The sequence below is a fragment of the Pseudomonas canadensis genome (genome assembly GCF_000503215.1).
GTDB lineage: Bacteria > Pseudomonadota > Gammaproteobacteria > Pseudomonadales > Pseudomonadaceae > Aquipseudomonas > Aquipseudomonas canadensis.
The window spans coordinates 401,810-517,152 of record NZ_AYTD01000001.1; the positions used below are offsets into that span (position 1 = coordinate 401,810).

The 115,343-nt window shown below is 60.5% G+C and carries 95 protein-coding genes, 2 tRNA genes and 1 riboswitch (2 of these 98 running past the window's edge); of the genes, 66 read left to right on the forward strand and 31 right to left on the reverse strand.

Annotation, left to right across the window (positions count from 1 at the left end; translation table 11 throughout):
* Window positions 1-69, forward strand: partial view of a glycosyltransferase gene (locus tag U367_RS0101735; protein WP_028615481.1) — the end only. The gene continues 813 nt to the left of window position 1, outside the view; only the last 69 of its 882 coding nucleotides appear in the window; its start codon lies off the left edge, out of view; the stop codon is at window positions 67-69.
* A gap of 54 nt (window positions 70-123) precedes the next feature.
* Here U367_RS0101735 and U367_RS0101740 read toward each other — a convergent pair whose 3' ends face one another.
* Window positions 124-1,980: an O-antigen ligase family protein gene (locus U367_RS0101740; RefSeq protein ID WP_028615482.1), complete on the reverse strand. Its 1,857-nt coding sequence runs from the start codon at window positions 1,978-1,980 to the stop codon at window positions 124-126.
* 158 nt (window positions 1,981-2,138) lie between these two features.
* Here U367_RS0101740 and msbA point away from each other — a divergent pair, with 158 nt between their 5' ends.
* The 3 genes from msbA to U367_RS0101755 all read left to right on the forward strand — a co-directional run bounded on the left by msbA (window position 2,139) and on the right by U367_RS0101755 (window position 6,466).
* Window positions 2,139-3,944: a lipid A export permease/ATP-binding protein MsbA gene (msbA, locus tag U367_RS0101745; RefSeq protein ID WP_028615483.1), complete on the forward strand. Its 1,806-nt coding sequence runs from the start codon at window positions 2,139-2,141 to the stop codon at window positions 3,942-3,944.
* A 169-nt stretch (window positions 3,945-4,113) separates the two neighbouring features.
* Window positions 4,114-5,538: a bifunctional D-glycero-beta-D-manno-heptose-7-phosphate kinase/D-glycero-beta-D-manno-heptose 1-phosphate adenylyltransferase HldE gene (gene hldE, locus U367_RS0101750; RefSeq protein WP_016975611.1), complete on the forward strand. Its 1,425-nt coding sequence runs from the start codon at window positions 4,114-4,116 to the stop codon at window positions 5,536-5,538.
* Window positions 5,531-6,466 (forward strand): NAD-dependent epimerase/dehydratase family protein, encoded by a 936-nt coding sequence (locus tag U367_RS0101755; protein WP_028615484.1) that lies wholly within the window; start codon window positions 5,531-5,533, stop codon window positions 6,464-6,466. The genes hldE and U367_RS0101755 overlap by 8 nt, the downstream gene beginning before the upstream one ends.
* A 66-nt stretch (window positions 6,467-6,532) precedes the next feature.
* Here U367_RS0101755 and U367_RS0101760 read toward each other — a convergent pair whose 3' ends face one another.
* The 4 genes from U367_RS0101760 to U367_RS0101775 all read right to left on the reverse strand — a co-directional run bounded on the left by U367_RS0101760 (window position 6,533) and on the right by U367_RS0101775 (window position 9,983).
* Window positions 6,533-7,492, reverse strand: coding sequence for a hypothetical protein (locus tag U367_RS0101760; RefSeq protein ID WP_028615485.1), 960 nt, complete (start codon window positions 7,490-7,492; stop codon window positions 6,533-6,535).
* A gap of 41 nt (window positions 7,493-7,533) precedes the next feature.
* On the reverse strand, window positions 7,534-8,346 hold the full coding sequence (locus tag U367_RS0101765; protein ID WP_028615486.1) for an aldo/keto reductase: 813 nt from the start codon (window positions 8,344-8,346) through the stop codon (window positions 7,534-7,536).
* Complete coding sequence (locus U367_RS0101770; protein WP_028615487.1) at window positions 8,343-9,518, reverse strand: NAD(P)/FAD-dependent oxidoreductase; 1,176 nt, start codon at window positions 9,516-9,518, stop codon at window positions 8,343-8,345. Before U367_RS0101770 ends, U367_RS0101765 begins: the two co-directional genes overlap by 4 nt.
* 129 nt (window positions 9,519-9,647) lie before the next feature.
* Window positions 9,648-9,983, reverse strand: a complete 336-nt coding sequence (locus tag U367_RS0101775) for a DMT family transporter (RefSeq protein WP_010213655.1) — start codon at window positions 9,981-9,983, stop codon at window positions 9,648-9,650.
* A gap of 102 nt (window positions 9,984-10,085) precedes the next feature.
* On the opposite strand from U367_RS0101775, the gene U367_RS0101780 reads away from it, so the two are divergent.
* Both U367_RS0101780 and waaA read left to right on the forward strand, forming a co-directional pair.
* The gene (locus U367_RS0101780; protein WP_028615488.1) at window positions 10,086-10,976 is read left to right on the forward strand and encodes a LysR family transcriptional regulator; all 891 of its coding nucleotides are present in this window, start codon (window positions 10,086-10,088) and stop codon (window positions 10,974-10,976) included.
* A 23-nt stretch (window positions 10,977-10,999) separates the two neighbouring features.
* The gene (gene waaA, locus U367_RS0101785) at window positions 11,000-12,277 is read left to right on the forward strand and encodes a lipid IV(A) 3-deoxy-D-manno-octulosonic acid transferase (protein WP_028615489.1); all 1,278 of its coding nucleotides are present in this window, start codon (window positions 11,000-11,002) and stop codon (window positions 12,275-12,277) included.
* Window positions 12,278-12,347: 70 nt separating this feature from the next.
* Here the strand turns inward: waaA and U367_RS0101790 are convergent, their stop codons facing one another.
* Window positions 12,348-13,787 carry a TolC family outer membrane protein gene (locus U367_RS0101790; protein ID WP_028615490.1) on the reverse strand — a complete coding sequence of 480 codons (1,440 nt, stop codon included), beginning with the start codon at window positions 13,785-13,787 and terminating at the stop codon, window positions 12,348-12,350.
* A gap of 196 nt (window positions 13,788-13,983) precedes the next feature.
* A riboswitch (TPP riboswitch) is annotated at window positions 13,984-14,089 on the forward strand.
* 149 nt (window positions 14,090-14,238) lie between these two features.
* Between U367_RS0101790 and thiC the strand changes: the two genes are divergently transcribed.
* Window positions 14,239-16,128, forward strand: coding sequence for a phosphomethylpyrimidine synthase ThiC (gene thiC / locus U367_RS0101795; protein ID WP_028615491.1), 1,890 nt, complete (start codon window positions 14,239-14,241; stop codon window positions 16,126-16,128).
* A 140-nt stretch (window positions 16,129-16,268) separates the two neighbouring features.
* Window positions 16,269-17,558, forward strand: coding sequence for a putative hydroxymethylpyrimidine transporter CytX (cytX, locus tag U367_RS0101800; protein WP_028615492.1), 1,290 nt, complete (start codon window positions 16,269-16,271; stop codon window positions 17,556-17,558).
* On the opposite strand, the gene U367_RS0101805 is transcribed toward cytX, so the two are convergent.
* The gene (locus U367_RS0101805; RefSeq protein WP_028615493.1) at window positions 17,527-18,264 is read right to left on the reverse strand and encodes an RsiV family protein; all 738 of its coding nucleotides are present in this window, start codon (window positions 18,262-18,264) and stop codon (window positions 17,527-17,529) included. The two genes, cytX and U367_RS0101805, sit on opposite strands and share 32 nt — an antisense overlap.
* 192 nt (window positions 18,265-18,456) lie before the next feature.
* Between U367_RS0101805 and U367_RS0101810 the strand changes: the two genes are divergently transcribed.
* From U367_RS0101810 to U367_RS0101845, 8 genes are all read left to right on the forward strand, one after another.
* Complete coding sequence (locus U367_RS0101810; RefSeq protein ID WP_028615494.1) at window positions 18,457-19,074, forward strand: NUDIX domain-containing protein; 618 nt, start codon at window positions 18,457-18,459, stop codon at window positions 19,072-19,074.
* Entirely contained in the window at window positions 19,065-19,514 is a 450-nt protein-coding gene (locus U367_RS0101815; protein WP_003171323.1) for a DUF1249 domain-containing protein, read from the forward strand. The genes U367_RS0101810 and U367_RS0101815 overlap by 10 nt, the downstream gene beginning before the upstream one ends.
* Before the next feature lie 97 nt (window positions 19,515-19,611).
* Window positions 19,612-20,427: a 3',5'-cyclic-AMP phosphodiesterase gene (gene cpdA / locus U367_RS0101820; protein ID WP_028615495.1), complete on the forward strand. Its 816-nt coding sequence runs from the start codon at window positions 19,612-19,614 to the stop codon at window positions 20,425-20,427.
* Between the two features lie 50 nt (window positions 20,428-20,477).
* Entirely contained in the window at window positions 20,478-21,086 is a 609-nt protein-coding gene (locus tag U367_RS0101825) for a YqiA/YcfP family alpha/beta fold hydrolase (RefSeq protein WP_028615496.1), read from the forward strand.
* A gap of 45 nt (window positions 21,087-21,131) precedes the next feature.
* The gene (parE, locus tag U367_RS0101830) at window positions 21,132-23,036 is read left to right on the forward strand and encodes a DNA topoisomerase IV subunit B (RefSeq protein ID WP_028615497.1); all 1,905 of its coding nucleotides are present in this window, start codon (window positions 21,132-21,134) and stop codon (window positions 23,034-23,036) included.
* A complete protein-coding gene (locus U367_RS0101835) occupies window positions 23,036-24,031 on the forward strand; it encodes an esterase-like activity of phytase family protein (protein WP_028615498.1) in 996 nt (331 codons plus the stop codon). The genes parE and U367_RS0101835 overlap by 1 nt, the downstream gene beginning before the upstream one ends.
* Before the next feature lie 73 nt (window positions 24,032-24,104).
* Window positions 24,105-26,369, forward strand: a complete 2,265-nt coding sequence (gene parC / locus U367_RS0101840) for a DNA topoisomerase IV subunit A (protein ID WP_028615499.1) — start codon at window positions 24,105-24,107, stop codon at window positions 26,367-26,369.
* Window positions 26,370-26,545: 176 nt separating this feature from the next.
* Window positions 26,546-27,256, forward strand: coding sequence for a PqiC family protein (locus tag U367_RS0101845; RefSeq protein WP_028615500.1), 711 nt, complete (start codon window positions 26,546-26,548; stop codon window positions 27,254-27,256).
* 158 nt (window positions 27,257-27,414) lie between these two features.
* Here the strand turns inward: U367_RS0101845 and U367_RS0101850 are convergent, their stop codons facing one another.
* Window positions 27,415-28,917, reverse strand: coding sequence for an AhpA/YtjB family protein (locus tag U367_RS0101850; RefSeq protein ID WP_028615501.1), 1,503 nt, complete (start codon window positions 28,915-28,917; stop codon window positions 27,415-27,417).
* Between the two features lie 133 nt (window positions 28,918-29,050).
* Here U367_RS0101850 and serB point away from each other — a divergent pair, with 133 nt between their 5' ends.
* Window positions 29,051-30,265, forward strand: a complete 1,215-nt coding sequence (gene serB / locus U367_RS0101855) for a phosphoserine phosphatase SerB (RefSeq protein ID WP_028615502.1) — start codon at window positions 29,051-29,053, stop codon at window positions 30,263-30,265.
* A 130-nt stretch (window positions 30,266-30,395) separates the two neighbouring features.
* Here the strand turns inward: serB and asd are convergent, their stop codons facing one another.
* From asd to U367_RS0101870, 3 genes are read right to left on the reverse strand one after another with little or no spacing between them, the layout of a single operon-like run.
* On the reverse strand, window positions 30,396-31,256 hold the full coding sequence (gene asd, locus U367_RS0101860; protein WP_028615503.1) for an archaetidylserine decarboxylase: 861 nt from the start codon (window positions 31,254-31,256) through the stop codon (window positions 30,396-30,398).
* A gap of 15 nt (window positions 31,257-31,271) precedes the next feature.
* A complete protein-coding gene (locus tag U367_RS0101865) occupies window positions 31,272-32,087 on the reverse strand; it encodes a rhodanese-like domain-containing protein (RefSeq protein ID WP_028615504.1) in 816 nt (271 codons plus the stop codon).
* A gap of 57 nt (window positions 32,088-32,144) precedes the next feature.
* The gene (locus U367_RS0101870) at window positions 32,145-33,680 is read right to left on the reverse strand and encodes an HDOD domain-containing protein (protein WP_028615505.1); all 1,536 of its coding nucleotides are present in this window, start codon (window positions 33,678-33,680) and stop codon (window positions 32,145-32,147) included.
* A 166-nt stretch (window positions 33,681-33,846) separates the two neighbouring features.
* Between U367_RS0101870 and motA the strand changes: the two genes are divergently transcribed.
* Window positions 33,847-34,698, forward strand: coding sequence for a flagellar motor stator protein MotA (gene motA / locus U367_RS0101875; RefSeq protein WP_016976894.1), 852 nt, complete (start codon window positions 33,847-33,849; stop codon window positions 34,696-34,698).
* 3 nt (window positions 34,699-34,701) lie between these two features.
* The gene (motB, locus tag U367_RS0101880; protein WP_028615506.1) at window positions 34,702-35,721 is read left to right on the forward strand and encodes a flagellar motor protein MotB; all 1,020 of its coding nucleotides are present in this window, start codon (window positions 34,702-34,704) and stop codon (window positions 35,719-35,721) included.
* Window positions 35,722-35,880: 159 nt separating this feature from the next.
* On the opposite strand, the gene rsgA is transcribed toward motB, so the two are convergent.
* Window positions 35,881-36,912 (reverse strand): small ribosomal subunit biogenesis GTPase RsgA, encoded by a 1,032-nt coding sequence (gene rsgA / locus U367_RS0101885; RefSeq protein WP_003171340.1) that lies wholly within the window; start codon window positions 36,910-36,912, stop codon window positions 35,881-35,883.
* A 108-nt stretch (window positions 36,913-37,020) separates the two neighbouring features.
* On the opposite strand from rsgA, the gene orn reads away from it, so the two are divergent.
* Window positions 37,021-37,563: an oligoribonuclease gene (orn, locus tag U367_RS0101890; RefSeq protein WP_010563317.1), complete on the forward strand. Its 543-nt coding sequence runs from the start codon at window positions 37,021-37,023 to the stop codon at window positions 37,561-37,563.
* Between the two features lie 166 nt (window positions 37,564-37,729).
* A complete protein-coding gene (locus tag U367_RS0101895; RefSeq protein ID WP_174890954.1) occupies window positions 37,730-38,347 on the forward strand; it encodes a trimeric intracellular cation channel family protein in 618 nt (205 codons plus the stop codon).
* On the opposite strand, the gene queG is transcribed toward U367_RS0101895, so the two are convergent.
* Window positions 38,344-39,408: a tRNA epoxyqueuosine(34) reductase QueG gene (gene queG / locus U367_RS0101900; protein ID WP_028615508.1), complete on the reverse strand. Its 1,065-nt coding sequence runs from the start codon at window positions 39,406-39,408 to the stop codon at window positions 38,344-38,346. The two genes, U367_RS0101895 and queG, sit on opposite strands and share 4 nt — an antisense overlap.
* A 63-nt stretch (window positions 39,409-39,471) precedes the next feature.
* Between queG and U367_RS0101905 the strand changes: the two genes are divergently transcribed.
* The 12 genes from U367_RS0101905 to U367_RS0101960 all read left to right on the forward strand — a co-directional run bounded on the left by U367_RS0101905 (window position 39,472) and on the right by U367_RS0101960 (window position 53,821).
* Entirely contained in the window at window positions 39,472-40,332 is an 861-nt protein-coding gene (locus tag U367_RS0101905; protein ID WP_028615509.1) for an NAD(P)H-hydrate dehydratase, read from the forward strand.
* Entirely contained in the window at window positions 40,320-40,790 is a 471-nt protein-coding gene (gene tsaE, locus U367_RS0101910; protein WP_028615510.1) for a tRNA (adenosine(37)-N6)-threonylcarbamoyltransferase complex ATPase subunit type 1 TsaE, read from the forward strand. Before U367_RS0101905 ends, tsaE begins: the two co-directional genes overlap by 13 nt.
* A gap of 15 nt (window positions 40,791-40,805) precedes the next feature.
* The gene (locus U367_RS0101915; protein ID WP_028615511.1) at window positions 40,806-42,227 is read left to right on the forward strand and encodes an N-acetylmuramoyl-L-alanine amidase; all 1,422 of its coding nucleotides are present in this window, start codon (window positions 40,806-40,808) and stop codon (window positions 42,225-42,227) included.
* On the forward strand, window positions 42,227-44,143 hold the full coding sequence (mutL, locus tag U367_RS0101920) for a DNA mismatch repair endonuclease MutL (RefSeq protein ID WP_032864089.1): 1,917 nt from the start codon (window positions 42,227-42,229) through the stop codon (window positions 44,141-44,143). The genes U367_RS0101915 and mutL overlap by 1 nt, the downstream gene beginning before the upstream one ends.
* Window positions 44,143-45,114, forward strand: a complete 972-nt coding sequence (gene miaA, locus U367_RS0101925; protein ID WP_028615513.1) for a tRNA (adenosine(37)-N6)-dimethylallyltransferase MiaA — start codon at window positions 44,143-44,145, stop codon at window positions 45,112-45,114. The genes mutL and miaA overlap by 1 nt, the downstream gene beginning before the upstream one ends.
* Before the next feature lie 94 nt (window positions 45,115-45,208).
* The gene (hfq, locus tag U367_RS0101930; protein ID WP_028615514.1) at window positions 45,209-45,469 is read left to right on the forward strand and encodes an RNA chaperone Hfq; all 261 of its coding nucleotides are present in this window, start codon (window positions 45,209-45,211) and stop codon (window positions 45,467-45,469) included.
* A gap of 12 nt (window positions 45,470-45,481) precedes the next feature.
* A complete protein-coding gene (gene hflX, locus U367_RS0101935) occupies window positions 45,482-46,783 on the forward strand; it encodes a ribosome rescue GTPase HflX (protein WP_016976905.1) in 1,302 nt (433 codons plus the stop codon).
* Between the two features lie 96 nt (window positions 46,784-46,879).
* Window positions 46,880-48,055: an FtsH protease activity modulator HflK gene (hflK, locus tag U367_RS0101940; RefSeq protein ID WP_028615515.1), complete on the forward strand. Its 1,176-nt coding sequence runs from the start codon at window positions 46,880-46,882 to the stop codon at window positions 48,053-48,055.
* Window positions 48,055-48,921, forward strand: a complete 867-nt coding sequence (gene hflC / locus U367_RS0101945) for a protease modulator HflC (RefSeq protein ID WP_010213607.1) — start codon at window positions 48,055-48,057, stop codon at window positions 48,919-48,921. Before hflK ends, hflC begins: the two co-directional genes overlap by 1 nt.
* Window positions 48,922-49,215: 294 nt before the next feature.
* On the forward strand, window positions 49,216-50,403 hold the full coding sequence (locus U367_RS0101950) for an ATP phosphoribosyltransferase regulatory subunit (protein ID WP_028615516.1): 1,188 nt from the start codon (window positions 49,216-49,218) through the stop codon (window positions 50,401-50,403).
* 54 nt (window positions 50,404-50,457) lie between these two features.
* Window positions 50,458-51,747 (forward strand): adenylosuccinate synthase, encoded by a 1,290-nt coding sequence (locus U367_RS0101955; protein ID WP_028615517.1) that lies wholly within the window; start codon window positions 50,458-50,460, stop codon window positions 51,745-51,747.
* A 139-nt stretch (window positions 51,748-51,886) separates the two neighbouring features.
* Window positions 51,887-53,821 carry a methyl-accepting chemotaxis protein gene (locus U367_RS0101960; protein ID WP_028615518.1) on the forward strand — a complete coding sequence of 645 codons (1,935 nt, stop codon included), beginning with the start codon at window positions 51,887-51,889 and terminating at the stop codon, window positions 53,819-53,821.
* Window positions 53,822-53,898: 77 nt separating this feature from the next.
* Here the strand turns inward: U367_RS0101960 and U367_RS0101965 are convergent, their stop codons facing one another.
* From U367_RS0101965 to U367_RS0101980, 4 genes are all read right to left on the reverse strand, one after another.
* Window positions 53,899-55,464 carry an ABC transporter permease gene (locus tag U367_RS0101965; RefSeq protein WP_028615519.1) on the reverse strand — a complete coding sequence of 522 codons (1,566 nt, stop codon included), beginning with the start codon at window positions 55,462-55,464 and terminating at the stop codon, window positions 53,899-53,901.
* Window positions 55,464-56,489 carry an extracellular solute-binding protein gene (locus tag U367_RS0101970; protein WP_016976911.1) on the reverse strand — a complete coding sequence of 342 codons (1,026 nt, stop codon included), beginning with the start codon at window positions 56,487-56,489 and terminating at the stop codon, window positions 55,464-55,466. The genes U367_RS0101965 and U367_RS0101970 overlap by 1 nt, the downstream gene beginning before the upstream one ends.
* 157 nt (window positions 56,490-56,646) lie before the next feature.
* Window positions 56,647-56,733 (reverse strand) — tRNA-Leu (locus U367_RS0101975).
* A gap of 152 nt (window positions 56,734-56,885) precedes the next feature.
* A tRNA-Leu gene (locus U367_RS0101980) sits at window positions 56,886-56,972 on the reverse strand.
* Window positions 56,973-57,197: 225 nt separating this feature from the next.
* Between U367_RS0101980 and rnr the strand changes: the two genes are divergently transcribed.
* From rnr to U367_RS0102050, 14 genes are all read left to right on the forward strand, one after another.
* Window positions 57,198-59,825: a ribonuclease R gene (gene rnr / locus U367_RS0101985; RefSeq protein WP_028615520.1), complete on the forward strand. Its 2,628-nt coding sequence runs from the start codon at window positions 57,198-57,200 to the stop codon at window positions 59,823-59,825.
* The gene (rlmB, locus tag U367_RS0101990; protein WP_005784248.1) at window positions 59,822-60,577 is read left to right on the forward strand and encodes a 23S rRNA (guanosine(2251)-2'-O)-methyltransferase RlmB; all 756 of its coding nucleotides are present in this window, start codon (window positions 59,822-59,824) and stop codon (window positions 60,575-60,577) included. The genes rnr and rlmB overlap by 4 nt, the downstream gene beginning before the upstream one ends.
* A gap of 271 nt (window positions 60,578-60,848) precedes the next feature.
* On the forward strand, window positions 60,849-61,271 hold the full coding sequence (gene rpsF / locus U367_RS0101995) for a 30S ribosomal protein S6 (RefSeq protein ID WP_003236224.1): 423 nt from the start codon (window positions 60,849-60,851) through the stop codon (window positions 61,269-61,271).
* Window positions 61,272-61,299: 28 nt separating this feature from the next.
* Window positions 61,300-61,530, forward strand: coding sequence for a 30S ribosomal protein S18 (gene rpsR / locus U367_RS0102000; RefSeq protein ID WP_002551829.1), 231 nt, complete (start codon window positions 61,300-61,302; stop codon window positions 61,528-61,530).
* A gap of 36 nt (window positions 61,531-61,566) precedes the next feature.
* A complete protein-coding gene (locus tag U367_RS0102005) occupies window positions 61,567-62,460 on the forward strand; it encodes a YybS family protein (RefSeq protein ID WP_028615521.1) in 894 nt (297 codons plus the stop codon).
* 18 nt (window positions 62,461-62,478) lie between these two features.
* Entirely contained in the window at window positions 62,479-62,925 is a 447-nt protein-coding gene (rplI, locus tag U367_RS0102010) for a 50S ribosomal protein L9 (RefSeq protein ID WP_016976915.1), read from the forward strand.
* Window positions 62,926-63,035: 110 nt separating this feature from the next.
* Window positions 63,036-64,433 carry a replicative DNA helicase gene (gene dnaB, locus U367_RS0102015; protein WP_016976916.1) on the forward strand — a complete coding sequence of 466 codons (1,398 nt, stop codon included), beginning with the start codon at window positions 63,036-63,038 and terminating at the stop codon, window positions 64,431-64,433.
* A 96-nt stretch (window positions 64,434-64,529) separates the two neighbouring features.
* Window positions 64,530-66,833 (forward strand): YgiQ family radical SAM protein, encoded by a 2,304-nt coding sequence (locus U367_RS0102020; protein WP_028615522.1) that lies wholly within the window; start codon window positions 64,530-64,532, stop codon window positions 66,831-66,833.
* Between the two features lie 211 nt (window positions 66,834-67,044).
* Window positions 67,045-67,965: a hypothetical protein gene (locus tag U367_RS0102025; RefSeq protein WP_028615523.1), complete on the forward strand. Its 921-nt coding sequence runs from the start codon at window positions 67,045-67,047 to the stop codon at window positions 67,963-67,965.
* Entirely contained in the window at window positions 67,962-68,420 is a 459-nt protein-coding gene (locus U367_RS0102030; RefSeq protein ID WP_028615524.1) for a hypothetical protein, read from the forward strand. Before U367_RS0102025 ends, U367_RS0102030 begins: the two co-directional genes overlap by 4 nt.
* A gap of 50 nt (window positions 68,421-68,470) precedes the next feature.
* On the forward strand, window positions 68,471-68,866 hold the full coding sequence (locus tag U367_RS0102035) for a hypothetical protein (protein WP_050587826.1): 396 nt from the start codon (window positions 68,471-68,473) through the stop codon (window positions 68,864-68,866).
* Window positions 68,867-69,053: 187 nt separating this feature from the next.
* Window positions 69,054-72,344, forward strand: coding sequence for a transglutaminase family protein (locus U367_RS0102040; protein WP_028615526.1), 3,291 nt, complete (start codon window positions 69,054-69,056; stop codon window positions 72,342-72,344).
* Window positions 72,345-72,491: 147 nt separating this feature from the next.
* On the forward strand, window positions 72,492-74,978 hold the full coding sequence (locus tag U367_RS0102045; RefSeq protein ID WP_028615527.1) for a circularly permuted type 2 ATP-grasp protein: 2,487 nt from the start codon (window positions 72,492-72,494) through the stop codon (window positions 74,976-74,978).
* Window positions 74,978-75,868, forward strand: a complete 891-nt coding sequence (locus U367_RS0102050; protein WP_028615528.1) for a transglutaminase family protein — start codon at window positions 74,978-74,980, stop codon at window positions 75,866-75,868. The genes U367_RS0102045 and U367_RS0102050 overlap by 1 nt, the downstream gene beginning before the upstream one ends.
* Window positions 75,869-76,054: 186 nt before the next feature.
* On the opposite strand, the gene U367_RS0102055 is transcribed toward U367_RS0102050, so the two are convergent.
* Window positions 76,055-76,237, reverse strand: coding sequence for a hypothetical protein (locus tag U367_RS0102055; RefSeq protein ID WP_016976924.1), 183 nt, complete (start codon window positions 76,235-76,237; stop codon window positions 76,055-76,057).
* Between the two features lie 332 nt (window positions 76,238-76,569).
* On the opposite strand from U367_RS0102055, the gene azu reads away from it, so the two are divergent.
* On the forward strand, window positions 76,570-77,016 hold the full coding sequence (gene azu, locus U367_RS0102060; RefSeq protein ID WP_028615529.1) for an azurin: 447 nt from the start codon (window positions 76,570-76,572) through the stop codon (window positions 77,014-77,016).
* A 92-nt stretch (window positions 77,017-77,108) separates the two neighbouring features.
* On the opposite strand, the gene nadE is transcribed toward azu, so the two are convergent.
* From nadE to U367_RS0102075, 3 genes are all read right to left on the reverse strand, one after another.
* The gene (gene nadE / locus U367_RS0102065) at window positions 77,109-77,936 is read right to left on the reverse strand and encodes an ammonia-dependent NAD(+) synthetase (protein WP_028615530.1); all 828 of its coding nucleotides are present in this window, start codon (window positions 77,934-77,936) and stop codon (window positions 77,109-77,111) included.
* A 3-nt stretch (window positions 77,937-77,939) separates the two neighbouring features.
* Complete coding sequence (pncB, locus tag U367_RS0102070) at window positions 77,940-79,154, reverse strand: nicotinate phosphoribosyltransferase (protein ID WP_012721934.1); 1,215 nt, start codon at window positions 79,152-79,154, stop codon at window positions 77,940-77,942.
* A 207-nt stretch (window positions 79,155-79,361) separates the two neighbouring features.
* On the reverse strand, window positions 79,362-80,252 hold the full coding sequence (locus tag U367_RS0102075; RefSeq protein WP_016976928.1) for a LysR family transcriptional regulator: 891 nt from the start codon (window positions 80,250-80,252) through the stop codon (window positions 79,362-79,364).
* A 153-nt stretch (window positions 80,253-80,405) separates the two neighbouring features.
* Between U367_RS0102075 and amaB the strand changes: the two genes are divergently transcribed.
* The 9 genes from amaB to U367_RS0102120 all read left to right on the forward strand — a co-directional run bounded on the left by amaB (window position 80,406) and on the right by U367_RS0102120 (window position 91,494).
* Window positions 80,406-81,896, forward strand: coding sequence for an L-piperidine-6-carboxylate dehydrogenase (gene amaB, locus U367_RS0102080; RefSeq protein ID WP_016976929.1), 1,491 nt, complete (start codon window positions 80,406-80,408; stop codon window positions 81,894-81,896).
* Between the two features lie 173 nt (window positions 81,897-82,069).
* Window positions 82,070-83,353 (forward strand): L-pipecolate oxidase, encoded by a 1,284-nt coding sequence (gene amaA / locus U367_RS0102085; RefSeq protein ID WP_028615531.1) that lies wholly within the window; start codon window positions 82,070-82,072, stop codon window positions 83,351-83,353.
* 374 nt (window positions 83,354-83,727) lie between these two features.
* The gene (locus U367_RS0102090; protein ID WP_010213577.1) at window positions 83,728-84,864 is read left to right on the forward strand and encodes a branched-chain amino acid ABC transporter substrate-binding protein; all 1,137 of its coding nucleotides are present in this window, start codon (window positions 83,728-83,730) and stop codon (window positions 84,862-84,864) included.
* 204 nt (window positions 84,865-85,068) lie between these two features.
* Complete coding sequence (locus U367_RS0102095; protein WP_003188099.1) at window positions 85,069-85,983, forward strand: ABC transporter permease subunit; 915 nt, start codon at window positions 85,069-85,071, stop codon at window positions 85,981-85,983.
* A 2-nt stretch (window positions 85,984-85,985) separates the two neighbouring features.
* A complete protein-coding gene (gene livM / locus U367_RS0102100; RefSeq protein ID WP_016976932.1) occupies window positions 85,986-87,263 on the forward strand; it encodes a high-affinity branched-chain amino acid ABC transporter permease LivM in 1,278 nt (425 codons plus the stop codon).
* The gene (locus U367_RS0102105; protein ID WP_028615532.1) at window positions 87,260-88,135 is read left to right on the forward strand and encodes an ABC transporter ATP-binding protein; all 876 of its coding nucleotides are present in this window, start codon (window positions 87,260-87,262) and stop codon (window positions 88,133-88,135) included. The genes livM and U367_RS0102105 overlap by 4 nt, the downstream gene beginning before the upstream one ends.
* Window positions 88,132-88,848, forward strand: a complete 717-nt coding sequence (locus tag U367_RS0102110) for an ABC transporter ATP-binding protein (protein WP_010213569.1) — start codon at window positions 88,132-88,134, stop codon at window positions 88,846-88,848. The genes U367_RS0102105 and U367_RS0102110 overlap by 4 nt, the downstream gene beginning before the upstream one ends.
* Before the next feature lie 789 nt (window positions 88,849-89,637).
* The gene (locus U367_RS0102115; RefSeq protein WP_028615533.1) at window positions 89,638-90,405 is read left to right on the forward strand and encodes an SDR family oxidoreductase; all 768 of its coding nucleotides are present in this window, start codon (window positions 89,638-89,640) and stop codon (window positions 90,403-90,405) included.
* A 183-nt stretch (window positions 90,406-90,588) separates the two neighbouring features.
* Window positions 90,589-91,494: a cation diffusion facilitator family transporter gene (locus U367_RS0102120; RefSeq protein ID WP_028615534.1), complete on the forward strand. Its 906-nt coding sequence runs from the start codon at window positions 90,589-90,591 to the stop codon at window positions 91,492-91,494.
* Between the two features lie 45 nt (window positions 91,495-91,539).
* Here U367_RS0102120 and U367_RS0102125 read toward each other — a convergent pair whose 3' ends face one another.
* The 5 genes from U367_RS0102125 to ureE all read right to left on the reverse strand — a co-directional run bounded on the left by U367_RS0102125 (window position 91,540) and on the right by ureE (window position 95,215).
* Complete coding sequence (locus U367_RS0102125; RefSeq protein ID WP_028615535.1) at window positions 91,540-92,649, reverse strand: AGE family epimerase/isomerase; 1,110 nt, start codon at window positions 92,647-92,649, stop codon at window positions 91,540-91,542.
* Window positions 92,650-92,819: 170 nt separating this feature from the next.
* The gene (locus U367_RS0102130) at window positions 92,820-93,392 is read right to left on the reverse strand and encodes a HupE/UreJ family protein (protein WP_028615536.1); all 573 of its coding nucleotides are present in this window, start codon (window positions 93,390-93,392) and stop codon (window positions 92,820-92,822) included.
* 22 nt (window positions 93,393-93,414) lie between these two features.
* Window positions 93,415-94,029 (reverse strand): urease accessory protein UreG, encoded by a 615-nt coding sequence (ureG, locus tag U367_RS0102135; protein WP_028615537.1) that lies wholly within the window; start codon window positions 94,027-94,029, stop codon window positions 93,415-93,417.
* Between the two features lie 14 nt (window positions 94,030-94,043).
* Window positions 94,044-94,718 carry an urease accessory protein UreF gene (locus tag U367_RS0102140; protein ID WP_028615538.1) on the reverse strand — a complete coding sequence of 225 codons (675 nt, stop codon included), beginning with the start codon at window positions 94,716-94,718 and terminating at the stop codon, window positions 94,044-94,046.
* Window positions 94,715-95,215, reverse strand: a complete 501-nt coding sequence (gene ureE / locus U367_RS0102145; RefSeq protein ID WP_016976942.1) for an urease accessory protein UreE — start codon at window positions 95,213-95,215, stop codon at window positions 94,715-94,717. The genes U367_RS0102140 and ureE overlap by 4 nt, the downstream gene beginning before the upstream one ends.
* A gap of 277 nt (window positions 95,216-95,492) precedes the next feature.
* Here ureE and U367_RS0102150 point away from each other — a divergent pair, with 277 nt between their 5' ends.
* Entirely contained in the window at window positions 95,493-95,990 is a 498-nt protein-coding gene (locus U367_RS0102150; protein ID WP_028615539.1) for a C40 family peptidase, read from the forward strand.
* Between the two features lie 5 nt (window positions 95,991-95,995).
* Here the strand turns inward: U367_RS0102150 and U367_RS0102155 are convergent, their stop codons facing one another.
* Together U367_RS0102155 and U367_RS0102160 are read right to left on the reverse strand one after the other, a co-directional pair.
* Window positions 95,996-96,628 (reverse strand): TetR family transcriptional regulator, encoded by a 633-nt coding sequence (locus U367_RS0102155; protein ID WP_025857330.1) that lies wholly within the window; start codon window positions 96,626-96,628, stop codon window positions 95,996-95,998.
* 152 nt (window positions 96,629-96,780) lie between these two features.
* The gene (locus tag U367_RS0102160) at window positions 96,781-97,152 is read right to left on the reverse strand and encodes a hypothetical protein (RefSeq protein WP_028615540.1); all 372 of its coding nucleotides are present in this window, start codon (window positions 97,150-97,152) and stop codon (window positions 96,781-96,783) included.
* A gap of 359 nt (window positions 97,153-97,511) precedes the next feature.
* Between U367_RS0102160 and U367_RS0102165 the strand changes: the two genes are divergently transcribed.
* A complete protein-coding gene (locus U367_RS0102165) occupies window positions 97,512-99,581 on the forward strand; it encodes an AsmA family protein (protein WP_028615541.1) in 2,070 nt (689 codons plus the stop codon).
* Between the two features lie 117 nt (window positions 99,582-99,698).
* Here the strand turns inward: U367_RS0102165 and U367_RS0102170 are convergent, their stop codons facing one another.
* Complete coding sequence (locus U367_RS0102170; RefSeq protein WP_028615542.1) at window positions 99,699-100,229, reverse strand: ferritin-like domain-containing protein; 531 nt, start codon at window positions 100,227-100,229, stop codon at window positions 99,699-99,701.
* A gap of 168 nt (window positions 100,230-100,397) precedes the next feature.
* Here U367_RS0102170 and U367_RS0102175 point away from each other — a divergent pair, with 168 nt between their 5' ends.
* Window positions 100,398-101,288, forward strand: a complete 891-nt coding sequence (locus tag U367_RS0102175) for an esterase/lipase family protein (protein WP_028615543.1) — start codon at window positions 100,398-100,400, stop codon at window positions 101,286-101,288.
* Here the strand turns inward: U367_RS0102175 and U367_RS0102180 are convergent.
* Window positions 101,285-102,154, reverse strand: a complete 870-nt coding sequence (locus U367_RS0102180) for a DMT family transporter (RefSeq protein ID WP_028615544.1) — start codon at window positions 102,152-102,154, stop codon at window positions 101,285-101,287. The genes U367_RS0102175 and U367_RS0102180 overlap by 4 nt on opposite strands.
* A 97-nt stretch (window positions 102,155-102,251) precedes the next feature.
* Here U367_RS0102180 and U367_RS0102185 point away from each other — a divergent pair, with 97 nt between their 5' ends.
* From U367_RS0102185 to U367_RS0102195, 3 genes are all read left to right on the forward strand, one after another.
* Window positions 102,252-103,040: an AraC family transcriptional regulator gene (locus U367_RS0102185; RefSeq protein ID WP_028615545.1), complete on the forward strand. Its 789-nt coding sequence runs from the start codon at window positions 102,252-102,254 to the stop codon at window positions 103,038-103,040.
* Window positions 103,041-103,111: 71 nt separating this feature from the next.
* On the forward strand, window positions 103,112-103,411 hold the full coding sequence (locus tag U367_RS0102190; RefSeq protein ID WP_016976953.1) for a PsiF family protein: 300 nt from the start codon (window positions 103,112-103,114) through the stop codon (window positions 103,409-103,411).
* Window positions 103,412-103,592: 181 nt separating this feature from the next.
* Entirely contained in the window at window positions 103,593-104,606 is a 1,014-nt protein-coding gene (locus U367_RS0102195; protein WP_016976954.1) for an AI-2E family transporter, read from the forward strand.
* A 101-nt stretch (window positions 104,607-104,707) separates the two neighbouring features.
* Here the strand turns inward: U367_RS0102195 and U367_RS0102200 are convergent, their stop codons facing one another.
* Window positions 104,708-105,976 carry an Hsp70 family protein gene (locus U367_RS0102200; RefSeq protein ID WP_028615546.1) on the reverse strand — a complete coding sequence of 423 codons (1,269 nt, stop codon included), beginning with the start codon at window positions 105,974-105,976 and terminating at the stop codon, window positions 104,708-104,710.
* Between the two features lie 238 nt (window positions 105,977-106,214).
* Here U367_RS0102200 and U367_RS0102205 point away from each other — a divergent pair, with 238 nt between their 5' ends.
* From U367_RS0102205 to U367_RS0102215, 3 genes are all read left to right on the forward strand, one after another.
* Window positions 106,215-107,156, forward strand: a complete 942-nt coding sequence (locus U367_RS0102205; RefSeq protein WP_028615547.1) for a DnaJ C-terminal domain-containing protein — start codon at window positions 106,215-106,217, stop codon at window positions 107,154-107,156.
* 482 nt (window positions 107,157-107,638) lie between these two features.
* Entirely contained in the window at window positions 107,639-112,834 is a 5,196-nt protein-coding gene (locus tag U367_RS0102210; RefSeq protein ID WP_028615548.1) for an NEL-type E3 ubiquitin ligase domain-containing protein, read from the forward strand.
* A gap of 297 nt (window positions 112,835-113,131) precedes the next feature.
* A protein-coding gene (locus U367_RS0102215) for an NEL-type E3 ubiquitin ligase domain-containing protein (RefSeq protein ID WP_028615549.1) crosses the window boundary here: on the forward strand, window positions 113,132-115,343 show its 5' end (the start). 3,071 nt of this gene lie beyond the right edge of the window; only the first 2,212 of its 5,283 coding nucleotides appear in the window; the start codon lies at window positions 113,132-113,134; its stop codon lies beyond the right edge, outside the window.

Below are 115,343 nucleotides of genomic sequence, written 5' to 3' on the forward strand. Positions count from 1 at the left end.
CTGAAGTTCTGGGGGCGCAAGACCTTGCGTGGCTTGGTGCGGTTGTATCTGGCGCCTCTGAGGAAGTGAGGCGGTAGGTGAAATGAAAAAGGCGACTATCAGCAGTGATAGTCGCCTTTTTTATCAGGCGGCGGTGCTGGCCAACGCCAGTACGTGCTCGCGGATTTTCGCTGTGGCGCCTGGGCTGGCGACCGACGCATAACCTTTGGCCAACTGTTCGAAGTGAGTTTCGAACAGCCAGGCGCGGTCCTGCGGATAGCGCTGCATATGGCGAAGGTTGCGCTGGCGCAACGCGTTGCGCAGCGGTGACGGGTAGATGCGCAGGTCGGCGATATCGATCAGGCCGAACTCACCGTCTTCCATCAACAGCACGTTGCCCAAGTGCAGCGAGCGGAAGTACACGCCGCGCTCATGCAACTGGGCCATGAACTGGCCAAAGCGTTCGATCAGCGATTCACGCAGGCTGTTGTCCAGGCTTTGCAGGGCCTGGCGCAGGGTCAGGCCGGGCAGTGGCGTGTAGCTGACGGCACTGCTGGCGTCGCGCAGTCGATAGACACCGAGAATCTGCGGCGTGGGGATACCCAGGGAGCGCAATTGCTCGGCGTTGCTGGCAAACCGTTCGGAGTAAGGGTTGAAGCTGCCTGAGGTATACCACCGGCGCGGGCGGAACACTTTGAGGAAACGACCGTCGGCCAGGCGCAGGACCTTCGGGCCCAGGCCGTCGGCTTCGATCACGTGGGCATCGGCGCACAGTCGCTCGAAGTCTTCAGGCTGCAGGTTTTGCACCGGTATGCTCAGCAGGCTGCGGCGGCGCTGGGCGATGCTCAGGCCGGTGATGATGGCCAGTGGGATCCACAGCAGGAACCAGTGCTCCTTGGGCCGTGACAGAATGCCACCGCCTTCGGTCAAGCCGGCGCCGATGCCATAGGCAAGCAGCGACGAGGCCAGGATAAACAGGGGTTGTGCCCGTTCCTTGAGGCCTTTGTACAGGCCCCAGCCGAGCATGAAGATCCATGGGATAAAACCGATGATCCCAACGTAATACAGCACGCCCAGGGCAAAACTGTGCGGCTCGCGCAGCTCGTTGCCGTCGGCCAGGGTCAGGTACAGTTCGGAGTCATAGCTGTGGCCGATCCATGGATGTTCAGCAATGCGCTGCAGTGACATGCCCCACAATTCGAAGCGGAACGAGCTGCCGCGATTGGTGATCACCTCGGGGTAGAGCAGCAGAAGCCCTGCGGCGCCTAGGATCATGCCTGCGATCAGCCAGGCTGAGCGGCGGTTGCGGCTGACGAAGGTCATCCACAGGATGGTCAGTGTCAGGGCTACCAGCGGAGTGCGCGAGCCTGTGGCCAGAACCGCAGCGAGCATGACGGCCAGGGCCGGGGCGCTGAACCACAGGACTTTCAGGCGCTGGGTGGTCATGCAGACATAGAGCCAGTAGACGCTGAAGAAACCGAATAGATGAGAACTCAGCAGCGGGTTGTCGAGGGCGCCACGTCCACCGATCATGCGCATGCCCGGTTCGAAGCCTTTGACGAACGCCACCAGGTTGCACAGGCTCACCACCAGTGCAATTACAGCTGCACTGAAGAAGATCGGCTTGAACAGTTCGTTGCGGTAGTGCAGCAGCAGCCCGCAGCCGCCAAACAGCATGAAGGTATTGAGCGGGCGCTTGAACAGGTCGGTGTCGGCGGTGGGCTCGGGGCTCCACAGCAGGCTGGTCAGGGCCCAGACGGAGAAGACCAGGAATGCGAGCGCCAGGGGCTCGCGCAGTAACGCTTTCAGCTCCCGGGGGCGCATGCACAACATGAACAGGGTCGGTACGCTGAACAGGATGTAGACGATTCGATGCAGCACGTTGCGGTTGGATACGAAGAACAGCGAACTCAGCAATAACAACAAGCCAATGGGCAAAATCCACAGGACCAGGAAGTCGAAAACGCGATTTGAGCCATAGATCAGGCGCTTGGAGTGCATACAGTAAAGCCATTCCATTTTGAGAAAGCCAACCATCTTAAAGTAGTGGCTATGTAATGTCGCTGGTCGGGTCCGACCAGGCTGTGGGTCATGCAGGGTGCAAGTACAACAGAGAAGCTGTGCTAAAGTCAGCCTCCTTTTTCAAAACGCCGCGTGATATGACCGACTCCAGTCCGAGCGCAAGCCCTTCGAGCTTGAAAATATACTTCCGCCTGCTCAGTTACGTTAAGCCCTACGCCGGCTTGTTCGCGCTGAGCATCGTCGGATTTCTGATTTTCGCGTCGACCCAGCCAATGCTGGGGTACATCCTCAAGTACTTCGTCGACGGCCTTTCCAATCCTGAAGCCGTGCTGTTCCCCAGCGTGCCATTCCTGCGGGACCTGCAATTGCTGCAGGCCGTGCCGTTGCTGATCATCCTGATTGCCGCCTGGCAGGGCCTCGGTTCGTTCCTTGGCAACTACCTGCTGGCCAAGGTTTCCCTGGGTCTGGTGCACGACCTGCGGGTGCAGTTGTTCAACAACCTGCTGACACTGCCAAACCGCTACTTCGACAACCACAACTCCGGGCACCTGATTTCCCGTATCACCTTCAACGTGACCATGGTCACGGGCGCGGCCACTGACGCTATTAAAGTGGTGATTCGCGAAGGCATGACGGTGATCTTCCTGTTCGCCTCGCTGCTGTACATGAACTGGCGCCTGACGCTGGTGATGATCGCCATCCTGCCGTTGATTGCAGTGATGGTGAGCACGGCCAGCAAGAAATTTCGCAAGCAGAGCAAGAAGATCCAGGTGGCCATGGGCGACGTGACCCACGTCGCGTCGGAGACCATCCAGGGCTATCGCGTGGTGCGCAGCTTTGGTGGCGAAGTCTACGAGGAAAAACGTTTCCTCAAGGCCAGCCAGAGCAACACCGACAAGCAACTGCGCATGACCCGTACCGGGGCGATCTATACGCCGGCGCTGCAACTGGTGATCTACACCGCGATGGCGGTGCTGATGTTCCTGGTCCTTTATCTTCGCGGTGATGCTTCGGCGGGTGACATGGTGGCCTATATCACCTTGGCCGGCCTGTTGCCCAAGCCGATTCGCCAGCTTTCGGAAGTCAGCTCGACGATTCAGAAGGGCGTGGCAGGCGCCGAAAGCATTTTTGAACAGCTGGACGAAGAGGTCGAAGTTGACCGCGGCACGATCGAGCGTGAAAAAGTCAGCGGTCGTCTTGACGTACGCAACCTCAATTTCACCTACCCAGGCACCGAACGCCATGTGCTCAAGGACATCAGCTTTACCGCCGAGCCTGGGCAGATGATCGCCCTGGTAGGGCGTTCGGGCAGTGGCAAATCGACCCTGGCCAGCCTGATCCCGCGTTTCTATCATCATGAAAGCGGCGAGATCCTGCTGGACGGCGTCGAGATCGAAAATTACAAGCTGCTCAACCTGCGCAAGCACATCGCCCAGGTGACCCAGCACGTGACGCTGTTCAGCGACACCGTGACCAACAACATCGCCTACGGCGACCTGGCGGGTGCACCTCGGGCGGACGTTGAAGCCGCCGCGGCGGATGCCAATGCCAAGGACTTCATCGACCAGTTGCCCAAGGGCTTCGACACCCAGGTCGGCGAAAACGGCGTGTTGCTGTCCGGCGGCCAACGCCAGCGCCTGGCGATTGCCCGTGCCCTGCTCAAGAACGCGCCGTTGCTGATTCTCGACGAGGCCACCTCGGCCCTCGACACCGAGTCCGAGCGCCACATTCAGGCGGCGCTGGACAAGGTCATGCAAGGTCGCACCACGCTGGTGATCGCGCACCGTTTGTCCACCATCGAGAAAGCTGACCTGATCCTAGTGATGGATGACGGTCGGATTGTCGAGCGTGGCACTCACGGCGAACTGTTGGCCCAGAACGGCTACTACGCCCGCCTGCATGCCATGGGGCTGGATGCGCCTGTTTCCGCCGACATCACCTGAGCCTCCCTTGTAGGAGCCGGCTTGCCGGCGATGAGCGCTTAAAGTCCATCGCTGACTTGAGGCCGCCATCGCCGGCAAGCCGGCTCCTACATTGCAAATCCCTCCCGCAATCCTCCTGTAACCCTGTGCTAATATCGCGCCCCTGTTCATTTTGTATGTGGGTTGCTCCATGAAGTTGTCCATGCCGCGATTCGATCAAGCCCCTGTCTTGGTGGTCGGCGATGTCATGCTCGACCGTTACTGGCATGGCGGTACCTCACGGATTTCCCCTGAGGCGCCGGTACCGGTAGTCAAGGTCGAGCAAATCGAAGACCGTCCAGGCGGCGCTGCCAACGTTGCCCTCAATATTGCCGCCCTCGGCGCCCCGGCCTCCCTGGTGGGTGTGACCGGCGACGATGAAGCCGCCGACAGCCTGGCCAATAGCCTGCGCGGTGCTGGCGTGCGCGCGCTGTTCCAGCGCATTGCCCACCAGCCGACCATCGTCAAGCTGCGGGTCATGAGCCGGCACCAGCAATTGCTGCGTATCGATTTCGAAGAACCCTTCAGCACCGACGCCCTCGCCCTCAGTAGCCAGGTCGACCAGTTGCTCGAAGGCATCAAGGTGCTGGTGTTGTCCGACTACGGCAAAGGCGCCTTGAAGAATCACCAGGAACTGATCCAGGCCGCCAAGGCCAAGGGCATTCCGGTATTGGCCGATCCCAAGGGCAAGGACTTCTCGATTTATCGCGGAGCCAGCCTGATCACGCCGAATCTCAGCGAATTTGAAGCCATCGTCGGCGGTTGCACCGATGAGCACGACTTGGTGACCAAGGGCGCGGCGTTGATGGCCGACCTCGACCTGGGCGCCTTGCTGGTGACCCGTGGCGAGCACGGCATGACCTTGCTGCGTCCCGGCCACCCGGCGATGCACCTGCCGGCACGTGCCCGTGAAGTGTTCGACGTTACCGGCGCCGGCGACACCGTGATCTCCACCCTGGCCGCCTCGATTGCGGCGGGCGAAGAACTGCCCCACGCCGTGGCCCTGGCCAACCTGGCGGCGGGCATTGTGGTGGGCAAATTGGGTACTGCTGCCATCAGCGCGCCTGAGTTGCGTCGTGCGATCCAGCGCTCCGAAGGTTCGGAACGCGGTGTGCTGACCATCGAGCAACTGCTGCTGGCGATTGACGATGCCCGCGCCCATGGCGAAAGCATTGTGTTCACCAATGGCTGCTTCGACATCCTGCACGCTGGTCATGTGACTTACCTGGAGCAAGCAAGCGCCCAAGGCGACCGCCTGATCGTGGCGGTCAACGATGACGCTTCGGTGAGTCGCCTGAAAGGCCCTGGCCGTCCGATCAACAGCGTCGACCGTCGCATGGCGGTGCTGGCTGGCCTGGGCGCGGTGGACTGGGTGATCAGCTTCCCTGAAGCGACCCCGGAAAACCTGCTGGCCCAGGTCAAGCCGGACGTTCTGGTCAAGGGTGGCGATTACTCCGTCGACCAGGTCGTAGGGGCGGATATCGTCAGCGCCTACGGCGGCAAGGTCAAAGTGCTGGGCCTGGTCGAGAACAGCTCGACCACCGCCATTGTCGAGAAGATCCGCAACAATGAGTAACGCTGATAAGTGGGTCCTGATCACCGGCGGTGCCGGCTTTATCGGTTCGCACCTGGTCGATGCTCTGCTTGCCAAAGGCTATGGCGTGCGAGTGCTGGATAACCTGTCCACCGGCAAGGGCAGCAATTTGCCGCTGGACAATCCACGCGTCGAACTGCTGGAAGGTGATGTGGCCGATGCCGAGCTGGTGGCCCGTGCCGCTGTCGGCGCAACGGCGGTGGTGCACCTGGCGGCAGTGGCCTCGGTGCAGGCCTCGGTGGATGATCCGGTCAGCACGCACCAGAGCAATTTCGTCGGCACCTTGAATGTCTGCGAAGCCATGCGCAAGGCCGGCGTAAAACGCGTGGTGTATGCCTCCAGCGCGGCGGTCTATGGCAACAATGGCGAAGGCGCTTCGATTGACGAAGACACCACCAAGGCGCCGTTGACGCCCTATGCGTCCGACAAGCTGGCCAGTGAGTTCTACTTCGACTTCTACCGTCGCCAGCATGGCCTGGAACCGGTGATCTTCCGCTTCTTCAATATCTTCGGGCCCCGCCAGGACCCGTCATCGCCGTATTCCGGCGTGATCAGCATCTTCAGCGAACGCGTGCAGCAGGGCGTGCCGATTGCCGTGTTTGGCGATGGCGAGCAAACCCGTGACTTCATGTACGTGGAAGACCTGGTGGACGTGTTGGTGCAGGCCATCGAAGCGCCGGACGCACCGGTGGGAGCGATCAACGTGGGCTGGAACCGCACGACCACCCTCAAGCAGGTGCTGCAGGCGTTGGAAGAAATTGTCGGCAAGTTGCCGACGGTGACTTACGGGCCGGCGCGTTCCGGGGATATTCGCCACTCGCGGGCGAATAACCAGCGCTTGCTGGCGAGCTTCAAGTTGCCCGAGCCCACACCGTTGAAGGTCGGGCTGGAACGCTTGCTCGAAGGCTGAACGCAATCAAATGTGGGAGCTGGCTGGCCAGCTTCCACAATAGCCAGTTCCCATATCGCGTTGGCGTCAGGCCTTGGCTTTTTTCTTGGGCACAATCTTGCGCAGTACCCGCTGTGCCAAGCGCTTCAATTTCGACTCTTTCTCCGGCTCCGCCAAGCCCTGCTGGCGTAGCCAATCCTTCCAGCGAATCCGCTCCTCACGCACCAGCCAGCCTTCCTGCTGGGCGAAGCTTTCCGCCAGGTACAAACCCCGTGTACTCGCCGGGTACAGCTGGTCTTTCTTGACGGTGTACAGCTCGGCCAGAGGCTGGCCGTCTTTCAACGGCATCAGGTACAGGTCAGGACGCTGGCGGTCCAGGCGTGCCACCAGTTGATCGCCTTCCAGGCGCTCGTCCACATGGAACAGGCTCAGGGACTTGGCTTCCTTGGGCACTTCCAGACGCAGGTCATAGATCAGTTGCAGGGAGGCGGTGGGCAGGTGCACATAAGCGCGTGGGCGCTCGATCAATTGGGTGGTGGCGCAACGTACCGGGCGGGCGGCACCGGACAGCGGGCTGAGGCGAAAGGGCAGGGCTTCACGGTAATGCAGCGCTGCGGAATAGGGCGCGGGTAGCCAGGTGTCGTTGAAGCGTCCGCCCAGCCAGCCTTCCGGCGTCTCCAGCAGGCACTCTTCGGCGATTTCCTGGATGGCGGTGTGCAGCGGCAGGTTCAGTTCATGGGCGGGCACGTAGCCGGAGATCAGCTTGAGCACCACATCGCCACGGTCCTGGCGGCGTTGGCGCACCAGCACCCAGTAATCGCGGTTCTGCCAGTGCAAAGTCAGGCGAACCGATACGCCGAGGTTGGCCAGTTCCAGGGCGAAACGTTCTGGGTCGGCCACTTCCACCGGTTTGCGCCGTTGCAGGGTCTGGGCAAAGTTGAGCGGCATTCCGACGCTCTGGTAACTCAGGCCTTCGGGGGTGGCTTCGACGTGCAGCGGCAGTGTCTTGAAGTTGCTGGGGTTTTTTCTTATGAGCGTTCGCGGCATGTCGGCTCCTTCTTGCGACGGGGTCGGCCGCATGGGCGGCATCAGAGTTGACGAATGACCTGGGCAGCGGTCGCCACGTTATGGGCCAGGTGCAGCGGATTAATGGTCCCGACAATAGCACTGGCGACGCCCGTTTGCGCAAACAACAGCATGAAACTCGCACGAATTGGATCCATTCCAGGCTCCAGGCAAACATGGCCACTGGCCAAGGCCTTTTTCACCAGGATGCCTTTGCCGTGGACCGCCGCATAATCAATGACGGCTTTCTCGGCCTGTTCGTTCAAATTGTAGGTGACCATGGCGCAATCGCCCTGTTCCAGAGCCTTCACCCCGCCTTCGACGGTTTTGCCGGAGAAGCCGAAACCACGGATCTTGCCTGCCTTTTTCAGCTCGGCCAGGGTCTGGTAGACCTCACAGTCGTTGAGGATATGCAGGTCGTTACCGTCGGAGTGCACCAGCACCAGGTCGATAAAATCGGTTTCAAGTCGTTTCAAACTGCGCTCGATCGACAGGCGGGTGTGGGCCGCGCTGAAGTCGTGACTGGACAGGCCATTTTCGAACTCTTCACCGACCTTGCTGACAATCACCCAGTCCTGGCGTTGACCGCGCAACAGTGGCCCCAGGCGTTCCTCGCTCATGCCATAGGCCGGCGCGGTGTCGATCAGGTTGATGCCCAGTTCGCGTGCCTGTCGCAATAGCATGCGCGCCTCGTCGTCACCAGGAATCTGGAAGCCGCTGGGGTACTTTACCCCTTGGTCGCGGCCCAGCTTGACGGTACCCAGGCCCAGTGGCGAGACCATCAGGCCGGTGCTGCCCAGGGGGCGATGCAGGTCGTGCAGGGTGGGCAGGCTCATGGCAACAGTTGCTCCCAGGCAGGTACGCCGATGGCGGGTTTTGGCAGGTCGGGCAGGGGCTCGCTGGCGCTTGGGCGGATGCCGTCACGTTCCAGGCTGGTGATCACCCGATCGGCGAAGTCCGGCGCCAGGGCCAGTTTGGTCGGCCAGCCCACCAACAGGCGGCCTTCCTCGGCGATGAAGGCGTTGTCGGGACGGGTCAGGCCCGATTGCAGTGGCTCGGCACGGTCGACCCGCAGGGTAGCCCACTGGGTTTGGCTCATGTCGATCCACGGCAACAGCTGAGCAAGCTCTTTCTGCGCGGTGGCGATCTGCTCTTCCGGCGTGCGCGCTACGCCGTCGGCTTCGGCAATGTCGCCGCCCATGTACCACACCCAGTTGCCATCGGCGGCCGGGTGAGTGGTGACGGTAATGCGCGGCTTGGTGCCGCCGCCCAGGCAGTGGGCGTACAACGGCTTCAGGCCAGGCCCTTTGGCGATGATCATGTGCAGGGGGCGCGTTTGCATCGCCGGCTGGCTCAGGCCCAGCGCGGTCAGCAGATCCGCCGTGCCCGCGCCGGCACTCAACACGATGCGCTGGGCGCGGATCTCGCGGCCGTCTACTTTCAAACCGATGAGTGTGTTGCCTTCCAGCAAGGGTTCGATGTGCTGCCCAGCGAGCAAACCATCACCGGCCAGCTGGGCCAGTCGCTTGATCAGGCTCGGTACGTCGATAACCAGCTCTGCCAGGCGATAGACCTTGCCCTTGAAGCGACGGTCTTGCAGGGCTGGCGGCAGGTCGTCGCCCTTGACCTGATCGACACGGCCGCGCACGGCCTTGCTGGCGAAGAAGCTGGTGAGGTTGCCAGCAATCGTACCGGGCGACCACAGGTAATGGGCTTCGGACAGCAGGCGCACGCCGGTCAGGTCCAGCTCACCGTTGCCTGCCAGCGCTTCACGCCAGCGGCGCGGCATGTCGGCAATGGCTTCGGAGGCGCCAGTGAGGGCGCCGTGCAGAGCGTATTTGGCACCGCCGTGAATGATCCCCTGGGACTTCACGCTTTGCCCGCCACCCAAGGTGGCGCTTTCCACCAACACCGTGGAAAACCCCTGGCGGCGCAGGCGCGCATTCAGCCAGAGGCCGGCAACCCCGGCGCCGACAATCAGAACGTCGGTGGAAATAACGGATGGCATGGGCGACCTCAGTGTTCAAGACAAGAGGCGCAGTATACAGGGATCACTATTTGTAGGAGCCCGGCTTGCCGGCGATGGCGTCTGAGAGACCGCCATCGCCGGCAGGCCGGGCTCCTACAGGTGTGTAGTTCAGTGCCCGGCGGTTTTCGAGAACAACTGGATCACCACCACACCCAGTACAATCAGGCCCATCCCCAGCATCGCCGGGATATCCAACTTCTGCCCGTAGATAAACAGCGCCGCGATGCTCACCATCACGATGCCCATCCCGGCCCACACGGCGTAGGCCACGCCCACCGGCACCGTACGCACCACCAGCGTCAGCATCCAGAACGCCACGCCGTAGCCGACGATTACCAGCAGCAGTGGGATCGGCGTGCTCCAGCCCTTGATGGCTTTCATGGAAACGGTGGCGATCACTTCCGAGCAGATGGCAATGGCCAAGTAGTAGTAAGCGACGTTCATGGGGTAATCCTCGGGGTAAAGCGATCAGATAAGGCTGGCATTCTAGAGTCTAATCAGATGGGGTAAAGTCATTACCTATCCGAATAAGAGATAGGTTGAGCCATGAGCGTGCAGTGGGATCTTGAGCAAATGCGTCTGTTTGTCAGCGTCGCCGAGCAGCGTTCGTTTTCGGCTGTGGCGCGTCAGCAGCGCAAGGCGCAGTCAGCGGTAAGCAATGCGATCGCGATGCTGGAGGCGGACCTCGGCGTCAGCCTGTTCGAGCGCAGTAGCGGGCGCCAACCACGACTGACCGAAGCCGGCAGCGTGTTGCTGGAGGAAGCGCGCGAAGTGCTGCGCCAATGTGAGCGGCTCAACGGCCGGGCGCTTTCACTGACGCGCGGCGAAGAGGCGTGTCTGCGCCTGGCCCAGGATGAGGCCATGTTGTTTCAGCCGGTATTCGACAGCCTGGAGGCGTTGGCGGGCAAATACCCGTTGCTGGAAGTGCAGCTATCCAGCGCCGCCCAGGGCGACGTGGCGCGCAAGTTGGTAGAGCGCAAGGCCGACCTGGGTCTGCTGTTCTACCACGACCAGATTCCCGAAGCCCTGGAGCGGCGTGTGGTCGGCAGTGTGGAGATGGTCACGGTGTGTGGCGTGAATCACCCGCTGGCCAAGGAAAAGTACGTGACGTGCCAGCGCCTGGCGCAGTTCCGCCAGCTACTGATGTCGACCCAGACCAGTGTCTACCCCGGCAGCGAAGCGGCCAGCCCGTTGGTGTGGCGCGCCGACAGTTTCTACGTGTTGGCCGAGTGGCTGATGAGCGGCCTGGGCTGGGCCTGGCTGCCCCGACATATCGTGCAGTACCCGACGTATCAACAACAAATGATCGAGTTGGACAGTGAATGGACGCCGCCGGCCCTGGTGGTGGAGTTGGTCTGGCGCCGCGACGAACACCTGGGACCTGCCGCACGCTTCCTGGCCAAACGATTTGCCGAGTGCTTGCAGGCGATCGACTGAAAAAGCCGATAAACTCCGCCGCCATGAATAGAACTCTCTACAGCTGTCTGTTTTACCTGGCGCTGCCCTTGGTGGCTTTACGTCTGTGGCTGCGTGCGCGCAAGGCGCCGGCCTATGCTGAGCGCGTCGGTGAGCGCTTCTCCTATGGCTTGCCGGTGATGCAGCCCGGCGGGATCTGGGTGCATGCCGTGTCGGTAGGTGAGAGCATTGCCGCCGCACCCATGGTGCGCGGGTTGCTGGCGCGTTATCCGACGCTGCCGATCACGGTTACGTGCATGACGCCCACCGGTTCCGAGCGCATCCAGGCGTTGTTCGCCAACGAGCCGCGCATCCAGCATTGCTATTTGCCGTATGACTTGCCGTGCGCGGCCAAGCGTTTCCTCGACCGTGTGCAGCCGAAACTGGCGGTGATCATGGAAACCGAGCTGTGGCCCAACCATATCCACGCCTGCGCCCAGCGCGGGATCCCGGTGGCATTGGCCAATGCGCGGCTGTCGGCGCGTTCGGCCAAGGGCTACGCGCGCTTTGCCAGGCTGACGGCGCCGATGTTGTCGCAAATGAGCCTGTTTGCCGTACAGACGCACGCCGAAGCTCAGCGCTTCCTGAGCCTCGGTGCTCGCCCGGAAACCGTCGAAGTCACCGGCTCAATCAAGTTCGACCTGACCATCGACCCCGAACTGCCGGTGCGGGCGGCTGCGTTGCGCGAGCAATGGGGCGCCAGCGAACGTCCGGTGTGGATCGCCGCGAGTACCCATGAAGGTGAAGATGAAGTCGTCTTGGCAGCCCATCGCCAATTGCTCGACAGCTATCCCAACGCATTGCTGATTCTGGTGCCGCGCCACCAGGAACGCTTCGGGCCGATGTTCGAGCTGTGCCAGCAACAAGGTTTTGCCACCGTGCGCCGTTCCAGCGGCGAAGCGGTCACCGCGCAAACTTCGGTACTGCTCGGTGACACCATGGGTGAACTGCTGTTTCTCTACGCCTTGGCCGACAGCGCTTTTGTCGGCGGCAGCCTGGTGGCGACCGGCGGGCATAATCCACTGGAGCCGGCGGCATTGGCCAAGCCTGTGATCATGGGCCCGCACGTATTCAACTTCCTCGAAATCACCGCGATGATGCGCGAAGCCGGGGCGCTGCGAGAGGTGGATGACGCCGAAGGCTTGGCCGAAGCCGTGCGGCAATTGTTCGAATTGCCGCAGGATGCGCGCAAGATGGCGCAGGCGGGTCTCAAGGTGATGCAGGCCAACCAGGGCGCGTTGAAGCGCTTGCTGGATGGCCTTGATCGACTCATCACCCTGTAGGAGCCGGTTTGCCGGCGATGGCGATCTTAGGGACGCCATCGCTGGCAAGCCAGCTCCTACAGAAGGTATGTCAGTAGCCGGGGCGGGCCTTGAGCTGCTCGGCCGCAGCCTTGGCCAGATCTGGCGGCAGGAAGTCGCGGTCCGGGTTGTAGTCAGCCTTGAGGTAGCGCGCCAAATCCTGCAAGTCGCCTGGATTCAAAGTGCCCGCCGCCTGCTTCAAGCGCAAGTTGTCGAGGATGTAGTCATAACGGCTGTTGTTGTAGTTGCGCACCGACGCATAGAGCTGGCGTTGTGAATCCAGCACATCGACGATGTTGCGCGTGCCCACCTGGTAACCGATTTCCGTGGCTTCCACCGCACTCTGGTTGGAGATGATCGACTGGCGGCGCGCCTGTACCTGCTCCACATCGGTGTTGACTGCACGGTGCAGGTTGCGGGTGTTTTCCACTACCTGGCGGCGCAGGCCTTCGCGCTGTTGCTCGGTCTGGCCAAGGCGTGAGTAGGACTCGCGCACTTGCGAACTGGTCAGCCCGCCGCTGTAGATCGGGATGCTCAGGCGCAGGCCGATGGTGCGTTGTTCCACATCGCCACGGTACGGCGTGCCGAACGCATTCGGGTTGCTGAAGCCCAGGGCGTCGTTGTCGCCTTTTTCGTATTGCGCCACGGCGTCCAGGGTCGGCGCATGCCCGGCCTTGCGCTGCTTGAGGGTTTCCTCGGCGGCGGTGACGGCGTAGTTGCTGGCGAGCAGATTGAGGTTCTGGCGGCCGGCGGTTTCGACCCAGGCCTTGGCGTCGTTCGGCAGCGGCGGCAACACCGGCAGGGTGTGGACAATGCCCTGTATCGAGTTGTACTGGCGGTTGGTCAAGGTGATCAAGGCTTCGAACGCGTCTTCCACCTGGCGTTGGGCCAGGATGCGGTTGGCGCGGGCGGTGTCGTAGCTGGCCTGGGATTGCAGCACGTCGGTCTTGTCCGACAGGCCGACGTCGAAGCGCTCGTTGGACTGGTCCAGTTGGCGCTTGAATGCGTTCTCTTCGGCCTTGGTCGACGCCAGGTTGTCCTGGGCGCGCAGCACGGCGAAGTAATTTTCGGCACTTTGCAGGATCAGGTTCTGCTCGGTGGCCGACAGTTGCAGCGCGGCCTGCTCGTTGGTGGCCTCGGCCGCCTGCAATTGGAACCAGCGGTCGGCGCGGAACAGCGGCTGGCTCAAGGTGGCCCGCCAGGAATGCGCATCGCGGTTGGCGGTAGCGGCGGGCGTGTCGATCTGTGTGCGTACGTTATTGATATCGGCGCCACCGGTCAGGTTTGGCAGCAGCCCGGCGCGGGCCTGGGGCACCACTTCTTTTTGCGCGCCGTATTGGGCGCGGGCGGCGGCCAGGTCGGCGTTGTTGTCCACCGCTTCCTGGTAGACGCTGACCAAGTCAGTTTTAGCGGACAAGGGCGCTTCTGCTGCCCAGACCATTCCGTTGGTCGCACAAGACACGGCGAGCGCCAGTGAGAGTTTGCGCAGCATGAGGCGATCCCTAGTTTTAATATTACGGTGATAATTTAGCGCCCAAGGCTAAGGCGGCCCATTCCTGGCGTCAAGCACTGTAGCGGCAACCGAGTGTAGTGGTGCTGACTCGGCGCAACAATCCCGCAATCACGCCATTCATCACGCTGAATGCACCGCTATTGGCAATTTGCCCACGCCATGGTCTAGACTGGCCGCGTTCTTGTCGGGGTGCCTTGTTGGAAGGCTGAGATCGGTAAATACCGGATCCCGTTGAACCTGATCAGGTTAGCGCCTGCGTAGGGAACAAGATTTCTCGTCACCCGGCGAGTCCTCTTGTGCTTCGTCCGGGATGCTGTTCATTTATTGAACAGCCCTCGTGCACAGAGCACAGCACTGGTTTCAGTGCGTCCATCCGTCACAGGTTCGCTCCGACAAAAATCCACCGCCTGGATAAGTTGGAGAGCCCGTGATGAGTACAAGACCAAAAAATACCGTGCACCTGAGTGAGTCTGCCAAAGTCGACTCCGGCTCCGTGCAACCCTTTACCCGCTCGCAAAAAATCTACGTACAAGGCACCCGCCCGGACATTCGTGTGCCGATGCGCGAAATCAGCCTGGACGTGACCCCCACCGACTTCGGCGGTGAAATCAACGCGCCGGTCGTGGTTTATGACACCTCCGGCCCGTACACCGACCCTAACGTCATCATCGACGTGCGCAAAGGCCTTGGCGATGTGCGCTCGCCGTGGATCGAAGTGCGTAACGACACCGAGCGCTTGCCAGGCCTCAGCTCCCACTTCGGCCAGCAGCGCTTGAGCGATGCCGAACTCACCGCGCTGCGCTTCGCCCATGTGAAGAACCCGCGCCGTGCCAAGGCCGGCGCCAACGTCACGCAGATGCACTACGCGCGCAAAGGCATCATCACCGCCGAGATGGAATACGTCGCCATCCGTGAAAACATGAAGCTGGAAGAAGCCCGCGCCACTGGCCTGCTCGACCAGCAACACGCCGGCCACAGCTTTGGCGCCAGCGTGCCGAAGATCATCACGCCTGAATTCGTGCGCGAAGAAATCGCCCGTGGCCGCGCGATCATCCCAGCCAACATCAACCATACCGAACTGGAACCGATGATCATCGGCCGTAACTTCCTGGTGAAGATCAACGGCAACATCGGCAACAGCGCACTGGGTTCGTCCATCGAAGAAGAAGTAGCGAAACTGACCTGGGGCATTCGCTGGGGTTCGGACACCGTGATGGACTTGTCCACCGGCAAGCACATCCACGAAACCCGTGAGTGGATCATCCGCAACTCGCCCGTGCCGATCGGCACCGTGCCGATCTACCAGGCCCTGGAAAAAGTCGGCGGCGCCGCCGAGGACCTGACCTGGGAGTTGTTCCGCGACACCCTGATCGAACAGGCCGAGCAGGGCGTGGATTACTTCACCATTCACGCCGGCGTACTGCTGCGCTATGTGCCGCTGACCGCCAAACGCGTGACCGGCATCGTGTCCCGTGGCGGTTCGATCATGGCCAAGTGGTGCCTGGCGCACCACAAAGAGAACTTCACCTACACGCATTTCGACGAAATCTGCGAAATCATGAAGGCTTATGACGTCAGCTTCTCCCTCGGCGACGGCCTGCGCCCTGGCTCGATTGCCGACGCCAACGACGCCGCGCAATTCGGTGAGCTGGAAACCCTTGGCGAGTTGACCAAGACCGCCTGGAAGCACGACGTGCAAACCATGATCGAAGGCCCTGGCCACGTGCCGATGCAGTTGATCAAGGAGAACATGGACAAGCAGCTCGAGTGCTGCGACGAAGCGCCGTTCTACACCCTCGGTCCACTGACCACCGACATTGCGCCTGGCTACGACCACATCACTTCCGGCATCGGCGCGGCGATGATCGGCTGGTTCGGTTGCGCCATGCTCTGCTACGTCACGCCCAAGGAGCACCTGGGCCTGCCGAACAAGGATGACGTGAAGACCGGGATCATCACCTACAAGATCGCCGCCCACGCGGCTGACCTTGCCAAAGGCCATCCGGGCGCGCAGATCCGCGATAACGCCTTGAGCAAGGCGCGCTTCGAGTTCCGCTGGGAGGACCAGTTCAACCTCGGCCTGGACCCGGACACGGCGCGTTCGTACCACGATGAAACCCTGCCGAAGGACTCGGCCAAGGTCGCGCATTTCTGCTCGATGTGCGGGCCGAAGTTCTGCTCGATGAAGATCACCCAGGAAGTGCGTGAGTACGCGGCCAACCAGCGCATTGAAGCGGTGGATGTGGATGTGGCCAAGGGCTTGGCGGAGCAGGCGGAGCGGTTCAAGCAGGAAGGCAGTCAGCTGTACAAAAAGGTCTGATCCAGAGGCGGCGGTGACTGTGCCGCCGCCATCGCGGGCAAGCCCGGCTCCCACATTTGAAATGCATTCCGGTGTGGGAGCCGGGCTTGCCCGCGATAGCGATCTGCCAAACATCAAAGTGTCCCTCAGAGATAACACCCTTGAGCATTCAACCCAGCACCTACTCCCCAGACATCGCGGTTCCCGCTGACAAACGCGTCTTCGGTGCCCGCGACCTGTTCTCCCTCTGGTTCTCCCTCGGCATCGGCCTGATGGTCCTGCAAACCGGCGCATTGCTCGCGCCGGGCCTGGGCTTGTCCGGTTCGTTGCTGGCGATTTTCCTCGGCACCCTGGTGGGCGTCCTGTTACTGGCCGCCGTCGGCGTGATCGGCAGCGACACCGGCCTGTCCGCCATGGCAGCCCTCAAGCTCAGCCTCGGCGCCAAAGGTGCGAGTGTGCCGGCGCTGCTCAACCTGCTGCAGCTGATCGGCTGGGGTTCGTTCGAAATCATCGTGATGCGCGACGCGGCCAGCTTGCTAGGCACGCGGGCCTTCAGTGACGGCAGCCTGTTCGCCAGCCCATTGTTGTGGACCCTGTTCTTCGGTGGTCTGGCGACGCTGTTGGCGGTCAGTGGCCCGCTGACCTTTGTGCGTCAGATCCTGCGCAAATGGGGCATCTGGCTGCTGCTCGCCGCTTGCCTGTGGCTCACCTGGAACCTGTTCGCCAAGGCCGACCTCGCCGCACTTTGGGCCAAGGCGGGTGACGGTTCGATGCCGTTTGCGGTGGGTTTTGATATCGCCATCGCCATGCCGCTGTCGTGGCTGCCGCTGATCGCGGATTACTCACGTTTCGGCAAGCGCGCCAAAAGTGTGTTCGGCGGCACGGCGCTTGGGTTCTTTATCGGAAATTTCTGGCTGATGGGCCTGGGTGTGGCCTACACCCTGGCGTTTGCGCCGAGCGGTGAAGTCAACGCGCTGTTGCTGGCATTGGCCGGGGCTGGCCTGGGGATTCCGCTGCTATTGATCCTGTTGGATGAATCGGAAAACGCCTTCGCCGATATTCACTCGGCGGCGGTTTCCAGCGGAATATTGTTGCGTTTGAAGGTCGAGCACCTGGCACTGGCTATCGGTGTGATCTGCACGCTCATTGCCTGCTTTGCGCCATTGGCCCAGTACCAGAACTTCCTGCTGCTGATCGGCTCGGTATTCGCGCCGCTGTTTGGCGTGGTGCTGGTGGATCACTTCATTCTGCGCCGTCGTAGCGCGGGTGCAGTAGCCAGTCTGCGCTGGCCGGCATTGGTCGCCTGGCTGGGCGGCATTGCGACTTACCACCTGCTGGCCAATCTGTATCCGGACGTCGGCGCGACCCTGCCGGCTTTGGTGCTGGCAGGGCTGTTGCAACTCATCCTGGGCCGGGCCTTCAGCGGCGCGCGGGCACCAGTTCAGGCTTGAGAATGCCGTCCAGGCGCGAGTAGGGAATCTGCAACTCGACGTGGCCCAAGGCATACGGCGCAATGGTGGTGGTGGGGTACTTGAGGATCACGCCACCGTAGGTGAGCGCCACGTTAGGGGTTTTCTGGAAAGGGTACTGTTTCACGTACTCCGGCTCCAGGCTCAGGCGGGTGCTGATCAGCCAGCTGTTATGGGCCACCTGGGCGGCTTTCCAGAACGCGTCTTCCTTGCCGGGCAACAACATGTCGGTGAGGGTCAGGGCTTTCTGCTGCTGGCGCGAATAGTTGATGAACGCACGGCCCGGTTCGCCGTGGGTGGCGCCCTGGTCCAGGTAGCTGGAGAGTTCGATGATCACCAAGCCGTCATGCTGCTCACGTACCTTGGCCTGCAAGTACATGCTGTTGCGTGGGGCGGCGGTGCGCAGGAACTGCTCGCTGTACGTCGCGAGGCTGCTCGGCAGCGGGTCGGTCTGGGTCATTTCCAGCAGGCGCTGTTCGATCAAGGCGTCCAGCTTGGGTTCCTTGGCAAAGTGCACCGTGTCGATGTTCACCAGCGGGCAGTCGGCGCTGGCGCAGCCTGGCTTGCTTTGCTCGGTGGCGTCGCGGGTGGCGTCCAGCGGGGTTTTGTAGCTTGGCTGGAACAGGCTTTGGCAGGCACCGAGGGTCAATGCGATGCAGGCCACGGAGGCGATTTTTAAAAGCGACATGTAGGGTCTTCGTCCGTCGATAAGAGCGAAATTGTGCAGCTTCGACTACCGGCAAGGCAGTCAGTTCGCCACTAAGCTGATTAGAGTGAGTTTGACGCCCGCCGTCTATCCCGGCAACTGGAAAGGGGCTGCATCTGGAGGCATGAGCGCGTTAGGATGGCGCCAAATGCGCAGGCTCAATGAGGAAGGGATATGACGGACATTGCAAAATCGACGCCGAGCACCATCGAGATTGTTCAGCGCGACAATGCGTACCAGGGCTTCTACAAGCTTGATCGCGTGCAACTGCGCCACGAGAAATTCGATGGCGGCATGAGCCGGGTGATCAACCGCGAAGTCTTCGTTCGTCATGATGCCGTGTGCGTATTGCCTTACGACCCGCAGCGCGACGAAGTGGTGCTGATCGAGCAGTTCCGCGTAGGTGCCATGGGCCGAACCGACAACCCGTGGCTGGTGGAGATGGTTGCCGGCCTGATCGACAAGGATGAAGAGCCGGAGGAGGTTGCACACCGCGAAGCCGAGGAGGAAGCTGGGCTGACATTCTCCGCGTTGTGGCCGATCACCAAGTATTTCCCGTCGCCCGGCGGCAGTACCGAATTTGTCCACTTGTACCTGGGCCGTTGCGACAGCTCGGGCGCCGGTGGCGTCCATGGACTGGAAGAGGAAGCTGAAGATATCCGTGTCACCGTCTGGGCTTTCGAAGATGCCCTGCAAGCGGTGCGCGACGGCAAAATTTCCAACGCAGCCAGCATTATCGCCCTGCAATGGCTTGCGCTTAATCGCGCGGAAGTGAGGGGGTTATGGCAGTAAAGGCACGGGAACGTTATCGAGTCGACCTGATCGGGTTGCAAGCGGCCTGCGAGGCCAACTATGCGCGGCTGATGCGCCTGCTCCCCGACATGCGCCATGCTCCCGAGGCGCGGCGTATCGGCGTGACCCACGGCGACCAGATGCTCGGCGTGCTGGCGCTGGAAGTCATCGTCAATTGCCCGTACACCACCACCCTGCGTGTGCGCCAGGAACACAGCCTGCCGTGGCTGCCGGTGCCGCAACTGGAAGTGCAGGTGTACCACGACGCGCGCATGGCCGAAGTGATCAGCGCCGAACATGCACGACGCTTTCGCAGCATCTATCCTTACCCCAACGTGTTCATGCACCAGCCCGATGAGAAAGCACAGCTCAATGTGTTCCTCGGTGAGTGGTTGAGCCATTGCCTGGCCCTAGGCCATGAGTTCGAAGTTGTGCGGTAGATGTGAACTGCATCTGCTTCCTATGGTTTCCTCTTGTGTCCTGCCCCAGCATAATCACGCCAAACGTCCATTCCTGTGATTGCCTTGGGAGAGCGCCTTGCCGAGCGTATCCACTGTGAGTCCCGATGCGCCCGCATTGCTGGTGCAGCTGTCTGATAGCCATTTGTTTGCCGAGGCCGACGGCACGCTGCTGGGCATGAACACCCGTGAAAGCCTGCAAGGCGTCATCGAATTGGTGCGCGCGCAGCAGCCGCACATCGATTTGGTGTTGGCCACGGGGGACCTGTCACAGGACGGCACGCTGGAGTCGTACCAGCAATTTCGTGACATGACCCGGCAGATCGACGCCCCGGCGCGCTGGATTCCCGGTAATCATGACGAACCGCAGATCATGGCCCGCGCCGCGGTGCACAGCGATTTATTGGAGCCGGTGGTCGATATCGGCAACTGGCGCGTCACCCTGCTGGACTCCGCTGTTCCCGGCTCCGTGCCGGGCTACCTGCAGGATCAACAACTGCAACTGCTCGTCCAGGCCTTGAGCGAAGCGCCGAACCGTCATCATCTGGTGTGTTTTCACCATCATCCGGTGTCCATCGGTTGCGCCTGGATGGAGCCCATTGGCTTACGCAATCCTGAGGCGTTGTTTGCCGTGCTCGACCGTTTCCCGCAGGCGCGGGCGGTACTGTGGGGGCATGTGCACCAGGAGATCGACCGCGAACGCAACGGCGTACGCCTGCTGGCATCGCCGTCCACCTGCATCCAGTTCGCACCGGGCAGCGAGGATTTCAAGGTCAGCGAGCAGGCGCCGGGCTACCGCTGGCTGCGGCTGCATGCCGACGGACGGTTGGAAACGGGCGTAGAACGCTTGGCCGGCTTCGTGTTTACAGTGGATTACGGTAGCAACGGCTACTGAGATTTACCTGTAAACTGCGCCTTTTTTGGCGCAAGCATGGAGAGCCCGGCATGTCCGCTTCGATCCTGTATATCCACGGTTTCAACAGTGCGCCGGCGTCCAATAAGGCCAGCCAACTGATCACCGTGATGGACACTCTCGGCCTGGCCGACCAACTGCGCGTACCGGCCCTGCATCACCATCCCCGTCAGGCAATTCCGCAATTGGAAGCAGCGATCGCCGAGCTGGGGCGGCCACTGCTGGTCGGCAGCTCACTCGGCGGCTACTATGCAACCCATCTTGCCGAGCGCCATGGCCTCAAGGCGTTGCTGGTGAACCCGGCGGTCAGCCCTCATCGGATGTTCGACGGTTACCTGGGCACCCAGAAGAACCTCTACACCGATGAAACCTGGGAACTGACCCACGACCACGTTACGGCGCTGGCCGAGCTGGAAGTGCCGGCGCCCCAGGATGCCGCGCGGTATCAGGTGTGGTTGCAGACCGGGGATGAAACCCTGGACTATCGCCTCGCCCAGCAGTACTACCGGGCCTGTGCCTTGCGCATCCAGGCCGGGGGCGACCATGGTTACCAAGGGTTCGCCCAGCAATTGCCGGCTATGTTGAGCTTTGCCGGTATTGGCGCAGATCAGTATCAATCCTTCGATTTTTCTTCATTGTAAGAATCGCAGGTCACTTTTTAATCGAACGACTCACGACGAGACCCCATGGCCACTCCCAGCGCTAGCTCTTATAACGCCGACGCCATCGAAGTCCTCTCGGGCCTCGACCCGGTGCGCAAACGCCCCGGCATGTACACCGACACCAGTCGGCCGAACCACCTTGCCCAGGAAGTCATCGACAACAGCGTCGATGAAGCCCTGGCCGGCCACGCCAAGTCGGTGCATGTCATTCTCCACGCTGACCACTCCCTGGAAGTGTCCGACGATGGTCGCGGCATGCCGGTGGACATCCACCCGGAAGAGGGTGTGTCGGGCGTCGAGCTGATCCTCACCAAGCTCCATGCGGGCGGCAAGTTCTCCAACAAGAACTACCAGTTCTCCGGCGGCCTGCATGGCGTGGGTATTTCGGTGGTCAACGCCTTGTCCACGCTGGTGCGGGTCAAGGTCAAGCGCGACGGCAACGAGTACCAGATGACCTTCGCCGATGGCTACAAAGCCACCGACCTGGAAGTAATCGGCACCGTGGGCAAGCGCAACACCGGCACCAGCGTGTACTTTGCGCCGGATCCGAAATACTTCGATTCGCCAAAATTCTCCATCAGCCGCCTCAAGCACGTGCTCAAGGCCAAGGCTGTACTGTGCCCAGGCCTGCTGGTGACTTTTGAAGACAAAGGCACCGGTGAGAAGGTCGAGTGGCACTATGAAGACGGCCTGCGTTCGTACCTGGAAGACTCCGTCAGCGACTTCGAGCGCCTGCCCAACGAGCCGTTCTGCGGCAGTTTGGCCGGTAATAAAGAAGCTGTGGACTGGGCGCTGCTGTGGTTGCCGGAAGGTGGCGACAGCGTGCAGGAAAGCTACGTCAACCTGATCCCGACGGCCCAGGGCGGCACCCACGTCAACGGTTTGCGCCAGGGCTTACTGGATGCCATGCGCGAATTCTGCGAATACCGCAGCCTGCTGCCGCGCGGTGTGAAGCTGGCGCCGGAAGACGTGTGGGAGCGCATCGCGTTCGTGCTGTCGATGAAAATGCAGGAGCCGCAGTTCTCCGGCCAGACCAAAGAGCGCCTGTCGTCCCGCGAGGCGGCGGCGTTTGTCTCCGGCGTGGTCAAGGATGCCTTCAGCCTGTGGCTCAACGAGCATCCTGAATTGGGCCTGGCCCTGGCGGAGTTGGCGATCAACAACGCCGGTCGTCGTCTGAAGGCCAGCAAGAAGGTCGAGCGCAAGCGCATCACCCAGGGCCCGGCATTGCCCGGCAAGCTGGCCGATTGCGCCGGGCAAGACCCGATGCGCTCCGAGCTGTTCCTGGTGGAAGGTGACTCCGCCGGCGGTTCCGCCAAGCAAGCGCGGGACAAGGAATTCCAGGCGATCCTGCCGTTGCGCGGCAAGATCCTCAACACCTGGGAAGTCGATGGCAGCGAAGTCCTGGCCAGCCAGGAGGTGCACAACATCGCCGTGGCCATTGGCGTTGATCCCGGCGCAGCGGACATGAGCCAACTGCGCTACGGCAAGATCTGCATCCTCGCCGACGCCGACTCCGACGGCCTGCACATCGCCACGCTGCTGTGCGCGTTGTTCGTTCAGCACTTCCGCCCGTTGGTGGATGCCGGTCACGTCTACGTTGCCATGCCGCCGTTATATCGGATCGACCTGGGCAAGGAGATTTACTACGCCCTGGACGAAGCCGAGCGCGATGGCATCCTCGATCGCCTGGTCGCCGAGAAGAAACGCGGCAAGCCACAGGTCACGCGATTCAAGGGCCTGGGTGAAATGAACCCGCCGCAGCTGCGCGAAACCACCATGGACCCGAATACCCGGCGCCTGGTGCAGTTGACCTTGGAAGACTACGCCGCCACGTCGGAAATGATGGACATGCTGCTGGCGAAGAAACGCGCGCCTGACCGTAAGTCCTGGCTGGAGTCCAAAGGCAACCTGGCCGAGGTTCTGGGCTGATGCGCACAGGTTTCGCCCTGGCGATCCTGATGTTGAGCGGGTTGGTGGCTACCACGGTAGTTGCCGCGCCCGTGGCTGAGCTAAAGCTGATGTCCGAACACCCGGTGGACGGCATGCGCGGCGGCAACCTGTCGGGCCTGGCCTTGTGTGGCAAGGAGTTGTGGACGGTTTCCGACCGCGATGACGACCAGATTTACCGCCTGGATGTCAGTGCGCCAACCTGGCAGGCCGAGGCGGTAAAGATCGACGTGCCACCGGTGCCGGAATCCGGACTGCCGTGGGGTTTGCGCTCGCGCACCAAGGCTGCATCGTTCATTCGCGGTGGCGATTTGGACTTTGAAGGCATCACCTGCGATGCCGCCGGCAACCGCTACGTAGTCAGCGAAGCCCATGCGGCGGTGCTGCAAGTGCCGGTGACGGGTTCGCCTGAGTGGTTGAAGATCGCGCCGGGCATGGTGCGTGAAGCGCGGGCCAGCGGCATGTTGCTGCACTTCAACGCCTTGTTTGAAGGCCTCGCGATCAATCCCGAAGGCAATCAGATTTGGCTGGCAGCCGAGCGCGAACGACGGGGGCTAATTTCGATCAAGCGTCCGCAAAGCCTGTGGGATTGTGACGGCCCCTGCGTATTGTTGAGCGAAGCCGGCCAGGAAGTGCAACCGGCCCAGTTCCCGAACCCCAAGGCGGTGTCCAAGGACTTCGCCGACCTGGCGCTGTTCAACGGCAAGCTGTTTACCCTGGAGCGCAATGCGTTCCAGATTTGCCGGCGTGATGCGGTCACGGCCAAGGTCGAACTGTGCTGGTCGTTTGCCGACGAGACCCTGACGCCCGAGCGGCGTTATCCTCAGCCCTATGGCCTGGCAGAAGCCTTGGTGGTGGACGCCGACGGTGCCTGGCTGGGCATCGACAACAATTTCGGCCCGCGTGCCGATGGTGAAAAGCGCCCCGTGGTCTATCGTTTCGCCGCCCCTGTCGGTGGCTGGAGCGCTCGCCCATGAGCCCCTGTTTTTTTGAATTGACCCGGTGCAGCGGCAGTTCCGCAGCACCTTACCCGACCATGATGAGGCCCGCATGAGTGACATCCTCGCAGACAGCTTAGATGGCGTAGAACGCCGGTCGCTGGCTGACTTCACCGAAAATGCCTACCTCAACTACTCCATGTACGTGATCATGGACCGTGCCTTGCCGCATATCGGCGACGGCCTCAAGCCCGTACAACGGCGCATCATCTACGCCATGAGTGAGTTGGGCCTGGACGCTGATTCCAAGCACAAGAAGTCGGCGCGTACCGTCGGTGACGTGCTCGGTAAGTTCCACCCCCACGGCGATTCAGCCTGCTACGAAGCGATGGTGCTGATGGCGCAGCCGTTCAGCTATCGCTACACACTGGTAGACGGCCAGGGCAACTGGGGTGCGCCGGACGATCCCAAATCGTTCGCTGCGATGCGATACACCGAAGCGCGTCTGTCGCGTTATTCGGAAGTCCTGCTGAGCGAATTGGGCCAGGGCACCGCCGACTGGGGGCCTAATTTCGACGGCACCCTCGACGAGCCGCTGGTGTTGCCGGCACGTTTGCCGAACATCCTGCTCAATGGCACCACCGGTATTGCTGTGGGTATGGCCACTGACGTGCCGCCGCATAACCTGCGTGAAGTCGCCACCGCCTGCGTGCGCTTGCTCGATGAGCCCAAAGCCACGGTAGAACAGCTCTGCGAGCACATCCAGGGGCCGGATTACCCGACCGAAGCGGAAATCATCACGCCGCGCGCCGACCTGCTGAAGATGTACGAAACCGGCAAGGGTTCGGTGCGTATGCGCGCTGTTTACCACATCGAAGATGGCGACATTATCGTCACCGCGTTGCCGCACCAGGTGTCCGGTGCCAAGGTGCTGGAGCAGATCGCCGCGCTGATGCAGGCCAAACCGTCGAAATTGCCGCAGGTTGCCGACCTGCGTGACGAATCCGACCACGAAAACCCTTGCCGCATTGTGATCATCCCGACCAACAGCCGGGTCGACCACGAAGTGCTGATGCAGCATCTGTTTGCCAGCACGGACCTGGAGTCCAGCTACCGGGTCAACGTCAACATCATCGGCCTGGACGGCAAGCCGCAGCTGAAAAACCTGCGCAACCTGCTGGTGGAGTGGCTGGAGTTCCGGGTCAACACCGTGCGTCGCCGCCTCCAATTCCGCCTGGATAAGGTCGAGCGACGCCTGCACCTGTTGGACGGCTTGCTGATTGCCTACCTCAACCTGGATGAAGTGATCCACATCATCCGTACCGCCGAGCACCCGAAAGCCGAGTTGATTGCGCGTTTCGAGTTGAGCGAGATTCAGGCTGACTACATCCTCGACACCCGCTTGCGTCAGTTGGCGCGACTGGAAGAAATGAAGCTGCGCGACGAACAGGACGCGCTGCTCAAGGAGCAAGCCAAGCTGCAAGCGCTGCTGGGCAGCGAAGCCAAGCTGAAGAAGCTGGTGCGCAGCGAGCTGATCAAAGACGCCGAAACCTACGGCGATGACCGTCGTTCGCCGATCGTGCAGCGCGCAGAAGCGAAAGCGCTGACAGAAACCGAGTTGCTGCCAAACGAGAAAATTACCGTCGTTCTGTCGGAAAAGGGTTGGGTTCGCTCCGCCAAAGGGCATGATATTGACGCCACTGGCTTGTCGTACAAGGCGGGTGACGGGTTCAAGACCGCTGCCGCCGGGCGTTCCAACCAGTTTGCGGTGTTTATCGATTCCACCGGGCGCAGTTATTCGGTACCGGCCCACACCTTGCCGTCTGCACGGGGGCAGGGTGAGCCATTGACCGGGCGCCTGACGCCGCCGCCAGGGGCGAATTTCGAGTGCGTGCTGCTGCCGGACGACGATGCGCTGTACGTGATCGCCTCCGACGCGGGCTACGGGTTTGTGGTGAAAGGTGAAGACCTGCAGGCCAAGAACAAGGCGGGCAAGGCTCTGCTGAGCTTGCCTAACAACGCCAAGGTGATCCTGCCGCGGCCGGTGGACGACCGAGAGAGCAACTGGCTGGCGTCGGTGACCACCGAGGGGCGTTTGCTGGTATTCAAGATCAGCGACCTGCCGCAGTTGGGCAAAGGCAAGGGCAACAAGATCATTGGCATTCCCGGCGAGCGAGTGGCCAGTCGCGAAGAGTATGTGACCGACATCGCAGTGATCCCGGAAGGCGCGACGTTGGTGCTTCAGGCCGGTAAACGTACCCTGTCGTTGCGTCCTGACGACCTTGAGCATTACAAGGGTGAGCGCGGTCGGCGTGGTAACAAATTGCCTCGTGGCTTCCAGCGCGTGGATGCTTTGCTGGTGGAAACGCCGGTTTAACGCGTATTAGAGCCCTCGATCTACGATTTAACGCGTAGATCGACGCTTTGGCGCTGGAGTCATGGCGCATATTCACGGATGATATGGCCTTTCCAGCGCCGGCGTGGCCGAGCGTGTTTAGGTTATTTTTAGTATTACATTGTGGTTCGCCTTGTGGCAGCCACCTGGATGGGATGATGACTGCTCCACGCCTTCCTTTATTTTTCGTGCTCGCTGGCCTTTTGGGGCTGGCGGGTTGCAGCACACATCAACCGGTGTCGCTGTACCAGCTGGACAGCGGAAGTCCGGCTCAACCTGCACAGACCGCCGGCATGGCCGTCTTGCTGGGCCCGGTAGTTGTCGCCGACTACCTGCAGCGCGAAACCCTTCTACAACGTCAGAACGACGGCAGCCTGCAAGGTTCCACCGATGGTCGTTGGGCGGGCAGTTTGTCGTCCGACATCAACCAATTGATGTTGCGTCAGGTCGCAGGTCAGCTGGACAGCCAGCGTGTGGTGCTGGCGCCCGCGCCGACCGGGTTTACTCCGGACGTGCAGGTGTTGCTGACGATCACCCGTCTTGACTCCGGTACGTCGCAGCCGGCGATTCTCGATGCGCAATGGCGCTTGATCGATCGTCGTGGCCAGGTACGCGATAACCGCATCGTGCACCTGCAGGAGCAGCACACCGGCACCACCGCGTCCCAGGTCCAGGCCCAGGGCGTGTTGTTGCAACATCTGGCACAGCAGTTGTCGGTGGCCCTCAAGCCATTGGCCAACCAACCGCCGATTGCCGAAGCGCCGCGCAAGCAGAGCGCCCCGGCGCAGGCTAAGCCGGCAGAACCGCAGAAGCCGAAGATGCCAATGGCGACGCCGATTCGCACGGATATGGAAGTGTTCAGGTTCTGATCTGAATCGCAGATACAAAAAAGGCCCGCTGATTCAGCGGGCCTTTTTATTGGCTGTAAACCCGATCCCTGTAGGAGCCGGCTTGCCGGCGATAAGGTCGTCGAGGCCGGTGGTGATGGTGATATGGCCATCGCCGGCAAGCCGGCTCCTACATAAGATCAGGGCTTGCGGGTCTCGTGCATCCGCGCCAACTGCCGCTCCAGCATCGAGGGATACGGCTCCATCAACCGCTCCACACAGCTTGCACCCTCTGGGCTGGCAATCGGGCGGATGCGTGCGCGCTGGCGGATCAGTGTGTCTTCACTGATCTTACGTTCCACCAGCAACAGGTTGCGGCTGTGCTGCGACAGCGCCAGGGCGTCTTGGGCGCTTTCGGTGAGCAGCAGGTCGATCTGGCTCATGCCAAACAGGTCATCGCTCACCGTCAGGCCCAACTGCAGTTGCAGCGTGATGCCACTGTCGGCCACTTCGATCTGCAGGGCATGGCCCAGGGCGCGAAGCAACTCGCCGCAGCAGATGGCGTTGGTCAGGTAGTCTTCGCCGCTGTCTTCACTGTGGAACAGCATCAGCGTGCTGCCGTCGTTCAGGGTGTGCAGCTCGCTCTGGTACAGCGAAGCGGCCTGGTCGAGGCAGTCGCGGTAGCGCTCCAGCAGCTCGGTCAGGCGTGCGCGGGGCAGGCGACGCAGCTGGTCCTGAGCGCCCAGTTGCACAGCCAATACGGCGCTGAACTGGGGTTCGGTGTTCTTCACCGGAACTGGCTTCGGTGCGACGGCCGGTTCGCTGGCCGAGGTGTCGCGCAGGTCGGCGAAGGGGTCTTCGTCGTCCAGCTCGTCTTCTTCGGCTTTGAACGCCTGGCGGGTGGCAGGCTTCAGGCCCGCTACCGGCGCTTCTTGCACTTCAAACGCAGGCTCGTCGTCGTAGTCTGTTTCGTCGAACTCAGGCTCTGGCTCTACTTCGCGCACCACCGGTTCCGGGGCGAAACTGGCGTGCAACTGGCGGGCGAGGTCACCGATCTCATCCTGGCGTTCAGTGGCCGGGGTGTGTTCGTCGATATCGCGCAGCCAGATGCGCAACTGCATCAGTGGCGTGGAGATGTGTCGACCCAGGCGCAGACTCAACGCCAACGCCAGTGCCAGCAGGATCGCGCTCAAGATGCCCATGCTTTGCAGGCTGATGGTCATCGGCTGCTGGAATTGCTGCATGTCCAGGCTGATGCGCAGTTGGCCGGCCTTCACATCCTGAAACGTAATATTGCTCTGGTAGAGACCTTCGGCTTCACCCAGCAGGCCGTTTTTCGGGCGTTGCCCGGCTTCGGCCATGATCCGGTTGTCCACGCTGTAGATGGCGGCGTGGGCCACCAGCGGGTTCTTGGTCAGGTTGTTGAGCAGCACGTTGAGGCTGAGGATGTCATTGGACACCAACAACTCAGTCGCCGAGGTGGCGGTCTGGGTGGTCAAGCTCTCGCCCAGGGCGTCGGCTTGCTCATGCATGGCCTGTTTGAACTGCAAACCCATCACGCAGGCGTAGATCACCAGGGCCAGGGCGACCAGGATCACGTTATGGCTGGCGATGCGTAATGCGATCGGTACACGGCGGTGGCGCAGTGCCCGGAAGATCAGCAGGAAGAAATTATCGGTTTTTACTGGCGTGGGCCGGTTCACTTGCGCTCGGCTCTTGGTCCGTGAAGTTGACGCGCAGTATAGCGACAGCCCTAGAACCGGCAAAGCGCTGGCTGTGCCCGATGGTCACTGAAAGTGGGTAGAATGCGGTTTTTTTCCAGCCTGGGGGTGCGCCTTGCGCGAAATTGTCCTGATAAACATCACGGGGGAAGACCGCCCAGGTCTGACCGCAGCCATTACCGGTGTTCTGGCCCAGGGTGGTGTGAACATTCTCGACATCGGTCAGGCGGTGATCCACGACACCTTGTCCTTCGGCATCCTGGTCGAGATCCCGAGCACTGAACAGGCGTCTTCGGTGCTCAAGGACATCCTGTTTACGGCGTACAAGCTGGATCAACAGGTGCGTTTCACCCCGGTCTCCGAAGAGGACTACCAGCAATGGGTCGCCGGCCAGGGCAAGAAACGCCACATCGTGACGCTGCTGACCCGCAAGGTCACCGCCGAACAGTTGCAGCGCGTCAGCTCCATTACTGCGCAATACGGCCTGAATATCGACCATATTGACCGTCTGTCGGGTCGTATGCCGCTGGACACCCCGGCCGACAAAGGCAAGGGCTGCATCGAGTTCTCCGTGCGCGGTGAACCGGCCGACCCGCAAGCCCTCCGCGCCGAGTTCCTCAGCGTGGCCCAGGAGCTGAATGTCGATATCGCGTTCCAGGAAGACTCGCTGTTCCGCCGCAACCGCCGTCTGGCGGTGTTCGACATGGACTCCACGCTGATCGAGGCTGAAGTCATCGACGAGTTGGCCAAAGCCGCCGGTGTGGGCGAGCAGGTTTCCGAAATCACCGAGCGCGCCATGGCCGGTGAGCTGGATTTCCGCGCCAGCTTCAAGGAGCGCCTCGCGCTGCTCAAAGGTCTGGATGTGAGCGTGCTGGACTCCATCGGCGCCTCCCTGCGCCTGACCGAAGGCGCCGAGACCCTGTTCGCCGAACTCAAGCGCCTGGGTTACAAGACCGCGATCCTGTCGGGTGGCTTCACCTACTTCGCCAAGCAATTGCAGGCCAAGCTGGGCATTGACTACGTGTTCGCCAATGAGCTGGAAGTGGTGGATGGCAAGGTGACCGGCGTGGCCGTGGAGCCGATTGTTGACGCGCAGCGCAAGGCGGACCTGTTGAAGGAGTTGGCCCACAAGGAAGGGTTGCGTCTGGAACAGACCATTGCGGTCGGCGACGGTGCGAATGACCTGCCGATGCTGGCGATCGCCGGGTTGGGTGTGGCGTTCCGTGCCAAGCCGCTGGTGAAACAGTCGGCCAAGCAGGCGATTTCGACGCTGGGGCTCGATGGCGTGCTGTATCTGCTGGGCTTCCGCGACCGCGACGGCCAGCTTTAGGCCGTCACGCCACCCCCTGTAGGAGCGAGCTTGCTCGCGAAAATCGTCAACGATTACACGGGCATTCTGGATGCCCGCGGTGTTCTTGAGTTCTTCGCGAGCAAGCTCGCTCCTACAGGGTCTGTGTCGATCAGGCTTTAGGTGCGGCGATGCCTTGGCCCATCTGTACCGGAGTACCAGCGGCCAGTTCTTCAGCCCACTTCACCTGATCCGGCCCGAACAGTACGATTGCGGTCGAACCCAGCTTGAAGCGACCCAACTCCGCACCTTTTTCCAGATGAATCGGCGCACGTGCAGCCTCGTCGTAGCGGAAGGTTTTCAGCTCGCGCTTCGGCGGTGTCACCAGGCCGGCCCATACGGTTTCAATCGACGCGACGATCATCGCGCCCACCAATACCACGGCCATCGGGCCGCGTTCGGTGTCGAAAATGCAGGCAACGCGCTCGTTGCGCGCGAACAGTTCAGGTACGTTTTCAGCGGTAGTCTGGTTCACCGAGAAGATGCGACCCGGGATGTAGACCATCTCACGCAGCGTGCCGGCCAGCGGCATGTGCACCCGGTGGTAGTCCTTCGGCGACAGATAGATGGTGGCGAAATCACCACCCATGAACGGCGCTGCTACGGCCGAATCACCACCTAGCAACTCCAGCACGCTGAAGCTGTGGCCCTTGGCCTGGAACACCCGGCCATGCTCGATCGGGCCCAGTTGGCTGACCGCACCATCGGCAGGGCTCAACACCGCGCCTGGGGTTTGATCCAGTGGGCGCGCGCCGTCTTTCAGGGCGCGGGTGAAGAAGGCATTGAAGTGCTCGTAAGCGGTCAGGTCCTCAACCAGGGCTTGGGACATGTCCACTTGATAACGCTTGGCGAACCACGTGGTGAACGCATTTTTGAACCAGCGCACGCGGCACTCGGCAACGCAACCGGCCAGGCGCGACAGCAAGTGGTGCGGCAGCAAGTACTGGCTGAGGATAAACAACTGCTTTTTCATAACTGTCCTTAAACCTTAAATCTCGACGGGGGTGTCGGGGTGGTTGCCCCATTCGCCCCAGGAACCGGCATAACCTTTGACTCGCGGATAACCGAGCGCCTTGGCCACCAGGTAGGTGAAGCCAGAGCGGTGGTGAGTCTGGCAGTGGGTGATGATTTCTTTGTCGCGGGTCAGCCCGAGGTCTTCGAGGATCTGCGGCATGTCACGGCGGATACGCAGGTTGCGCGTCTTGTCCATGCCGGCGGTCCATTCGAAGTTCACCGCGCCGGGGATGTGTCCGCCTTTGGCTGCGAGGACCTTCTCGCCGGAGTACTCCAGCGGACCGCGTGCGTCCCAGATGCCCAGGTCGGCAGCGCCCAAGCGGCTTTGCAGGTATTCGCGGGTGGCGGTGGGGCCGTCGTGCAGCGTGAGGCTGACCGGGCCGCCGACGGGGGCGGGCACCTCGGTCGAGACCGGGTGCTTTTCTTCCAGCCAGGCCAGCAGGCCGCCGTCCAGGTAGTGGTACTTCTGGTGGCCGATCACGTCGAGCATCCAGATGAATCGTCCGGCCCAGCCGCCGCCTTCGTCGTCGTAGACCACGTAGGTGGCGTCCGGGGTATGACCCAGTTCGCCGAACAGTTTCTCAAGATCAGCCTTGTTGGGCAGCAGGCCGGGCGCCGGCGGCTGGCCCAGTTGGGTGCGCTTGGGGTCAACGAAATGCGCGCCGGGGATATGCCCTTCGGCGTAGCGGGCGGCACTGGTGAGGTCCACCAGTATCAGGTGTTCGGCATCGAGGCGACCAAGCAGGTCGCTGGATTCGATCACCAGCGGCAAGCCAGAGAAGTCAGGCATGTGAGGTCTCCTGGGCACAAATGTTGGCGATAAAAGACGGCGATTGTAGCGCAAGCATCAGGCGCTGCGGTTGGTAAAGCAGTGCAGGGCTTTCTCGATGCATTGGGCAGTTTTGCCGAAGGCCTGCACGGTGGTTTCCGAGAACGGCCCGCCGCCCTGGTCGGCCACCATCAGCATCACCACCTTGCCATTGCAGCTCAAGGAGCGCAGCAACAGGTGTTCGCCGGTGAACAGGCGGCGCAGGATCGGCGGCAGCAAAGCCGAAAACTGCGCGTGGTTTTCAGGGTTGAGGCGTACTTGGGCGGACTTTTCCAGCAAGCGCTGCAGCAACGTACTGTTGACCACATCCAGGCTCAAATTGGCCGCATCCTTGGGCAGGCCATCGGCCTGGTGCACACGCAAGGTGCTCATGGCGCGGTCAGCCATCAACAACATGACCCGCTGCATACCACTGGCCACCAGGGCCTCCTTGGCGCAGGTGGTCAGGTGCATGGCGTTGGCAAAGCGGCTAGGCTCTACCAGCAGCTCGGTGCAGCGCTTGCGCCACACGGCCAGGGCCTCGGCAGTGGGCGGCGGCGCTGGGAGCAGGCCGCGATGAATCTTCTGTACATGCCACGGCCAGATCAGCGACAGCGCCGGGTGCCAGAGGTCGGGCATCAAGGCGGTGCGGGCGCTGGTGACAGCCTGTTGGTGGACCAGTTGCTGCACCTCGCCCAAAGGCTGTTGCAGGTACAGCGCAGTGAGCAATTGCCAGCGTTCGGTGTGCGGGCAGGTCCAGGACTCCTGGGCCGACATCGCCAGGCCGTTGGCCAGCAGCACGGTGTTGGCCGGCTGGTTCAACCAGCGGCGCAGATTGGGTTCGGCGTCGAGCAATTGCTGGTGGCGCAATGGGTCGTCCTCGCGGGTGATGTGCAGCGCCTTGACCAGCAAGCGTTTCTCGCTCATCAGCAGCTTGTAGCCCTGGGATACCCAGATCGGTAAGTGCCAGGCTTCTGTCAGGGCGACGCACAGGTCCAGCAAGCGCACGCCGAACAACGCTTGCTCGACCTCGCGCGCCGATTGGCCTTTGTGGATCACCCGCAGTTCCCATTCTTCGAGGAGTTTGGGGTAGGCGACCGCCATCGGCCACAGCGGCGACAGAAACAGCAGGCTGCCCCAGTGAATGTCCTGCCACAGTCGCGCCAGGCGGCTGCCGAACAAACCGTTGGCTTGTTGCGACGCGTGCTGGCTCACCAGCAACAATTGGCGCAACGCCACGGGAATCTCGTTGGCCGGCACCGACGGCAGGCGTGCCAGCAGTTCTTCGGCGCGCTTGAGGCCCAGGCGATTGAGCGCGACTTCGAGGTTTTCCGCCGGTTCCGCCAGGCTGCCATGGGTGTGGCTGTTGGCCTCGCGCATCACGCTGAGCACGAGCGCCGGGCTGCTTTGCATCAGCTCGGCAATATCTCGCAATGAACTGCGGCTGTCGCGGATGCCTTTGCACACACGGTCGTGGCTGGCCTGGGGCACAGGCAGCAGCACATCGTCCAGGCGCTTGACCCAAGCGGCGAGAGAGGTCGGTTTTGCAGTTGGCACTGTCGTTTCATTAGCCATGATAGGGGCGCGATCATCACTTGCGGTCTACACGCCCGGAGCGGGCCGAACTGGCTTTTCGCCTTAACGGGCTATAGTCTGGCGCAGTTTTGCCGATAAGTAGAACAAGAGTTTTCTGCTACACCCAATATGTCCATGAACCCGACGGCGCAAGTACTCATCCCCTATGGCTAAAATTATCGGCATCATCGTCGTCATCGCAAGCGTGCTCGGTGGCTACGTCCTGTCCCACGGTAAAATTGCTGCGTTGATCCAGCCCTTCGAAGTGCTGATCATCGGTGGTGCGGCGTTCGGCGCATTCTTGCAGGCCAACCCCGGCTACATGACCATGCACGTGGTCAAGAAGTCCCTGGGCATGTTCGGTTCGCGCTTCACCCACACCTTCTATCTGGAGGTTCTGGGCCTGGTCTACGAGATCCTCAACAAAAGCCGCCGCGAAGGCATGATGGCCATCGAGGCTGACATCGAAGATGCCGCCGCCAGCCCGATTTTCGCCAAGTACCCGGCCGTGCTCAAAGATGAGCGCATGACCGCCTACATCTGTGACTACCTGCGCATCATGTCCTCCGGCAACATGGCCCCCCATGAGCTGGAAGGTCTGTTCGACATGGAATTGTTCAGCCTTAAAGAAGAGCTGGAGCATCCCTCCCACGCCGTGACAGGGATCGCTGACGGTATGCCGGGGTTCGGTATCGTTGCGGCGGTACTCGGTATTGTGGTGACCATGGCGTCCCTGGGTGAGGGCGACCAGGCTGCCATCGGTATGCACGTCGGTGCGGCACTGGTCGGAACCTTCTTCGGTATTCTCGCGGCCTACGGCTTCTTCGGCCCGCTGGCCACCTCCCTGGCCCATGACGCCAAGGAAGAAATCAACCTGTACGAATCGATCAAGGCCAGCTTGGTCGCCTCAGCCTCCGGCATGCCGCCGTCGCTGGCGGTGGAATTCGGCCGCAAGGTGCTGTACCCGAAACATCGCCCAAGCTTCGCCGAGCTGGAACAAGCGGTTCGCGGTCGCTAAGCCATGGAAAACAACCAGCCGATAATCATCAAGCGCGTCAAGCGCTTCGCTGCGGGGCACCATGGCGGCGCCTGGAAAATCGCCTTCGCCGACTTTGCGACGGCGATGATGGCGTTCTTTCTGGTGTTGTGGCTGATGTCCACCGCCACGCCGGAACAGAAGATCGCCATCGCCGGTTACTTCAAAGACCCGATTGGTTTCTCGGAAAGCGGCACGCCCTTCGTTATCGACCTGGGCGGTTCGCCGCAGTTGGCGCCTGAGCGCACCATCAACCCGGAAGTGCAGACCGAATCGCCCCAGGAAAAAATCCCGATCGAGCGCGACACGGTCGAGTCCATGGCCGAACAGGTCGAGCAGGAGCGCCTTGAACTGTTGCTGCAAGAACTGCAGACCAAGGTTGAGGAAAACCCGCAACTGCTGAAATTCAAGGACCAGATTTCCTTCGAGATCACGCCTGAAGGTTTGCGTATCCAGATCACCGACGCGGCCAACCGGCCGATGTTCGACTCCGGCAGTGCACGCTTGAAGCCGTACTTTGAAGACATCCTGCTGGCCATGGCCGACACCATCAAGGCAGTGCCGAACAAGATCAGCATCAGCGGCCACACCGACGCCAAGCCGTACGCAGGCCAGGGTGACTTCGGCAACTGGGAACTCTCGGCCAACCGCGCCAATGCCGCTCGCCGCGCGCTGGTAGCCGGCAGCTATCCGGACCCGCAAGTGGCGCGTGTCGTGGGCTTCGCTTCATCGCAGTTGTTTGATCATCAAGACCCGTTCAACCCGGTCAACCGCCGGATCGACATCGTAGTGCTGACCAAAAAGGCCCAGCGTGCGATTGAGGGTGATCAGCCGCCAGCGCCGCAACCCACCCAAGGTGCAGGCGCACCGGGTGAAGTACCGGTCGACCCGAACGCCATTCCGCCAGGGCAAGAGCCTCTGCCGGCGCATGAGCTGCGCCAGAAGCTGAATTTGTTTGATGATGGTGGGGTGAAGGATCCTACGGTGCCGGGTACGGGTTCGTAAGCTTTACACATAAAAAGGCCGCGATGATCGCGGCCTTTTTATACCTGCCTGTAGGAGTGAGCTTGCTCGCGAAAGCGTCAACGATAACGCGTTCATCCAGGATGCCCACGTCGTCTGTGTGTTCTTCGCGGGCAAGCTCGCTCCTACAGCGGCGGTGGTTTAGTAACTGCTCTCCGGCAAACTCGCAATAATCGACCGATAGCTATTCATCCGTTGCTGCTGCACACGCCCATCCTCCAGCGCCTTGAGCAACGCACAGCCCGGCTCGCGGTCGTGTTTGCAGTCGCGGAAGCGGCAAGTGCCGATCAGGTCGTTGAACTCGATAAAGCCCGCTTCCACATCGCTGCGGCTGACGTGGCCAAGGCCGAATTCGCGGATGCCTGGGGAGTCGATCAACTCACCGCCGCCGGGGAAATGGAACAACCGCGCGGTGGTGGTGGTGTGGGTGCCCTGGCCGGACAGTTCCGACAGCGGGCCCACACGGGTGTCGACTTCCGGCAGCAGGCTGTTGACCAGCGAGGATTTGCCCACGCCCGACTGGCCGACAAACACGCTGATGCGCCCGTCCAACTGCTGTTGCAGCTGTTCCATGCCATTGCCGTGATGCGCCGAAACTTCCAGCACCGGGTAGCCGAGCGTGCGGTATACCGCCAGCAAGGCATTCAGCGCGGGAGCGTTTTGCTCGTCGATCAGGTCGAATTTGTTCAACAGCAACAGTGGGCGAATGCCAGCGTGCTCGGCTGCGACCAGGTAGCGGTCGATCAGGTTGGCATGCGGCTCCGGCAGCGGCGCGAACACGATGACGATCATGTCGACGTTGGCCGCCACCGGCTTGAGTTGGCCGCGGCTGTCCGGGCGACGCAGTTCGGTGGTACGTGGCAACTGGGCAACGATCACGCCGATGCCCTGGTTGCCGGCGCGCCAGACCACTTTGTCGCCGGTGACCAGCGCCGGCAGGTTGGCGCGCAAGTGGCAACGGGAGACCGAGCCTGCGAGTTCGCCTTCCAGCGCCTCGACCTCGACCTGCACACCAAAGTGCGCGATCACCAGGCCCGTTTGCTCGGGGCCCAGGTCGCCGCCTTCAAGCGCTTCTACGGCGGAGGATTCACGTTTGGCGGCGCGAGCGGCGCGTTCACCTTGAATCTTTTCGATGCGCCAGTTTTGGCGACGATTGAGCTGGCGTTTGGCCATTGGTGTTCCGTGTCGATAATGCAAAGGTTGGGTAAAACGGTGGCGAGTCTAGCACGCCCCCGCCTGCTAAACTGCGCAGCTACGCCAAGGTGCCAAGAGAATCAAGCCATGCAAAACCCACAGAACCTGATTTGGATCGATCTGGAAATGACCGGTCTGAACCCCGACACCGATGTCATCATCGAGATGGCGACGATTGTCACCGACAGCAACCTCAACACCTTGGCCGAAGGTCCGGTGATCGCCATCCACCACAGCGACGCCGTGCTCGCCACCATGGACGAGTGGAACACCCGCACCCACGGTAACTCCGGCCTGACCCAGCGCGTGCGCGACAGCCGCGTCAGCATGGCCGAAGCCGAAGCCGAAACCATCGCCTTCCTGGAAAAGTGGGTGCCTAAGGGCAAGTCGCCGATCTGCGGCAACAGCATCTGCCAGGACCGTCGTTTCCTTTATACGCACATGAAGGCGCTGGAAAGCTACTTCCACTACCGCAACCTGGATGTGTCCACGCTTAAAGAGCTGGCCGCGCGTTGGGCGCCGGAAGTCAAAGACAGCTTCCATAAAGGCAGCACTCACCTGGCGTTGGACGATATCCGCGAGTCGATTGCCGAGCTGCAGCATTACCGCAAGCATTTCATCAAGGCTTGATGACCGTCATCCTGTAGGAGCCCGGCTTGCCGGCGATGGCGCCCCAAAGATCGCCATCGCCGGCAAGCCGGACGCCACAGGATCGAGTTTGCGGCAGATAATGGCTTGCCCTCTTTTGGTGCCATCAGCAAATGATTAGACTGCCGGCCTCTTTGCAAGGATCGCCATCATGCTGCTGATGCTCTACCTCATCGCCATCACTGCCGAAGCCATGACCGGCGCGCTGTCGGCCGGGCGGCGCGGCATGGACTGGTTTGGTGTAGTGCTGATCGCCTGCGTCACAGCGTTGGGCGGTGGATCGGTGCGCGACGTGCTGCTCGGGCATTACCCGCTGACCTGGGTCAAACACCCGGAGTACCTGGTGCTGACCTCGATTGCCGCACTGGTGACGATCTTTATCGCACCGCTGATGCGTCGTCTGCGCTCGTTGTTCCTGGCGCTGGACGCCGTGGGCCTGGTGGCGTTCACCCTGATTGGTTGCATGACCGCGTTGGAGATGGGCCACGGCATGCTGGTGGCGTCGGTCAGTGGTGTGATCACTGGAGTTTTCGGTGGCATCCTGCGAGACATCTTCTGCAACGATATCCCGCTGATCTTCCGCCGCGAGCTTTACGCCAGCGTGTCGTTCCTAGCCGCCTGGTTCTACATGCTCTGCCTTTATCTGGAGCTGCCCAGCGAGCAGTCGATCCTGCTGACCCTGTTCAGCGGCTTTCTATTGCGGCTGCTGGCGATCCGTTTTCACTGGGAAATGCCCAAGTTCGTCTACAACGACGACGTGCACTAGCGCGTAGCGTGCTGGTTCAGCGCCCATTCCACATGCTCTCGTACCAATTCCGAGGGGTAATCCCGGCGCGCCTTCAAGGCTTCCAGCACTGGAATGCTCGACGGCGCATTGCCCAGGCCCACCGCAAGATTGCGCAGCCAGCGCTCGTAGCCGGCGCGACGCAGCGGTGAGCCTTCGGTGCTGCTTAGGAATTTATCCTCGTCCCACATAAACAGTTCGGCCAACTCCGCGTTATCCAGATTGTGGCGTGGCTTGAAATCGCTTTCAGCGGTAGGGCGGGCGAAACGATTCCATGGGCACACGATCTGACAGTCATCGCAACCGAACACACGGTTGCCGATCAGGGGGCGCAGCTCCTCGGGGATCGCGTTCTTCAGCTCGATGGTCAGGTAGGAAATGCAGCGTCGGGCGTCCAGTACGTAAGGGCCGACGAAGGCATTGGTGGGGCAGATATCCAGGCAAGCAGTGCAACGGCCGCAATGTTCGGTGCTGTGGGGCGCGTCGATCGGCAGCGGCAAGTCGACAAACAGTTCGCTGAGGAAGAAATAGCTGCCGGCCTTGCGATTGAGGACCAGGGTGTTTTTACCGATCCAGCCCAGCCCGGCTTTTTCGGCGATGGCTTTTTCCAGCACAGGCGCGCTGTCGACAAAGGCGCGGAAGCCGAAAGGGCCGATCTGCGCTTGAATGCGGTCGGCCAGTTGCTGCACGCGCTTGCGGATCAGCTTGTGGTAGTCGCGGCCCAAGGCGTAGCGGGAGATATAGGCTTTTTCCGGCTTGGCCAGCAATTGGGCCATTTGCGTATCGCCCGGCAGGTAGTCCATGCGCAGCGACACCACGCGCAAGGTGCCCGGCACCAGTTCGTCGGGGTGGGAGCGTTTGCTGCCGTGGGCGCCCATGTAGTCCATCTCGCCGTGGTAGCCCGCGTCGAGCCAGCGTTGCAGGTGCTGCTCATGCTCGGCGAGGTCCAGGCCGCTGATGCCGACTTGTTGAAAGCCCAGCTCGCGGCCCCAGTCTTTGATCGATTGGGCGAGGGCGGGAAGATCGGACGTAATAGCAGGCATGAGACACGGGAAACCACAGGTTAGATGCGTATAATTCTGCCAGACATCGGAGCTTGAAGACGCATGCCGCAGACAAAACACGCAATAACCGACGTACAGCCCCTCTTGCACGGCCATCTGCCGCAACTGGCGGCGCGTTCCCCGGACGCCCATAAAGGCCAGTTTGGCCACCTGTTAGTCATTGGCGGCGACCGCGGCTTTGGCGGCGCAGCCTTGCTGAGCGCCGAAAGTGCCTTGCGCAGTGGTGCGGGGATGGTGTCCCTGGCGACGCGCCTGGAACACGTGTCGGCCGCTTTGGCCCGCTTGCCGGAAGTCATGACCGTCGGCGTGAGTTCGGCCAATCAACTGATGGGCCTGTTGGAAAAGATCTCGGTCATTGTGATCGGGCCTGGGCTGGGTGACGCGTCCTGGGGTAAAAGCCTGCTGTCCGTCGCCTCCAACGCGAAGCAGCCACAAGTCTGGGATGCCGACGCCTTGAACCAACTTGCCAGTGGCGGCGTCAGCTTGCCGGCCAACTGCGTGATCACCCCGCATCCAGGGGAAGCCGCGCGGTTGCTGGGTATTTCGACAGCCGAGGTTCAGGCCGATCGTCTTAAGGTGGCGCGCGCGTTGAGTCAGACATTCAATGCAGTGGCTATCCTCAAGGGGGCTGGAACTTTGATTGCCAGTCCGGACGGACGTGTTTCACGGTGTGACCAGGGCCATCCAGCGATGGCAACGGCGGGCCTGGGTGATGTCCTGGCCGGTCTGGTGGGCGCGTTGCTGGCCCAGGGCATGCCGGCTTATGAGGCAAGCTGCCTGGCCGTGTGGTTGCACGCCACGGCGGGAGATCGCCAGGGCACCTTTGGTCGCGGCTTGGCCGCCAGCGACCTGATACCCGCCATTCGTCAATTGCTGGAGGAACAGTCGCCGTGTCTGACCTAATCCTTTTCCTGGCTGATGAAGAAGCCATGGTAGCGTTCGGGCAACGCATTGCGCAGGTGACGGCCGGAGCCGGGCTGATCTTTCTGGAAGGCGATTTGGGGGCGGGCAAGACCACGCTGTCCCGAGGGATTATCCGAGGGTTGGGTCATACGGGAGCAGTAAAAAGCCCTACGTTCACCCTGGTAGAACCCTACGAGATCGGTGCAGTACGCGCCTTTCACTTTGACCTCTATCGTCTGGTGGACCCCGAAGAGCTGGAGTACATGGGGATCCGGGATTACTTCGATGAAGATGCGTTGTGCCTGATCGAGTGGCCAGATAAAGGCACAGGCTTTTTGCCAAAGCCTGACATGACCATTACCATTACGCCGCATGAGCATGGACGTCAGTTGAAGTTGTTGCCCCAGAGCACGCGCGGCCAGTCTTGGTGCGCCGCTTTGGCATTGGAATTCAAATAATTGGTGGGGTTAGGTATGCGCTTTCGCGCGTTGGTTGCTGTCGTGGGGGTGTTGCTTGCGGCAATGACTGTCAATGCTCTGGCTGCTTCACAGGTGAAAAGTGTTCGCCTGTGGCGAGCGCCGGATAACACGCGACTGGTGTTCGACCTGTCTGGCCCGGTCCAGCACAGCGTCTTTACCTTGACGTCGCCTGATCGCCTGGTGATTGACATCAACGGTGCGACCCTGGCCGCGCCGTTGAAAGTGTCCACCGCCAACACCCCGATTACCGCCATGCGCTCGGCGCAACGCACGCCGACCGACCTGCGTGTGGTGATCGACCTGAAAAAGGTCGTGACCCCAAAAAGCTTCTCCCTGGCGCCCAACGCCCAGTACGGCAACCGACTGGTGGTCGACCTGTTCGACAACGCCGCCGATGCCAACCCGCCGCCTGCACCGCCTCCAAGCGTCGCGACGGTGCCGGCGGTGCCGGTCAACCCGTCGCAACCGCAGGTCAAGCTGCCTCCGCCGCCACCGGCTCCGGCCGGCAAGCGTGACATCATCGTAGTGATCGACGCTGGTCACGGCGGTGAAGACCCGGGCGCCTCCGGCTCACGCGGCCAGCATGAAAAAGACGTGGTACTGGCGATCGCCCGTGAACTGCAGCGCCAGATCAGCGCGATGAAAGGTTATCGCGCTGAGCTGACCCGTACCGGCGACTACTTCATTCCGTTGCGTGGCCGTACCGAAATCGCACGTAAGAAGGGCGCCGACCTGTTCGTCTCGATCCATGCCGACGCCGCGCCGTCTACTGCGGCCTTCGGTGCCTCGGTGTTCGCTCTGTCGGATCGCGGCGCGACGTCCGAAACCGCGCGCTGGCTGGCCGACAGTGAAAACCGTTCTGACTTGATCGGCGGGGCCGGCAACGTCTCCCTCGATGACAAGGACAAAATGCTCGCCGGCGTGCTGCTCGACTTGTCGATGACCGCTTCGCTGACGTCCAGCTTGAACGTCGGTCAGAAAGTCCTCAGCAATATCGGCCGTGTTACCTCGCTGCACAAACAGCGCGTGGAACAAGCAGGATTCATGGTGTTGAAGTCGCCGGATATTCCGTCGATCCTGGTAGAGACCGGGTTTATCTCCAACTCCAATGAAGCCTCGAAGCTGGCCAGTGCCAGCCACCAGCAAGCGCTGGCGCGTTCCATCAGTGCCGGTGTGCGCCAGTTCTTCCAGCAGAATCCGCCACCGGGCACCTACATCGCCTGGCTGCGCGACTCCGGGAAAATCGCCCAGGGCCCGCGCGACCATCGCGTACAGCCCGGCGACACCCTGGCCATGCTGGCTGTGCGTTTCCAGGTGTCGGCCGCTACCTTGCGCAGCGCCAACAACCTGAAGACCGATGAATTGAAAGTCGGCCAGGTGTTGACCATCCCTGGCACCGAATTGGCGGCGCAGTAATGAGCGACTCGATCCTGGATAACGGCTCACGCATCGAACTGCTCAGCCCGCGCCTTGCCAACCAGATTGCGGCGGGCGAGGTTGTGGAGCGTCCGGCATCGGTGATCAAGGAACTGCTGGAAAACAGCATCGACTCCGGCGCCAAGCGCATTGATGTCGACGTGGAGCAGGGTGGCGTCAAGCTGCTGCGCGTGCGTGACGATGGCAGCGGTATCTCGTCCGACGATCTGCCGCTGGCCCTGGCCCGTCACGCCACCAGCAAGATTCGCGACCTGGAAGACCTTGAGCGGGTGATGAGCCTGGGCTTTCGTGGTGAGGCCCTGGCGTCCATCAGTTCTGTGGCGCGCTTGACCCTGACGTCCCGTACCCGCAGCGCCGAGCAGGCCTGGCAAGTTGAAACCGAAGGTCGCGACATGGCGCCTCGGGTCCAGCCGGCAGCCCATCCCGTCGGTACGTCGGTGGAAGTGCGCGACCTGTTCTTCAACACCCCGGCGCGGCGTAAATTCCTCAAGGCTGAGAAAACCGAATTCGATCACCTGCAGGAAGTCATCAAGCGCTTGGCTTTGGCTCGCTTCGATGTGGCGTTCCACCTGCGGCATAACGGCAAGACCATCCTCAGCCTGCACGAAGCCCACGATGACGCCGCGCGCGCTCGCCGTGTGTCGGCGATTTGCGGGCCGGGTTTCCTTGAGCAGGCGCTGCCGATTGAAATCGAGCGCAATGGATTGCGCCTGTGGGGGTGGGTCGGTTTGCCGACCTTCTCCCGCAGCCAGGCGGACTTGCAGTATTTCTTTGTGAATGGCCGTGCGGTGCGCGACAAGCTGGTGGCCCACGCGGTGCGCCAGGCCTATCGCGACGTGCTGTTCAACGGGCGTCATCCGACGTTTGTGCTGTTCTTCGAGGTCGACCCGTCGGTGGTAGACGTCAACGTGCACCCGACCAAGCACGAAGTACGCTTCCGTGATGGGCGCATGGTGCATGACTTCCTCTATGGCACCTTGCACCGCACGCTGGGTGATGTACGTCCGGATGATCAGCTGTCCGCGCCGATTGTGACGGCCGTGGTCCGCCCGAGTGGCCCGCAAGCCGGTGAGTTCGGCCCTCAGGGCGAAATGAGCCTGGCGGCCAACCTGCTGCAATCGCCGCAGTCGCAACCTGCCTATACCGCGCCGAATGCTGGCGCCGGCTCGGGTTATCAATACCAATATACGCCGCGCCCTCAATCGGCGGTGCCGGTGGCTGAAGCCCAGGCGGCTTACCGCGAGTTTTTCGCGCCGCTGCCAGGTGCCGAACCGGGCACGCCTGTGGCCTTGCCGGAAGGCGGTGGAGATATCCCGCCGCTGGGCTATGCGTTGGCGCAGCTGAAGGGCATCTACATTCTGGCGGAAAACGCCCATGGCCTGGTGCTGGTGGACATGCACGCCGCCCACGAGCGGATCATGTACGAACGCCTCAAGATCGCCATGGCCAGCGAAGGTCTCAGCGGCCAGCCGCTGCTGGTGCCGGAATCCCTGGCCGTCAGTCAGCGTGAGGCCGATTGTGCCGAAGAACACCACGGCGTGTTCCAGAAGCTGGGCTTTGAATTGCAGCGCCTGGGCCCGGAAACCTTGGCCATCCGCCAGATTCCTGCGTTGCTCAAACAGGCCGAGGCCAACCGCCTGGTCGCTGACGTGCTGGCGGACCTGATGGAATACGGCACCAGTGACCGCATTCAGGCGCACATCAACGAATTGCTCGGCACCATGGCCTGCCACGGCGCCATCCGCGCCAATCGTCGCCTAGCCCTGCCGGAAATGAACGGCCTGCTGCGCGACATGGAAAACACCGAACGCAGCGGGCAATGCAACCATGGCCGACCGACCTGGACCCAAATGGGCCTGGACGATCTGGACAAACTGTTCTTGCGCGGCCGTTGATGAGTGCCTTGCCCCCCGCGATCTTTCTGATGGGCCCCACGGCCGCCGGCAAGACCGACCTGGCCATCGAGCTGACCAAAGTGCTGCCGTGCGAGCTGATCAGTGTCGACTCTGCCCTGGTTTACCGGGACATGGACATCGGCACCGCCAAGCCTTCCAAAGAGCTGTTGGCCCAATACCCGCATAAGCTGATCGACATCATCGATCCGTCGCAGAGCTATTCGGCCGCGGATTTTCGCAGCGACGCCCTGGCGGCCATGGCCGACATCACCGCACGGGGCAATATTCCGCTGCTGGTGGGCGGTACGATGCTCTATTACAAGGCTTTGCAGGAAGGACTGGCGGATATGCCGCCGGCCGACGCCCAAGTGCGCGCCGAGCTGGAAGAAGAGGCTGCACGCCTTGGCTGGCAAGCCTTGCACGACCAGTTGGCCGCCGTGGACCCGGTGTCCGCTGCGCGCATTCACCCCAATGACCCCCAGCGCCTCACTCGCGCTCTGGAAGTCTGGCGTGTCAGCGGGCAGACCATGACTGAACACCGGCTGAAACAAAGTGCGCAAAGTGCTGACGCAGGCGCATCTGGCGCGTCACAATTGCCCTATACTGTGGCGAATCTGGCCATCGCTCCGGCAAATCGCCAGGTGCTGCATGATCGAATTGCACAAAGATTCACAATTATGTTGGAACAGGGGTTTGTGGACGAGGTCGTAGCTCTGCGTTCCAGAGGTGACCTGCATCCAGGGTTACCTTCGATACGTGCCGTAGGCTACCGCCAAGTCTGGGATCATCTGGATGGCAAGCTGACGTCAGCCGAAATGCAGGAGCGCGGCATCATTGCCACGCGCCAATTGGCGAAACGCCAGTTCACCTGGTTGCGCAGCTGGAGCGATTTGCACTGGCTGGACAGCCTGGACAGCGACAATCTGTCACGCGCCTTGAAATACTTGGGAACGGTCTCCATATTGAGCTGAGTCCTTGCAATTGCCGTCTATCCTTGGGGGTGTGACGGCCATAAGCTATCTATTTTCCGATTTTTTATTATTGATCCTTAAAGGAGTGCGGCACATGTCAAAAGGGCATTCGCTACAAGACCCTTACTTGAATACTTTACGTAAAGAGAAAGTGGGGGTTTCCATCTATCTGGTCAACGGTATCAAGCTGCAAGGCACGATCGAGTCGTTCGACCAGTTCGTGATCCTGCTGAAAAACACCGTCAGCCAGATGGTCTACAAGCACGCTATCTCGACAGTCGTCCCTGTTCGTCCAATCCGTCTGCCTAGCGCAGCAGGTGATGATGCAGTTGACGCTGAGCCAGGTAACGCCTGATAGGAGTCTCCTTTGTTCTTTGAGCGCCACGGTGGTGGTGAGCGAGTAATCCTCGTTCACTTGGATGGACAGGACCCTGAGGCGCGCGAAGATCCGCAGGAGTTTCAGGAGTTGGCAAATTCGGCCGGCGCCGAGACCGTTGCGTTTTTTAACGTACCGCGTCATCGGCCAACCGCCAAATTCCTGATTGGCAGCGGCAAGGTCGAGGAACTGCGCGACCTGGTGCACGCCGAAGAAGCCGATCTGGTGATCTTCAATCACGTCCTCACGCCCAGTCAGGAACGTAACCTCGAACGTGTCTTCGAGTGTCGCGTGATCGACCGTACCGGTCTGATTCTCGATATCTTCGCCCAACGCGCCCGTACCCATGAGGGCAAGCTCCAGGTTGAACTGGCCCAGCTTGACCACATGAGCACCCGCTTGGTCCGCGGCTGGACTCACCTTGAGCGTCAAGGTGGCGGCATCGGCATGCGCGGTCCGGGTGAAACCCAGCTCGAAACCGACCGACGTCTGTTGCGGGTTCGTCTGCGCCAGATCAAGGGTCGCCTCGAGAAGGTACGCAGCCAGCGTGAGCAATCGCGCCGTGGGCGTACCCGCGCGGATATCCCGACCGTGTCCCTGGTGGGCTATACCAACGCCGGCAAATCCACACTCTTCAATAACGTGACGAAATCGGACGTGTACGCGGCCGACCAACTGTTCGCCACCCTCGACCCGACTTTGCGTCGTCTGGATCTGGACGACCTGGGGCCGATTGTCCTGGCCGACACCGTGGGTTTCATTCGTCATTTGCCGCACAAGCTGGTCGAGGCATTTCGGTCTACGCTCGAAGAGTCGAGCAATTCCGACCTGCTGCTGCACGTGATCGATGCGGCCGAACCGGATCGCATGTTGCAGATTGAACAGGTGATGCTGGTGCTGGGCGAGATTGGTGCCCAGGACTTGCCGATCCTCGAGGTCTATAACAAACTCGATTTGCTTGAAGGCGTTGAGCCACAAATCCAGCGCGATGAGAACGGCAAGCCCCAGCGGGTCTGGCTGTCGGCACGTGATGGCAGTGGCCTTGAGTTGCTTGAACAGGCCATTGCCGAGTTGCTCGGCGGCGATTTGTTCGTTGGTACCTTGCGCTTGCCTCAGCGTTTTGCTCGACTGCGTGCACAGTTTTTCGAGTTGGGCGCGGTACAGAAAGAAGAACACGACGAAGAAGGTGTCAGCTTGCTGGCCGTTCGATTGCCGCGCTCGGAGCTGAATCGGCTGGTCAGCCGTGAGGGCGTTGTACCGACAGAGTTCATCGAACAACACACTTTGCAATAAAAGCCTCCTAAAGCGGTTGTGCCGCAGTGGCAGGCATTCTGTAGCATTGGTCGGCGCGCCGTGGGTGCGTCTTTGCTTTATCAGATGGAGAGCGCTATGGCTTGGAATGAGCCGGGTGGCAACTCGAATAATCAGGATCCTTGGGGTGGTAAACGCCGCAATAATGGCGACCGCAAGGGGCCACCAGATCTCGACGAGGCCTTCCGAAAGCTGCAGGAAAGCCTGAATGGGTTGTTCGGTGGTGGAAAAAAACGGGGTGGTGACGACGGCGGTCGCACAAGCAAGGGCGGCGGCTATGGCCTGCTGGGCCTGGGTCTTGTCGTGCTGGCGGCCGTATGGCTGTACAGCGCCGTGTACGTGGTGGACGAGCAGGAGCAGGCCGTGGTGCTGCGCTTCGGCAAGTACTACGAGACTGTCGGCCCTGGGCTGAACATCTATTTCCCGCCGATCGACAAGAAGTACATGGAAAATGTCACGCGTGAGCGTGCCTACACCAAGCAGGGCCAGATGCTGACCGAAGACGAGAACATCGTCGAAGTGCCGCTGACCGTGCAGTACAAGATCAGCAACCTGCAGGACTTCGTGCTGAACGTTGATCAGCCGGAAATCAGCCTGCAACACGCTACCGAAAGTGCCCTGCGCCATGTCGTCGGTTCGACCGCGATGGACCAGGTGCTGACCGAAGGTCGTGAATTGATGGCCAGCGAGATCAAGGAGCGCCTGCAACGGTTCCTCGATACCTATCGCACCGGTATTACCGTCACCCAGGTCAACGTACAGAGCGCAGCTGCACCGCGCGAAGTGCAGGAAGCCTTCGATGACGTGATCCGTGCCCGTGAAGACGAGCAGCGTTCGCGCAACCAGGCTGAAACCTACGCCAACGGTGTCGTACCGGAAGCCCGTGGTCAGGCCCAGCGTATCCTCGAGGATGCCAACGGTTACCGCGACGAAGTGGTCTCTCGCGCCAAGGGTGAGGCGGATCGCTTTACCAAGCTGGTCGCCGAGTACCGCAAGGCGCCGGAAGTCACGCGTGAGCGTCTGTACCTGGACACCATGCAGGAAGTCTTCAGCAACACCAGCAAGGTTCTCGTGACCGGCAGCAAAGGTGGGCAGAACAACCTGCTGTACCTGCCGCTGGACAAGATGATCGAAGGTGGTCGTAGCAGCACCAGCGCACCGTCCACCGGTTCCAATGCCGCTGCCAACGAAGCGAGCGCCCGTGCGGCCGCTGACTTGCTGCAACAGCAAACACGTACCAGGGAGAGTCGTTGATGAGCAATAAATCGCTGACCGCCCTGATTGTGGGCGTCGTCGTGGTCATCGCTGCCTGGAACTGCTTCTACATCGTGGCTCAGACCGAGCGTGCGGTGCTGCTGCAATTCGGTCGCGTGGTCCAGGCAGATGTCCAGCCGGGCTTGCATGTGAAAGTCCCCTACGTCAACCAGGTGCGCAAGTTCGACGCCCGCCTGATGACCCTGGATGCACCGACACAGCGCTTCCTGACCCTGGAAAAGAAAGCCGTGATGGTTGACGCCTACGCCAAGTGGCGCGTCAAGGATGCCGAGCGCTTCTACACCGCGACCTCCGGCCTCAAGCAGATTGCCGACGAGCGCTTGTCGCGCCGTCTGGAGTCGGGTCTGCGTGACCAGTTTGGTAAGCGCACCCTGCATGAGGTGGTATCCGGTGAGCGCGACGCGCTGATGGCTGACATCACGCGTTCGTTGAATACGATGGCGGAAAAAGAGCTGGGCATCGAAGTGGTTGATGTCCGGGTCAAGGCGATCGACCTGCCGAAGGAAGTGAACCGCAGCGTGTTCGAGCGTATGAGCACCGAGCGTGAGCGTGAAGCCCGTGAGCACCGCGCCAAGGGTAACGAGCTGGCAGAAGGTATCCGTGCGGATGCCGACCGTCAGCGCCGTGTACTGTTGGCCGAAGCTTATCGCGAGTCTGAAGAGGCCCGTGGTGATGGCGATGCTCAAGCTGCGGCGATCTACGCCAAGGCCTACGGCCAGGACCAGGAGTTCTACGCGTTCTACCGTAGCCTGCGCGCCTACCGTGAAAGCTTCGCGAACAAAACCGACGTCATGGTGTTGGACCCAAGCAGCGACTTCTTCCGCTACCTGGAAAAGTCCAAGTAACCGGCCTGTGATTCTGTAGGTTTCACTCCCGTCGGGCGGCTAAAACGCCTGGCGGGGTGATCCTTTCAGAAAACGGGTGTATGATGCGGCAGCCGGGAAATTCCCGGCTTTTTTGCGTCTGCATGTTTGATTCGGCAGGCGTGACAGGTTTTTCGAGGAAAGTGCCCGACGAGGCCGATTACAGGCCGTTCGTCACGTCGCTCTTGCGCGTGGTTTATGCAGGGGGCGGGTGTTTTCTGCTTCACTCAAGGCTCGGCCGAGGGCTGGCCGCCCGGATCAAAGGGGAATGGCGTAATGGCAACGGTAGACCGCTGGCTGCTGCCAGATGGTATCGAAGAAGTACTGCCACCAGAAGCTGCGCGCATTGAAGTAGCGCGCCGCCAGGTGTTGGATCTGTTCCAGAGCTGGGGTTACGAGTTTGTCGTGACCCCCCATATCGAGTACCTGGAATCGCTGCTGACCGGCGCGGGCCAGGACCTGGATCTGCGCACCTTCAAGGTCATCGACCCGCAATCGGGCCGGCAAATGGGTTTCCGTGCCGACATCACGCCGCAAGTGGCGCGCATCGATGCGCACACCCTGCGCCGAGAAGGTCCGAGCCGCCTGTGCTACGCCGGCAGTGTGCTGCATGCACAGCCGCGTGCCTTGTCGTCGTCCCGTAGCCCGATTCAACTGGGCGCTGAGTTGTACGGCGATGCCAGCCCGAGCAGCGACGTTGAAGTGATCAGCTTGATGCTGGCCATGCTGCAACTGGCCGACGTGCCGGATGTCCACATGGACCTGGGTCACGTCGGTATCTACCGTGGCCTGGCCCGTGCGGCCGGTTTGTCCGGTGAAGTGGAACAACAGCTGTTCGATGCCCTGCAACGCAAGGCCATCGATGAAGTGATTGCCCTGACGGCGGGTGTGCCTGCCGATCTGGCTGACATGCTGCGTGCACTGGTCGACCTGTGCGGCGGCCGTGAAGTGCTGGTGGCTGCCCGTGAGCGCCTGGCCAAGGCGCCGGCGCCGGTGCTGGCTGCGCTGGACGACGTGCTGGCGATTGCCGAGCAGTTGTCGGCGCGCTTCCCGGAGCTGCCGCTGTACTTTGACCTGGGTGAGTTGCGCGGCTACCACTACCACACCGGTGTGGTGTTCGCTGTATTTGTACCGGGTGTTGGCCAAGCCATCGCCCAGGGTGGTCGTTATGACGATATCGGCGCCGACTTTGGTCGTGCGCGTCCGGCCACTGGTTTCTCCACCGATTTGAAAACCCTGGTGACCCTGGGGCGTGCTGAGGTCGAGCTACCGTCTGGTGGCATTTGGATGCCCGACAGTACGGACGCAGCACTCTGGCAGCAGGTTTGCCAGTTGCGCAGTGAGGGTCAGCGTGTCGTCCAGGCTTTGCCTGGGCAGCCATTGGCCGCCGCCCGTGATGCGGACTGCGACCGGCAATTGATTCTGCAGAACGGGCTTTGGCAAGTATCGCCACTGGCTTCTTGAGTTTTCCTGCCGGCCATCGCCGGCACCAAGTTTGCGCGAATGAGGACAAGTGTTATGGGTAAGAATGTCGTAGTCCTGGGCACCCAATGGGGTGATGAGGGCAAAGGCAAGATCGTTGATCTGCTGACCGAACATGCTGCCGCCGTAGTGCGCTACCAAGGTGGCCACAACGCTGGCCACACCCTGGTCATCGATGGCGAAAAAACCGTCTTGCACCTGATCCCATCGGGCGTGCTGCGCGAAGGCGTGCAGTGCCTGATCGGCAACGGCGTGGTGGTTGCACCTGACGCTTTGCTGCGTGAGATCACCAAGCTGGAAGAGAAAGGCGTACCGGTGCGCGAGCGCCTGCGTATCAGCCCGTCCTGCCCGCTGATCCTGTCGTTCCACGTTGCGCTGGACCAGGCCCGTGAAAAGGCCCGTGGCGAGCTGAAGATCGGCACCACCGGTCGTGGCATCGGCCCAGCCTACGAAGACAAGGTTGCACGTCGTGGCCTGCGTGTGGGCGACCTGCTCAACATGCCGCGCTTTGAAGACAAACTGCGTGAATTGGTGGATTACCACAACTTCATGCTGGTCGGTTACTACAAAGAGCCAGCCATCGAGTTCGAAAAGACCCTGGCCGAGTGCAAGGAATACGCTGAGCTGCTCAAGCCACTCATGCTGGACGTGACTGCCGAGCTGCACGACCTGCGTCGTGCCGGCAAAGACATCATGTTCGAAGGCGCCCAAGGCTCCCTGCTGGACATCGATCACGGCACCTATCCGTACGTGACCAGCTCCAACACCACCGCTGGCGGCGTTGCGACCGGTTCGGGCGTTGGCCCGATGTTCCTGGACTACATTCTGGGCATCACCAAGGCTTACACCACTCGCGTAGGTTCGGGTCCGTTTCCGACTGAACTGTTCGACGACGTCGGCGCTCACCTGGCCAAGCAAGGTCACGAATTCGGCGCGACCACCGGCCGTGCTCGTCGTTGCGGCTGGTTCGACGCCGTCATCCTGCGTCGCGCTATCGATGTGAACAGCATCTCGGGCATCTGCCTGACCAAGCTGGACGTACTCGACGGCTTGGAAACCATCAATATCTGCATCGGCTACAAAGATGCCGAAGGCAAGGACGTTGCTCCGACCGACGCCGACAGCTACGTAGGTCTGCAGCCAGTGTACGAAGAAGTGTCGGGCTGGACCGAATCGACCGTGGGCGCCAAGACCCTGGAAGAGCTGCCAGCTAACGCCCGTGCCTACATCAAGCGAGTTGAAGAGCTGATCGGTGCGCCGATCGACATTATTTCGACAGGTCCGGACCGCAACGAAACCATCGTTCTGCGTCACCCGTTCGCTTAATAAGCTGTTGATGTGAAAAGCAAAGGGCTCCTTCGGGAGCCCTTTGTCGTTTCTGTCGCCTGGGCGGCACGACCCTTGCTTTGGTTCTTTCTTTCGCGGTGCTATCAAATTAATGGCACCCGTGGTGGAGGGATTCCCGATGTCTGCCGTTCTCTCATTGTTACAAAGCCGTCTGTTGCGGCCGGTGTTCGTTACCCTAGGTATCGCCCTTTTGGTGCAAGTGCTGGTTGCCGTCGCCCTGACGCGAAGCACCGTCACAGCGTTGGAAGCTGATTTGGGTAATCGCCTGGGTATCGACAGCCAGAAACTGTCGGGTGAATTGGCCCAGGCCGGTAAAGAAGTCACGTCCAGCCTGGACAGCTTGTCGACGAGTACCCGTCAGCGTCTGACCGCGGGGCTTTCAACCCGCCTGCAGGAAGAGCAGAAGCAACTGCGTGCGACCCTGGAAAAAGACCTGAAAGACTCCGCCAATGACATGGCGCAACTGCTGGCCTCGGTGGCGCCCCGCGCTATGTGGGACAGCGACGTGCCGACGCTGTCGGAGTTCGCCCGGCGTGCCCAGCGCAACCCCAACGTGCTGTTCGTGGTCTACGACGACGCGGCGGGTGAGCATCTGACCCGCTACCTCAACCGTGAAAACCCGATTAACCAGGCGCTGTTGGAAAAAGGCAAGGGTGACCGCGCCCTGGATAAAGTGTTGGATGCGGCGAAAGATGACCCTTCGGTGTTTTATGTTGAAGCGTCCATCAGCCCCAACGGCGTGGAGATCGGTAAGGTGCGCATGGGGGTTTCCACGACCGCAGTGGAGGCTGATCTGGCCGCGCTGGATAAGCGCTTCGCCGCACTGATCGCCAGCGGTGACCAGTTGGTGGGCGACAGCCTCAAGGGCGCAGCGGCCGATAGCGCTGCCGCCATGGGCGCGCGCCTGCAATCCGCGCAAGCCACCGCTACACAGATGACCGCCAACACCACCAGCGCCGTCCAGGACGCTGCCGGCACCTTGCGCTGGCGCATCGGCATGGGCCTGGCGCTGGTCGGTCTGGGCGTGTTGCTGTTGATCGCCATCGTGCTCGGGCGCCGCGTGGTCAATCGCCTGAAGTTGCTGATCGCGGCCATGGACGACTTGGCGGCGGGTGAGGGTGATCTCACCAAGCGTGTGCAAATCAGCAGCAAGGATGAAATCGGCGACATGGCTTCGGCGGTCAATCGCTTTGTGGATAAGTTGCAGCCCATCGTGCGCGAGGCGGGGGATGTAGCCCAGCGTACTGGCGTGGAAATCGGCGCCATGACCTTGCGCAATGCCGGTGCTGACGCTGCGGCCGGTTTACAGCGCGATGAAGTGGCCGAGAGCTTGCGCGCACTGTCGCAGATGGCCGACGAAGCGCAGGCCGAGAGCCATGCGATGCAGGCGGCGTTGCAGCAGGTGGTGGATATTCGCCAGGCCACGGATGAGAACTCGCGGACCTCGGCTGAGGTCGGCAGTTTGATCGAGGCGCTGGCGGGCCAAGTACAAGCGGGCTCCACGGTCATCGAGCGCCTGGCCCAGCAAAGCCAGCAGATCGAGGTGGTGCTGACCGTGATTCACGGCATCGCCGAGCAGACCAATCTGTTGGCGCTCAACGCGGCCATCGAGGCGGCGCGTGCTGGTGAGACCGGTCGCGGCTTTGCGGTGGTGGCGGATGAAGTGCGTGCGCTGGCCAGCAAGACGCAAAGCTCCACGGGCGATATTCAGGCGCATATCGTGGCGCTGCAGCAAGGCGCGCGGGAGGCGGTGGAAACCATCGGCAAGGCCGGGCGCCAGGCCAGTGAAGGTTTGCTGGTGTTGCGCGACAGCGTGCGCCTGCAACAGACGGTGCAGGCCTCGGTGGAGCAAGTGCATGCGGCGATTGGCTTGGCGACGCGCGCGGCTGAGCATCAGGCCCAGGGTGCCCATGCGGTGCGAGGGCGGGTCGAGGTAATCCATGCTCAGGCCGAACGTGCCGCCCAGGCGGTGGTTGAGACCACCGCCAGTGGCAAGGTGCTGGATGGGTTGGCGGCGCAGTTGAAGGCGAGCCTGGGGCAGTTCAGGGCTTAGTGGCCTCATCGCTGGCAAGCCAGCTCCTGCAGGTTATGCGCAACCCTTGTAGGAGCCGGCTTGCTGGCGATGATGTCCTAGCGACTCAGATACATCCGAGTCGTGAGCAAATACACCGGCAACCCCGACACTAGAATCAACAGCGCCGCATAAGGCGCCGCCGCCGCAAACTCTACATTCGAGGTATGCGCCCACACCGCCGTCGCCAATGTATTCAACCCTGTCGGGCTAAGCAGCAACGTCGCGGTCAATTCCTTCATCGCATCCAGGAATACCAATGCAAATGCAGCGCCGAGCGCCGGGAAAATAATCGGTAAGGTGACCCGACAAAACGCACTGAACGACGAAGCCCCCAGCGTGCGCGCAGCTTCTTCAAGCTGCGGCGCTGCCTTGTTCAGCGCGGTGCGAATCGGCGCCTGAGCCAGCGGCAGAAACAACAGCGCGTAAGCAATCAACAACAACGCTGACGTCTGGTACAGCGCCGGCACGTAGTGCAGGGCGAAATACACCAAGGTCAGCGCAATCACCAAGCCGGGCAGGGCGTGCAGCAGGTACGGCAGGCGTTCGGCCCAGATTGCCAGTTGGCCTTTGTAGCGCACCACCAGCAGACCGACCGGCACCGCCAACACCAGGCAAAGCGCGGCGCCTCCGAGGGACAGCGCCAGCGAGGACAGCAACGCTTCACCGATCTCTGCTACTGGGAAGGCAGCAGAAGATCCCACTGCCAACCAATAACCGAGCATTCCCAGCGGAATCCCGCTGCCGATGATCGCAAGCGCCAGGCAATAAACCTGACCCAATGGCGTCCACTTCCCCAGTCGAACCTGCTCCGCATGCCGCGCCGCGCCCTGGCCGATACGCACATGCCGGCCCTTGCCGCGCACGCGCAACTCCAGCCACAGCAATGTCAGGCACATCACCAGTAGCACAGCCGAGAGCATTGCGGCATTCGCGTTACTGAATTCCAGCTCGAACTGTTGGTAGATCGCGGTGGTAAAGGTCTGCAAACCGATGATCGACAGCGCGCCAAACTCCACCAGCATATGCAGCGCAATCAACAATGCTCCGGCCAGCAGTGAAGGCCACAGCAGCGGCAAGGTGATGCGAAAGAACACGCCCCAGCGATTCAGTCCGAGGGTGCGGGCCGACTCTTCCAGGGACGGGTCAAGATTGCGCAGGGTCGCTGCCACCGGCAGAAACACCAGCGGGTATTTCGACAGGCTCATCACCAGGATGGCCCCGCCAAGCCCTTCGAAACTGGCGCTCAGCGATACCCAGGTAAAGCTGCTGACAAACGCCGGCACCGCAAACGGCAGGCACAGGATCACGCCCCAGATACGTCGTCCCGGCAGATTGCTGCGCTCCAGCAGCCAGGCCAGGGACAGGCCGATCACGCCACACGTCACCGTCACCCCGATCATCAGCGCCAAGGTATTGCGCAGCAACCCGAACACATATGGCCGCCACAGCAGGTGCACCGCCTCCGCCCAACCGGCTTGCCACGCCTTGAGCCCGACATAGGCCAGCGGCAGCAAGCTCAAGCCGACCAGCAACAGTACGGGCAGCAACAGCCAGATCGACGGGCGCTTGCGCCTTGGGCTGAAACCCCCGCGCAGGGCGGGGGCGGGTAGCGATGGGTTCATCAGTTCAAGCCAACATCGCGTTCCAGGTCCAGGGCTTCTTCGGCGTTGCCAAGGTCCGCAGGGGTGACTTTCGGCGGTTGCAGCTCGCTGAACGGCTTGAGACCACGGCTGGATTCCATGCCTTTACGCAGCGGGTATTCAGCCGAGGTGTTGGTGATGACGCGCTGGCCCTCTTCACTGGCCATGAACGCCAGCAGTTGCTGGGCTTCTTTCGGATGCTTGCTGGATTTCAGCGCCGCCGCCGAAGATACGGTGATCAAGCCACCGGCATCGCCATCGGTGAAGTAATGCAGTTGGGAGTCCAGGTTGGTTTTTTCTTTCTTCAGGGCGAACCAGTAGTAGTTGTTTACCAGCACGGTAGCCACTTCGCCATTTTCAACGGCTTTGAGGGCGACCATGTTGTTGCTGTAGACCTTGCCGAAGGCACGCAGGCCGGTCAGCCATTCTTCGGCGGCTTCACGCCCGTGCAGCTTGATGATCGCCACGGCCTGCTCCTGGAAGGCGCCGCTGGTAGGTACGAAGCCGACCTTGCCTTGCCATTCGGGGCCGGCAAAATCCAGCACCGATTTCGGCAGGTCTTTTTCCGCGATCAATTTCGGATTGAACGCCACGACGCGGGTGCGCGCAGTCACGCCCATCCAGTCGCCATTGGCGCCGACATAATCCTTGGGCAATACGTCGAGGGTGCTGGCGTCGATCTTGGCCAGCAGGCCTTGTTCGCCGAGTTTGTTCAATGGTGGCGATTCTTCGGTGTAGATCACGTCGGCAGGCGAGCGGTCGCCTTCTTCCACGACTTGGCTTGCGAGCTGGTTGCTGCTGCCTTTGCGCACGTTGACGTGAATACCGGTCTTGGCTTCGAAGGCCTTGGCCAGTTCATCGCCGACTTCTTTATGCTGGCCGTTGTACAGGGTCAGGGAAACCTTGTCGGCGGAGTAGGCGGTGGGCGAGAGCAGGGTCAGGCCGAGCAGAGTGATGGTCAGGCCGCGCAGAAGGGATGTCTTGAGATGGGTATCGCGGATCATCATCCGGGTTGTTCCTCACTTGTATGCAACAAATACTTACAAGGATAAACGATAAAGTTTCTCAGGTGCGGGCGAGGGGCAAATCGCTGGGAAAGATTCAGGTCAGGTTTTTCAAACCCTGGAAACGAAAAAACCCGCTTTCGCGGGTTTGATCTGAATTTGGTGCCCAGGAGAAGACTCGAACTTCCACGACCTTGCGATCACCAGCACCTGAAGCTGGCGTGTCTACCAATTTCACCACCTGGGCATTATCAGCAGCGCTTGCGCTGTTGATGGGACGAACTATACGGAGGGCTTTTTGATCTGTAAACCCCTGATTCGAAAAAATAAATCAAGTTTTCCGTTAAAAATCAAAGGCCTGAAACGAAAAAACCCGCTTTCGCGGGTTTGATCTGAATTTGGTGCCCAGGAGAAGACTCGAACTTCCACGACCTTGCGATCACCAGCACCTGAAGCTGGCGTGTCTACCAATTTCACCACCTGGGCATTATCAGACAACGTTGCCGTCGTCGATGGCGCGCACTATACGGAGGGGATTTTAAGCTGTAAAGCCCTGCCATGAAAAAAGCCTGGAAAATTTCGCCAATGGTCGTGCAAGGTGTCCGCCGGGGGCTGCAAAGGGCTTTAAAAGGCTTGTTGGCGTCTGAAATTTCCCGTTTCAATACGCGTATGCCAAACTAACCCGCATATAGACAAGGTGAAAACTCTCTAATGGCCGATTGGCAGTCCCTCGATCCCGAGGCCGCTCGTGAAGCGGAAAAATATGAAAACCCTATTCCTAGCCGCGAACTGATCCTGGCGCACCTCGCTGATCGGGGTTCGCCTGCTAGCCGCGAGCAGTTGGTTGAAGAGTTCGGTCTGACCACCGAAGACCAACTCGAAGCCCTGCGCCGCCGTTTGCGTGCCATGGAGCGTGATGCTCAACTGATCTACACCCGCCGTGGCACTTACGCGCCTGTGGATAAGCTCGACCTGATCCTGGGCCGCATTGCCGGCCATCGTGACGGTTTCGGCTTCCTGATCCCGGACGACGGCAGCGATGACCTGTTCATGAGCCCGGCGCAAATGCGCCTGGTGTTCGATGGCGATCGTGCCCTGGCGCGCGTTTCCGGCCTGGACCGTCGCGGTCGCCGTGAAGGCGTGATCGTCGAAGTGGTGTCCCGTGCCCATGAGTCCATCGTCGGCCGTTACTTCGAGGAAGGCGGCATTGGCTTTGTCGTGCCGGATAACCCGAAGGTCCAGCAGGAAGTGCTGATCACCCCGGGCCGCAATGGCGCCGCCAAGGTCGGCCAGTTCGTCGAGGTGAAGATCACTCACTGGCCAACGGCGCGCTTCCAGCCCCAGGGCGATATCGTTGAAGTGGTCGGCAACTACATGGCGCCGGGCATGGAAATCGACGTTGCGTTGCGCACCTACGATATTCCTCACGTCTGGCCTGAAGCTGTGCTCAAAGAAGCCGGCAAGCTCAAGCCTGAAGTGGAAGAGAAAGACAAAGAAAAACGCATCGACCTGCGCCATCTGCCGTTCGTCACCATCGACGGCGAAGATGCCCGCGACTTCGACGATGCGGTCTACTGCGAAGCCAAGCCGGGCAAGCTGCGCCTGTTCTCCGGTGGCTGGAAGTTGTTCGTCGCGATTGCCGACGTATCCAGCTACGTGAAGATCGGTTCGGCCCTGGATAACGAGGCCCAAGTGCGCGGCAACTCCGTGTACTTCCCGGAGCGCGTGATCCCGATGCTGCCTGAGCAGCTGTCCAACGGCCTGTGCTCCCTGAACCCGAAAGTCGACCGTTTGGCCATGGTGTGCGAGATGACCATCTCGAAAACCGGCGAAATGACCGACTACCAGTTCTACGAAGCGGTGATCCACTCCCAGGCGCGCCTGACCTACAACAAGGTCAGCACTATCCTGGAAGCGCCGAAGACTAGCGAAGCCAAGGCCCTGCGTACTGAGTACGCTGGCGTGGTGCCGCACCTCAAGCAGCTTTATGCGCTATACAAGGTGTTGCTGGGCGCTCGTCACGTGCGTGGCGCTATCGATTTTGAAACCCAGGAAACCCGGATTGTCTTTGGTTCCGAGCGCAAGATCGCTGCGATCACCCCGACCACGCGTAACGATGCGCACAAACTGATCGAGGAATGCATGCTGGCGGCCAACGTGGCCACCGCGGAATTCCTGAAGAAGCATGAGATTCCTGCGCTTTATCGCGTGCACGATGGCCCACCGCCGGAGCGTCTGGAAAAACTGCGCGCCTTCCTCGGCGAGCTCGGCCTGTCCCTGCACAAAGGCAAGGACGGCCCGACGCCGAAGGACTATCAGGCGCTGCTCGCTAGCATCAAGGACCGTCCGGATTACCACGTGATCCAGACCGTCATGCTGCGCTCACTGAGCCAGGCGGTGTACAGCGCCGACAATCAGGGCCACTTCGGTCTTAATTACGAGGCTTACACCCACTTCACCTCGCCGATCCGTCGTTACCCGGACCTGCTCACGCACCGCGCAATCCGCAGCGTGATCCACTCCAAGCAGAACACCCCGCACGTCAAGCGCGCCGGTGCCATGACCATTCCGAAAGCACGGATCTATCCGTACGACGAAGCGGCCTTGGAACAGCTGGGCGAGCAGTGCTCCATGAGCGAGCGCCGTGCCGACGAAGCCACGCGTGACGTGGTGAACTGGCTCAAGTGCGAGTTCATGAAGGATCGCGTAGGCGAGACTTTCCCTGGCGTGATCACTGCCGTGACCGGTTTTGGCCTGTTTGTCGAATTGACCGACATCTACGTCGAAGGCCTGGTGCACGTCACCGCCTTGCCGGGTGACTACTACCACTTCGACCCTGTGCACCACCGCCTGGCGGGCGAGCGCACCGGTCGCAGCTTCCGTTTGGGCGATACCGTGGAAGTGCAGGTCATGCGCGTCGATCTCGACGAGCGCAAGATCGACTTCGGCATGTCCGACAAGCCAGCCGAATCGCCGGGCAGCCGTAAAAAACGTGGCAGCGAACCGACCAGCAAAGGCAAGGCCGCGCCTGCGAAAGCAGCGACCGCCGAGCCTGCGCCAGCCAAAACTGGCCGTCGCTCGACAACCAAGGAAAAGGCCCCTGAAGCCTACCGCCCAAGCGACGCTGCGGCGAAAAACGCCGAGCTGCGCAAGAGCCGCGAGTTGAAGCAGCAGTTGCTCAACGAAGCCAAAAGCGGTGGTAAAGCGGCGTCTGGGGGAAAGTCCCACGGGGCGGAAAAGCCGTCGAGCAAACCAAGTAAACACCGTAAAGGCCCGCCAAAAGCGGGTTCGGGCCCTGCCAAGAGCGGCGGGTCGCGCAAACCTAAGGCCAAGTCATGAGTCTGGAAAAAATCTACGGCGTCCACGCCGTAGAAGCACTGCTGCGTCACCACCCGAAACGCGTCAAGCAAGTGTGGCTGGCCGAAGGCCGCAGCGAGCCGCGCGTACAAGCGCTGGTTGAACTGGCGACCCAAAACAAGGTTGCCATCGGCCAGGCCGAGCGTCGCGAAATGGACGTGTGGGTTGAGGGCGTGCACCAAGGCGTGGTCGCGGACGTCAGCCCGAGCCAGGTTTGGGGCGAAGCGATGCTCGACGAGCTGCTCGACCGTACCGAAGGTGCGCCGTTGCTACTGGTGCTGGACGGCGTGACCGATCCGCACAACCTCGGCGCTTGCCTGCGTTCGGCTGACGCTGCCGGCGCGCTGGCGGTGATCGTGCCTAAAGATAAGTCCGCGACCTTGACGCCGGTCGTGCGTAAAGTCGCCTGTGGCGCGGCGGAAGTGATTCCGCTGGTGGCCGTGACCAACTTGGCGCGCACCCTGGAGAAACTCCAGCAGCGTGGTCTGTGGGTGGTGGGTACGGCAGGCGAGGCCGAGGTCAGCATTTATGACCAGGACCTCACCGGCCCGACCATCCTGATCATGGGCGCCGAAGGCAAAGGTATGCGTCGCCTGACCCGCGAACATTGCGATTACCTGGTACATCTGCCGATGGCCGGTAGCGTCAGCAGCCTCAACGTATCGGTTGCCACCGGCGTGTGCCTGTTTGAAGCCCAGCGTCAGCGTGGCGCCAAGGCCAAGACCAAGAAGTAAACCTCTCGACTGTAGGAGCCGGCTTGTCGGCGATAGCGATCTTCCGGACGCCATCGCTGGCAAGCCGGCTCCTACAATTGGTTTGTGGTGTTTGGGAGGTTGTTCAAATAATCACCAATCACCTTGCACGCTTCCTCCCCCTTCTCTACAATTGCGCCCCTTGCCTTCCTGGCAGGCACCGATGTGCCTCCCTGCGGCAAGATCCATAAGTGTCATTCACTCCTTGTCTGACCGTTTTTGAGCGGCAGGCTACAACCCGTAAGGAGCATTCATGCGTCATTACGAAATCATCTTTTTGGTCCACCCGGATCAAAGCGAGCAAGTCGGCGGCATGGTTGAGCGTTACACCAAGCTGATCGAAGAAGACGGCGGCAAAATCCACCGTCTGGAAGATTGGGGCCGTCGTCAACTGGCCTACGCAATCAACAATGTTCACAAGGCTCACTACGTGATGCTGAACGTTGAGTGCACTGGCAAGGCCCTGGCCGAGCTGGAAGACAACTTCCGCTACAACGATGCTGTGATCCGTAACCTGGTCATCCGTCGCGAAGAAGCCGTTACCGGCCAATCCGAGATGCTCAAGGCTGAAGAAAACCGCAGTGAGCGCCGTGAGCGTCGCGACCGTCCTGAGCACGAAGGCGCTGATAGCGCTGATAGTGATGACAGCGACAACAGCGATAACGCTGACGAGTAATCCACGGACCTTTTAAGGAGCCTATCAAATGGCACGTTTCTTCCGTCGTCGTAAATTCTGCCGCTTCACCGCTGAAGACGTGAAAGAGATCGATTACAAAGATCTCAACACTCTGAAAGCCTACGTATCCGAGACCGGCAAAATCGTTCCAAGCCGTATCACCGGTACCAAAGCACGTTATCAGCGTCAGCTGGCCACCGCTATCAAGCGCGCCCGCTTCCTGGCCCTGCTGGCCTACACCGACAGCCACGGCCGCTGAGACCGGGCAGTCGACAAGTAGTAAGGGATTGAATGCATGCGCGCCTTAGCTGAGTTCATCATGCGCGGTCGTGTGCAGGCCACTCTGGTAGTGGCTGGATGTGCAGCATTGCCGTTGTTGTATTGGTTGGCTGCTGCCGCTGGATGCCTTGTGCTCCTGCGGCGCGGTTTGCAGGATGCCGTTGGCATCCTGGCCCTGGGAGTCGTAGCCGCCTTGATCTGGTGGTTGCAACTGGGCGAACCCAAAGTGCTTCTGGTGCTGCTGGGGTCGTCGAGCCTTGCGTTGGTTTTGCGCGCAAGTGAGTCCTGGGTCCGCACGCTGCTGGTCAGCGTGGCGTTGGGGTTGGTGTTTTCGGTGTTGATTGACGCGGCTTTCCGCCCGCAGATCGAGGCGCTGTCGCAAGAGATCGTCAAGATCCTGCCGATGGCCCTCGGGGAACTCTACCAACAGCTGTCGGTAGAAGAGCGAGCGCGACTGGCAACGCTGATTGCACCGGCCCTGATCGGCCTGATGGCGGTAATGATGCAGATCGTCAGTTTGCTGAGCCTGATGCTTGGGCGTTATTGGCAGGCGTTGTTGTACAACCCGGGTGGTTTTGGTCGCGAATTTCGCAGTATCAGAATCCCCGTGGGCCCGGCGATGTTGCTGCTGGCACTCATGGTGGTCGGACCGTACTTCGGTTCACAAGCCACCTTGCTGATGCTGTTTTGCAGCGTACCGCTGGTGTTTTCCGGACTGGCCCTGATTCATGGGCTGGTCGCGCAGAAGCGCCTGGCCAAGTTCTGGCTGGTGGGGATGTACGTAACGATGCTGGTGTTCATGCAACTGATCTATCCGTTACTCGTGGTTTTGGCCATTGTCGACGGCCTGATTGATTTTCGCGGTCGTCTGGCGCCGAAAGACGCCGATAACGCGAACGGTGAAGGTTAAAAGTTAGAGGATTTTCACATGCAACTGATCCTTCTGGAAAAAGTCGCCAACCTGGGCAACCTGGGCGACAAAGTGAACGTTAAGGCCGGTTACGGTCGTAACTACCTGCTGCCATACGGCAAAGCCACCGCTGCAACCGCTGCCAACCTGGCTGCGTTTGAAGAGCGTCGTGCTGAGCTGGAACAAGCAGCAGCAGACAAAAAAGCTTCGGCCGAAACTCGCGCTGCCCAACTGGCTGAGCTGGAAGTGACTATCACTGCCACCGCCGGTGACGAAGGCAAGCTGTTCGGTTCGATCGGCACCCACGACATCGCTGATGCACTGACCGCCTCCGGCGTTGAAGTGCAGAAGAGCGAAGTTCGTCTGCCGAACGGCACCATCCGTAACGTAGGTGAATTCGACGTAGCCGTGCACCTGCACGCCGAAGTTGAAGCCACCGTACGCGTTATCGTGGTAGCAGCTTAAGCAGCACCTAACTGACTGGCACCTCGCGTGTCAGCCAGTTAACATCGGGCACGATCCTGTTTACAGGTCGTGCCTTTTGTTTTTCTACACACCCCAAATTCCAAGTGGCCATGAACGATATTTCAGCTCCTGAGCAATACGATCTGCAAACCGCTGCCCTGAAGGTGCCGCCGCATTCCATCGAGGCCGAACAGGCTGTGCTCGGTGGTTTGATGCTGGACAACAACGCCTGGGAACGCGTGCTGGATCAAGTCTCGGACGGTGACTTCTATCGCCATGACCACCGCCTGATCTTCCGTGCCATCGCCAAGCTGGCCGACCAGAACTCACCGATCGACGTGGTGACCCTGGCCGAGCAGCTAGACAAGGAAGGCCAGACCTCCCAGGTCGGCGGCCTCGGCTACCTCGGTGAACTGGCGAAGAACACGCCGTCCGTCGCCAACATCAAGGCCTATGCCCAGATTGTTCGCCAGCGGGCCACGCTGCGCCAACTGATCGGTATCAGCACCGAGATCGCCGACAGCGCCTTCAACCCGGAAGGGCGTACCGCCGAAGAGATCCTCGACGAAGCCGAACGCCAGATCTTCCAGATCGCCGAGGCCCGCCCGAAAACCGGCGGCCCGGTAGGCGTCAACGAGCTGTTGACCAAGGCCATCGACCGTATCGACACGCTGTTCAACACCGACGCGGCCATCACCGGTATTTCCACCGGCTATGCCGACCTCGACGAGAAGACCAGCGGCCTGCAGCCGTCCGACTTGATCATCGTCGCTGGTCGTCCCTCCATGGGTAAGACCACCTTCGCGATGAACCTGGTCGAAAACGCCGTGTTGCGCAGCGACAAGACCGTCCTGGTGTACTCCCTGGAGATGCCCGGTGAATCGCTGATCATGCGGATGCTCTCGTCCCTGGGCCGTATCGACCAGACCAAGGTGCGTTCCGGCCAGCTGGAAGATGACGACTGGCCGCGGCTGACCTCGGCGGTCAACCTGCTCAATGACCGCAAGCTGTTCATCGACGACACTGCGGGCATCAGCCCCTCGGAGATGCGTGCACGCACCCGCCGCCTGGTGCGTGAACACGGCGATATTGCCTTGATCATGATCGACTACCTGCAGTTGATGCAGATCCCGGGTTCCAGCGGTGACAGCCGGACCAACGAGATTTCCGAGATTTCCCGGTCCTTGAAAGCCCTGGCCAAGGAATTCAACTGCCCGGTGGTGGCGCTGTCCCAGCTCAACCGTTCCCTGGAACAACGTCCCAACAAGCGCCCGGTGAACTCCGACTTGCGGGAATCGGGTGCGATCGAGCAGGACGCCGACGTGATCATGTTCGTGTACCGCGACGAGGTATACCACCCCGAAACCGAACACAAAGGCATCGCCGAGATCATCATCGGCAAGCAGCGGAACGGGCCGATCGGGTTTATCCGCCTGGCGTTCATTGGTAAGTACACCCGCTTCGAGAACCTCGCGCCAGGCAGCTACAACTTCGACGACGATGAATAACTCGTCTGCTCAATTCCGACCATTACCGTCGGAATTGGTCAAAATTTGTGCTATATTCCGCGCCCGCGATTTTCCATCTCAACACCGGTCACCGTCATGCAAACAGCCAAGCCGTTATTTGACTATCCCAAGTACTGGGCCGAATGTTTCGGTCCAGCGCCATTCCTGCCGATGAGCAGGGAGGAGATGGATCAGCTTGGCTGGGATTCCTGCGACATCATCATCGTCACCGGTGATGCGTATGTTGACCATCCGTCGTTCGGCATGGCGATCATCGGCCGGCTGCTGGAGTCCCAGGGCTTCCGCGTCGGGATCATTGCCCAGCCGAACTGGCAGTCCAAAGACGACTTCATGAAGCTCGGCGAGCCGAACCTGTTCTTCGGCGTCGCGGCCGGCAACATGGATTCGATGATCAACCGCTACACCGCCGACAAGAAAATCCGTTCCGACGACGCCTACACCCCCGGCGGCATGGCCGGCAAACGCCCGGACCGCGCGAGCCTGGTGTACAGCCAGCGTTGCAAGGAAGCCTATAAGAACGTGCCGATCGTACTTGGCGGCATCGAAGCCTCCCTGCGCCGCATCGCCCACTACGACTACTGGCAGGACCGCGTGCGTAACTCGATCCTGATCGACGCTACCGCCGATATCCTGCTGTACGGCAACGCCGAGCGTGCGATTGTCGAAGTCGCCCAGCGCCTGTCGTGGGGCCACAAGATCGAAGACATCACTGACGTGCGCGGCACCGCGTTCATTCGCCGTGACACGCCGGTGGGCTGGTACGAAGTGGACTCCACGCGGATCGACCGTCCGGGCAAGATCGACAAGATCATCAACCCGTACGTCAACACTCAAGACACCCAGGCTTGCGCTATCGAGCAAGAGAAGGGGCCGGTAGATGACCCGGAAGAAGCCAAGGTCGTCCAGATCCTGGCCAGCCCGCGCATGACCCGCGACAAGACCGTGATCCGTCTGCCTTCGGTAGAGAAGGTCCGTGGCGACGCCGTGCTCTACGCCCACGCCAACCGCGTGTTGCACCTGGAAACCAACCCAGGCAACGCCCGTGCCCTGGTGCAGAAGCACGGTGAGGTGGACGTGTGGTTCAACCCGCCGCCCATTCCGATGACTACCGAAGAAATGGACTACGTGTTCGGCATGCCTTACGCCCGTGTTCCGCACCCGGCGTATGGCAAGGAAAAAATTCCGGCCTACGACATGATCCGTTTCTCGGTGAACATCATGCGTGGCTGCTTTGGTGGCTGCACCTTCTGCTCGATCACCGAGCACGAAGGGCGCATCATCCAGAACCGTTCCGAAGAGTCGATCATCCGCGAGATCGAAGAGATCCGCGACAAAGTGCCGGGCTTTACCGGCGTGATCTCCGACCTCGGCGGCCCGACCGCGAACATGTACCGCATCGCCTGCAAGAGCCCGGAAATCGAATCTGCGTGCCGCAAGCCATCGTGCGTATTCCCCGGTATCTGCCCGAACCTGAACACTGATCACTCGTCGTTGATCCAGCTGTATCGCAGCGCGCGTGCATTGCCGGGTGTGAAGAAGATCCTGATCGCTTCCGGCCTGCGCTATGACCTGGCCGTCGAATCGCCGGAATACGTCAAGGAACTGGTGACCCACCACGTCGGTGGCTACCTCAAGATCGCCCCGGAACACACCGAGGAAGGTCCGCTCAACCAGATGATGAAACCGGGCATTGGCAGCTATGACAAGTTCAAGCGCATGTTCGAGAAGTACACCAAGGAAGCGGGCAAGGAGCAGTACCTGATTCCTTACTTCATTGCCGCCCACCCGGGCACCACCGATGAAGACATGATGAACCTGGCCCTGTGGCTCAAGGGCAACGGCTTCCGCGCCGACCAGGTGCAGGCGTTCTACCCGTCGCCGATGGCCACCGCCACCGCGATGTACCACTCGGGCAAGAACCCGCTGCGCAAGGTCACCTACAAGAGCGATGCAGTGACCATCGTCAAGAGCGAAGAGCAGCGCCGTCTGCACAAGGCGTTCCTGCGTTACCACGACCCGAAAGGCTGGCCAATGCTGCGTGAAGCACTGACCCGCATGGGCCGTGCCGACTTGATCGGGCCAGGCAAGGACCAACTGATCCCGCTGCACCAGCCGAGCACCGACAGCTACCAGAGCGCGCGTCGAAAGAACTCGACGCCGGCCGGCAGCCATAAGGTCGCGAAGGAAACCACCACGAAGATCCTCACCCAGCACACCGGACTGCCGCCGCGTGGCAGCGACGGCAGCAACCCGTGGGACAAGCGTGAGCAAGCCAAGGCCGCGGCCCAGGCGCGTAACAAGCAGGCCGCCAAGGAGCGCGCCGATGCGGCCAAGGGCAAGGGCGGCAAGCCTGCGCGCAAGCCGGTAGTGCCGCGTTGATCGCAGCCTGAACATGTAAAACGCCAGCCTTGTGCTGGCGTTTTGCTTTCTATTCGGTGGCGAGCCTGTTTGTTAAGGTGGCGATCATTAAATCGCCTTCGCGAGCAAGCCCGCTCCCACACTTGAATGTATTCGCAAATCAAAATGTGGGAGCGGGCTTGCTCGCGAAGGCGTCAGTTCAGTCACCACCCATTTCAAGGAAGAACACCCCATGGGCAACCCCCTGGCCGGCATCGGCATGGACTCCAACCGCTCGCAGTTCATGGCGCGCCAGCGCATTGAAAGCCAGATCAACCTGCCGCGCCTGTTCGCGGCTATCGACGCCGACCCCGGGATTGTCGGCGCAGGCGTGGTGTATATCGACGCTGACTTCAACGTCATTACCCTGCGCGAATTCAAGCCCATCTGCAGCATCAAGCCTAAGCGCATCATTTTGCGTGAAGCGCAGAAGTACATTGCGCCGACGCAGTTTGCTCAACATGTCGTGAGCAATCCTCGAGAGTCCCGACTGATTGGCGAGGCCGTAAATACCGGAATCTCCTGCTTTGGGGCTGTCATCAGTTGGGCTGCGATTGCCAGTGGAACCATTCTGGTGCCTTTCAGCGCTGGCGCCAGTTCCGTCATCGTTGTAGTGGGGTATGCGGCTGCCGGCGCGAGTACGCTTCAGTGCTTTAACGGCATTGCCCGAACAGCGCTGGAAGTCGCCAAACCTGAGGTCAAGGATTCGCTCGACAGTGAAGGCTGGTACCAGAATGCGTCCATCGTGCTGGACGCCGTATCACTGGCAGGTGTGGGCGCTTCGGCCCTGACGACGGTCAAGCTGGTCAGGGCCGCCAAAGCATCGACGGGCAAGAGCCTGCGTGATGTGCTTCGCGGTTTGAATCGCCAGGAAAGAGCCAAGCTGACGAAAGAGCTGCTGAGCATCAACCATCCCAGCTTGACCGCGAAGATGATCAAATTGAGGCAGGCGTCGGGCGAACTCACCAAGCGTTTCACCCCTACGCAGCTCAAGCACAGCACCACTACCCAGATCAAAGACGTCCTCGGCGCAACCATAGGATTTGGCGGGAGTGCGTACTCCGGAAACGTCAATACCATCGCGATTGGACTCTACGAGGAGGTAAGCGAATGAGCGAATTGATGACGCTACGCGACTTTTTCAGGCAATACTTTCTGACGTTTATGGGCGGCGTATTTGCTGCGTGTTTTTCTTTGGCGTTGGCTGTGGCGCTGGCGTTTATCACCTATTTTCGTGATGCGCCCATTGCTCAAGTGGGGCTCAAGATCATGTCTGCCGGGGCGCTGCTCATTCTGTTGACGGTCCATAGCAACTTTATGATTTTGCGGGGCCGCCCCTCCTGGGTGTGGGTGATGGTCGGCATCTACGTCGCCTGTCTACTGTTTGTCGTCCCAATGCTTCAGTACCAGCCTCATAAAGTTCTCTATGGGTTGGCGCTGTTATTCCCGTTCCTTGGATTGTTGATACTTAACAGCAAGGTTCAACGAGAGATGCGTGCAAAACTGGTGGGAATCCGTCGCATTCGGCAATCTGTCAAATCAACCGTTGGGTCGAGTAGCCGCATGTGAAGGAGTCGCCGTCGATACCCGGTTTTCTCGCGCGCTATTTCCCCGTGTTCATGGGCACGATTTTCATGGCGATCTTTTCCGGCTCCGCTGCGGTTTCCACGGCGGGCGTAACCTATTTGCGCGACACTGATCCCGCGCTTAAATCCGGCTGTTCGGGCGCTGCGATCCTGATGCTGGTCGCGGTGCTGGTATTTGGCAACGTCATGATCGCGCGCGGCTATCCGTGGGCGACGAAACTGGTGGCGGGGTATCTCGGCGCTTGCCTGTTGTTCGTACTGCCAATGATTCAATACGACCTGCACACGCTGGTCTATGGCTCGGCTGTGCTCTTCCCGCTGCTTGGATTGTTGCTGCTCAACAGCAAGCGCCATCGCGAAATGCGCCAGAAGCTGCTTGAGATCCGCCACCTGCGCCAAGCCGCGATCGCCAAGCGCAAAACCGGCTGATTGGGTAGATTCCCCACCCACCCTCACATCCGCGCCACAAATATGTGCGTCACTTGCACCATGGCGCCCCCGTTGGCGCCGTTTTGGTGCTGTACTGCACCGGGTCTTACGATAAAGCGCAATGACCGCCGCTCTGGCATAAGTCTTGCGCGCTTTGTGTCCATGCCCTGGCTCGCAGGAGGCCGCCGTGTCGATTCATGTCGCGTTGCACCACGTTACGCATTACCGCTACGACCGCGCTGTCGAACTCGGCCCACAGATCGTGCGGTTGCGCCCGGCAGCCCATAGCCGCACGCGGATTTTGTCCTACGCGCTGAAAGTGCTGCCTGAGCAGCATTTCATCAACTGGCAGCAGGACCCCCAGGGCAATTACCTGGCGCGGTTGGTGTTCCCGGAAAAGACTGACGAGCTGCGCATCGAAGTCGACCTGGTCGCTGAAATGGCGGTGTTCAACCCCTTCGACTTTTTCCTCGAGCCCTATGCCGAGAAAATCCCCTTCAGCTACGCCGCCGACGAGCAGCGTGAGCTGGCGCCGTACCTGGAAACCCTGCCGCTGACGCCGAAGTTCGCCGCGTACCTGGCGGGTATCGACCGCACACCCTTGCCGGCCGTGGACTTTCTGGTGGGCCTCAATCAGCGCTTGGCGGCCGATATCGGCTACCTGATCCGCATGGAGCCAGGCGTGCAAACCCCAGAGTTCACCCTGGAAAACGCCTCTGGCTCATGCCGCGACTCGGCCTGGTTGCTGGTGCAGATTCTGCGCAATCTGGGGCTGGCAGCACGTTTCGTGTCCGGTTACCTGATTCAGCTCACAGCCGACGTCAAAGCCCTCGATGGGCCCTCCGGCACCGAAGTGGACTTCACCGACCTGCACGCCTGGTGCGAAGTGTATTTGCCCGGCGCCGGCTGGATTGGCCTGGATGCCACCTCCGGGCTGTTCGCCGGTGAAGGCCATATTCCGTTGGCGTGTAGTCCCGATCCATCGTCCGCCGCACCGATCAGTGGGCTGGTGGAGCCTTGCGAGTGCGAATTCACCCACGAAATGTCGGTTGAGCGGATTTGGGAAGCCCCACGCGTCACCAAGCCTTACACCGAAGAACAATGGCTGGCGATCCAGGCCTTGGGCCGTCAGATCGATGGCGACCTGCTCAAGGACGATGTGCGCCTGACCATGGGCGGCGAGCCGACCTTCGTTTCCATCGACGATCCCGACGGCGCCGAGTGGAACACCGCCGCCTTAGGTCCGGACAAGCGCCGACTGTCTGCCGAGCTGTTCCAGCGCATGCGCAAGCACTACGCACCCAAGGGGTTGGTGCACTTCGGGCAGGGCAAGTGGTACCCCGGCGAGCAACTGCCGCGTTGGTCGCTCAACTGCTACTGGCGCCGCGACGGTGTGCCGATCTGGCACAACAGCGCGTTGATTGCCGATGAGCAGGCGGACTACGGCGCTGACGGTGCGCTGGCCGGACGTTTCCTGGCCAGCGTCGCAGAGCGCCTCAAATTACCGGCGCGCTTTGTGTTCCCGGCGTTCGAAGACAACTTCTACTACCTGTGGCGCGAGGGTGCGCTGCCGCAGAACGTCACCGCCCAAGATCCGCGGCTGAGCGACGATCTGGAGCGCGAACGCCTGCGCAAAGTGTTCAGCCAGGGCCTGGATAAAGTCATCGGCCAAGTGCTGCCGTTGGCGCGCACGGCAGCCAATGACCGCTGGCAAAGCGGGCGCTGGTATTTGCGCGACAACCACTGCCGCCTGGTGCCGGGGGATTCGCCGCTGGGTTATCGCCTGCCATTGGCCTCGCAGCCATGGGTGACGGCGGCGGAGTATCCGTTTGTGCACCCGACTGACCCGAATCAGGATCAGCCGGAGCTGCCGTCCACTAGGCAACTGCAACACCATGATGAGGCCGCGCCGAGCGAGGAGCGTGTGCCCAAGGTGGACGAGTCCGCCGACTGGCTGACTCGCACCGCTCTGTGCGCTGAGGCGCGTGAAGGGCGCCTCTATCTGTTCATGCCGCCCCTGGAGCGCGTCGAAGACTATCTGGAACTGGTGGCAGCCATTGAAGCCACCGCCGAAGAGCTGCACTGCCCGGTATTGCTGGAAGGCTACGAGCCGCCGGCCGACACGCGGCTGAGTAACTTCCGCGTCACGCCGGACCCGGGTGTGATTGAGGTCAACGTGCAGCCGTCCGCCACTTGGGACGAATTGGTGGAACGCACCGAATTTCTCTACGAAGAGGCGCGGCAAACGCGATTGACCACCGAAAAATTCATGATCGACGGGCGTCACACCGGTACCGGCGGCGGTAATCACTTTGTACTCGGTGGTGCAACGCCCAAGGACTCACCGTTTCTGCGCCGACCCGATCTGCTGCGCAGTCTGATCAGCTACTGGCACAACCATCCGTCATTGTCCTACCTGTTTTCCGGCCTGTTCATCGGCCCGACTTCCCAGGCTCCACGGGTGGACGAGGCGCGTAATGACGCGTTGTACGAACTGGAAATCGCCTTCGCACAAATGCCAGAGCCCGGTGAGGAATGCCCGCCGTGGTTGGTGGACCGCCTGCTGCGCAATCTGCTGATCGACGTGACTGGCAACACTCACCGCGCCGAATTCTGCATCGACAAACTCTACTCGCCGGACGGCGCCACTGGCCGCCTCGGCCTGCTGGAACTGCGCGCGTTTGAAATGCCGCCCCATGCGCGCATGAGCCTGACCCAGCAATTGCTGTTGCGCGCCTTGGTCGCGCGATTCTGGCGCGAACCCTACGCGCCGCCGAAGCTGGCACGTTGGGGCACAGAGCTGCACGACCGTTTCCTGCTGCCGCATTTCATCGAGCAAGACTTTGCCGACGTGATCGTCGAACTCAACAGCGCCGGCTATCCGCTGCGCGCCGAGTGGTTTGCCGCGCACCTGGAATTCCGTTTCCCCAAAGTGGGTGACTACGCCGTCAGCGGGATCGAGCTGGAGCTGCGTCAGGCTCTGGAACCCTGGCACGTCCTGGGCGAGGAGGGCGCGGTCGGCGGCACAGTGCGTTATGTGGATTCATCCCTTGAGCGCCTGCAAGTCAAATTGACCGGGCTGCCCCCGCAGCGCTACCTGCTGACCTGCAATGGCGTCCCGGTGCCGCTGCAACCGACTGGGCGAGTCGGTGAGTTCGTCGCTGGCGTGCGTTATCGCGCCTGGCAACCGGCCAACTGCCTGCAACCGACCATCCCGGTGCATGCGCCGCTGGTGTTCGATCTGCTGGACACTTGGATGCAGCGTTCGCTGGGCGGCTGCCAGTACCATGTCGCCCATCCGGGTGGGCGCAATTACGACAGCCTTCCGGTGAATGCCAATGAGGCAGAGAGCCGGCGCATGGCGCGGTTCTTCCGGTTGGGGCATAGCCCAGGGAAGCAATCAGTGCCGACGGTAGTGGTGAACGATGAATTACCCATGACCCTCGATCTACGGCGTTTCCCCAATAAAAATGACTGAACGCGATCCTCTGTGGACGCTAGCTTTTGTGGTGAGCGAGCTTGCCTCGCGCGGGGCAAGCCCGCTCACCACAAAAGCCCGCGGCTACAGGGGATTTGCAGTGTTTGTTGAGTTAATCTGAGCCCCCTTGCCTCTGCCGAGCGTTCCATGTCCGATTTGCTCGACCGTTACCCGCTGACCGCGGGCACTTATCACGAACTGCTGGATGACAGCGGCGCGGTGCGTGCCCATTGGCGGCGCTTGCTGGATCACCTGCAACGCAGCACGCCCGCGCAACTGGCCCAGCGCCAGGCGCTGTTGACCCGGCAGATCCAGGAAAACGGCGTGACCTACAACGTCTACGCCGACCCCAAGGGCGCCGACCGCCCGTGGGAGCTGGACCTACTGCCCCATGTGTTGGCCGCTGATGAATGGCAGCACCTGTCGGCGGGTATCGCGCAACGTGCACGCCTGCTCAATGCCGTACTGGCCGATCTCTATGGCCCGCAACGCCTGATCAAGGAAGGCTTGCTGCCGGCTGAGCTGGTATTTGGGCATAACAATTTCCTGTGGCCGTGCCAGGGCATCCAGCCGCCGGACGGTGCGTTCCTGCACCTCTATGCCGTGGACCTGGCACGCACGCCGGATGGTCGCTGGTGGGTCACCGCCGACCGTACCCAGGCGCCGTCCGGTGCCGGATATGCGTTGGAAAACCGCACCATCGTGTCCCGCGCCTTCCCGGATCTTTACCGTGACTTGCAGGTGCAGCACCTCACCGGGTTCTTCCGCACCTTGCAGGAAACCCTGGCCCGCCAGGCGCCCGGTGATGACCAGCCGCCGCTGATCGTGCTGCTGACGCCCGGCCGGTTCAACGAAAGTTACTTCGAGCATCTTTACCTCGCCCGCCAGCTCGGCTACCCGCTGGTGGAGGGCGGCGACCTCACCGTGCGCGACAGCACTGTGTTCCTGAAAACCCTCAGCGGCCTACGCCGGGTGCACGCGATCATGCGTCGCCTCGACGATGATTTCTGCGACCCGCTGGAGCTGCGCACTGACTCGGCCCTCGGCGTACCGGGTTTGCTGGATGCCGTGCGCCAAGGCAATGTGCTGGTGGCCAATGCCCTGGGCAGCGGCGTGCTGGAATCCCCCGGTTTGCTGGGGTTTCTGCCGAAGATCAACGAATTCCTGTTTGGTGAAAAACTGATTCTGCCGTCCATCGCCACCTGGTGGTGCGGTGAGGCGCCGGTGCTGGCCGAAGCGCTGGAGAAACTGCCGGAGTTGCTGATCAAACCCGCGTTTCCGTCGCAGAGTTTTGCGCCGGTATTCGGCCGCGACCTCAACGACGAACAACGCCAGGCCCTGGCCGAGCGCATGCGCGCGCGGCCCTACGCCTACGTCGCCCAGGAGTTGGCTCAATTGTCCCAAGCGCCGGTATGGCACACCGTGGATGACCACCTGCAACACCGCGCCATCGGCATGCGCGTATACGCCGTGGCCAGTGACGACGGTTACCGTGTGCTTCCCGGCGGCCTGACGCGCGTAGCGGCCGAAGCCGATGCCGAAGTGGTGTCGATGCAACGCGGCGGTGCCAGCAAGGACACCTGGGTACTCGGCGAGCGCGCCGCCGGTGGCGAACACTGGCGTGCCCAACGCGCGATTGGCGCCCATGACCTGGTGCGCCGCGATCCCTATCTGCCGTCCCGCGTGGTGGAAAATCTGTTCTGGTTCGGCCGTTACTGCGAACGCTGCGACGACAGCGCGCGTTGGCTGCGTATCGTGCTGGCGCGTTATGTGGATGGCGACGACCCGCTGGCCCTGCAGGCGGCTGTCGAGCTGGGCGAAAACCTGCGTCTGCTGCCGGAGGAGGGCGAATTGCCCGAACGCCTGCTGGCGGCGCTGCTCGGAGACGACTGGCCGTCGAGCCTGCGCGCCAACCTGCAACGCTTGCAGTGGGCGGCGTCGCAGGTACGCGGCAAGCTGTCTCGGGAGAACTGGCAGGCCTTGGTGGAGCTGCAGCGCGAAGCCATGGAGCTGGAAAGCGAGTCACCGGATTTTGGCGAGTTGCTGGACTTCCTCAACCGCCTGGTGATGTCCCTGGCGGCGTTGTCCGGGTTTGCCCTGGACGACATGACCCGTGACGAAGGCTGGCGCTTTTTGATGATGGGCCGGCGTATCGAGCGTCTGCAATTCCTGAGCAGCAGCCTGGCGGCGTTCCTGCGCGGCGTGGCGGTGTTCGATCAGGCCGGGTTGGAGTGGTTGCTGGAATTGGGCAACAGCAGCATCACCTACCGTTCGCGTTACCTGGCGGTGCCGCAGTTGATCCCGGTGCTCGACTTGCTGCTGCTGGACGAGCAGAACCCCCACGCGGTGTTGTTCCAGCTCAAGTTGGTGAGCCGCACGCTGCGACGCCTCAACGATGATTTTGGTGTGCCTCGGGAAACCGGCCTTGGCCCATTGGTGGAGCGCCTGGCGCGGTTCGACCTGGGTTGCCTGGAGAACCCGTTGTTCGGCGAATCCAGCGTACGTGCCGCGCTGGACGGCCTGGCCGACCTGCTGCAAGCAGTGGCCGATGAGAGTGGGCTAGTGTCGGACCGCCTGGCCTTGCGTCACTTTGCCCATGTGGATGATGTCAGCCAACAAACGGTGTCGGTGTGATGAGTGCGCGCTACCAGATTTTCCACGATACCCATTACCACTATGACAGCCCGGTGTCCCTGGCCCAGCAGTTGGCGCATTTGTGGCCACGGCCGTGCGCCTGGCAGCGTTGCAGCTTGCAGCAACTGGATATCAGCCCGGAACCGACCTCGCGCCGCGATGAGCTGGACGTGTTTGGCAACCCGATCACGCGCCTGGCATTCGAGCGGCCTCATGATGAATTGCTGGTGAACGCCGGGCTGAGCGTGGAAGTGCTGGCGCGGCCGGCGCTGGATTTCCAGCAGTCGCCCGCCTGGGACCAGACCCGCGACAGCCTGACCTACAGCAGCCAGCCGATGTCCGGTGAATTGATCGAAGCCTGCCGCTACCGCTTCGAATCGCCCTACGTGCACTTGAAGAAAACCTTCGTCGAATTTTCCGAAAGCTGCTTTCCTCCCGGCAAACCGCTGCTGCTGGGCGTGCAGGCGCTGATGGAAAAGATCTTCAGCGAGTTTACCTTCGACGCCGAGGCCACCCAAGTCGCCACGCCGCTGGTGGAAGTGCTGGAGCGCCGTCGCGGCGTGTGCCAGGACTTCGCCCACCTGATGCTCGCCTGCCTACGCTCGCGGGGTCTCGCGGCACGCTATATCAGCGGCTACCTGCTCACCCAGCCACCGCCCGGCCAGCCACGGCTGATCGGCGCCGATGCGTCCCACGCGTGGGTCTCGGTGTATTGCCCGGTTTCGGGCTGGGTGGATTTCGATCCGACAAACAATGTGCAGCCGGCACTGGAGCACATTACCCTGGCCTGGGGCCGGGACTTTTCCGATGTGTCGCCGTTGCGAGGGGTGATCCTGGGGGGAGGGAGCCATGATCCGGAGGTGAGGGTAACGGTGATGCCGCTGGAATAACGAGCTTGTTGTAGTGAGCGGGCTTGCCCCGCGCTGGGGCGCGAAGCGGCCCTCAAGCCTGACACCACGGTCTTTCAGGTGTTCTGGTGGGCGCGTAATGGGGCTGCTTCGCAGCCCAGCGCGGGGCAAGCCCGCTCACCACAGCAAGCCCGCTCACCACAGTGCACCGGCTCAGCACAAAGGAATTTATTCAGCCGGATCTTTTGGTGTTTCGGTCTCGTCGCTCGTTTCTTCACCATCAACATCGGCGTTCAGCCCATTGGCCTCTTCTTCTGCAGCGGCTTTCTTGCGTTGCAGTTTTTCCTCTTTCTTCTGCTCCTTGGCCAAGTCTCTCTGACGTTTGGCGAAGGAGTAATTAGGTTTGGCCATGGGCGATCCTCTAGGGTCGAAGGTGAGGGTGGCGGCGCGCAGCTGCCTTGGGACGACATGGTAGCAGCTTCAGGGTGCGCTTGGCCTTCACTTACCGCAGGCGTAGGCGGCCAGAAGGCCGTTGAACAGTTGGTTGAGGTGCATGGCTCGGACTCCGATGGGTGATGAGTCGATCATAGTCAGGAGGTTGTACTTTGGCTGGTAGATTGTGTTGATAAGTCTGATAGCCTAAAGTTGTATACAATCTGTTGATTCAGATCATAAGAATTCCTGCCTGATTCAGGCACCCTTGTCGCAATACGCGTTTTTTAAACCCTGCCTTGGAGATTCACATGTTTGCCAAACTCGTTGCTGTTTCCCTGCTGACTCTGGCGAGCGGCCAGTTGCTTGCTGCAGAGTGCAAGGTCACTGTCGACTCCACCGACCAAATGTCCTTCAACACCAAAGCCATTGAAATCGACAAGAGCTGCAAGACGTTCACCGTTGAGCTGACTCACTCCGGCAACCTGCCGAAAAACGTCATGGGCCACAACTGGGTGCTGACCAGCGCCGCTGACATGCAGCCGGTTGCCACCGACGGCATGGCTGCCGGTATTGACAAGGACTACCTGAAAGAAGGCGACGCACGCATCATCGCCCACACCAAGATCATCGGTGCTGGCGAGAAAGATTCGGTGACCTTCGATGTGTCGAAGCTGAAGGCGGGCACTGACTACGCATTCTTCTGCTCGTTCCCAGGCCACATCTCGATGATGAAAGGCACTGTGACCCTGAAGTAACACCGCGTTATCGTTCATCGCCGGCAAGCCGGCTCCTACAGGGGAATGCGTTCCAATTGTAGGAGCCGGCTTGCCGGCGATAGCGGTCTACCTCACGGCGCAAACGGCATGACCCGCTTGTGCTCGGTCTTGCGGTAGGTGTCGCAGATAATCTTGAACGCTTCCTCGCGCACCGGCTCGCCGTGCAGGAACGCATCGATCTCCGCGTAGGTCACGCCATGTGACGCTTCGTCCGGCTTGCCCGGCGACAGGTCTTCCAGGTCCGCCGTAGGCACTTTTTCCACCAACGATTCCGGCGCCCCGAAGTGCCGCGCAATCGCACGCACCTGGTTCTTCACCAGGCCGCTCAACGGCGCCAAATCGCACGCGCCATCACCGAACTTGGTGAAAAAGCCCATCACCGCTTCCGCTGCATGGTCGGTGCCGATCACCAGGCCACCGGCTGCGCCGGCGATGGTGTACTGCGCCACCATGCGCATGCGCGCCTTGGTGTTGCCCAGCACGAAATCCCGGGATACCGCAGCCTTGCCCTCAAACGCTGCCACTTCATTGGCCAGCGCCTTGACCGCCGGGCCGATGTTTACGGTGTGGCGCTCGTCCGGCTCGATAAAGTCCACCGAGGCGGTGGCATCGATTTCGTCGAACTGGGTTTCGTAAGGCAGACGCACCGCGATAAAGCGGTAAGCCTGATCACCGCTTTTCTCACGCAGCTCTTTTACTGCACGTTGGGCCAAGAGGCCTGCGGTCAGGGAGTCGACGCCACCGCTGATGCCCAGCACCAGCGTCTTGAGCCCGGAATTGCGCAGGCAGTCCTGGATAAAGGTCACGCGGCGGGCAACCTCGGCCTCAAGGGCGGCTTGGTCGTTGAACGGCGCTTGGACCTTGAGCTGTTCAGCAATCTCACGCTGTACGGCTTGCATGATTCACTCCTTGCTAGAGATGGCAGGTACTTTGAAAACATGACGCAAATAGGCGACGAAATTCGGGTCGGTGCAGTGGGTCTTGCCCGCTTCATCGGAGATCTTCGCGACGGGTTGGCCATTGCAGGCGGTCATTTTAAGCACGATGCTCATTGGCTCAACACCTGGAATGTCGCAGGTCAGGTTGGTGCCGATGCCGAAGCTCACATTAATGCGACCACGCAGGGCGCGGAATATCTCCAGGGCCTTGGGCAACGACAGGCTGTCGGAGAACACCAACGTCTTGCTCATCGGCTCGATGCCGAGCTTGTGGTAGTGGGCGATGGCTTTTTCTGCCCATTGCACGGGATCGCCGGAGTCATGGCGCAGGCCGTCGAACAGCTTGGCGAAGTACAGGTCGAAGTCGCCCAGGAACGCGTCGGTGGTGATGCAGTCGGTCAGGGCGATGCCCAGCAGGCCACGGTATTCGCGGACCCAGCAGTCGAGCGCGGCGATCTGGCTGTCGATCAGGCGCGGTCCGAGTTGCTGGTGGGCCATGATCCATTCGTGGGCCATGGTGCCCAGCGGCTTCATATCGAACTCGCGGGCCAGGTGCACGTTGCTGGTGCCGACGAAACGGCCGGGGAAGTCGTGCTTGAGCACGCTGACCACCTCTTCCTGCACCCGATACGAAAAGCGCCGACGCGTGCCGAAGTCGGCCACCTGCAGCTCCGACAGTTCATCGCTGCTGGCGTTGGCGGTCAGCCAGTCGAACTTGCGGTAGAGCTGCTCCCGCGCCTGTTCGAGGATCACGGTCTGGTACCGGTAGCGGTTACGCACTTCGCTGACGATGGCCAGCATCGGCACTTCAAACAGAATCACATGCAGCCACGGCCCGCGCAGGCGGATGAACAGTTCGCCGTTCTCGATGCCAGTCTGCACGTAGCGCAGGTTGAAGCGGAACAGCCCGAGGAAGCGCAAAAAGTCCGGCTTCATGAAGCTGATGCGTTCCAGGAAACCCAACTGGTCGGGGCTCAGGCTCAGCTCGGCGAGGCGTTCGATCTGGTAGCGGATCTCCGCCAGGTAAGGGCGCAGGTCTTCGCTGTTACGGCAGCGGAACTCCCATTCAACTTCCACGTTGGGGTAGTTGTGCAGCACCGCCTGCATCATGGTCAGCTTGTAGAAGTCGGTGTCGAGCAAGTTCTGCACGATGCGATCGGCAAACACACTCTCGCTCATAACGGGAATCTCCAGACGGGTCGGCGATGGGCGCCGACCTTTACGCACAATTAAGGAAGGGGGCTAGTGGCGCATAGACCTGTAGGGTTTTGCCAGTGATTTTTTGCGCTGGAGCCACCGACGCCTTCGCGAGCAAGCCCGCTCCCACCTTTGGAATGCATTTCAAGTGTGGGAGCGGGCTTGCTCGCGAAGGCGATATTTCAGGCGCTAAATCACCTGCTCCATCATCCACTTCACAAAATCGCGCACCTTGGGTACCTCCGCCGAATGCTCCGGGTACGCCAAGTAATACGCATCCTGACTGGGCATCGCATGCTGCCAGGGGATCACCAGCTTGCCATCGGCCAGTTCCTCTTCCACCAGAAAACGCGGCAGCAGCGCCACGCCACAACCCACCTGCGCGGCACGGATGCACATATAAAAGGTGTCGAACCGCGGCCCGTGATAGCTGTGCTCGGTCTGGTAGCCCTGGCTGGCGAACCAGTCATGCCAGCCCTGGGGGCGCGAGGCGTTTTGCAGCAGCACCAGGTTGCTCAATTGCGTGGGGTCGGAGAATGGCTGCGCCGGCAGGCTCTCCGGCGCGCACACCGGTACAAGCTCTTCGCTGAACAGTTTCAGGCTCTCGGTGCCGGGGCGTGAACCCTGGCCGAAGTAGAACGCCATGTCGGCCTTGCCTTGCAGCAACTCATCCGGCTCCTGTTCATTGCACAGGTCCAAGTGGATCTGCGGGTGACGCAGTCGCCAGCCCTTCAGGCGCGGCACCAGCCAGCGTGCGCCGAAGGTGTAGGGCGTGGAGACCCTCAGTACTTCGGTTTCGCCACCGTAGGAGCGCAGGTAGTGAGTCGACATCTCCACCTGCGTGAGGATCTTGCGCACCTCCACCAGGTACAAGTCACCCGCTGGGGTCATCTGCAAGCGCCGGCGCACGCGGCGAAACAGCAAGTGCTGTAGCAACTCTTCCAACTGCGCCACCTGCTTGCTCACCGCGCTCTGCGTGAGGTTCAGTTCCTCGGCGGCGCGGGTGAAGCTCAGGTGGCGGGTGGCGGCTTCGAAGCACTGCAAGGCGGTGATCGAGGGCAAATGTCTTTTGTTCAGCACGGCACGCCTCTTTTTATTCTTTGCATGAATAAACGGAATGATATCTCGCCTAATCGTCGTTTGTTGGCAAGTCTTGGGCCAGCTACAAATAAGCTCTGGATCGCCGTGTCGCCAGCGGCGCGAATTTTCTGTTTGAGATTGAAGGAGTGACCCATGGTTGCCGCATTGCTTGATCGTCTCGGGGTAAACCCGGCGCTGTACCAGTCGGGCAAGCAGCCCGTGCATTCGCCGATTGATGGCAGCCGCATCGGCAGTGTGCACTGGGAAGGTGCCGCCGAGGTGGAGCAACAGGTCAGTCGCGCCGAGCATGCATTCGAGGCCTGGCGCAAAGTGCCGGCACCGCGCCGTGGCGAACTGGTGCGCCAGTTCGGTGACGTATTGCGCGAATACAAGGCCGATCTGGGCGAGCTGGTGTCCTGGGAAGCCGGCAAGATCACCCAGGAAGGCCTGGGCGAAGTGCAGGAAATGATCGACATCTGCGACTTCGCCGTGGGCCTGTCGCGCCAGTTGTACGGCTTGACCATCGCCTCCGAGCGCCCAGGCCACCATATGCGTGAAACCTGGCATCCGCTGGGCGTGGTTGGCGTGATCAGTGCGTTCAACTTCCCGGTCGCCGTGTGGGCGTGGAACACCACCCTGGCGCTGGTGTGCGGCAATGCCGTGATCTGGAAACCCTCGGAAAAGACCCCGCTCACTGCGCTGGCCTGCCAGGCATTGTTCGAGCGCGTGCTGAAGAAATTCGACGGCGCACCGGAATACCTGAGCCAAGTGATCATCGGCGGCCGCGATGCCGGTGCTGCACTGGTGGACGACCCGCGTGTCGCCCTGATCAGTGCCACCGGCAGCACCCGCATGGGCCGCGAAGTGGCGCCGAAAGTCGCCGCACGTTTTGCCCGCAGCATCCTCGAACTGGGCGGCAACAACGCGATGATCCTCGGCCCGAGCGCCGATCTGGACATGGCCGTGCGCGCCATCCTGTTCAGCGCCGTCGGCACTGCCGGCCAACGGTGCACCACCCTGCGTCGGCTGATCGCCCATGAGTCGGTGAAAGAAGAAATCGTCACCCGCCTCAAGGCCGCCTATTCCAAAGTGCGCATCGGCCACCCGCTGGAAGGCAACCTGATCGGCCCGCTGATCGACAAGCACGGCTTCGACAACATGCAGGACGCCCTGGAGCAAGCCCTGAGCGAAGGCGGCAAGGTGTTCGGCGGCAAACGCCAACTGGAAGACACGTTTCCGAATGCCTACTACGTGTCGCCAGCGATTGTGGAAATGCCCGAGCAAAGCGACGTGGTGTGCACCGAGACCTTCGCGCCGATCCTCTATGTGATCGGCTACACCGACTTCAACGAAGCCCTGCGCCTGAACAACGCCGTGCCTCAAGGCCTTTCATCGTGCATCTTCACCACTGACGTGCGTGAAGCCGAGCAATTCATGTCGGCAGTGGGCAGCGACTGTGGCATCGCCAACGTCAACATCGGCCCGAGCGGCGCGGAAATCGGCGGCGCGTTTGGCGGCGAGAAAGAGACCGGCGGCGGGCGTGAATCGGGTTCGGATGCGTGGCGTGGGTACATGCGTCGCCAGACCAATACTGTGAACTACTCGCTGGAGTTGCCGCTGGCACAGGGCATTACCTTCGACTGATTCCTCAAGTCGAAGCGCGGTCAATGTGGGAGCTGGCTTGCCTGCGATAGCATCACCATGGGGTACCTGATACACCGAGGTGCCTGCATCGCAGGCAAGCCAGTTCCCACATTTGATTGGGTTTGCAATTCAAAATAACAGTTGTTTGTTAGGTTTCATCCCGGAGTCTGGCAATGGCACTACGCGAAACATGTTTGTGGGAGCACCTCACCCCTGGCCGGCCGGATCGTGCGGCGCTCAAGGGTGAGGTCAAGGTCGATGTGTGTGTGATCGGTGCCGGGATCACGGGCCTTTCGGCAGCCATTCATTTGCTGGAACAAGGCAAAAGCGTCGCCGTGCTGGAGGCCCATCGCACCGGCCATGGTGGTTCGGGGCGTAACGTGGGGCTGGTCAATGCCGGCATGTGGATCCCGCCGGACGAGATCGAAGCCGGTTTCGGCGAGGCGGTGGGCAGCCAACTCAACCGCATGTTGGGTGCGGCGCCGTCCCTGGTGTTCAGCCTGATCGACAAATACTCCATCGATTGCCAATTGCGCCGTGAAGGCACCTTGCACATGGCGCACAACGCCCGTGGCGAGGCGGATTTGCGCAGTCGTGAAGCGCAATGGAAACGCCGGGGCGCGCCAGTGGAGCTGCTCACCGGTCAGGCTTGCGAACAGGCCACCGGTACCAAAAAGATCGCCGCCGCCTTGTTGGACCGGCGCGCGGGCACCTTGAACCCGATGGCCTACACCAGTGGTTTGGCCAATGCTGCTGCCGGGCTTGGCGGGCAGTTGTTTGATCACTCACCGGTCACTCAGCTTGAGCGCCAAGGTTCGCACTGGTCGGTGCAGACCGCTCAGGGTTCAGTGCAGGCTGCACAGGTGGTGATCGCCTCCAACGCCTACACCGAGGGCGAATGGACCGAGTTGCGGCGCAATTTTTTCCCCGGCTATTACTATCAGGTCGCGTCGGCTCCGCTCACGGGCGACGCCGCCCAACAGATCCTGCCCGGTGGCCAGGGTTCATGGGATACGCGCCAGGTGCTGAGCAGCATTCGCCGCGATGCCGATGGCCGTCTGTTACTCGGCAGCCTGGGCAACGGCAATCAGAAACCCGCCTGGTTCCTCAAGGCGTGGGCCGATCGGGTGCAGCAGCACTACTTCCCTTACCTCAAATCGGTGCAGTGGGAGTTCACCTGGACCGGCTGTATCGCCTTCACCCCAGACCATTTGATGCGCCTGTTCGAACCAGCGCCCGGCCTCGTAGCAGTGACGGGCTATAACGGCCGCGGCGTAACCACTGGCAGTGTGGTCGGCAAGGCATTTGCCGACTACCTGTGTCACCAGAATCCCCAGGCGCTGCCGATTCCCTTCGCTCCCATGCAACCGCTGTCCGGAGTGGGCCTGCGCAGCTGTCTGTATGAAGCCGGCTTCTCGCTGTATCACGCCGGCCAATGTCTGAGGATCGTGATCTGATCAGCGAAATACCGCTCAAAAGCCTGCATTTTCTTAGCAGGCTACTAATCTGTATTGGTGCAAGTCGTAGCAATCACGCACTGTAAATGTGCAGTTCCGTTACGCCGTTTGTTACAGCGCCAGGAACTGTCGTTTATAGGCTTGGTTGCAGGTGCGACCTGTCGCGGTTGTACTTTTCGGATCCATTGGTTGCACCTACAGACGCTAGAGGGTTGCACGTCCTGGCGAATGGAGCCGAAACACCTGCAATAACAATGACACCGTGTCTTTTTGAAGAATAAAAACGTAATGGCACGCGCCTTGCTCTGGGCTTTCAGTGAAAGGTTTGAATGCAAGTTGTCGTGCCAAAAATCAAAAATATCGGAGCACCACTCATGTCCCAGACGTTTTACAAGAAAGGTTTTCTGGCCCTCGCCGTTGCAGCGGCGCTGGGTGTTTCTACGTTTGTTCAAGCTGATGTGAAGATCGGCGTCGCGGGGCCTATGACGGGCGCCAACGCCGCTTTCGGTGAGCAGTACATGAAGGGTGCCCAGGCGGCAGCCGATGTGATCAACAAGGCCGGCGGCATCAACGGCGAAAAAATCGTGCTGGTGGCCGGTGACGATGCTTGCGAACCCAAACAAGCCGTGGCCGTGGCCAACCGTCTGGCTGACCAGGACAAAGTGATCGGCGTGGTCGGGCACTTCTGTTCTTCCAACACCATCCCGGCCTCCGAGGTGTATGACGAAGCCGGCATCATCGCCATCACCCCAGGCTCCACCAACCCACAAGTGACCGAACGCGGCCTGGGCGCCATGTTCCGCATGTGCGGGCGTGACGACCAGCAAGGCATCGTCGCCGGTGACTACATCGTTGACGTGCTCAAGGGCAAGAAAGTCGCCGTCATCAACGACAAGGACACCTACGGCAAAGGCCTGGCTGACGCCACCGCTGCCCAGTTGACCAAGCGCGGCGTCAAGCCGGTGCTGGAAGAAGGCCTGACCCGTGGCGAGAAAGACTTCAGCGCCCTGGTCACCAAGATCCGCTCCACCGGTGCTGACGTCGTGTACTTCGGCGGCCTGCACCCGGAAGCCGGTCCACTGGTTCGCCAGATCCGTGAAGCCGGTTTGAAAGACGTGAAGTTCATGTCCGATGACGGCGTAGTAACCGACGAACTGGTTGCCACCGCTGGCGGTGCGCAGTATGTGGATGGCGTGTACATGACCTTCGGCGCCGACCCGCGCCTGCTGCCAGACAGCAAGGCCGTGGTGGAAGAGTTCCGCAAAAACGGCACCGAGCCGGAAGGCTACACCCTGTACGCCTACGCGTCGGTCCAGGCCCTGGCCGCCGGCTTCAACGGCGCCAAGTCCAACAAAGGCGAAGACGCCGCCAAGTGGCTCAAGGCTCACCCGGTAAAAACCGTCATGGGCGAAAAAGCCTGGGATTCGAAGGGTGACCTGAAGATCTCCGACTACGTGGTTTACCAGTGGGATAAAGACGGCAAATACCATCAGCTGGAAAAACAGAAGTAATCCGAACTGACTGCGTCACCCTGTAGGAGCGAGCGTGCTCGCGAAGAACGTCAACGATGGCCCGGACATCCAGAATGCCCGCGTCGCTCTCCGGTTTTTCGCGAGCAAGCTCGCTCCTACAAGGGGTATCGCCGAGCCTCTGTTTTCCTCCAGAAGCGCCGCACACCCACCGGTGTGCAGGTGCTCACCGCGTGAGATTGCGTTATGGATGGTATTTTCCTGCAGCAACTGGTCAACGGCCTGACCCTCGGGTCGGTCTATGGCCTGATCGCCATCGGCTACACAATGGTCTATGGCATCATTGGCATGATCAACTTCGCCCACGGCGAGGTTTATATGATTTCCGCTTACCTCGCGGCGATCAGTCTGGCACTGCTGGCTTACTTCGGCATCGAATCCTTCCCGCTGCTCATTCTCGGCACCTTGATCTTTACCGTCGTCGTCACTGGCGTATACGGCTGGGTCATCGAGCGTGTCGCCTACAAACCGCTGCGCAACTCCACCCGACTGGCACCGCTGATCAGCGCCATCGGTATCTCGCTGATCCTGCAGAACTACGCGCAGATCGCCCAGGGCGCCAAGCAACAAGGCATTCCCACCCTGCTGGCCGGGGCCTGGCGTGTCGATATCGGCACAGGCTTCGTTCAGTTGACGTACACCAAGGTGTTCATCCTCGTGGCGGCGTTTGCCGGCATGGCGTTGCTCACTTACATCATTAAATACACCAAGCTCGGCCGCATGTGCCGCGCCACCCAGCAAGACCGCAAGATGGCGTCGATCCTGGGCATCAACACCGACCGGGTGATCTCCTATGTGTTCGTCATCGGCGCCGCCATGGCGGCATTGGCTGGCGTGTTGATCACCCTTAACTACGGCACCTTCGACTTCTATGCCGGCTTCATCATCGGCATCAAGGCGTTTACCGCAGCGGTACTCGGCGGCATCGGCTCCCTGCCTGGGGCGATGTTGGGCGGGATCATCCTCGGTATCTCCGAGTCGTTGTTCTCGGGGTTAATCAACTCTGATTACAAAGACGTGTTCAGTTTCTCCCTGCTGGTGGTGATTCTGATTTTCCGTCCCCAGGGCCTGCTTGGTCGCCCACTTGTGGCGAAGGTGTAAACATGTCTGCTGCCAAACCTATCGATATCAAGAAAAGTGTGGTCGATACAGTCCTCGCCGGGCTGATTTCACTGGTCGTGTTCGGTCCGATCGTCGGCGTGGTCCTCGACGGCTACAGCTTCAACCTGGAACCGGCCCGCGTGGCCCTGTTGGTGGCCATCGTGATGGTCGGCCGCTTTGCCATGAGCCTGTTCCTGCAAACCCCCAAGGGCCTGAAGATTCTGCAGGGCTTCGAGAGCACCGGCTCCGGCGTGCACGTCTTGGCGCCGGACTACAAGTCGCGGTTGCGCTGGATCATCCCGGCACTGATCGTGATCGCCATCGTGTTCCCGATCTTCGCCAACAAGTACCTGCTCACCGTGGTGATCCTCGGGCTGATCTATGTGTTGCTCGGTCTGGGCCTCAACATCGTGGTCGGCCTGGCAGGCCTGCTCGACCTGGGTTACGTGGCGTTCTACGCCATCGGCGCCTACGGCCTGGCACTGGGTTATCAATACCTGGGCCTGGGTTTCTGGACGGTGCTGCCGCTGGCGGCCATCGCCGCAGCGTTGGCGGGGTGCATACTCGGGTTCCCGGTGCTACGAATGCACGGGGACTATTTGGCCATCGTGACCCTGGGCTTTGGTGAAATCATCCGTCTGGTGCTCAACAACTGGCTGTCGTTTACCGGTGGGCCCAACGGCATGCCGGTGCCCTCGCCGACCTTCCTCGGCCTGGAGTTCGGCAAGCGCGCGAAGGATGGCGGGGTTCCCTTTCATGAATTCTTCGGCATCGACTACAACCCCAACATCAAATTCCTGTTCATCTACATCGTGCTGTTCCTGGTGGTGCTGGCCGTGCTGTACATCAAGCATCGCCTGACCCGCATGCCGGTCGGCCGCGCCTGGGAAGCCTTGCGCGAAGATGAAATCGCCTGCCGCTCCATGGGCCTGAATCACGTGTTGGTCAAGCTTTCGGCGTTCACCATCGGTGCATCGACGGCGGGTTTGGCCGGGGTGTTCTTTGCCAGCTACCAGGGCTTCGTCAACCCATCGTCGTTCACCTTTTTCGAGTCGGCGCTGATCCTGGCCATCGTGGTCCTGGGCGGCATGGGCTCGACGGTGGGCGTGGTGATCGCGGCCTTCGTATTGACCGTCGCCCCGGAGCTGCTGCGCAGTTTCTCCGAATACCGCGTGCTGCTGTTTGGCGTGTTGATGGTAGTGATGATGATCTGGCGACCGCGCGGCCTGATCCGGATCAGCCGCACCGGTGTGACGCCACGTAAGGGGGTAGCGCCATGAGCAAGGAAGTCGTGCTCTCCGTGGAACACCTGATGATGCACTTCGGTGGCATCAAGGCCTTGAGCGACGTGAGCCTCAAGGTCGAACGCAACTCTATCTTCGCCTTGATCGGCCCCAACGGCGCCGGCAAGACCACGGTGTTCAACTGCCTCACCGGCTTCTACAAAGCCAGCGGCGGCAAGATCCAACTCAACCTTCGCGGCAAGCAGACCGACGTGATCCAGTTGCTCGGCGAGCGCTTCCAGCCCACCGACTTCGTGTCGCCCAAAAGCTTTCTCAGCCGGGTGTACTACAAGATGTTCGGCGGCACCCACCTGGTGAACCGCGCCGGCCTGGCGCGGACGTTCCAGAACATTCGGCTGTTCAAGGAAATGTCGGTGGTGGAAAACCTGCTGGTGGCCCAGCACATGTGGGTCAACCGCAACATGCTCGCGGGCATCCTCAATACCAAGGGCTACCGCAAGGCCGAAAGCGACGCGTTGGACCACGCGTTCTACTGGCTCGAAGTGGTGGACCTGGTGGACTGCGCCAACCGCTTGGCCGGTGAACTCTCCTACGGCCAGCAGCGCCGCCTGGAGATCGCCCGCGCCATGTGCACGCGGCCGCAGATCATCTGTCTGGACGAACCCGCTGCGGGCCTCAACCCCCAGGAAACCGAAGCCCTCAGCGCGATGATTCGCCTGCTGCGCGATGAACACGACCTCACGGTGGTGCTGATCGAGCACGACATGGGCATGGTAATGAGTATTTCCGACCACATCGTGGTGCTGGACCACGGCAACGTGATCGCCGAGGGTGGCCCGGATGCGATCCGCAACGACCCGAAAGTGATTGCCGCCTATCTGGGCGCTGACGAAGAGGAGTTGGTATGAGTGCACCTATCCTCGAAATGAAGGACCTGGACGTGTATTACGGCCCGATCCAGGCCCTGAAAAAAGTCTCGCTGCACATCAATGAAGGCGAAACTGTCAGCCTGATTGGCTCCAACGGCGCGGGCAAATCCACGCTGCTGATGTCGATCTTCGGCCAGCCGCGTGCCGAGTCGGGGCAGATTCTCTACAACGGTGTCGACATTACCCACAAGTCGTCGCACTACATCGCGTCCAACGGCATCGCGCAGTCGCCGGAAGGGCGGCGGGTGTTCCCCGACATGACCGTCGAGGAAAACCTGTTGATGGGCACCATCCCTATTGGCGACAAGTTTGCCCAGGAAGACATGCAGCGCATGTTCGAGCTGTTCCCACGGCTCAAGGAGCGGCGTAACCAGCGCGCCATGACCATGTCTGGCGGCGAGCAGCAAATGCTCGCCATTGCCCGCGCGCTGATGAGCCGGCCCAAGCTGTTGCTGCTGGATGAACCGAGCCTGGGCCTGGCGCCGATTGTGGTGAAGCAGATCTTCTCGACGTTGCGCGAGCTGGCCTCCACCGGGATGACCATCTTCCTGGTGGAACAGAACGCCAACCATGCGCTGCGCTTGTCGGACCGCGCGTATGTGATGGTCAACGGCGAGATTCGCCTGACCGGCACCGGCAAGGAATTGCTGGTGAACGAGGAAGTGCGCAACGCCTACCTCGGCGGTCACTGATCTAGACAACGACGCGTAAACCTTGTGGGAGGGGGCTTGCCCCCGATGGCGGTGTATCAGTCAGAACACCTGATACTGACTCACCGCCATCGGGGGCAAGCCCCCTCCCACATTTGTTTTTTGTGTTGTCTATAGGCACCTCGCCAAATTGTGGAAAACAAATCCAGCCTCCCTCCAAAGCGCGACATATAGCCGCCGCAAATCCCTGTTTTGTCACAGTTTTGACTTGTCCCCATCCGCTGTGGAACCGGCTGTGGGTAACGTGGGAGTAGCTGGCTGGAAGCCAATGAATCCGTGGCTTGCAGCGCGGCGGTTGTTTTTTGATCAGTAGGTTTTTGGTTGCCAGTCGGGCCCTTTGTCAACCTGTTTAAAGACACAGGTATATGACCGAAATATGTCCCGCCGGCCTGTGGATAAGTCTGTGACTAAACTCTGGAAAGACCGCCGCAGCGGCCGGATTGACTGGCCTCGAGCCATCGTTCTGATTTTGCGATCGGCGACAGGCCTACATACGTCCCAGCCAAGGTCAAGCAAAAAACTTTCTAAAACTGCCTGCAGCCCTTGTGTATAGCGGCCTGAAGCATTGTGTACTTGCCCCCAAAGACTGTGGGCGCTCTTGTGGATAACCTGCGTGCATATGGCTACAAGCCACGGTTTGTATGGCCTTGCGGAATATGGTTAAAAAACGATCAGGTGTGTATCAAGTTGTGTGCTTAGCGGTTGCCGCCATCGCGGCGTACGGGCATTCTGCTGGCTGATTTTTTCCCCGATGCCCGCAAGGAGAACACCATGTCCGACACGCTGTTTATTACTGGCGCAACCTCAGGTTTCGGCGAAGCCTGCGCCCGTCGTTTTGCCGAAGCCGGCTGGAAACTGGTGCTCACCGGTCGTCGTGCCGACCGCCTGAATGCGCTGGTCGAAGAGCTTTCCAAGCAGACTGAAGTGCATGGCCTGGTCGTGGATGTGCGGGATCGCAAAGGCATGGAAGATGCCATCGCCAATCTGCCTCCGTCGTTCGCCAAGCTGCGCGGGCTGATCAACAACGCCGGCTTGGCCGTGGGCACCGACCCTGCGCCCAAATGCAACCTCGACGATTGGGAAACCATGGTCGACACCAACATCAAGGGCCTGCTGACCACCACCAACCTGCTGCTGCCACGCCTGATCGCTCACGGTCGTGGTGCGGGCATCATCAACCTGGGTTCCATCGCGGGTAACTACCCTTATCCGGGCAGCCACGTGTATGGCGGTTCCAAGGCATTCGTAAAGCAGTTTTCGCTGAACCTGCGTTGCGACCTGCAAGGCACAGGCGTGCGCGTGACCAACATCGAACCGGGCCTGTGCGAGAGCGAGTTCTCGTTGGTGCGCTTTGGCGGTGACCAGGCGCGGTATGACGCGACTTATGCGGGTGCCGAGCCGATCCAGCCGCAGGATATTGCCGACACGATCTTCTGGGTCATGAATACGCCGGCGCATGTGAATATCAATCGGTTGGAGCTGATGCCGGTGAGCCAGACTTGGGCTGGGTTTGCTATCGAGCGTGGCGCCAAGGGCTGACGCTCCGTCCTGCTGGTTTTTGTGGTGAGCGAGCTTGCCTCGCGCGGGGCAAGCCCGCTCACCACAGGATCAGGTTTTTACCGGTAATCATGCGTCAAATCGGCCAAAACACGACATAAGGTACACTCCACCCGATAAAACCCCTCCGCACCGTGCGGATTTGAGGTTTTGACGGGAGGAAATGTGAGTAACCGAGGTGAGCAGGCACTGCTCAAACAATCGACCATCCTGATGTTCGCCGTAGCGATCGCCGGGATTGTCACGGGTGTGATTTCTGGCGCCCAATCCATTCTGTTCGACGGCTTTTTCTCGCTGATCGCCACCGCCATCAAGGTGTTGATGCTGATCACGGCCAAGCTGATCGCCAAGAAAAGCAACGAGCGTTTCCAGTTCGGCTATTGGCACTTGGAGCCGATGGTGCTGCTGATCGAAGGCAGTTTCCTCTTGCTGATCGCCATCTATGCGTTCCTCAACGGCGTGTTCGGCATTATCAATGGCGGCCGCGAGATCGAGTTGGGGTTGGTGATCATCTACGCGGCGGTGTTTACCGTCGTCGAGTTCGCCTACTTCTTCTACGTGCGTTATCGCAATCGCCGGCTGAAATCATCGCTGATCCAGTTCGACAACATCAGTTGGCTGGTGGACGCGATGTTGTCGGTGGGCTTGCTGATCAGCTTCCTGGCGGCGCTGTTGCTCAAGTCCCAGGGCTACGGCGAGTGGGCGGTGTATGTCGACCCATTGATCCTGATCCTGCTGGCCCTGAGCATGCTGGCACCGGCGTTCAAGATCCTGCGCCCAGCGTTGCGCGAGGTGCTGGGAATCGCGCCGGACCAGTTGGACGACACAGTGCGCGAAGTGATGGAAGCGGCGCAGGCCAAACATGGTTTCGACGACTACGTGTCGTACGTGCAAAAGCACGGGCGGGCGCGGTTTATCGAGATTCATGTGGTGTTGCCGGCGGATTACCCGGTGGATAACGTCGCGACCCTCGACGCGCTGCGCGAAGAGATATCCACAGGGCTCGGCGCTCCGGATGCGGCGCGTTGGCTGACGATCAGCTTTACCGGAGATCGCAAGTGGATTGCGTGAGGTCAGTGAGACCGAGTTGACGCCTTCGCGAGCAAGCCCTGGCATTCACCCAAGATGCTGGATCAGACCCTGGTAGCAAGTCGCCAAATGATAAGGGGTAGTCGAAGGCATATCCCACCGACTCACCACACCTTGGGCATCCAGGCATTCATTCCAGCCTTTTGCATGCAGAAAATGTTGTTGCAGCGCCAGCAATTGGCGGTGCAGCACCGCTTCGCTGTTGGGTCGCAAGGTCAGTGCCCGCAGGTATTCGGCCTGTGCCCAGATGCGTTGGGTGCCGTCGCGCACCGTACCTTCCAGCGCCAGCATGCCGCTGACTGCACCGCTGAGGTTATCCACACCCTTGAGTTCTGCGTAGGCGAAAGCCCGGGTCAGCGACGCATGCAGCGGCGTACCGCGCAGCACATCCGAAGACTCCAGCAAAAAGAACCATTCGAACTGGTGCCCCGGCTCGAACCAGTTATCCACAGCGTCCAGCGGTTTTTCCATCATCACGCCGTGCTGGCGGTCGATGAAACGCTGCTGCATGGCCGTCGCCAGCGCCAGCAGGGCGGCTTGCACGCTGGCGTCTTCACGCACCGAGAGGGTGGCAAGGAAACCTTCGGCCAGGTGCATCAGCGGGTTTTGCAGCGGGCCTGACTTGAGCGATGACCAGTTGCGTTCCAGCACGGCTTCGTACAGGCCGTCGCCTGTGGAAAATCGCTCGGCGACCACTTCCAGGGCGGCATTGAGGACCGACTCCACCAATGGCTCGCGCACCTTGGCCCAGTAATGGACGCAGGCAAAGATGATGAAGGCGTGGGTGTAGAGGTCTTTGCGCTTGTCCAGCGGCTGGCCGGATGGGTCGATGCTGTAGAACCAGCCGCCGTGTTCGGCGTCGTGGAAGTGCCGTTGCAGTGACCGGAACAGTGCCGCTGCGCGCTCTTGCGCGAAGGCTGCGCCGGGCTCGCCGATCAGGCTGGCAAACAGGTACAACTGCCGGGCGCAGGCCATGGCGCGGTAGCGTTGCGGGGGCAGCGGGTGATGGTCGGCGTCCAGCGCTTCATAGGGCAATGCCAGGTCGGCATTCCAGCCCGGGCCTTGCCAGAGCGGCACGATCAGGCTGTGGAAGTGCGTAAGCACGGTGTTCAAGGAGGGTTGGGAAGCGCTGGGCATTGGCTGGCGTCGTCACGGCAGGGGTGTAGGCGCGCATGGTATCAGGCTTGGGTTCTGTGGTGTCTGTGCTACTGCTATCGCCGGCAAGCCGGCTCCTACACAGGATGACCTCGCGATCATAGGTAGGAGCCGGCTTGCCGGCGATGAGGCCCTTACAAACGCCGCGAATATCAGCCCGCGAGCAACCAGACCCCAGTCGCCGCCGACGCCGCGCCCGCAATCCGCACCAACGGCGCCGCCGCAGCCGGCAGGAAGCGCACCACCGCGTAACCAGCCGCGTGCAACACGGCAGTCGCACCGACAAACCCCGCGGCATACGCCCACGGGCTGGACATGTCCGGCAGCTCCAGACCATGCGCCACACCATGGAACAGCGCGAACAAGGCCGTCGCCCCCACCGCCATGAACAACGGCGGACGCACCGCCAGCGCCACCGCCAGGCCCAGGGCCAACACCGACGCGGCAATCCCGCTTTCCAGCGCCGGCAACGCCAGGCCTTCAAAACCCAACACGCCGCCAATCAACATGGTGCCGACAAAGGTGCACGGCAGGGCCCAACGTGCGGCGCCTTTTTGTTGGGCGGCCCACAAACCGACGGCGACCATGGCCAGCAAGTGGTCGATGCCGCCCAGGGGGTGGCTGATGCCGGCCACCAGGCCGTTGTCGCCATGGCCCGGGTGAGCGAAAGCCAGGGCTGGGGCCAGCAGCAGGGCGGCGGCGGTAAAGAGTTTCTTGAGGCTCATGGACAGGTTCCTTATGGGTTGATCAGGCGGCGGTCAGCAGGCCTTGGCGTTCGATGAAGGCGACGATTTCATCCAGGCCGACACCGGTTTTCTGGTTGCTGAACACAAAGGGTTTGCCGTTGCGCATGCGGGTGGTGTCGCTGTTCATCAGCTCCAGCGACGCGCCGACCAAAGGCGCCAGGTCGATCTTGTTGATCACCAGCAGGTCGGACTTGCAGATGCCAGGCCCGCCCTTGCGCGGCAGCTTGTCGCCGGCGGACACGTCGATCACGTAGATAGTCAGGTCCGACAACTCCGGGCTGAAGGTGGCCGAGAGGTTGTCGCCCCCGGACTCCACCAGAATCAGGTCCAGGCCGGGGAAGCGGCGGTTGAGCTGGTCAACGGCTTCAAGGTTGATCGAGGCGTCTTCGCGGATCGCGGTGTGCGGGCAGCCGCCGGTTTCCACGCCGATGATGCGTTCCGGCGCGAGGGCCTGGTTGCGCACCAGGAAGTCGGCGTCTTCGCGGGTGTAGATGTCGTTGGTGACCACAGCGAGGTTGTAGCGATCACGCAGCGCGAGGCACAGGGCCAGGGTCAGGGCCGTCTTGCCGGAGCCCACCGGGCCGCCGATGCCGACACGCAAAGGTTGTGTGTTCATAATGTGCTTTTCTCCTAGGAACGGAATAGGCGGCTGTATTGGCGCTCGTGGGCCATGCAGGCCAGGGACAGGCCAAACGCGGCGCTGCCGAAATGGTGGGGTTCGATGCGGCTGGCGTCCTGCTGGGCTTGTTGCAGCAACGGCAGCAGTTCACTGGTCAGGCGTTGGGCGGCTTGTTGGCCCAGGGGCAGGGTTTTCATCAGCACGGCCAATTGGTTTTCCAGCCAGCTCCACAGCCAGGCGGCGAGGGCGTCGGCGGGGCTGATGTTCCATGCGCGTGCGGCGAGGGCCCAGCCCAAGGCGAGATGGGGCTCACTGCACTGCTCAAGAAATTCGCGGGCACCGCCGTCCAGTTCCGGCAAACCATTGAGCAACTGTTGCAGCGAGTAGCCCATCTGTCGGCTCTCTTGATACAGCTCGCGGGTCTCACGGCTAGCGCGATGTTCTTCGCACAGCTGGGCCAGGCGCGGCCAATCGGCCTCACAGGCTGCTTGGCAATGGGCGAGTAACACCGGCGCTTCGAAGCGCGCCAGGTTGAGCAGCAACTGATCGCTGATCCAGCGTCGCGCACTGGCTGCGTCGTTGACGCGACCGTTCTCCACCGCCATTTCCAAGCCCTGGGAATAGCTGTAGCCACCAATCGGCAACTGCGGACTGGCCAGACGCAACAGCGCCCAGGCTGGGTTCACAGGCGCACGCCGAACTGGTGCAGCTTGGGCGGGTAGTTGAAATCTTCATCGCCATGGCGCGAGTGATGATGCCCGCCGCCGTAGGCGCCATGTTCCGGCTGGAACGGCGCTTCGATGGTCTGTGTCTGCGCGCCCAGCTGTTCGAGCATGGCCTTGAGCACATAGTCATCGAGCAGGCGCAGCCAGCCATCGCCCACCTGCAACGCCACGTGCCGATTACCTAGGTGATACGCCGCGCGCGTCAGTTCAAATGCGCTGCTGCAGGTGACATGCAGCAGTTGTTCAGGCCGGGCACACACGCGTACGACTCGTCCGTCTTCCGCCTGTAGGAATTCGCCGTCGTGCAGCGGTGGCTGACCGCGCTCCAGGAAAAGGCCGACATCTTCACCGTCGGCACTGAAACAGCGCAGGCGGCTTTTGCTGCGTGCTTCGAAATTCAGTAGCAACTCGGCGGCCCAGAGGGCTTGGGGGGCGATTCGGCGGTGGATCACCAGCATCAGGAAGCTTCCAGCTATGAGCGATGCAAGTGCTAGAGCAAGGGGCTTGCCAACCCGGCTGCAGAGTAGGAATTCCCTGTCAGCAGGGACGGTAACGCCACTAAATAGGGCGTAGGAAGATTTTTGGTGTGAGCAAAAATGGTGCGCTGGCTGGGCTGATGCACTCGCTATGGGCGTTTTAGGATTTTTCCTACGTAGTTCGGGGATTCGCCGTTCAAGTAGTTACCTGCTGTGTCTTTAGTCTGTGCGCCGTGTTCAACCCACTGCGACGTTTATCATGTTTAGATCATTGTGTTGTTTAGTCATTGTCAGCCTGTCTTTTGCCATTTCATCAGCGTCAGCCTCTCTGCAGCCCCGTCCCACGTTCAGCGCTTCAGTCCAAGAAGCCGCCATTGACGATGTGGTTGACCGTGCCCATGAACTGCTCGGCACGCCGTACAAGTGGGGTGGCTCTTCGGTGCAGCAAGGCTTCGATTGCAGCAGCTTCCTGGTTTACCTGTTCAAGACCGAAGCCAATATCCAGATACCACGCACCACCGCCGCCATGCACCGCTCCACGGCTCCGACCATCAAGCGCAACGCACTCAAGCCCGGCGATGCGGTGTTTTTCAAGGCAAACGGGCGCGGCCAAGTCAGCCATGTGGGGCTTTATATAGGCCAAGGCAAATTCATTCATTCGCCACGTACGGGCAAGAACATCCGCATCGATTCATTAAGCAACAGCTACTGGAACAAGCACTACACCACGGCTAAACGTTTTCACACGGCAGGCTGATGGCTTTATTCGGTGCTGCCCAGCCCTTGCCAGTGCTTCAGGCCGATAAAGATAAAGCGCAATTGCTGGGTGATTTTCGCCTGCGGCGTGAGGTGGTCAGGCAGGGCCTGGGCCGGCGGATCGATGATGTCGGGGAGGGTGGCGAACACACTTTTGACGATCAGGTCGGCCATCACATGCAGGCCTTCGGCATCCAGGTGCTGCAGTTTTGGCATGAACGTCAGGTCGGCCGCCAGGTCACGGGTGATGTCTTCACGCAATGCACCGATCGCCTGGCGCACCGCCAGGCAGCCGCCGTATTGCTCGCGGGCCAGGAACAGGAATTGCGAACGGTTGGCCGAGACCACATCGAGAAAGATCCGCACGGAGGCATCGATAATGCCGCCCATCACGAATTCGTTATGGCGCACCAGGCGGATGGTGGCGCGGAAGGTCTGGCCGACTTCACTCACCAACACCAGCCCCAACTGGTCCATGTCGGCAAAATGCCGATAGAAACCGGTGGGCACGATACCGGCGGTCTTCGCCACTTCACGCAGGCTCAGGCTGCCAAACCCACGGCCACACTCCATCAAATGGCGGGCTGCGTCCATCAGGGCGAGGCGGGTCTGTTGCTTCTGTTCGGCGCGGGGCAGCATTGGCGGGCGGGCTTTGTTGGCAAGTACAGCGACGCACTCTAGCAAAACAGGTCTGTTGGCGTCGAACTTGGCGGGGGGGCGGGCGTGACGTGATCTACAGGAAAGCAAAAGCCCGATCGACAGATCGGGCTTTTTTCTCGGCCACCACGGGGTTAGCTCTGTGCTTGATGCAGTTCTTGCAGGCGGTCAGCACCGCCTTCAGCAACGCCTTCGGTGTAGGCGCGTTTGTTGGCTTGTTCAGCACCACCTTCAACCAGGCCTTTTTCTTCCAGGCGGTTGCGGCCGTTTTCGGTCAGGCCTTCGGTGTAAGCGCGTTTGTTGGCTTGTTCCGAACCATTTTCAGCTACAGCGCCTTTGGCGTAGTCACGGTTCTCTTCTTCTTGCGAACCGCTGCGAGCGACGGTCTGGCTGAAAGGAACGGCGTCAGCTTTGACTTGTGGAGTGGCTTGTTCGGCGGCTGGCAGGGCAAAGGCACTGGAAGCCAGGATGGATAACAGGGCGGTAGCGAGTAATTGGCGTTTCATGATGGGTTGCTCCTTGGGAGGGCGATAAAGTGGGTACAGGACTAATGCTACTCTCGATAAGTCGATATAAAAGTTCATAAACACAATGGTAATAATCAACAGAATTGATTGTTCTAGGCGGAGGCTCTAGAACGGGCCTCTCAAGCACGCGGTTTTGCACTGGTGTGGGTATTTTCGACACGCGCGTGGGTAACAATGGTGCGCCGTGGTAGGAGGAATCTGTCGAAGTGGTCAGAAATTGAGGTTTTTCCAGGCAAATCGGGGATCGGGTTAAACCCCCAGGCGGTTTGCCAGTCGTAGTTCTATAAGCTGTCCTTAAAGGCTGTCACCCAGCCAGTCGTATTCAGGAGTCCTGTGCAATGACGCGCACTCGTAAAATCGTCGCTTGGAGCTGCGCCAGCTTCGTTGTGTTAATCGCCGTGGTGGTGTTGGTCCTGGTGTTCTTTGACTGGAACCGCATCAAGCCGCCCCTCAATGCCAAGGTCTCCGAAGAATTGCATCGACCGTTTGCCATCAACGGCAACCTGGCGGTGGTGTGGGCGCGTGAGCCCGATGAAGGCGGCTGGCGCGCCTGGGTGCCGTGGCCGCATGTGATTGCCGAAGACCTGACCCTGGGCAACCCGGACTGGTCGAAAAACCCGCAAATGGTCACCCTCAAGAAGGTGGAACTGCGCATTTCGCCCCTGGCGTTGCTGGTGCAGCGCGTGGTGATCCCGCGTATCGACCTCACCGAACCGAGCGCGCAGTTGCAGCGCCTGGCCGATGGCCGCGCCAACTGGACCTTTAAGTTCGATCCCAAGGACCCGAACGCCGAGCCTTCCAACTGGGTGGTGGACATCGGTGCCATCGGCTTCGACAAAGGCCACGTGACCCTCGACGACCAAACCCTCAAGACCCAACTGGATGTGATCATCGACCCGCTGGGCAAACCCATCCCGTTCGGCGAAATCGTCGGCGACGTCGATGCCAAGAAGGCCCTGGAGAAAGGCTCCGCACCGCAGGATTATGCGTTCGGCCTCAAGGTCAAAGGCCAGTATCACGGCCAGAAACTCGACGGCAGCGGCAAGATCGGTGGCCTGTTGGCCCTGCAGGACGCGGCCAAGCCGTTCCCGCTGCAAGCCCAGGTCAAGATTGCCGATACCAGCATCGCCCTGGCCGGCACCCTGACCGACCCACTGAACCTGGGCGCGCTCGACCTGCGCCTGAAACTCGCCGGTTCCAGCCTGGGCAATCTCTACCCTCTGACTGGCGTGACCCTGCCGGATTCGCCGGCCTACTCCACCGATGGTCATCTGATCGCCAAGCTGCACGAAGCCAATGGCGCGTCCTTCCGCTATGACAACTTCAACGGCAAGATCGGCAACAGCGACATCCACGGCAACCTGGCCTACGTCGCCAGCCAGCCACGGCCCAAGCTCAGCGGCGCGCTGGTCTCCAACCAACTGCTGATGACCGACCTCGCACCGCTGATCGGCGCCGACTCCAACGCCAAACAAAAAGCCCGTGGCGGCGACAGCAAACAGCCGGCGACCAAAGTGTTGCCGGTGGAAGAATTCCGCACCGAGCGTTGGCGCGTCATGGATGCCGACGTGGAATTCACCGGCAAGCGCATCGTGCACAGTGCCGATCTGCCGTTTACCGACCTCTACACCCACCTGGTTCTGAATGACGGCGAACTGAGCCTCGAACCCCTGCGTTTCGGCGTGGCCGGCGGTAAGCTGGATGCGCAGATCCGCCTCAACGGCCGCATCACGCCAATGGAAGGCCGCGCCAAACTTACCGCGCGCAACTTCAAGCTCAAGCAGCTGTTCCCGACCTTCGAACCGATGAAAACCAGCTTTGGTGAGCTCAATGGCGACGCGGATATTGCCGGTCGCGGCAACTCCGTGGCGGCCCTGTTGGGCAGCTCCAACGGTGACCTGAAGATGCTGATCAACGACGGTGCCATCAGCCGCAGCCTGATGGAAATCGCCGGGCTCAATGTGGGCAACTACGTGGTAGGCCGACTGTTTGGTGACAAGGAAGTGAAGATCAACTGCGCGGCGGCGGACTTTGGCATCAAGACAGGCCTGGCGACCACTCGGTTGTTTCTGTTCGACACCGAGAACGCCATCATCTACATCGACGGCACGGCGAACATGGCCACAGAGCAGTTGGACCTTACCATTACCCCGGAATCGAAAGGCTTCCGCCTGTTCTCCCTGCGTTCACCGCTGTACGTCAATGGACCTTTTATCAAGCCGAACGCGGGTGTGAAAGCCATCCCGCTGGCGCTGCGAGGGGCTGGCATGGTGGCGCTGGGTGTGATCGCCGGGCCGGCGGCCGGGTTGCTGGCATTGGTTGCGCCCAGTGGCGGTGAGCCGAATGAATGTGCGCCGTTACTGCAGCAGATGAAGGAAGGCAAGGCGCCCAAGACTGTGAAAGGCTAACTGCAAATGTGGGAGGGGGCTTGCCCCCGATGGCGGCAGACCAGTCGACATCTCAATTGACTGATCCACCGCTATCGGGGGCAAGCCCCCTCCCACATGGGATTGCATGTCGCGGGGTTACAGGCTTTCTAGGATGTCAGCCATATCGTCCGCATGCTCTTCTTCCTGGGCCAGGATTTCTTCGAAGAGGCGGCGCGTGGTCGGGTCTTTATCGCCAATGTACTGGATGATTTCGCGGTAGCTGTCCACGGCAATCCGCTCGGCGACCAGGTCTTCGTAGACCATTTCCTTCAAGTTATTGCCTGCCACGTACTGTGCGTGGGAATTCTTCGACAGCAGGTCCGGGTTGAACTCCGGCTCACCGCCCAACTGCACGATGCGCTCTGCGAGCTTGTCGGCGTGTTCGGCTTCCTGGGTAGCGTGCTCAAGGAATTCCTGCGCGGCGACTGCAGCCTTAATGCCGCTGGCCATGAAGTAGTGGCGCTTGTAGCGCAGCACGCAGACCAGCTCGGTGGCCAGCGATGCGTTGAGCAGGCGGATGATTTCTTCGCGGTCGGCGTCATAACCTTCGGTCACTGCACCGTTTTCGACGTTCTGGCGGGCGCGGCTGCGCAGGGTCGCAACGTCAGTCAAGTTTGCTTCGGTCATCTCAATCTCCTGGTACTAATCCGGTTTTGCGCCACGCTCTGCCGGCGTGATCGCTCCAAGTTGTGAGTCCTGCGTCACGCAAAAAGTTTTATCGGATTTATGTCATCACTGCGTCGCGGGACTGGGCTAGCCTCTGGTGAGTCTTTCCTGATCAAGGACGTTCGGCCCATGCCGCAGTCGTTAGCCACGCGTTATCCCCTGGTGCTGGTCCCTGGCATGCTCGGGTTCGTGCGCCTGGGGTGGTTTCCTTATTGGTACGGTATCGTCCCCGCGCTGCGGGCGGGCGGGGCGCAGGTGTTTCCCTTGCAGGTGGCGCCGCTGGATTCCAGCGAAGTGCGCGGCGAGCAATTGCTGGTGCAGATCGAGCGCATCCGCCGTGAAACGGCGGCCGACAAGGTCAACTTGATCGGCCACAGCCAGGGCTCGCTCACCGCCCGGTATGCGGCGGCCAAATGCCCGGAATGGGTGGCGTCGGTGACGTCCGTGGCCGGGCCCAACCACGGCTCGGAGCTGGCGGACCACATTCACCTCAATTACCCAGTGGATGGCGTGAAGGGGCGGATCATGAGCGCGCTGTTTCACGGAGTCGCCTGGCTGATGGGCGTGCTGGAAACCGGTTATCGCGGGCCACGCTTCAAGGCGGATCTGCAGGCTTCCCATCACTCGCTGACCAGTGCGGGCGTGGCGCTGTTCAATCAGCATTATCCACAGGGGCTGCCGCAGACATGGGGTGGACAGGGGCCCGAAGAGGTCAATGGCGTGCGTTATTACTCATGGTCCGGCACCTTGCAGCCGGGCATTACCGACCGTGGTCGTAACCTGTTCGACGGTACGAACCGCAGTTGCCGCCTGTTCGCCCGCAGCTTCGTGCGCGAAAAGGGCCAGTGTGACGGCATGGTCGGGCGCTACAGTTCACACTTGGGGTTGGTGATCGGCGATGACTACGCCCTGGACCACTTCGATATCGTCAACCAGTCCCTGGGGCTGGTGGGCAAGGGCGCCGAGCCGATCCGACTGTTTGTCGAGCATGCCCGGCGCTTGAAGGAGGCCGGGGTTTAACGGACCGGCGTGGTCCAACGCTCCGACAGAATCACTCCGCCCAAGGTCAGCAGGCCGCCCACCAGGTGGTATAGCGCCAACTCTTCCTTCAACACCACCGCCGCAATCAGCGCGGTGATCAATGGCAGCAGGTTGAAAAACAGCGTGGTGCGGCTCGGGCCCAAGGTCTTCACCGAATGCATCCACGCCAGCGGCGCGACCATTGAGGCCAACAGGCACGCATACAGCACCAGTGGAATGTTCGCCCAACCCAGGCCAGCCTTCGCCGAAAACAGAAACAGCGGGAACAGCACCACCACCGCCACCAGCACCTGCAGATACAGCAACACCAGCGGCGGCAGGCGCAGCTGCCATTTTTTCAGCAAGGTGCTGTAGACCGCGTAGGCCAGGGTCGCGACCAGCATCATGCCGTCCCCCAGGTTGACCCCGTGCTGCAGCAGTGCGTCGAGGCTGCCGGCGGAAACCACCACCACCACGCCAGCGAATGACAGCACGGCACCGGTCATCGCGCCGTAGGTGAGGCGTTGGCCGAGGCTGATGATCGCCGCCGTCAGTGCCATCAACGGCATCAACGACAGGATGATGCCCATGTTGGTCGCGGTGGTGAGCGACGCGGCGTAATACGCCAGGCTTTGGTAAACCGCCATGCCCAACACGCCGAGGATGAACACCTTGCCCAGGTTCGGACGGATCAGCGCCCAGTTGGCGATCACCGGCTTGATCATGAACGGCGTGAACAGCAGCGCCGCCAGCAACCAGCGGTAAAAGCCAATTTCCGCCGGGAACAATGCGCCCACAGCCAGCTTGTTGACGACGGTGTTGCCGGCCCAGATGAAAATGGCCAGCAAGGGATAAGCGTATTGCATCGAAAGTAACCAAGTGTGTTGATGAGGCAGGATTATCCATTGTCTGGATCGAAGCCTATACTGCGATCCAGACAAACCACCTCTGTATCCAGACAATATGGCCAAGCACAACGTACGTCTTGCGGATTTCCCCCGGTTGCCGAGCCCGGTGTACTTCCGTTATTCGGATTTCGCGCCTGACACCGAGTGCACGCCGCACCGGCATTTCTGGGGCTCGCTGGATTACTCGGCCAGCGGTGTGATGCGCATGGAAGTGGCCGGCAACCGCTTCATGTCGCCGCCGCAATACGCGGTGTGGGTGCCACCTCACACCGAACACAGCTCCTACAATGCCGAGGCGATCGTCTATCACTCGGTGGGGCTGGCGCCGGAACTTTGTGAGCAACTGCCCCAGCAGCCTTGCACCCTGGCCATCAGCGACATTCTCAAGGCCATCCTCAGCGATTTTGCCCAGCGTGACGTGAACATGCCGCAGACCGAGTCCGACATCCGCCTGGCCCAGGTGCTGGTGGACCAGCTCAAGCAGGCGCCGATCCACGAATGCTTCCTGCCATACGCCCGCCACCCTGGCTTGCTCGGCGTACTCGAAGGCATGCAGGCCGATCCTGCCGACAACCGGCCCCTGGCGCACTGGGCCGAACAAGTCCACGTGAGCGAACGCACCCTGGCGCGCCTGTTTGTGCGGGAGCTGGGCATGAGCTTCGGCGAATGGCGCCAGCGTCTGCGCTACCTGGCGGCCATCGAAGCCCTCGACAGCCCACGCAGCGTGCAACATGTGGCGTTTGACCTGGGCTACAGCACCGCCTCGGCCTTTATCGCCATGTTCCAGCGCCAGGCGGGCTGTACGCCGGAGCAGTATCGACGGACGCATATCCGTACCCGGTGAAGTTGTAACAGGCTTTGACTACACTGCTGGGTAGTCCGTGCCCTTCGGTGCGGTAACAGGGAGAAAACTCCATGAAGATGCTGCGAATTCCGCTGTTGATGATGGGCCTGCTGCTGTGTTCCCAAGGCTTTGCTGCCACCGCTCAGCAAAATAAAATGACCACCTGTAACGCCGAAGCCACCACCAAGACGCTTAAAGGTGATGACCGCAAGGCCTTCATGAAGACCTGTCTGTCTGCTCCAGCAGCCAATGACGCCAAGACGCTTACGCCACAGCAGCAGAAGATGAAGGATTGCAATGCGGACGCCAAGACCAAAGCCTTGACCGGCGACGCGCGCAAAACCTTTATGAGCACTTGCCTGAAGAAATAATAGCCCCAGGCCATAGAAGGCTGCGACACTCGCACACAGCCCTGCTGTAGGAGCGAGCTTGCTCGCGAAAAACCTGAACGATAACGCGTGCCTTCAGACTAAAACGCGGTGTTCTTGCGTTTTTCGCGAGCAAGCTCGCTCCTACATCAACATCCTTTAACGCCGTTCGTTTTGAGGCTGTATGCCAACGTTTTCTCAGCGTCATGTGATATTGCTGGCCAGCTACATCATCATTTTTGGCGGACTGCTGCTGGTACTGCCGCTCAAGTTGCTGCCCAGCTTGCTGGCTGGCCTGCTGGTGTTCGAGCTGGTCAACATGCTGACCCCCCAACTGCAACGGCTGATCGAAGGACGGCGTGCGCGCTGGCTGGCGGTCGCCTTGCTCGGCACCCTGATCGTCAGCGTGCTGACCCTGATCTTCGCCGGCGCCATCAGCTTCCTGCTCCACGAAGCGGAAAATCCCGGGGCCTCTCTCGATAAATTCATGGGTGTGGTTGATCGCGCGCGCGGCCAGTTGCCGCCGTTCCTCGACGCTTACCTGCCTGCCAGTGCCGCCGAGTTCCGCGTGGCCATCGGCGACTGGCTAAGCAAGCACCTGAGCGAGTTGCAGTTGGTCGGCAAAGACGCCGCCCACATGTTTGTCACCCTGCTGATCGGCATGGTGCTTGGCGCCATCATCGCTCTGCAACGCGTCCCCGACCTGACCAAACGCAAACCCTTGGCCGCCGCGCTGTTCGACCGCCTGCACCTGCTGGTCCAGGCCTTTCGCAATATCGTATTCGCCCAGATCAAGATCGCCGCGCTCAACACCGCCTTCACTGCCGTGTTCCTCGCCGTGGTACTGCCGTTGTGCGGGATTCACCTGCCGTTGACCAAAACCCTGATCGTCCTCACGTTCCTGCTCGGCCTGCTGCCGGTCATTGGTAACCTGATGTCCAACACCCTGATCACCATCGTCGCGCTGTCGCTGTCGATCTGGGTGGCAGTGGCGGCGTTGGGGTATCTGATCGTGATCCACAAAATCGAATATTTCCTCAATGCGCGGATCGTGGGCGGGCAGATCAGTGCCAAGTCGTGGGAGTTGCTGCTGGCGATGTTGGTGTTTGAGGCCGCGTTCGGCCTGCCGGGTGTGGTGGCGGGGCCGATTTATTATGCGTATTTGAAGAGTGAGCTGAAGCTCGGTGGGATGGTTTGACGCAGTAACCTGTAGGAGCGAGCTTGCTCGCGAAGAACGCCAACGATAACGCAGCGCTCTCAGGTTTTTCGCGAGCAAGCTCGCTCCTACAGTCGATCTTTTTAGCAACCGTAGCGCTTGCTGGCTTCGATGGCCAACCCGCTGCCGATGCTGCCAAAGATATTGCCTTCCACATGCCGCGCATTCGGCAGCATCGCCGAAATGCTGTGGCGCAGCGCCGGAATCCCGCTGGAGCCGCCGGTAAAAAACACCGTGTCCACTTGTGCCACGCTCACCGATGCGTCGTTGAGCAGTTGCGTCACGCTCCCGCGCACACGCTCCAGCAAGCTGTCGATGGACGACTCGAACAGCGCCCGGCTCAGGTCTACGCTCAGGCCTGCTTCGATGCGGTCCAGCGCCACATGGCGGCTGTCTTCGTGGGTCAGTTGGATCTTGGTTTCTTCCACTTCCATCGCCAACCAATGCCCGGCGCGCTGTTCGATCAGCTTGAACAGGCGGTCGATGCCACCGGTGTCTTCGATGTCGTAGCGCATGCTGCCCAACGCCAACTGGGATTTTTGCGAGTACACCGAGTTGATGGTGTGCCAGGTGGCGAGGTTCATGTGATGGCTGGTGGGCATGTAGGCGCCGCTTTTCATGCGGCTGCCGTAGCCGAACAGCGGCATCATGCCTTGCAGGCTGAGCTGTTTATCGAAGTCAGTACCGCCGATGTGCACGCCGCCGGTGGCGAGGATGTCGCTCTGGCGGTTGTCGTTGTGGCGACGGTCCGGTGACAGGCGCACCAAGGAGAAGTCGGAGGTACCGCCGCCGATATCGACAATCAGTACCAACTCTTCTTTCTGGATGGTGGACTCGTAATCGAACGCGGCGGCAATCGGCTCGTACTGGAACGAGATGTCCTTGAAGCCAATCTTGCGTGCCACGTCGACCAGGGTGTTCTCGGCCTCCTGGTCGGCCATTGGGTCGTCGTCGACGAAAAACACCGGGCGACCCAGCACCACTTCTTCAAACTCACGGCCGGCATTGGCTTCGGCGCGGCTCTTGAGCTGGCCGATAAACAGCGCCAGCAGGTCGGTGAATGGCATCGCCGTGCCGAGCACGCTGGTGTCGTGCTTGATCAGCTTGGAGCCCAACAGGCTCTTGAGCGAGCGCATCAGTCGGCCTTCATAGTTTTCCAGGTACTCATGCAGCGCCAGGCGGCCGTAGACCGGGCGGCGTTCCTCGAAGTTGAAGAACACCACCGACGGCAGGGTGATCTTGTCGTCCTCCAGCGCGATAAGCGTCTCCTCGCCGGGGCGGATCCAGCCGACGGTGGAGTTGGACGTGCCAAAGTCGATGCCGCAGGCACGGGCTGGGGATGAGTTTTCCATGACAATCAGGTTCCGGTTGAAAAACGGCCGCGCAGTGTATGCCAGTCGACGCCGGATGCGTAGGCCGACCATCTGTTAAATCGTGCTTGAAACCTGGGGATTTGCCCCCACATCTGCTGCATACGGCAAGTGCCGATAACACTTTGACGCACCCCCAGGCCACATCACTCAACAGGTGCAATGCAGCGCACGCTGTGCCCCGGGCTGTGCGATCTCGATTAAGGATGGTGAACCGCCGATGGATTTCAAAGACTACTACAAGATATTGGGCGTAGAGCCGACGGCCGACGACAAGGAAATCAAGGCGGCCTATCGCAAGCTTGCGCGCAAATATCACCCGGATGTGAGCAAGGAAAAAGACGCCGAAGCCAAGTTCAAGGACGCGTCCGAAGCCTATGAGGCGCTCAAGAGCGCTGACAAGCGCGCCGAATACGACGAACTGCGCAAATACGGCCAGCATGGCCAACCTTTCCAGGGACCACCGGGCTGGCAGAGCCGTGGCGGCTTTGGCGGCGGTGGCGGTGAGGATTTCTCGGACTTCTTCAGTTCGATCTTCGGCTCCCGTGGCGATGCGTTTGGTGGCGGCCAGCGCCGTCCGGCTGGGCGCAAGGGTCAGGACGTGGAGATGCAACTGACAGTGTCCCTTGAAGAGACACTGTCCACCGAGTCCAAGCAGATCAGCTTCCAGGTGCCGCAATACGATGCCTCGGGCCGGCATGTGAGCAACACTACCAAGAGCCTGAACGTGAAGATCCCCGCCGGCGTGGCCGACGGTGAGCGCATCCGCCTCAAGGCACAGGGCGCACCGGGGATTGGCGGCGGGGCCAATGGTGATCTGTACCTGATCATCAAGTTTGCACCGCACGCTAAGTTCGAGGTGGAAGGTCAGGACTTGGTAATCACAGTGCCCCTGGCACCGTGGGAGTTGGCGTTGGGCACGGAAGTGGCTGTGCCGACGCTGACCGGCAAGATCAACCTCAAGGTGCCTGCTGGCAGCCAGAACGGCCAGCGTATGCGCGCCAAGGGCCATGGCTTGCTGAACAAGAGCGGGGAGCGCGGCTTCCTGTTTATTCAGCTCAAGGTGGTGATGCCCAAAGAGGTCGACGAAGAGGCCAAGGCGTTGTGGCAGGCGTTGGCGAAAAACGCTGACTTCGATCCGAGGCAAACCTGGAATAGCTGATCGTAAGCCCTGACGCTGTCCAGTGGAGGGGCGAGGCAGGGGGCCATGCCGTGCTCGCGAAAAACGCAGGAGCCCCCCATGCACTCAGGCTGCCTGCACAATATCTATGCAGTCCGACCGTGTCGGATCGTTCTATAGGCTGGTGTCTTTGTCACCCGTCAAGGACGATCCGCCATGTCAAACCCTACTGCAACTGCCACCCCCGTTGGTGTGTTCAACGCCAGCGCTCGCGGTGCTCACTACGACTTCCTGAAAGACCGTGTGCCGTCTTGGTTCAACCAGGCGCACTTCGTTCGTTTCTGCATACATAGTTAACGCAGTCGACATTCCTGATAAAAGCAATAAAAGACTATTCTTTTTTGCACTTATTTAAATGGTTAATTCTGTTCTCGGGTCAAGAGCTGCCCGGCGGGCATTAATTTATTTTTTATCGGTAATGCCTAAAACGGTTATTGAATTCAACTGCATATGGAATGTGTGAAATGACTGGAAATTCAGTAGTAAATGTCGCTGGTGATAATCCCGAGAGCAACGATAAGGGTATTCATTTTGACTTGATTAAAAATATCATCCCAGGCTGCCTCATTGGCGCTTCACCCGTGCGGCGTAAAGTGCTTAAAGACACCAAGCCTGACCTTCCAGACTGGTATGAAAAATGTTCCACTGAGGAACAGAAGCAATTAAAACAGTTACTGGAGGCTGACTGTCATGCGCAAAATGAATGGGAAAAGTTTCTCGGGGACGTGCAGAACATCACCGCCTACGCTAAACCAAAATTAACCGCAGCCTTGGCCGAAGCAGGCGTCAAGCTGGATGTCGACACTACCTGGCTGCGCCTGTATTACCCAGTGGAGTATAAGTTTTTCGGCCTTCCGACAGGCGTTCAAACGGGCGACTTTCGTAGCAGGACTTTTTCCTTGTTACAGGCGGCTCTGCATAATTTCGAAGCCTTTGAAGCTGAGGCGGGTTACTTCGACGGCGAGTCGTTGTTTATAACTGAGCCCGATGCGCGGGGGCACTTCGATGTCATCCGACCAGCGCCGATGAAGGTTGAGACATTCGTTGCCATTTGTCGCAAGCTGGACATCGGCGGACAATATGAGAAACATATAAAAGATAAGCTCTATGGCCCCGGCGGAAGATCTGAGCTGGGTCGTGTGCCCTTTATCAATAATAAAAAAGCAGCCTTGAAGGCCGCCGCGTTTGCCGCCTTGCTGAAAAAGGATATTAAGCGCAAACATTATGATTTATTGGTCGAGTTGATCAGCGATAAGTTCGAGGTCAAAGATAACGACATACGTCGAACGATCAGTTATAGCCCAATGCGATTGATGGGATATGACATTGCCGAGTGCGCGCTGTTTTTTCCCACGCACGGGAATCGCTACGACGGCGGCTATGTCATTGTTTATATTCCGGACGATCCCGAACATCCGGTCAAACATTACGCGTCATTGGCCGAGTTTGAAGAGGAACTTACCCATAAACTGCTGTACCGGCCGCAGGGGAGCAGGATCGACAGTGGCCGGGATGTGCTCACCGACTACCAGCGGTTTTTCAGCCGCTTCGTGTCGGAAAAGGACCGCGGCCGGTTTTTTCTTCGATTCACCGAGAAAGTCAAAGACTTCCCGTCCGGTGCCTATTGGACAGACGGGGTGCGAACCTATCTGAAGTACCTTGAGCCGGCCTCCAGATTGGTCGGTCCTTTGGTTGACCGGCACTGGCGGCGCGATCCCCTGGAAAACATCGACCTGCACCTGAAGATCTCGCTCGACATGCAGTGGCTGGGTATGTCCGGCATCTGGTTTGAAATGTACCTGCAGCACCGCCGACGTATCCTCGAGAACGCCCAAGTGCTGGCTGTGTCTACGGCTGCCGAGGACAACCTCACTCGCGAGCGCCGACTCTCCAATTATCTGAACGTCGGCCTGTTCATCGTGGGTATTGCCGCGTTCTTTGTGCCGCCCGCAGGCGCCGCGATGTTATTGATCACCGCAAACCAATTGTTGTTCGAGACGATTGAAGGTGTTCGTGAGTTGAGCCGGGGTGACCGGGAGGCAGGCTGGGCGCATATCACTGATGTCGTGGAGAACCTGGCAACCATGTTGGCGTTGGCGCCAGTATTCCATTTCGCGGTTTCACCTTTTATCGAAGAGCTCAAAGCCGTCGTGCTCCCCAGTGGCAAGACACGTTTGTGGAAGCCGGACCTCAAGCCCTATCAGTTGGACATGACGTTGCCGGAAAGCTCCCGACCCAACGCACAGGGTCTTCATCGCTTTGATGGGCGAGATGTTCTGCCGCTGGACGGCAGTCACTACGCCGTGCAGGAAGACGTGGCCACGGGCAGGTATCGGATGCAGCACCCCACACGCCTCAATGCCTATGCTCCCGAGCTGAACACCAACGGCTCCGGTGCCTGGAATCATGAATTGGAACAGCCGCGAACCTGGGAGGGCCCCCAGTTGATGAGGCGCCTTGGGCATGCAGTCAGTGAGTTCAGCGATACCGAACTGGAGCAGATTCGCCATGTCAGCGACACCTCTGAAGACGTGTTGCGCAGAATGCATGTCGAGAACGAGCCGCCAGGGCCACTGCTGGCCGATACGATCAGTCGCTTCGATGCGTACAAACAGGTCGAAACGTTCATCGCCGCCATGAAGGATGATTCCTCGACCTTATCTACTCAGGACCACTCGATCAGTCAGTTGCATGTCATGACGCGTTACTGCAAGTGGCCAGAACAGGTCTCGATGCGAGTGATCGACGCACAGGCCAAGACACTCTGGAGATATCTCAGCTCACACAGTCCACAGAGCGAAATACGTACCGTGCAGATCCATGATTTGCAGTTGCGCAACGGGGAACTGCTGCCGACGCTTCTGGAAGCCCTGGATGAGAGCGAAACCAATACGCTACTGGAGCAAGCGCCTGGAACTCCGCGCGGCCTCCTCGACGCACGTGTTGCAACACTGCGCGCGACCATTGCCAAGGTTGCCGAACGCCGTAAAGCTCAGCTACTCAATGATTTTTACAGGGCCGATACCGACGTCAGCGACCCTCGAGCCAATTTGATTTGGGCACGCTTTCGCGGTGTGTCCATGAAAGTGATCAAAGCGCTTCTGCAAGAGGCCAGCAGTGCTGAACGGCAACAAATGGCCAAATGGGACTTCGCCGACACGCTGCAGACCAAGCCCATACCGCTCAAATTGGCGGAGGCCTTGCGCATCGCCCAGCGTGAAGTGCGTCTGGCGCGTGCCTACGAGGGGCTTTATCTGGACGCGTTGATCAACCCGGATACAGAGAAGCTCGTGCTTAATTCGCTGAAGAAACTCTCTGGCTGGCCAGCTGATTTGCGTATTGAAGTTCGACAGGGTTCGTTTGATGGACAACTACGGGCCAGTGCCGGCGCTATAGAGGCTAAGAGTACCAAGGTGCTTGTGCAAAAAAACGACGGCTTGTATGAGGCGCGTGACGGGAATGATCTTGAATTGCATGGGCCCGACGATTTCTTCGCCGCCCTTCAACATGCTCTGCCCGATGACCATCGCACTGCATTGGGCTTGCCTGACGTGAACCAGGGGCCAGCCCTGGAAACGTTGATCAACCAGCACCTGCTTTCACGGGAAGAGTTGCGCTCGGTATTGAAGATGCAGCCGATCAGACCCTGGTTCAAGGCGCCCACACGCTGGAGCAATGGGCGTCTGGGTTATCCGTTAAGTGGTCGTGGGACTGGCGAGCCCCGGCTGTTAAGAGACAGGCAGAGGGTCTTGAGACTGTTTCCTGACTATACCGATGCACAAATTGACAAGTTTCTGGGGCAGATAGGCACTCAACGTGAGAAGTATCTGGTCAATTTTGAGGCAGAGCTGGAAGTTCTGCGCAACGAGTTGCAGCAATGGAAGTCAACACCGAGTACTCGCGTACTGCCGGATGGCAGAATCGCCGCTGTCGAGCCGTATGAAAAGGCCGTAGTCGCAGAAAAGCTTCAGCGCTGCTGGCAGAAGCGCGCAGGTACGATGAAGTACGGGCCAAACGGTAGGGCATTGGGGTATGAGCTCGATCTTCACGGCCGCACCGCCGGGGAGCTGCCTGCGATGAAAGGCTACTTCTCCCACGTGCGCTTTGTGGACCTGAGTAACATGGGACTCACAGAGGTGCCCACGGAGTTCCTGGACTCGTTTCCGTCTATTGTGCAGTTGCAGTTGCAGTCCAACGGGCTGGTTGAGTTGCCGACAATGATCACTGATAAATCCTCGCTGATTTATCTGGATGTTTCCAATAACAACATCACCCTGACAGAGCAATCAGCCGACGCTTTGGCGAAGATGACTCACTGGAGATATCTCGAACTGAGCCACAATCCACTTGGGCTTCGCCCTGACTTTAGTCAGATGCCGGACCTGACCCACGTCCGACTACAAGCCTGCGGTCTCACCGAATGGCCTGTCGGGCTGCGTGATCAAGCGGAGCTAGTCATGCTTGACTTACGTGATAACCAGCTCACCTCGTTTCCTGAATGGGCGGTGAATCCATCAGCGGAGCATGCGCCTGACATCAACCGTGTGTTGGAAGTCACTGAACTCAATGGCAATCCCCTTTCTGATCAAGGCATGCAGCAGTATGCCGACATTCTGACGCGTATCTTTCTGGATGACGATCAGGCCGGCTTGATGCCAGTTCCTCCAGATGGCCCGGCTGAACGTGGCGCAGACGGCGGCACTTTAGCGCCATCGGCGCAGAGAGTTGAGCATTGGTTGAAAGGCTTTTCGACGGCTGAGCAGGCCGCGAAAAAAGTACAGTGGGCGCTACTCGATGCTGAGGCTCTGGAGCGAGAAGCGGCAGGAGGAGAGGGTGGCAGCATAGTCAGTGAGAGCGAAGAATTTTTCCGGTTGTTGGAAAAGTTGAAAGAAACGGCCGAATACAAAAAGTCATATTCCGATCTCAAAGCGCGGGTGTGGGCGGTGCTGGATGCGGCAGAACAAAATGAAGCACTGCGTCGCGAGTTGTTCAAAGCTGCGGGCGAACCACAGACGTGCAGTGATCGGGCCGCGCTGGTGTTTAGCGAACTGGAAATCAAGGTGCAGATTCATAAAGCGTTGGCGCAGGTCGGTGAGGCTGGCGCGGGCGTTGAGTTGCTCAAATTGGCCAAAGGTCTGTTCCGCCTGGATGAGGTCGAGGCATTTGCGCTCAACGATATCAAAGAGCGCATTCAGCTGATTGTCCGCTCCAACATATTGTCGAGTGAAATGGGCAATCAGCTGTTGTTGATGGATCAAATCGAAGTACGACTGTCTTATCGGGTGAGTCTGCGCGACAGACTCCAATTGCCCGGGCAGCCCAAGCAAGCTGAATACACCGGTCACCAATACGTGTCGCGAGCAAAGCTGCGTGCTGCCGAGGACCATGTGAATAGCCTGCGGGATTCGAAGCAGGAGATTGAGTCGATTGCTCGTCGAGACTTCTGGGGCGAGTACCTGAAGGATAAATATCGCTCCAGGTTCGACTTGGCTGACGAGCCTATCTACAGTCGCATGGAGCAGCTTGAGCTAGCCATACGCACGATGAGCAGTGGTGAATGCAACCGCCAGTTCACGGCGTTGGCTGAGGAAAAACAGCTGACTGAGCGCAAGCTCATCGATCTGCTGACTCCTCAGGAAATACTCAACCTGGAAGAGTGAGCCTTGGTAGATGAATAGCCCCCCGGATGGTGTAAGAACAACAGTCGGGGGGCGCATGGCCGAGTGATCAAAAGGATGAATCCAAGCTCCGATGCCCTGTGTGCCGGGCGCTAAAAATACTTTGCCGCCGTGCCTATATATGTGGGAACTAAGTGCGCGGTAATTACTTGTTTTTCAGCAGGCAAAATTCAATGTAACTTCAACTGGATTGTGTTGTTTTCAGCCATTTTTTAATCTTTTTTTTTGTTTGGGGCTCACTGACACTGGCAAGTGAATTTACTGCATAGGATATGCAAGATGAGCCAGCTAACGAGTAGTTCCACCGTTGATGTATTGCACTCAGCTGTCGCGGGGCAGCCGAACGTCTACCGTGATTATCTGCTGAGCAAGTTGCCGACGCCGATAAAAGACGCTCCGCCCTCGGTATTGATATCGATCATCAACACGCAAGCGAGTTTTCCTGAGTGGTACATCAATGCGCGGCGCATGAATCAAGAATATCTTGACGACTTGATTGATAGACGCTGGCGACTCCAGGGCCCGCTGCAAACAACGCTGGAAAACTTGCAGCAGGACATCAATGCCTTTGCCGAGCCGTTGCTCGTTGCCGCACTGAAAGACGAATTACAACTGGAACTGGACGTCAATACGACCGTGATTCGGTTATACATCCCGGCCCCTCTGTTTCCCGGCATCGATAGCAATGCCAGCCGGATGCGGCAATCTTCATTACTGGAAGCGGCACTGCACAACTTTGAGCAGCCGGAAACGTTGGCCGGTGCGTTTCGCGATGGTTCCGGCATCTTCACCCTCGACAGCACCAACGCGTTGCAGCGCCATGAGTTGACCGTAGAAAAATTTGCGACCTTGTGCCGCAAGCTCGATCTAGGGGCGCAATATCAAACGCATATAAAGGCCTTGTTGATGCCCGAGCAGGCAGCCGCTATGTCGGCCGTCGCCAAACAAGAAATGGATATTGAAAAAGCCGCCTTCAAAGAATCGTCTTTCATTGCCTATTTGAAGAACGACGTTTCTTCAGGGAGTTGGGCAAAACTGTTGCAGATCCACCAAGGTAATCAGGGCGTGCTATTGGGTAATCGCCCTTTGCATTGCCATCGGCTCTCGCTGATGGGTTTTAACGTCTCGGGAGTTGTATTGTTCAGCGCCGTTGCGGACCCTTCCGAAGTCAAACGGCTTTATGACAGCTTGGTGCCGCAGCACCAGCGAACGCTGATGGAGTGGTCGCGACGCCTGACCCTGTTGCCAGGACAGGAATTTGACCAATTCAAGTTGTTGAAGGCGTTCTTCGCCAATGGGCCCAAGGGCTTGGTCGAAGCCATGATGAAACGCAATGATCTTTACGAGCAGAGCCGTCTGGACGGCACATTGCTGGTTTATGTACCCGATGATCCTGATCACCCCATCAAAGAGTATGACTCCCTCGCGGACTTCATGAAGGTATTGCTGGGCCAACTGCGTTCGCCGAGTTACCAGGAGTTTTTTAGTCGATTTATTGCGCACAAAGACAAGGGCCGGTTCTTTGCCCGCGTGCGTGAGCGCCTCACGACCTATACCTGGACTGCCCGTGGCCCATTGGACATGGGGCCCTGGTGGCGCGAAACCGCCGTCGAAAACCCCAACGCCGAACCTATCACCAACGTCATCCCCGGCGATTTGTGGCCGCGAATGGGTCGCTGGCGCAGGGAAAAGGCGATAGCGGACGCACGGCAGATCGCGGTGCTGACTGACGATGAAGACGCTGCCACGCGCTGGAACCGGCTGACCACCTACCTGAATATCGGTTGGAATGTGTTCAATTTCGGCGCCATGCTCGTGCCTGGCCTGGCCGGACCGCTGCTGGCAGTCATGGTGGGGCAAATGCTCCTCGAAACCATGGAGGGTATAGAGGAGTGGAGCAAGGGCGACAAGGAAGAAGCGGCGGCCCATCTGGTCGGGGTGATGATCAATGCGGCGCAGTTGGCGCTGATGATGGCGGGGCATGTCCTGCCGGGTGGTACCGCCACGCCGGTCAGGCCATCCTCGCTCATCGACAACCTGAAACCGGTTCAACTGCCCGATGGCAGCATGCGCCTGTGGAACAAGAACCTGGCCCCCTACGCCCATGACATTGCCTTGGCCACCGATGCGAAGCCCAATGAGCAGGGCCTGTTTCGGCACAGCAACAAAGACATCCTCAAACATGACGGCCAGCATTTCGAGGTTCGCGATGATCCGCGCACAGGCCAGTCATGCATGCCGCATCCGAGTCGACCGAAAGCGTATCAGCCCAAACTCGAACACAACGGTGCCGGCGGCTGGAAGACTGAACTTGAGCGTCCGCTCGAGTGGGACAAGCCTACTCTCATGCGCCGACTTGGACCCATGGCTGAAGGTCTTTCCGATGCGACGCTGGAGCAAGTTCGTGTGGCTAGCGGTGTAGGCGAGGACGAGTTGCGCAGGCTGCATGTGGTCAACCAGCCACCGCCGGCCGTGTTGCTCGACACCCTGG

What these genes read in the sequence shown, in the direction of transcription:
- U367_RS0101740 (WP_028615482.1), bottom strand. Translation starts at nt 1,980, where the DNA reads ATGCACTCCAAGCGCCTGATCTATGGCTCAAATCGCGTTTTCGACTTC.
- msbA (WP_028615483.1), top strand. Translation starts at nt 2,139, where the DNA reads ATGACCGACTCCAGTCCGAGCGCAAGCCCTTCGAGCTTGAAAATATAC.
- hldE (WP_016975611.1), top strand. Translation starts at nt 4,114, where the DNA reads ATGAAGTTGTCCATGCCGCGATTCGATCAAGCCCCTGTCTTGGTGGTC.
- U367_RS0101755 (WP_028615484.1), top strand. Translation starts at nt 5,531, where the DNA reads ATGAGTAACGCTGATAAGTGGGTCCTGATCACCGGCGGTGCCGGCTTT.
- U367_RS0101760 (WP_028615485.1), bottom strand. Translation starts at nt 7,492, where the DNA reads ATGCCGCGAACGCTCATAAGAAAAAACCCCAGCAACTTCAAGACACTG.
- U367_RS0101765 (WP_028615486.1), bottom strand. Translation starts at nt 8,346, where the DNA reads ATGAGCCTGCCCACCCTGCACGACCTGCATCGCCCCCTGGGCAGCACC.
- U367_RS0101770 (WP_028615487.1), bottom strand. Translation starts at nt 9,518, where the DNA reads ATGCCATCCGTTATTTCCACCGACGTTCTGATTGTCGGCGCCGGGGTT.
- U367_RS0101775 (WP_010213655.1), bottom strand. Translation starts at nt 9,983, where the DNA reads ATGAACGTCGCTTACTACTACTTGGCCATTGCCATCTGCTCGGAAGTG.
- U367_RS0101780 (WP_028615488.1), top strand. Translation starts at nt 10,086, where the DNA reads ATGAGCGTGCAGTGGGATCTTGAGCAAATGCGTCTGTTTGTCAGCGTC.
- waaA (WP_028615489.1), top strand. Translation starts at nt 11,000, where the DNA reads ATGAATAGAACTCTCTACAGCTGTCTGTTTTACCTGGCGCTGCCCTTG.
- U367_RS0101790 (WP_028615490.1), bottom strand. Translation starts at nt 13,787, where the DNA reads ATGCTGCGCAAACTCTCACTGGCGCTCGCCGTGTCTTGTGCGACCAAC.
- thiC (WP_028615491.1), top strand. Translation starts at nt 14,239, where the DNA reads ATGAGTACAAGACCAAAAAATACCGTGCACCTGAGTGAGTCTGCCAAA.
- U367_RS0101805 (WP_028615493.1), bottom strand. Translation starts at nt 18,264, where the DNA reads ATGTCGCTTTTAAAAATCGCCTCCGTGGCCTGCATCGCATTGACCCTC.
- U367_RS0101810 (WP_028615494.1), top strand. Translation starts at nt 18,457, where the DNA reads ATGACGGACATTGCAAAATCGACGCCGAGCACCATCGAGATTGTTCAG.
- U367_RS0101815 (WP_003171323.1), top strand. Translation starts at nt 19,065, where the DNA reads ATGGCAGTAAAGGCACGGGAACGTTATCGAGTCGACCTGATCGGGTTG.
- U367_RS0101825 (WP_028615496.1), top strand. Translation starts at nt 20,478, where the DNA reads ATGTCCGCTTCGATCCTGTATATCCACGGTTTCAACAGTGCGCCGGCG.
- parE (WP_028615497.1), top strand. Translation starts at nt 21,132, where the DNA reads ATGGCCACTCCCAGCGCTAGCTCTTATAACGCCGACGCCATCGAAGTC.
- U367_RS0101835 (WP_028615498.1), top strand. Translation starts at nt 23,036, where the DNA reads ATGCGCACAGGTTTCGCCCTGGCGATCCTGATGTTGAGCGGGTTGGTG.
- parC (WP_028615499.1), top strand. Translation starts at nt 24,105, where the DNA reads ATGAGTGACATCCTCGCAGACAGCTTAGATGGCGTAGAACGCCGGTCG.
- U367_RS0101845 (WP_028615500.1), top strand. Translation starts at nt 26,546, where the DNA reads ATGACTGCTCCACGCCTTCCTTTATTTTTCGTGCTCGCTGGCCTTTTG.
- asd (WP_028615503.1), bottom strand. Translation starts at nt 31,256, where the DNA reads ATGAAAAAGCAGTTGTTTATCCTCAGCCAGTACTTGCTGCCGCACCAC.
- U367_RS0101865 (WP_028615504.1), bottom strand. Translation starts at nt 32,087, where the DNA reads ATGCCTGACTTCTCTGGCTTGCCGCTGGTGATCGAATCCAGCGACCTG.
- U367_RS0101870 (WP_028615505.1), bottom strand. Translation starts at nt 33,680, where the DNA reads ATGGCTAATGAAACGACAGTGCCAACTGCAAAACCGACCTCTCTCGCC.
- motA (WP_016976894.1), top strand. Translation starts at nt 33,847, where the DNA reads ATGGCTAAAATTATCGGCATCATCGTCGTCATCGCAAGCGTGCTCGGT.
- motB (WP_028615506.1), top strand. Translation starts at nt 34,702, where the DNA reads ATGGAAAACAACCAGCCGATAATCATCAAGCGCGTCAAGCGCTTCGCT.
- rsgA (WP_003171340.1), bottom strand. Translation starts at nt 36,912, where the DNA reads ATGGCCAAACGCCAGCTCAATCGTCGCCAAAACTGGCGCATCGAAAAG.
- orn (WP_010563317.1), top strand. Translation starts at nt 37,021, where the DNA reads ATGCAAAACCCACAGAACCTGATTTGGATCGATCTGGAAATGACCGGT.
- queG (WP_028615508.1), bottom strand. Translation starts at nt 39,408, where the DNA reads ATGCCTGCTATTACGTCCGATCTTCCCGCCCTCGCCCAATCGATCAAA.
- U367_RS0101905 (WP_028615509.1), top strand. Translation starts at nt 39,472, where the DNA reads ATGCCGCAGACAAAACACGCAATAACCGACGTACAGCCCCTCTTGCAC.
- U367_RS0101915 (WP_028615511.1), top strand. Translation starts at nt 40,806, where the DNA reads ATGCGCTTTCGCGCGTTGGTTGCTGTCGTGGGGGTGTTGCTTGCGGCA.
- mutL (WP_032864089.1), top strand. Translation starts at nt 42,227, where the DNA reads ATGAGCGACTCGATCCTGGATAACGGCTCACGCATCGAACTGCTCAGC.
- miaA (WP_028615513.1), top strand. Translation starts at nt 44,143, where the DNA reads ATGAGTGCCTTGCCCCCCGCGATCTTTCTGATGGGCCCCACGGCCGCC.
- hfq (WP_028615514.1), top strand. Translation starts at nt 45,209, where the DNA reads ATGTCAAAAGGGCATTCGCTACAAGACCCTTACTTGAATACTTTACGT.
- hflK (WP_028615515.1), top strand. Translation starts at nt 46,880, where the DNA reads ATGGCTTGGAATGAGCCGGGTGGCAACTCGAATAATCAGGATCCTTGG.
- hflC (WP_010213607.1), top strand. Translation starts at nt 48,055, where the DNA reads ATGAGCAATAAATCGCTGACCGCCCTGATTGTGGGCGTCGTCGTGGTC.
- U367_RS0101950 (WP_028615516.1), top strand. Translation starts at nt 49,216, where the DNA reads ATGGCAACGGTAGACCGCTGGCTGCTGCCAGATGGTATCGAAGAAGTA.
- U367_RS0101955 (WP_028615517.1), top strand. Translation starts at nt 50,458, where the DNA reads ATGGGTAAGAATGTCGTAGTCCTGGGCACCCAATGGGGTGATGAGGGC.
- U367_RS0101960 (WP_028615518.1), top strand. Translation starts at nt 51,887, where the DNA reads ATGTCTGCCGTTCTCTCATTGTTACAAAGCCGTCTGTTGCGGCCGGTG.
- U367_RS0101965 (WP_028615519.1), bottom strand. Translation starts at nt 55,464, where the DNA reads ATGAACCCATCGCTACCCGCCCCCGCCCTGCGCGGGGGTTTCAGCCCA.
- U367_RS0101970 (WP_016976911.1), bottom strand. Translation starts at nt 56,489, where the DNA reads ATGATGATCCGCGATACCCATCTCAAGACATCCCTTCTGCGCGGCCTG.
- rnr (WP_028615520.1), top strand. Translation starts at nt 57,198, where the DNA reads ATGGCCGATTGGCAGTCCCTCGATCCCGAGGCCGCTCGTGAAGCGGAA.
- rlmB (WP_005784248.1), top strand. Translation starts at nt 59,822, where the DNA reads ATGAGTCTGGAAAAAATCTACGGCGTCCACGCCGTAGAAGCACTGCTG.
- rpsF (WP_003236224.1), top strand. Translation starts at nt 60,849, where the DNA reads ATGCGTCATTACGAAATCATCTTTTTGGTCCACCCGGATCAAAGCGAG.
- rpsR (WP_002551829.1), top strand. Translation starts at nt 61,300, where the DNA reads ATGGCACGTTTCTTCCGTCGTCGTAAATTCTGCCGCTTCACCGCTGAA.
- U367_RS0102005 (WP_028615521.1), top strand. Translation starts at nt 61,567, where the DNA reads ATGCGCGCCTTAGCTGAGTTCATCATGCGCGGTCGTGTGCAGGCCACT.
- rplI (WP_016976915.1), top strand. Translation starts at nt 62,479, where the DNA reads ATGCAACTGATCCTTCTGGAAAAAGTCGCCAACCTGGGCAACCTGGGC.
- dnaB (WP_016976916.1), top strand. Translation starts at nt 63,036, where the DNA reads ATGAACGATATTTCAGCTCCTGAGCAATACGATCTGCAAACCGCTGCC.
- U367_RS0102020 (WP_028615522.1), top strand. Translation starts at nt 64,530, where the DNA reads ATGCAAACAGCCAAGCCGTTATTTGACTATCCCAAGTACTGGGCCGAA.
- U367_RS0102025 (WP_028615523.1), top strand. Translation starts at nt 67,045, where the DNA reads ATGGGCAACCCCCTGGCCGGCATCGGCATGGACTCCAACCGCTCGCAG.
- U367_RS0102030 (WP_028615524.1), top strand. Translation starts at nt 67,962, where the DNA reads ATGAGCGAATTGATGACGCTACGCGACTTTTTCAGGCAATACTTTCTG.
- U367_RS0102035 (WP_050587826.1), top strand. Translation starts at nt 68,471, where the DNA reads ATGGGCACGATTTTCATGGCGATCTTTTCCGGCTCCGCTGCGGTTTCC.
- U367_RS0102045 (WP_028615527.1), top strand. Translation starts at nt 72,492, where the DNA reads ATGTCCGATTTGCTCGACCGTTACCCGCTGACCGCGGGCACTTATCAC.
- U367_RS0102050 (WP_028615528.1), top strand. Translation starts at nt 74,978, where the DNA reads ATGAGTGCGCGCTACCAGATTTTCCACGATACCCATTACCACTATGAC.
- U367_RS0102055 (WP_016976924.1), bottom strand. Translation starts at nt 76,237, where the DNA reads ATGGCCAAACCTAATTACTCCTTCGCCAAACGTCAGAGAGACTTGGCC.
- azu (WP_028615529.1), top strand. Translation starts at nt 76,570, where the DNA reads ATGTTTGCCAAACTCGTTGCTGTTTCCCTGCTGACTCTGGCGAGCGGC.
- nadE (WP_028615530.1), bottom strand. Translation starts at nt 77,936, where the DNA reads ATGCAAGCCGTACAGCGTGAGATTGCTGAACAGCTCAAGGTCCAAGCG.
- pncB (WP_012721934.1), bottom strand. Translation starts at nt 79,154, where the DNA reads ATGAGCGAGAGTGTGTTTGCCGATCGCATCGTGCAGAACTTGCTCGAC.
- amaB (WP_016976929.1), top strand. Translation starts at nt 80,406, where the DNA reads ATGGTTGCCGCATTGCTTGATCGTCTCGGGGTAAACCCGGCGCTGTAC.
- amaA (WP_028615531.1), top strand. Translation starts at nt 82,070, where the DNA reads ATGGCACTACGCGAAACATGTTTGTGGGAGCACCTCACCCCTGGCCGG.
- U367_RS0102090 (WP_010213577.1), top strand. Translation starts at nt 83,728, where the DNA reads ATGTCCCAGACGTTTTACAAGAAAGGTTTTCTGGCCCTCGCCGTTGCA.
- U367_RS0102095 (WP_003188099.1), top strand. Translation starts at nt 85,069, where the DNA reads ATGGATGGTATTTTCCTGCAGCAACTGGTCAACGGCCTGACCCTCGGG.
- livM (WP_016976932.1), top strand. Translation starts at nt 85,986, where the DNA reads ATGTCTGCTGCCAAACCTATCGATATCAAGAAAAGTGTGGTCGATACA.
- U367_RS0102105 (WP_028615532.1), top strand. Translation starts at nt 87,260, where the DNA reads ATGAGCAAGGAAGTCGTGCTCTCCGTGGAACACCTGATGATGCACTTC.
- U367_RS0102110 (WP_010213569.1), top strand. Translation starts at nt 88,132, where the DNA reads ATGAGTGCACCTATCCTCGAAATGAAGGACCTGGACGTGTATTACGGC.
- U367_RS0102115 (WP_028615533.1), top strand. Translation starts at nt 89,638, where the DNA reads ATGTCCGACACGCTGTTTATTACTGGCGCAACCTCAGGTTTCGGCGAA.
- U367_RS0102125 (WP_028615535.1), bottom strand. Translation starts at nt 92,649, where the DNA reads ATGCCCAGCGCTTCCCAACCCTCCTTGAACACCGTGCTTACGCACTTC.
- U367_RS0102130 (WP_028615536.1), bottom strand. Translation starts at nt 93,392, where the DNA reads ATGAGCCTCAAGAAACTCTTTACCGCCGCCGCCCTGCTGCTGGCCCCA.
- ureG (WP_028615537.1), bottom strand. Translation starts at nt 94,029, where the DNA reads ATGAACACACAACCTTTGCGTGTCGGCATCGGCGGCCCGGTGGGCTCC.
- ureE (WP_016976942.1), bottom strand. Translation starts at nt 95,215, where the DNA reads ATGCTGGTGATCCACCGCCGAATCGCCCCCCAAGCCCTCTGGGCCGCC.
- U367_RS0102150 (WP_028615539.1), top strand. Translation starts at nt 95,493, where the DNA reads ATGTTTAGATCATTGTGTTGTTTAGTCATTGTCAGCCTGTCTTTTGCC.
- U367_RS0102155 (WP_025857330.1), bottom strand. Translation starts at nt 96,628, where the DNA reads ATGCTGCCCCGCGCCGAACAGAAGCAACAGACCCGCCTCGCCCTGATG.
- U367_RS0102160 (WP_028615540.1), bottom strand. Translation starts at nt 97,152, where the DNA reads ATGAAACGCCAATTACTCGCTACCGCCCTGTTATCCATCCTGGCTTCC.
- U367_RS0102165 (WP_028615541.1), top strand. Translation starts at nt 97,512, where the DNA reads ATGACGCGCACTCGTAAAATCGTCGCTTGGAGCTGCGCCAGCTTCGTT.
- U367_RS0102170 (WP_028615542.1), bottom strand. Translation starts at nt 100,229, where the DNA reads ATGACCGAAGCAAACTTGACTGACGTTGCGACCCTGCGCAGCCGCGCC.
- U367_RS0102175 (WP_028615543.1), top strand. Translation starts at nt 100,398, where the DNA reads ATGCCGCAGTCGTTAGCCACGCGTTATCCCCTGGTGCTGGTCCCTGGC.
- U367_RS0102180 (WP_028615544.1), bottom strand. Translation starts at nt 102,154, where the DNA reads ATGCAATACGCTTATCCCTTGCTGGCCATTTTCATCTGGGCCGGCAAC.
- U367_RS0102185 (WP_028615545.1), top strand. Translation starts at nt 102,252, where the DNA reads ATGGCCAAGCACAACGTACGTCTTGCGGATTTCCCCCGGTTGCCGAGC.
- U367_RS0102190 (WP_016976953.1), top strand. Translation starts at nt 103,112, where the DNA reads ATGAAGATGCTGCGAATTCCGCTGTTGATGATGGGCCTGCTGCTGTGT.
- U367_RS0102195 (WP_016976954.1), top strand. Translation starts at nt 103,593, where the DNA reads ATGCCAACGTTTTCTCAGCGTCATGTGATATTGCTGGCCAGCTACATC.
- U367_RS0102200 (WP_028615546.1), bottom strand. Translation starts at nt 105,976, where the DNA reads ATGGAAAACTCATCCCCAGCCCGTGCCTGCGGCATCGACTTTGGCACG.
- U367_RS0102205 (WP_028615547.1), top strand. Translation starts at nt 106,215, where the DNA reads ATGGATTTCAAAGACTACTACAAGATATTGGGCGTAGAGCCGACGGCC.
- U367_RS0102210 (WP_028615548.1), top strand. Translation starts at nt 107,639, where the DNA reads ATGACTGGAAATTCAGTAGTAAATGTCGCTGGTGATAATCCCGAGAGC.